Consider the following 111,713-nt stretch of genomic DNA (forward strand, 5'->3'; position numbering starts at 1 on the left):
CCGGGGACGGACGCCCGCCGAAGCGGCCGGAGCTGCTGCCCTACGAGGGTCCGACGGGGTAGCCCCGCATGCGATGCGGGGGCGAAGCGGGGGGTATCGGGGCGGAGCCCCACTGCGCCCGCAGAGAACAGTCCCCGCCGGGGTGGGCGGAACCCAGGCTGGACCCCCGTCGGCCCCGCTCACGACCACCCCGCCGGGTCGGCCTGAGCCCAGACCACACCCACCTACCCGCCTCACCACCAACCCTCCTCGCTGGGTCCAGGGCGGAGCCCTTGGCGGGGCCGAAGGGCGGAGCCCTGGGGATGGGACGGGTAGGGGCGGCGGGCGGGGGCGGACACCTTCCGGCCGACTCCCGGGCGTGACCCGGACCTCGTAGGTTCCACCAAACACATCCGTGGCGCTGGCCTGCACAAACCGCCAGTAGAATCCGGTTACGTGACTTCTGCGCCCGCCAAGCCCCGCATCCCGAACGTCCTCGCCGGACGCTACGCCTCCGCCGAGCTCGCCACGCTCTGGTCGCCCGAGCAGAAGGTGAGGCTGGAGCGTCAGCTCTGGCTCGCCGTGCTGCGGGCCCAGAAGGACCTCGGGATCGAGGTGCCGGACGCGGCGATCGCCGACTACGAGCGTGTCCTCGACCAGGTCGACCTGGCCTCCATCGCCGAGCGCGAGAAAATCACGCGCCACGACGTGAAGGCGCGGATCGAGGAGTTCAACGACCTCGCCGGGCACGAGCAGGTGCACAAGGGCATGACCTCTCGCGACCTGACCGAGAACGTCGAGCAGCTGCAGATCCGGCTCTCGCTGGAGCTGATGCGCGACCGCACGGTGGCCGTCCTGGCGCGCCTGGGCAAGCTGGCGGGTGAGTACGGTGAGCTGGTCATGGCCGGCCGCTCGCACAACGTCGCCGCGCAGGCCACGACCCTCGGCAAGCGGTTCGCGACCGCGGCCGACGAGCTGCTCGTCGCGTACGGGCGAGTGGAGGAGCTGCTGGGCCGCTATCCGCTGCGCGGCATCAAGGGCCCGGTCGGTACGGCGCAGGACATGCTGGACCTGCTGGGCGGAGACGCGTCGAAGCTCGCGGAGCTGGAGCAGCGGATCGCCGATCACCTGGGCTTCTCCACGGCCTTCACGTCGGTCGGCCAGGTCTACCCTCGCTCGCTCGACTACGAGGTCGTCACCGCGCTGGTGCAGCTGGCGGCGGCGCCGTCCTCGCTGGCGAAGACGATCCGGCTGATGGCCGGGCACGAGCTGGTCACCGAGGGCTTCAAGCCGGGCCAGGTCGGCTCCTCCGCCATGCCGCACAAGATGAACACCCGCTCCTGCGAGCGCGTCAACGGCCTGATGGTGATCCTGCGCGGTTATGCCTCGATGACCGGCGAGCTGGCGGGCGACCAGTGGAACGAGGGTGACGTGTCCTGCTCGGTGGTGCGCCGGGTCGCGCTGCCGGACGCTTTCTTCGCGCTGGACGGGCTGCTGGAGACGTTCCTGACAGTGCTCGACGAGTTCGGCGCGTTCCCGTCGGTCGTGGCGCGCGAGCTGGACCGCTACCTGCCGTTCCTGGCGACGACGAAGGTGCTGATGGCCTCGGTGCGCGCGGGGGTCGGCCGTGAGGTCGCGCACGAGGCGATCAAGGAGAACGCGGTGGCGTGTGCTCTGGCCATGCGCGAGCAGGGCGCCGAACGCAACGAGCTGCTGGGCAAGCTCGCGGACGACTCGCGCATCCCCCTCGAACGTGCGCAGCTGGACGAGCTGATGGCCGACAAGCTGTCCTTCACGGGCGCCGCGGCCGACCAGGTCGGCACCGTCGTCGGCCGGATCGAGGAGCTCGTGAAGCAGCACCCTCAGGCCGCGGGCTACACGCCGGGAGCGATCCTCTGACACGCTTCACCGCACAGGAGCTGGAGGCCGCTCGCGACCGCCTGGTACCGGACGTGGTCGCGGACGGCCTCCGCGTGCTGTTCTGCGGCATCAACCCGGGCCTGATGACCGCGGCGACGGGCCACCACTTCGCCCGCCCGGGCAACCGCTTCTGGCCGGTGCTGCATCTGTCCGGGTTCACGCCCCGGCTGCTGAAGCCGTCGGAGCAGGGCGAGTTGCTGACGTACGGGCTCGGGATCACCAATGTGGTCGCGCGGGCGACGGCTCGGGCCGACGAGCTGAGCGCCGAGGAGTACCGCGAGGGCGGGCGCCTGCTGTCGCTGAAGGTGGCGCGGTTGCGACCGCGCTGGCTGGCGGTGGTGGGGGTCACCGCCTACCGGGCCGCGTTCGACGCCCGCACGGCCCAGGTGGGGCCGCAGGCCAGGACGATCGGGAACACGCGGGTGTGGGTACTGCCGAATCCCTCCGGGCTGAACGCGCATTGGACCACGGCGACGATGGCGGAGGAGTTCGCTCGGTTGCGGGCGGCGGCGGCCTGACGGTCCTGGTCGTGTTCGTCACGGCGGGTCGGTCGCGGTGCCGACCGCGAGGAGCCGGGCACTGTCCGACTCGTCCCGGTCGGCCACACCGACGGCGACCCGGCGGCCGGTGCCGCGTGCCTCCCACACGTACACACCGTCCATGAGAACGCTCACCGTCGCCCACGGCTCCGGTATCTCCTCACCCCGTTCGCCGCGCACCCTCAGGGTCAGCATGCCAGGCAGTAGCCCGGCCCCTCTCGTCCGACGTCCGGCCAGCCGTGGGCAGGGGGCAGGGGCTCGCACACAGCCGGTCGATCGTCTCCAGGCACCGCACGATGTCCATGCCCCGGTAAACCGGGGGCATGGACAGTTGCCGCCGCGTCAGGCGTCCCGGTGCCGCACGCTCCACGCGCCCGCCACCAGGGCCGCCGCCGTCCACAGGGCGGTCACGGTGAGGCCGGTCCACGGGCCGAGGGTGCCCTCCGGGGTTTCGTGGAACACCATCTGGCCGGCCTTGTCGGGCAGGAGGTCGGCGACGGTGCCGGACATGTCGCCGATCACGAAGGACACGATGAGCAGGAACGGGATCAGCACGCTCAGCGTGGCCACGCCGCTGCGCAGCAGGGCGGTGAGTCCGGCCGCGAACAGCGCCATCAGCGTGAGGTAGACGGCACAGCCGACGACCCCGCGCAGCCCCTCGCTCCAGGTGAGACCGTCCGCCTCGTCCCCGAGCACGGCTCTGCCGACGGCCAGGCTCGCCGCGCCCGTGACGAGGCCGGCCGCGAGGACGGGTGCGGCGATCGCCACCGCCTTGGCCGCGAACCACCGCCCGCGCCGCGGCACCGCGGCGAACGTGACGCGCAGGGCACCGCCCTGGAACTCCGAGGAGACGGCCGTCGTACCGAAGGCGATGGCGGCGATCTGCCCGAAACTGACGCCGAAGAACGCCGCGAACAGGGGGTCGAAGTCCGCTCCGTCGGTGTCCAGTCCGCCGAGTGCCGAGAACAGGGTGGTGACGAGCAGGACGGCGCACAGGGCGCCGAGGAGCGACCGCAGCGTGCGGATCTTGATCCACTCGGCGCGGAGCACGGGCGTGAATTCCATGGTCAGGCCTCCTGGGGCTGTGCGGTGAACTCGGTCTCGGCCGCCGTCAGGTCGAGATAGGCCTGCTCCAACGTGCCCTCCTCCGCGGACAGTTCGAGGATCGGCACGCCCGCGGCCGAGGCGATGCGCCCGATGTCGTCCACGCGCGCGAGGGGCACGGTCCAGATCCCGTCCTTGTGCTCCACGGCGTCGTGGCCGTGCCGGGCGAGGGCGTTTTTGAGGGCCGCAGGGTCCGTCGTGCGGATCCGCACGCGCGGCTGTACGCGCGCGTGGATGAACTCCCGCATCGGGGTGTCGGCCAGCAGACGGCCGCGGCCCAGGACGACGAGGTGGTCGGCGAAGGACGCCGTCTCGTTCATGAGGTGGCTGGAGACCAGTACCGTGCGCCCCTCCCCGGCGAGCCGGCGCATCAACTCCCGGATCCAGATGATGCCTTCGGGGTCGAGGCCGTTGGAGGGCTCGTCGAACATGACCACCTCGGGGTCGCCGAGGAGGGCTGCGGCGATGCCGAGCCGCTGGCGCATGCCCAAGGAGTACGTCTTCACCCTGCGGCGCGCCACCGACGCGAGCCCCGTCTCCTCCAGCATCTCGTCGACGCGCCGGTCCGGGATGCGGTTGCTCGCCGCCAGGACGCTCAGATGGTCGCGGCCGGTGCGGGAACCGTGCGCGGCCTGGGCGTCGAGCAACGCGCCCACGTGACGCAGGGGTTCGCGCAGGGTTACGTAGGGGCGGCCGCCGATGGTGGCGGTGCCGGAGGTCGGCCGGTCGAGGCCGAGCACGAGCCGCATGGTGGTCGACTTGCCGGCGCCGTTGGGGCCGAGGAAGCCGGTGACGCGGCCGGGGAGGACGGTGAAGGTGAGGTCGTCCACGGCTCGCCGGGTGCCGTACTCCTTGGTGAGGGCCTGAACTTCGATGCTGGTCATGCCGACAGCCTGGCCGCTGGGGCGCAGGCGGTTCCTCCCCCGCGGGTGGAGATCGCCTCCCCCGTGCGGGGGAGGCTCGTTGTCAGTGGCGGCTGGCACGATGACGGAATGGTCCGCTGGCTGCGCCCGTTCCGCAGGGCGGTGACGTACACACGATTGCTGCATCTGTTCATCGCCATCGTGTGGCCGTCCCTGTGGCTGTTCGTCAAGGAAGCCTGGTGGACCTGGCTGGTGGCGGCCGCGGTGCTCGCCCCCGTCGGCCTGGTGCCCGCGATGCGCACCGCGGAGGGGATGCAGGCCAGGCTGCTGCTGACCGGCCACCGGCACGACAGTGAGGGGACCGGCATCGTCGTCGCGCCGTCCGCCTCCTGGAGAGATCGCGGGCGGCTCGTCGTGTGGCTGGAGACGCGGCTGCTGCTCGGCTGCGCGACCTCGCTGTTCACCGTTCAACTGGCCCTTGCCTCGGTGGACTTGGTGTCGGCGGCGTTCGGCCGTGACGTCGAGGAGGGCGTACTGCTGCTCCTCGACGGCCACGAGTGGTGGCACGTCCTGCTCGTGCCGCCGGCGCTGGTCACGCTGGCGGCGACCGTGGTCGCCTCGGGCCACCTCATCACCGCACTCGCCCACCGTCTCCTGGGCCCCTCCCCTGCCGAGCGCCTCGCCGCCATGGAGGAGCGCACCGAGCAGCTTCTGGAACGCACCCGCATCGCTCGCGAACTCCACGACTCCATCGGCCACGCCCTGACCGTGGCGGTGGTGCAGGCGGGTGCCGCGCGCGCGGCAGGCGATCCCGCCTTCACCGACCGGGCCCTGGATGCCATCGAGGAGACCGGCCGGGCGGCCTTGGAGGACCTGGATCGCGTCCTCGGCATCCTGCGTGAGCCGGAGCGGCCGGTCAGCAGCCGGCCGACGCTGACGGACGCCGACCGTCTGCTGGAGTCCGCGCGTGCCTCCGGTGCAAAGGTGGAGGTCGAGATGAGCGGGCCGCTGGAGACCGTGCCCGGCCCGGTCTCCCGGGAGGGCTACCGCATTCTCCAGGAGTCCCTGACCAACGTGCTGCGGCACGCGGGGTCCGTCGCCGTCCGGGTCCGCATCGCCGTCGCGGGCGGCACACTCACCCTCGAGGTGCGCAACCCGCTCACCGCCGACATACCGGGGCCCGGTCGGGGCAGCGGTCTGCGCGGCATACGGGAGCGCGCTGCCCTGCTGGGCGGCCGCGCGCGGACGGGGCCCGACGAGGGCGACTGGCAGGTGCGTGTGGAGCTGCCGCTCGGCTGATCTACGCTGGCCGGATGCCGGTCACCGTTCTCCTCGTCGACGACGAGCCCCTGGTACGGGCGGGCCTGCGGGCCGTGCTGGAGGCGCAGCCCGACATCGAGGTCGTCGGGGAGGCGGCCGACGGGGCTGCGGTGATTCCGCTGGTGCGGCGCCTGCGGCCCGACGTGGTCGCCATGGACGTACGGATGCCGCTGCTGGACGGCATCGAGGCCACGCGCGCGGTGCTGCGGACGATCGACGAGCCGCCGAAGATCCTGGTGGTGACGACGTTCGAGAACGACGAGTACGTCTATGGGGCGCTACGGGCCGGCGCCGACGGGTTCCTGCTGAAGCGGGCCCGGCCGGCCGAGATCGTGCACGCGGTACGGCTCGTGGCCGAGGGCGAGTCGCTGCTGTTCCCGGCGTCGGTACGGCAGCTGGCGGCGGAGTACGGCGAGGACGGCGGGAATCGTGCGGCGCGGGCGGTGCTGGAGCGGGCCCAGCTGACCGAACGGGAGGCGGAGGTGCTGCGGTTGATGACGCGCGGGCTGTCCAACGCGGAGATCGCCGGGCAGTTGGTCGTCGGCACGGAGACGGTGAAGTCGCATGTCAGCGCGGTGCTGGCGAAGCTGGGGGCGCGGGATCGCACACAGGCGGTCATCACGGCGTACGAGTCGGGGTTCGTGTCGCCGGGCTGACCGCGGTCGTCGCACCGGACCGCAGGCGTCCGCCTCTCGCCCGGCTGTCCTGCGCCGAGTACCATCCGGCCAACACGCGCACTAGCTGGGAGGACGGACGGTGGGGCGGCTGACCGGTGGGGATCCCTCGCTGTTGCGAAGGATCAATTCCGCGGTGGTGCTGCACGCGCTGCGTGCCACGGACTGCGCGACGCTGACGGAGATCACCCGGGTGACCGGGCTGTCCCGGCCCACCGTCGAGGGCGTCGTCGAAGGGCTCATCGAGGCCGGTCTCGTGGTGGAGAAGGCAGCCGAGGAGGGTGCCGCCCGGCGTCAGGGGCGGCCGGCGCGGAGGTATCGGTTCCGGGCCGAGGCCGGTCATCTGCTGGGGCTGGAGATCGGGGCGCATCGCGTTGCCGCGCTCCTCGCCGACCTGGACGGGCGGATGATCGGCGCGCAGGCGAAGGACGTCGACGAGACGGCGCACGCGGACGAGCGCCTGGAGCGGCTGCGCACCGCGGTCGCCGAGTTGCTGCGGCGGGCCGGGGTGGCGCGCGGATCGTTGCGGGCGGTGGGGGTGGCCACGCCCGGGATCGTCGAGGCGGACGGCACGGTACGGCTGGGTACGGCACTGCCGGGGTGGACCGGGCTGCGTCTCGGGGAACGGCTGGGCCGCTCCTTCAAGTGTCCCGTCCTGGTGGAGAACGACGCCAACGCGGCGGCCGTTGCCGAGCACTGGAAGGGTTCCGCCACCGAGTCCGACGACGTCGTGTTCGTACTGGCGGGGTTGAGCCCCGGCGCCGGTTCGCTGATCGGCGGGCGGCTGCACCGCGGTTTCGGCGGGGCCGCCGGTGAGATCGGCGCGCTGCATCTGCTGGGCCGGGACGTCACCCCGGAGACGCTGCTGTCCACGACGGACGAGCCGCTGCATCCGCTGGACGAGCAGGCGGTCGCCCAGGTCTTCGCCCAGGCCCGTCAGGGCGATCAGCGGGCCCGGGCTGCCGTCGACCGGTTCATCCAGCGGCTGGTGCACGATGTCGCCGCGCTCGTGCTGGCTCTTGACCCGGAGCTGGTCGTCATCGGTGGCTGGGCGGCGGGACTGGACGGCGTACTGGACCCGCTGCGGCGCGAGCTGGCGCGCTACTGCCTGCGGCCGCCGAAGGTGACCCTGTCACTGCTCGGCGAGGCCGCGGTGGCGACAGGGGCACTGCGACTGGCCCTGGACCATGTGGAGGAGCAGCTCTTCGCGGTCGAGAGCACAGTGACGGCACGCCACTGAAGCGCCCTCCGACGGGCCCGGAAAACCTCGCGTACCCCCGGGCACCGTCCGAGCGCGAGACGCCGGGACCGGCGGTCAGGATGCCCGGCGCTGTGTGTCCTGGTGGATCTCCACGCCGCCCGAGTCCCCGAAGGTCAGCCGGCAGGTGTCCGCGCGGTAGGTGGCGACGGAGAGCGCGGCGGTGCGGCCCTCGGCGAAGTAGCGGGTGGTGACGACGAGCACGGGCGCGCCCGGCAGCCGGTCGAGTTCCTTCGCGTCGTCGGCCCGGGCCGAGCCCAGCTCCACGGCGCTGTCCTGGCCCTCCAGCTCCATACGCTGCAGCTCCCGCAGCAACGCACGCGCGCGTGCCGGTCCTGCCGGGGCGTCGATGGCGGACAGCTCGGGCACGGACGACTCGGGGATGTACAGCAGCTCGGCGGCAACCGGCTGGCCGTGTGTCATCCGGGTGCGGCGCACGGTGTGCACGGGTTCGTCGGGGCCGGCCTCCAGGGCGTCGGCGACCGCCGCCGGCGGCGCCGCCACCGTGCAGTCGACGGCCTGCCAGGCATCGCCGGGCGCGCCCGGCCAGGCGTGCTGCTCGGTGCCGACGGCCACTCCCACGCGCGGTGGCGCGACGGTCGTACCGACACCGCGGCGGCGTTGCAGCCGGCCTTCCAGTTCGAGCTGTTCCAGGGCCTGACGCAGCGTGGCGCGGGCGACGCCGAAGCGGGCGGCGAGGTCGCGCTCGTTGGGCAGGATCTCGCCCACGGAGAACTCGGAGTCCAGTGCCTCCGTGAGCACGGTCTTGAGGTGCCAGTACTTCGGTTCCGGCACCGATTCCAGCTGCGTGGTCCCCACCCTGTCCTCCGCAATCGCCGTGATCCGGCGGCGTTTTAGCGCCCTTGTTTATTAAAGGTTGTTGCACTTGTCTGCGACCATAGGACGGCCCTCACCCTTGGTCAAGACCAATCCTCGATCCCTTGGGCGCCGTACGGGCGGACCGACGTGAAGCGTTCACGGGGCGTTCACAAAACACCGCATAGGTGACATAGCGGCAACGGCAGCTACTCGCCGGCCAGCCTCCGCAGCTTGTCCGGGTTGCGGATGACGTAGACCGAATGGATGCGCCCGTCGAGGACGTCCAACTGGAACACGGAGTCGGGCTCGTCCCCGGACAGGACCAGCACCGCGGGGCCGCCGTTGAGTTCCAGGAACCGGAAGGACGCCGCCGCAACGCCCTTGCGGGCGACGCCGACGAGGAAGCGGCCCACGTTGTCGGCGCTCTGAAGGACCCGCAGGGGCGCCTTCGCCTTGCCGCCGCTGTCGCCGACGAGCCGGACGTCGGGGGCGAGCAGCGACATGAGGCCCTCGAGGTCCCCGTCCGCCGCGGCGGCGAGGAACCGCTCGGTGAGATCACGGCGCTGGACGGGGTCGACGTCGTAGCGCGGCCGGCGCTCGTCGACGTGCTTGCGGGCGCGGCCCGCAAGCTGCCGTACGGCCGGCTCGGCCCGGTCGAGCATGGCGGCGATGTCCGCGTACGGGTATCCGAAGGCCTCCCGCAGGACGAACACGGCCCGCTCCAGCGGCGACAGCGACTCCAGGACGACGAGTACCGCGAGGGACACGGAGTCGGCCAGCATCGCCCGCTCCGCCGCGTCCGGGACGGCGCCGCCGAACTCGGCGACATACGGCTCGGGCAGCCAGGGGCCGATGTACGCCTCGTTGCGCGCCTTGATCTGGCGCAGCCGGTCGACGGCGAGGCGGGTGGTGACACGCACCAGGAACGCGCGCGGTACGCGCACTTCGGACCGGTCGGCGCCGGACCAGCGCAGCCAGGCCTCCTGCACCACGTCCTCCGCGTCGGCCACGCGGCCGAGCATGCGGTAGGCGACACCCAGGAGGACGGCGCGGTGCTCTTCGAAGACCTCGGTGGCGGTGTCAGTGGTCACGCCCTCATCCCATCCGACGCGTCCGGTCGTGTCCAGGCGATTCCGTGGGCGGGACTTCGCGGTCCGTACGGCTGAGTGGTTGACGACGACCGGAGGGCTACCCGGCGGTAGCTATTGCTGACAAGGTGTCTACACCACGTCCGGCGCACGAGTCCTCGCCAAGGAGCTGTATGTCCGCCACCGTCTCCTTCAAGGTCCCCACCCCGCACGGCCCGCGGAGCGTCACCGTCTCCTACGCGCGCGCGGGCACCGGTGCACCGCTGCTCCTGCTGCACGGCATAGGTCACCACCGGCAGGTGTGGGACCCGGTGATCCCCGCCCTGGCGCCCGAGCGCGATGTGATCGCCGTGGATCTGCCGGGCTGCGGTCAGTCCCCGGCGCTCCCGGCCGGGCTGGCGCACGACCTGCCGTCGATGACCGCCGTACTCACCGCGCTGTGCGAGGCGCTGGATGTCGAACGGCCGCATGTGGCGGGCAATTCGCTGGGCGGTCTGCTGGCGTTGCAGCTCGGTCGCGACCGGCTCGTCCGGTCGGTCACGGCGCTGTCCCCGGCCGGGTTCTGGTCGGCGGTCGAGCGGCGCTACGCCTTCGGTGTCCTGATGACGATGCGGCAGATCGCGCAGCGGATGCCGGGGCCCGTGGTCGAGCGGCTCGCCCGCCCGGCGCTCGGCCGTACGCTCCTGACGAGCGCCATCTACGCCCGCCCGGCCCGCCGTTCCCCCGAAGCCGTGGTCGCGGAGACGCTCGCGCTGGCGCGTGCGGAAGGCTTCTCGGAGACCCTGCGGGCCGGAAGGGACGTGCAGTTCACCGATGACGTTCCGGGAATTCCGGTCACCGTGGCCTGGGGCAGCAGGGACCGGCTGCTCGTGCCCCGGCAGGGCGTCCGCGCCAAGTACGTCATTCCCCGGGCCCGGCTGGTCCGGCTGCCCGGCTGCGGTCACGTCCCGATGAACGACGACCCGGCGCTGGTCGCGCGGGTCCTGCTCGACGGCAGCCGCTGAGCGAAGACGGTCCGTCAGGAGGCTCTCCTGTTCTTGCCCGGTAGCCGCCGCTTTCCCGTGCGCCCACGGTCAGTTGTTCACTTGTGGTTTCCGTGTGCGCTGCGGCGCACCAGTAGTTGTGGCATCGCAACTGGCCGGAACCGTCCCGTCCTGGAGGCGCCCATGTCACACCGTCCCTTCCCCGGCCGCCGCAGCGTCCTGCGCGGCTCCCTCGCCGCGTCTGCGGCCCTGACCCTGCCCGTCGGCCTCGGCGCGGCGCCGGCCCTCGCCCGGTCGGGGCGCCCCTCGGCGGGCTGGGGCGTACAGACGGGCGACGTGACCGCGCACTCCGGGCTGGTGTGGGTACGGTCCGACCGGCCGGCCCGGATGATCGTCGAGACGTCCGCGACCGAGTCGTTCCGCAACCCGCGCAGATGGCACGGCCCGCTGCTCGGCGCCGGCACGGACTTCACCGGCACGACCCGGCTGCGCGGACTGCCGTCCGGCGAGCAGATCCACTACCGCGTGCTGCTCGCAGACCCGGACGACCCGCGTCGCACCGGCGAGCCGGTCACCGGCACCTTCCGCACGGCGTCCGACCGGCGGCGCGACGGGGTGCGGTTCGTCTGGTCCGGCGATCTGGCCGGACAGGGCTGGGGCATCAGCCCGGAGCTCGGCGGTTACCGGATCTACGACGCGATGGCCGCCCTCGACCCGGACTTCTTCATCTGCAGCGGTGACAACGTCTACGCCGACGGTCCGATCACCGAGACCGTGGCCCTGCCCGACGGGCGGACCTGGCGGAACATCACCACCGAGGAGAAGTCCAAGGTCGCCGAGACGCTGGCGGAGTTCCGCGGCAACTTCCGCTACAACCTGCTGGACGAGAACCTGCGCGCCTTCAACGCCCAGGTGCCGTCCATCATCCAGTGGGACGACCATGAGGTCACCAACAACTGGTACCCGGGTGAGATCCTCACCGACACCCGGTACACCGAGAAGAACGTCGACGTGCTCGCCGCGCGCGCCCGGCAGGCGTTCTCGGAGTACTTCCCGATCTCGACGCTGCGCCGCCCCGACGGCCGGGTCCACCGGGTCCAGCACCACGGCCCGCTGCTCGACGTCTTCGTCCTGGACATGCGCACATACCGCAACGCGAACTCCACGGACGACCAGCCCACCGACCAGCAGGGCATCCTCGGCCGCGAGCAGCTGGAGTGGCTCAAGCGGGAGCTGTCCCGCTCCCGAGCGGTGTGGAAGGTGATCGCCTCCGACATGCCGCTCGGCCTGGTCGTGCCGGACACCGGGGACGGCAGACCGGACATCGAGGCGGTCGCGCAGGGCGACCCCGGGGCGCCGCTCGGCCGTGAGCTGCAGATCGCCGAGCTGCTGCGGTTCGTCAAGCACCGGCGGATCACGGGCACGGTGTGGCTGACCGCCGATGTGCACTACACCTCGGCGCAGCACTACCAGCCGTCGCGGGCAGCCTTCACCGACTTCGAGCCGTTCTGGGAGTTCGTCTCGGGCCCGCTCAACGCGGGCGCCTTCCCCGCCAACGCGCTCGACAACACCTTCGGCCCGGAGCGGGTGTTCGTGAAGGCGCCGGCCACGGCCAACGTCTCACCGGCCGGGGGCTATCAGTTCTTCGGCGAGGTGGACATCGACGGCCACAGCGGGGAGATGACGGTGCGGCTGCGCGAACAGGACGGCACCGTGCTGTTCACGCAGGTGCTGCAGCCGGGCCGCGTCGGCCAGTAGATTCGGTACGCGCGGCCGAGGGGCGCGCACCGGTGTCATCCCCCGGTGCGCGCCCCTCGGCAGGCAGGGGCCCGTCGGCAGGGCCGGTGTCACCTCGTTGACACCTCTGACGCAACACACTCGTAAAAAGAACTGCAAAACGGACAGAACCATACTTTACCGATCAGTCACAAAGCGTTCGTGATCACGCAACACCTTTCCTTCACAGTGGCTGCATGAGTCGAGACATGCCTGATGTGACGCGTACGAAAAACGGGCGTCCTGTGCACCACTGGCGACGGGACGTCGTCGAACTCGCCGCCCTCTTCACCGCCGTCGCGGTGGCCGATGCCGTGGCGAACCTGATCGGGCACGGACCCGACGGTCCGGCGCTGCTGGTGATCTCGGCGGTCGTCCTGCTCGCCACGGCCGCCTTCCACATCTGGTGGGCACGGCGCCACGGTCACGCTCCTCCGAAGAGCGATACCGGCGCCCGGCCGCGCTCCCCGGAGCAGCAGGCCGGGCCGTCCGCGAGCCCTGAGTCCGAGGCCGGGGAGGGCACGCTGTGGCGGATGCGGACGACGGTGAAGGACGAACCGGGCTCGCTGGCCGCACTGTGCACGGCCCTCGCCGGGCACCGGGTCGACATTCTGAGCCTGCAGACGCATCCGCTGGGTGACGGCACGGTCGACGAGTTCCTGCTGCGGGCTCCCGCAGAGCTCGCGGCGTCCGAGATCACCCGGGCGGTCTCGCGGGCGGGCGGTACGCACACCTGGATCGAGCGGGCCGACGCCCACGACCTGGTGGACGCGCCGACCCGGATCCTCGGCCTCGCCACCCGCACCGCGCTGGACGACGCCGAACTGCCGCTCGCACTACGACAGTTGCTCGGCCGGTGCACCATCCGTTCGCTGCCCGCCCCGGCAGGGGGCAACCGCGGGACGGACGACATTGCGGTGGAGGGAGCCCTGGAGGACACCGTGATGCGGCTACGCGCACCGGAAGGCGGAGTGATCACCGTGGAACGGCCGTATCTGCCGTTCACACCGACCGAGTTCGCGCGGGCACGGGCGCTGGTGGAGCTGGACGCCCGGCTCGGGCCGCGCATCCCGCGCAGCCAGGACGTGCTGACGCTGCCGCAGGGCAGTGCCATCACGGTGCGCCGGGCCGACACGAGCGACCTGGAGGCCGCGAAGGAGATGCACGAGCGGTGCTCGCAGAGGACGCTCGCGATGCGGTACCACGGTCCGGTCGGTGACGCGAACCGCTATCTCAACCATCTGCTCAGCCCGCGCTTCGGCCGGACGCTCGCCGTGCAGACCGCGTCGGGCCACATCGTCGGGCTCGGTCATCTGCTGTGGGACGGGGACGAGACGGAGGTCGCGCTGCTTGTCGAGGACGAGTGGCAGCGGCGCGGCATCGGCGGCGAGCTGCTCGGCCGCCTGGTGACGATGGCGGTGGAGGCGGGCTGCGAAAGCGTGTACGCCGTGACGCGGTCGTCCAACACCGGCATGGTCGCCGCGATGCGCGGACTGGGCCTGCCGCTCGACTACCAGATCGAGGAGGGCACGCTGGTGATCACGGCCCGGCTGGACGCGACGCCGGTCAGCTCGCGGCTGCCGTACGACCACGAAGAGGCGGGCCGGCCCAGCGTGCGGGACTGACCCTTCGACGTCCGCAGGGAACGGCCCGGTGGTGAACGCCGGGCCGTTTGCGCGTGCCCCGGATCAGCCGCGCGCTGCCGCGGTTCGCTGCTGCGGCGGCGACACCCGTTCCCCCAGGGCGCGGTCCAGGTCGGCCCACAGGTCGTCGACGTCCTCCAGGCCCACCGACATCCGCAGCAGCCGGTCGCTGACGCCGGCGCCCCGACGGTCGTCCGCGTCGACGATGCGATGGCTGATGGACGCCGGGTGCTGGATGAGGGTGTCGACGCTGCCGAGGCTCACGGCGGGAGTGATCAGCCGGACGCCGCCGATGACCGCGTGCGGGTCGCCGAGCACCTCGAAGGCGATCATCGCGCCGCCGATGCGGGGATAGTGGACGCGGGCGACGCGCGGGTCGGCGGCAAGGCGGCGGGCGAGCTCGGCGGCGTTCGCCGACGCGGCCCGCACCCGGACCGGAAGGGTCGAAAGGCCGCGCAGCAGCAGATAGCCGGCCAGCGGATGCAGCACCCCGCCGGTGGCGAACCGCACCTGCCGCAGCCGCCGGGCGAACTCCTCGTCGCAGGCGACCACACCGGCCATGACGTCCCCGTGCCCGCCGAGGTACTTGGTGGCACTGTGCAGCACCAGCCGTGCGCCCTGCTCGGCGGGACGCTGCAGCACCGGCGTGGCGAAGGTGTTGTCGGCCAGCAGCGGGACGGAACCGCAGGCGTGGGCGACAGCCCGCAGGTCGAGTTCGGCGAGGGTGGGGTTCGCCGGGGACTCCACCATGACCAGCCCGGTGTCGGGGCGCAGCGCGTCCGCGATGCCGGCCGGGTCGGTCCAGGTGACCTCGCTGCCGAGGAGGCCGGCGGTGAGCAGGTGGTCGCTGCAGCCGTACAGCGGGCGTACGGCCACGACGTGGCGCAGCCCCATGGACCCCCGTACGAGAAGGACCGCGCTCAGCGCGGCCATGCCGCTGGCGAACGCCACGGCCGACTCGGTGCCTTCGAGGCGGGCCAGGGCGGTCTCGAAGCGGGCGACGGTGGGGTTGCCGAGCCGGGCGTAGACAGGCGCGCCGTCCGGTTCCGCCCCGGTGGCGGCGAAGGCGTCGATGCGGGCGGCCTCGCCGCGGCTGTCGTACGAGGGATAGGTGGTGGACAGGTCGATCGGCGGGGCGTGCAGTCCCTGACGGGCGAGGTCGTCGCGGCCGGCGTGCACGGCCTCGGTGGCCAGTGCTCTCGATGCGATGGGCGTGTCCATGGAGGGAAGGGTGAACACTGACCGGGTCATTGGCCGCAGAGGCCGTGATACGTTCGACAGATGTCCGAATCTGTCGAACTGGATCCGGTGGATCTCGATCTGCTGCGGCTGTTGCAGAACGACGCCCGGACGACCTACCGCGATCTCGCCGCCCAGGTCGGGGTCGCCCCGTCGACCTGCCTGGACCGGGTGACCAGGCTGCGCCGCGCGGGCGTGATCCTCGGCCATCAGCTGCGGCTGGATCCGGCCAAGCTGGGGCGTGGGCTGCAGGCACTGCTGTCGGTGCAGGTCAGGCCGCATCGGCGGGAGTTGGTGGGACCGTTCGTGGAGCGGATCCGGGCGCTGCCGGAGTCGCTGACCGTCTTCCACCTCACCGGTCCCGACGACTATCTCGTCCATGTCGCGGTCGCGGACATGGCGGATCTGCAGCGGCTGGTCCTGGACGAGTTCACGTCCCGGCGTGAAGTCGCCCGCGTGGAGACCCGGCTGATTTTCCAACAGTGGGACTGCGGCCCGCTGTTGCCGCCTTCGCCGTCGGCTCAATCCGGGTGACGCGCGGCGGCACCTCGTATGAGGATGGTCCGCATGTCACAGACCAACAGCCCGCTGCCCCGTGAGGTAGCCGACGCCTACGTCGACGAGCTCATCGCCCTCGATCCGATCACCGGTACCTATCTCGGCGTGCAGGAGAGTTCGAGCCGCCTGCCCGATACCTCGCCCGCGGGCCAGGAGGCGCTCGCGGAGCTGGCGCGCAGGACGCTCGCGCGGCTCGGCGAGGCCGAAGGCCGGCCCGGCGCGGACAGTGGCATCGAGCGCCGGTGCGCACGCCTGCTGCGCGAGCGGCTCACCGCCGAGCTCGCCGTGCACGAGGCCGACGAGGGGCTGCGCTGGGTCGGCAACCTGGGCACGCCTGTGCATTCGGTGCGCGAGGTGTTCACCGTGACACCGACGCAGACGGAGGAGGACTGGGCGGCCGTCGCCGAGCGGCTGCGGGCGGTGCCGGCCGCGCTGGCCGGCTACCGCGAGTCCCTCGCGCTCGGTCTGGAACGCAAGCTGTACGCGGGTCCGCGGCCGACGGCGACCCTGGTCGAGCAGCTCACCGAGTGGTCGGACACCGACGGCACCGGCCGCGGCTGGTTCGAGGACTTCGCCTCGGCCGGCCCCGAGTCGCTGCGCACGGAGCTGGACGACGCCGCCCGCGCCGCGACGGCGGCCGTCGTGGAACTGCGGGACTGGACGCGTGACGTGTACGCACCGACGGTCGAGGGCGCGCCGAACACCGTGGGCCGGGAGCGCTACGCCCGCTGGTCGCGCTACTTCAACGGCACCGACCTCGACCTGGACGAGGCGTACGCGTACGGCTGGGCCGAGTTCCACCGCATCCTCGCGGAGATGAAGCAGGAGGCCGAGAAGATCCTGCCCGGCGCGAAGACGCCGTGGGTGGCGCTCGCGCACCTCGACGAGCACGGCCGGCACATCGAGGGCGTCGACGAGGTCCGGCAGTGGCTGCAGGACCTGATGGACCAGGCGATCGAGGCGCTGGACGGCACACACTTCGAACTCGCCGAGCGGGTCCGGAAGGTGGAGTCGTGCATCGCCCCGCCCGGCAGCGCGGCGGCCCCCTACTACACGCCCCCGTCGGAGGACTTCTCCCGTCCGGGCCGCACCTGGCTGCCGACCATGGGCCAGACCCGGTTCCCGGTGTACGACCTGGTCTCGACCTGGTACCACGAGGGCGTCCCCGGCCATCACCTCCAGCTGGCCCAGTGGACGCATGTCGCCGGGAACCTGTCCCGCTACCAGGCCACAGTCGGCGGGGTCAGCGCCAACGCCGAGGGCTGGGCGCTGTACGCGGAGCGTCTGATGGACGAGCTGGGCTTCCTCACCGACGCGGAGCAGCGGCTCGGCTACCTCGACGCGCAGATGATGCGGGCCACGCGGGTCATCGTGGACATCGGTATGCACCTGGAGCTGGAGATTCCGGCGGACTCGCCCTTCCACCCCGGTGAGCGCTGGACCCCCGAGCTGGCCCAGGAGTTCTTCGGCGCGCACAGCAGCCGGCCTGCGGACTTCGTGGAGAGCGAGCTGACCCGCTATCTCACGATTCCGGGCCAGGCGATCGGCTACAAGCTCGGTGAACGCGCCTGGCTGCTGGGCCGCGAGAACGCCCGCAAGCGGCACGGTGACACCTTCGACCTCAAGGCCTGGCACATGGCGGCCCTCTCCCAGGGCTCCCTGGGCCTGGACGACCTGGTGGACGAGCTGTCCGCCCTCTGATCAGCGCCGGAATCCGCCCTCGGAGTCGATGACCTGACCGGTGATCCACGCCGCCTCGTCCGTCGCCAGCCAGGCGATGAGGCGGGCCGGGTCGTCGGGCATGCCCCACCGTCCGGCGGGGAACCGCTCGGCCACGGCCGCGTAGGCCTCGCCGGTCAGGTAGTCCGTGTCCACGGGGCCGGGGTTGACGGTGTTCACTGTGACCGCATGCTCGGCGAGCGTCGTCGACAGGGAGCGGGTGATCGAGGCGAGGGCACCCTTCTGGAGGGCGTAGGCGATCTCACCGGGCATCCCGCCCGCGATGTCCTGTCCCGAGGTCATCATCACCACGCGCCCGCCCGGCGTACGCGGCGGCAGCCCGGCCCGCAGCCGCGCATACTCCTGCACCAGCAGCAGGACCGAGCGGGTGTCGACCGCCCAGTGGGCGTCGAGCATCGTGGCGTCGATCGTGTCGAGTGTGCCGTCGGAGCCGCTGAGGGCGTGATTGGCGACGAGGATGTCGAGCCGTCCGCCGAGCGACGCGGCGGCGGTGGCGATCAGCTCGGCGGGTGCGTCCGGGTCGGAGAGGTCGCACGGCCCGGCGACGACCCGGGCGTCCGGGGCGCCGAGCGCCCCGCGCACGGAGGCGAGCACGTCCTCCGGCCGGTCGGCACCCCAGGGCATGGCGGCGTCGTGCGGCACATGGTGGTGCAGATAGACGCTCGCCCCGTACGCGGCCAGCCGCCGGGCCACGGCATGCCCGATGCCGCCTCGCCGGCTCGCCCCGGTGACAAGCGCGGTCCGGCCGCGCAGGGGCAGGGGGTCGCGGCGCAGCTCTTCGGGGGCGGGGTGCGGAAGTTTCGGCATGCCGAACATGTTCGGGAAGCTGCGGACGGGGCGCACATGAATTTCCGCACCGGGCGCGTGGCGTCAGCCGCCGCAGTCCTCCCCGCGCACAGGAACCGTCAGCACCCGCAGTCCTCCGCGTCGACCGGCGCCGATGGGGGTGCCCCCGCGCGAGCTTTGTTCGAGCGTGGGGGAGGGTCGGCGGGGCGCCGCTCGCGGCCCTGCCAGGTCTCGTACTCGAAGCCCTCGCGTACCCAGTACTCGAAGCCGCCGAGCATCTCCTTGACCTGGTAGCCGAGTTCGGCGAGGGCGAGGGCGGCACGGGTGGCGCCGTTGCAGCCAGGCCCCCAGCAGTACGTCACGACCGGAACCGACCGGTCGAGGAGCTGCTCGGCCTGCTCCGGGACGAGCGCGATCGGCAGGTGGATCGCGCCCGGGACATGGCCCTGGTCCCAGGACTCGGTGGAGCGGGAGTCGACGACGACGAAGCCCGCGTCGCCGCCGGCCGCGAGCGCGGCGGCCACATCGGAGACATCGGCGTGGAAGGTGAGGCTTGCGCGGAAGTAGGCGGCAGCCTCGGCCGGGGCGGCGGGGGCGACCCGCAGGACGGGGTTGACGGCGGTCGTGCTGCTGCTCATCTCTGGCCTTCCGTTGCGGGCTTCGTCGACCGGAAATCTACGCCTGGTGATCCCCTTCCTTAAGGAGCGATCCACGGCATTCCCCTTGATCAGCCGGGGTTTTCCCTGCTATCCATCGGGGATGACCGCGTTTTCCCCGGACGCCACCGACTGGCGCATCCTCGATGTCCTGCAGCGGGAGGGCCGGGCCAGTTTCGCCGAGCTGGCGCGTGCCGTCTCGATGTCCGCCAGCGCGGTCACGGAGCGGGTGCGGCGTCTGGAGGAGGCGGGGGTCATCCAGGGGTACGCGGCCGTCGTGGACCCCGAGCGGCTGGGGCTGCCGGTCCTGGCGTTCGTGCGACTGCGCTATCCGAACGGTAACTACAAGCCGTTCCACGATCTCGTCGCCGCGACCCCCGAGATCCTGGAGGCGCACCATGTGACGGGCGACGACTGCTTCGTCATCAAGGTCGCCGCGCGCTCGATGCGCCATCTGGAAGAGGTGTCCGGCAAGATCGGCGCACTGGGCTCGGTGACCACGAGCGTGGTCTACTCGTCCCCACTGCCGCGCCGCCCGTTGGGCCGGTGAGCTCAGCCGACGCCCCGCTGCCGCAGCACCGACCCCGACCGGCCCTTCACCACCTCCAGCTGCGCATGGATCCGCCGCCGCAGATCGGCGACGTGGCTGACGATGCCGACGCTGCGGTCCCGCTCGCGCAGGGAGTCGAGGACGTCCAGGACCTCGTCCAGCGTCTGGTCGTCGAGACTGCCGAAGCCCTCGTCGATGAACAGGGTGTCGAGCCGCACCCCGCCCGCCTCGTCGGTGACGACGTCCGCGAGACCGAGGGCGAGCGCGAGCGACGCGAAGAACGTCTCGCCGCCCGACAGGGTCGCCGTGTCCCGCTCCCGCCCGGTCCAGGCGTCGACGACGTGCAGCCCGAGGCCGCTACGGCCGCGGCCGGTGCGGTCGTCGGAGTGGACCAGGGTGTAGCGGCCGGAGGACATGCGGTGCAGTCGTACGGTCGCGGCGGCGGCCACCTGTTCCAGGCGGGCCGCGAGGACGTACGACTCCAGGCGCATCCTGCGCTCGTTCTCGGCGGAGGTGCCGGCCGCGAGCCCGGCCAGCCGGGCCACCCGCTCGTACTCCTCGCGCAGCGGCCCCAGCCCTCGTACCCCGGCGGCGGCCCGCGCGGAGAGCCGGTCGAGTTCGCTGCAGCGGCGGGCGGCGGCATCGCATGCGGAGGCCGCGTCACGCATCCGCTGGGCCGCCACCGCTGACGTGCGCTCGGCCGTGGCGAGGTCGGCGGGCGGCTGCCGGGCGGCGGCCGCGGTGTCGTCCTCGGCCAGGACCGCGCGTACGGCGGCCTCCTCGGACTGCCAGGCCTCCAGCCGTCGTTGCAGCTCACGGTGCGCGGTGTCGTCCAGCAGGGCGGCGGCCGCGGCCTGCGGGGTGTCGAAGCCGGCGCGGAAGGCGGCGTCGGCGAGCCGGGCGTCGGCGTCCTTGAGCCGCTGGTCCGTGGCCTCGGCGGCGCGGGCCGCGTCGGCCGCCTCGGTGAGCCGGGCGACCTGTAGCTCCAGTTGCGCGGCGCGCGCGGCCACACTGCCCGAGGAGCCCCGCGCCTGCGCCAACTCCCCTTCCAGGGAAGCCCTTTCGCGGTCCAGAGCCTCCCGGCGGGCCAGCCGGGAGGCAGCCCGCAGCTCGGCCTGTCGCCGGGCGGTGGTCCGCCGCTCGTGTTCGTGCTCGGCGTGGCGCAGTTCCTCGCGCGCGGCGTGCAGCCCGGACGCATCCCGGCGGGCCTGGGTAAGGAGCCGCTCCAATTCCTCGGCTTCGTCGGCGAGTTGGTCCGTCGGGGCGTCGCCCGCTTCGGCGGTCGCGGCGGCGAGGGCCTCTCGTACGAGGGCGAGGCGCCGCTCGTCCTCGGTGTGCGCTTCCTCCGCACGCTGGTAGGCGGTCAGCGCCCGTTCCTCCGCCTCGCGGTCCACATGCCCGGCGATCTTCCGGGCGGGGGCGGGGTGTTCGGTGGCGCCGCAGACGGCGCAGGGCTCGCCGTCCTCGAGGTTCGCGGCGAGTTCGGCGGCGATGCCGTTCAGACGCTGTTCCTTCAGGTCGAGCCAGTGCGCCCGGGCCCGCAGCGCACGCTCTCCCGAGGCAAGGGCCTGCTGCTGGGCCCGCTCCGTGTCCCCGGCCAGTTGGTCGCGCAGCCGCGCGGCGCCGAGCCGCTGCTGCACGGGCTCGCGCTGCACGGCGAGCTGCTCTGCCCTGGAGACGGCCTCCTGCGCGGAGTCGATGCGCGCCTGCAGCCCGGCCCGGGTCGTCTCCCACTCGGCCAGCCAGGCCTCCGCCTCCCGGAGGGCGTCCTCGTCGGCGCGCTCCTGGCGGTCCAGGTCGACGCGCTCCCCACCGAGTGCGGCCAGGCGCTGCTCGGCGCGGCGGGCGGATTCGAGGCCGCCCAGCTCCTCGGCGGTCCGGCGCGCGGCGGCCGCGAGCCCGGCCGCGGCCGCTTCGGCGAAGCCGTCCGGCAGCGCGGCACGCGCCTGTGCCTCGGCCGCGGCCGCCTGCCGGTGTTCGGCGCCGGCGGACTCCCGCAGCTCCAGGGCGGGCGCCACCGCCTCGGCCTTGCGGCCCCGCTCCATGCGCTGCCGGTCCGCCCGGTGGGCCTCGCTCCGCTCCTCCAGCAGCCGGGCCCGCTCCTGCGCCTGCGCGAACCGCTTCTGCAGCCGGTCCACTTCGCGTACGCCGTCGAGCGCGCGGTCGGCGGCGGCCTGGGCGGCCTCGGCGGCGGCCAGGCCGCACCGGGCGACGGTCAGCTGTTCGCGGGCGGTGCTGCGGGCGACGGCGGCGGCGGTCAGGACGGCCTCGGCCAGGCCGGGATCGCCGGGCGCCAGTTCGGGCAGTTCCATGGAGTCGGCCGCGGCCTGCTGCATGCGATGCGCCTCGGCCAGCAGCGCCGCGTCCCCGTCGCGCACCCCGGTCTCGGTGGCACGCCGGCGTTCGGCGAGCCGCTTCTCGACCTCCGCGAAACGGCGGGTGTCGAAGAGGCGGCCCAGCAGTCTCCCGCGGGCCTCGGCGTCGGCGCGCAGAAAGCGTGCGAAGTCGCCCTGGGGCAGCAGGACCACCTGGCAGAACTGCTCGCGGCTCATGCCGAGCAGTTGGGTGATCTCCTCGCCGATCTCCTGGTGGGAGCGGCTGAGGTCCTTCCAGCTGCCGGCCGTGGCGTCGTACTCGCGCAGCCAGGTCTGCGCCTTGTCCAGTGTGGTGCCCGTGCCGCGCTTCTTGGGGCGCTCCCACGGCGGCTGCCGGGTGATCTCCAACCGGCGCCCGGCGACGGTCAGTTCGAGGGTGACCGACGTGCGCGTGGCGGGGGCGGCGTGGTCGCTGCGCAGGGTCGTGCCCTGGCCGCTCTGCCGGGCGCCCGGTACGGAGCCGTAGAGCGCGTAGCACACGGCGTCCAGGACGGACGTCTTGCCGGCGCCGGTCGGTCCGTGCAGCAGGAAGAGTCCCGCGGCCGACAGTTCGCCGAAGTCGACGGTCTGGGTGCCGCCGAAGGGGCCGAAGGCGGTGATGTCCAGCCGGTGCAGCCTCATCGGGGCCCCTCCACCACGGTGTACGGCATCACCGCGTCACCTCCCGCACGGCCTGGTCCGCGCGCACCGCGTCGAACGCGTCGCGCAGAACGGCCTGTTCGTCCGCGTCGGGCCCCGCGCCGCGCACATGGGCCACGAAGTCCTCGGCGATCTGCTGGTCGCTGCGGTCCGCGAGGCGGCGGGCGTAGGACACCTCGGGTTCGTCGGCGGCCCGCTCGGGGTCGAAGACGAGGCTGAGGGCGTGTGGGAACCGCTCGGTGAGGCGGGCCATGGGGTCGGCCGGGCGGACCTGGTCGGTGAGCGTCGCCTCGACCCAGGCCTCCTGGTGCGGCGCGAGCGCCGGATCGGCGAGCAGCTCTTCCAGTCGGCCCCGGATCCGGGCCAGCGGGCGCGGCACCGGGCAGTCGATGCGCTCGGCGGCGACCGAGCCGTCGGCGTCGAGGTCGACGAGCCACATGCTCTTGCGGTGCGCGGTCTCCGAGAAGGAGTACGCCAGCGGAGAGCCGGAGTAGCGCACGCGCTCGGTGAGGGTCTGGCAGCCGTGCAGATGCCCGAGCGCCACGTAGTCCACGCCGTCGAAGACGGCCGCCGGCACCGACGCCACACCGCCGACGGTGATGTCCCGCTCGCTGTCGCTGGCCTCACCGCCGGTGACGAAGGCGTGCGCGAGGACGACGGACCGCGTGCCGGGTGCGCGCGTGGCGAGGTCGGCACGGACCCGGTCCATGGCAGCGGCGAGCACGGCCTCGTGTCCCGGCTTCTCCACCCCGAACTCGTCCTTCACCAAGGCGGGTTCGAGGTACGGCAGACCATAGAAGGCAACGTCGCCGAAGTCGTCCCGAAGCACCACCGGCGTGCCGCACGCCGACGGCTCGGTGCGCAGATGAATGCCCGCCCGGCCGATCAGCCCGGCACCGACCCCGAGGCGGCGGGCGGAGTCGTGGTTCCCGGAGATCATCACCGTCGGCACGCCGAGGTCGGCAAGCCGGTGCAGGGCGTCGTCGAACAGCTCCACCGCGGCCAGCGGCGGTACGGCCCGGTCGTACACGTCTCCCGACACGACGACCGCGTCCACGTCGTGCTCACGCACGGTCGTGACGAGGTGGCCGATGAACTCGGCCTGGGCGCCGAGCATGCTCACCCGGTGGAACGCCCGGCCGAGATGCCAGTCGGAAGTGTGCAGCAGTCTCATGATCCCCGAGACTAACGGCCGGGTCTGACACCCCGGGCGGTTACTCCTGTATCGCCCCGTCATGACCAGCCCGGCGCACATCCGTTGTGACCACTTGATACCGATTGCCCACCAATCCTTGTGGGGCACAGCACCCTTCGCTACGCGTCCCCGTACGCCTCCCCGCCCAGCTCGAACCCGGCCGTCCCGGCGGTGACATCCGCGAGCCAGGCCCGGAAGGCGTCCACGTCGGCGTCCGGGAGCCCGATCTCGATCGTGACCGCCTCCGCGTAGCGCACGTCCCGTACCTCTCGGCCGGTGGCGCGCAGGTCGTTCTGGACCTTGCCGGCCCGCTGGTAATCGACGGTCACCGTGGCCAGTCGGAAGCGGCGGCGGGTGATCGTGCCGAGGGCGTCCAGGGCCTCGCCGACCGCTGAGCCGTACGCCCTGATGAGGCCGCCCGCACCGAGCTTGACCCCGCCGTAGTAGCGGGTGACGACGGCGACGACGTACCGCATGTCGCGGCGCAGCAGCATCTGGAGCATCGGGACGCCGGCGGTGCCGCCCGGTTCGCCGTCGTCGCTCGCCTTCTGGACCGAGGCGTCGGCGCCGATGACGTACGCCCAGCAGTTGTGCGTGGCGTCGGCGTGCTCCTTGCGCACGGCGGCGATGAAGTCCTGGGCCTCCTGCTCGGTGGCGGCCGGGGCGAGGGTGCACAGGAAGCGCGAGCGGTTGACCTCGGTTTCGTGCACGCCCGCGCGGGCGACGGTGCGGTACTCGTCCTGCATCGGGCCAGCCTATGCGGTACGCGCGCGTGCGCCGGGCCCGGGAGAGGCGCCCTACTTCTTGCCCGGCTTCTTCTTGCCCCGCGGCACGATCATCGCCGTCAGCAGTGCCCTGCCCGGCGCGAGGGTGTGCCAGCCGCTGCCGTGCCAGGCCAGGACGGCGATCGCCGAGGTGGGGAACTTCACCCGGACCTGGTCCAGTGCGTCGTCGAGGCCGTCCCCGGCGAGCGCCAGGACCAGCTCCTCCAGACCGGGGTTGTGCCCGATCAGGAGCAGCGTCTCGACCTCCGGCGGCACCTCGTGCACGACGGCCAGCAGGTCGGGCACGTCGGCTCCGTACAGCCGCGCATCGTGCCGTACGGGCGGCGGGGTGCCCCACTGGGCGGAGGTGAGTTCCCAGGTCTGGCGGGCACGGGCGGCGGTGGAGCACAGGGCGAGGTCGGGCAGGCAGTCGGCCTCGGCGAGCGCGCGCCCCGCGGCCGGCGCGTCCCGTCGGCCGCGGGGTGCGAGCGGGCGCTCGTGATCGGCGACGTCGAGCGGCCAGGCGGACTTGGCATGCCGGAGCACGACCAGACGACGCAGCGGGCCGGATCCCGCCCGCGTGATCATGCCGGGGATCCCAGATCGCGGGCCAGGTCGAGTCCGAGCAGCCGGTCCGTGTAGGCGTACGTCTCGAACCGCGCGCCCTCCGGCAGGTCCGGGTCGGTCTCCACGCGGCGCAGGACGCGCAGGACCGACGGGACGTCCAGATCGTCTTCCCATGCGGTACGCAGCTGTTCGCGGACCTCTTCGGGAACGGGCCGCGAAGGGCGGCGCGCCCAGGTGGCGACGGCCCGGCGCCAGCGGGCGAGGGTGTCGCGGGCCTCGTCCAGGGCGGCGGCGTCGAGGCGCACCGGACGACTTCTGTGCGGGGCGAGCAGCGCCAGACGCAACACGGCGGGATCGGCGCCGCCCGCGAGGGCCTGTCCGAGGTCGACCGGCCCGCGGTCCACGGGCGCGACCGCGACGCGCACTCCGTCGGGTGCCGCCCCGCCCTCCCCCACCACATGGAGGACCTGCCGCTCGACCGGCCCGGCGCCGACGTCGCTGCGGTCCTCGAAGGGCCGGATGCCGAGGGCCGCCGCGGCCGTGCGCAGTTCCGCCCGCTCCCGCTCGCCGGACAGCAGACCCAGGACCGGCGTACCCCCGAGTTCCAGGGCGCGGACCAGGACGTCCGCGACCAGCAGCACACGCAGGGCCGTGGCGTCGAGTCCGGGCGCGTGGGCCTCAACGCGGGTCAGTCCCCGGCGGGTGGCGGACGCGTCGACGGTTTCGCCGGTTCGGGCGTCGATGATGCGCAGCACGGGGCGAGCGTAGGCGCGCGGGCGGTCGTACGCAGGCATCTGGTGTGGTTCCGGACAAGGTGGCGGGGTTCCAGCATGCACCCGGGGACCGATCGAGGGAATCCCCGCACGCGGCCGCCCGTTGCAGTACAGAGCGGTTGTACCGCGTGTCCAGCATGGCGACGAGGCCCAAGGAGGCCCACGGTGTACGGCGACGAAGCAACGGTCCGCAAGATCCTCACCGAGCTGGGAGACACCTGGGCGGTGGTGGGCCTGTCGTCGAACCAGGACCGCGCGGCGTACGGCGTCGCCCGGGTCCTCCAGCGCTTCGGCAAGCGGGTCGTGCCGGTCCACCCCAAGGCGGAGACGGTGCTCGGCGAGCAGGGCTACGCCTCCCTCGCCGAGATCCCCTTCGACGTGGACGTCGTCGACGTCTTCGTCAACAGCGGCCTCGCCGGCGCGGTCGCCGACGAGGCGGTCGCCAAGGGCGCCAAGGCGGTCTGGTTCCAGCTCGGCGTCATCGACGAGCCGGCCTACGACCGCACCCGCGCCGCGGGCCTGGACATGGTGATGAACCGCTGCCCGGCCATCGAGATACCGCTTCTCGGCTAGAACCGACCCGGCGGGCCGGGCCGGCCGTGGCCATAATGCTCGGGTGACCAACCCCTCCCCCCGCATCAACTCCCTTGCCCCGCAACGGTTTCCGGTCGTCATCGTCGGCGCCGGGCCGGCCGGGCTGACGCTCGGCAGCATTCTGCGGGCCGCGTCCGTCGACTGTGTGGTGCTGGAGGTGGAGAGCAGGGAGTTCATCGAGCAACGGCCGCGGGCCGGGGTCCTCGAGGAGTGGGCCGTGCGCGGGCTCGAGCGGCGGGGCCTGGCCGGGAACCTGCTGGAACGCGCCCAGGTGCACACCCAGTGCGAGTTCCGCTTCGGCGGGCAGCGTCACCGGTTGTCGTACGCCGAACTGACGGGGCAACACCACTTCGTCTACCCGCAGCCGCTGCTGGTGACGGACCTGGTGCGCGAGTACGCCGACATACGCGCCGGGGACATCCGGTTCGGAGTGCGGGACGTCCAACTGCACGACCTTGACACCGACCGGCCCTCGGTGTCGTACACCTGCCCCGAGACCGGTCGACGTCAGGTGCTCCACTGCGACGTCGTGGCCGGCTGCGACGGGGCGCGCGGCGTGGCGCGGACGGCGCTGCCACCGGAGCGGGTCCGCGTTGCGCGGCACGACTACGGCATCGGCTGGCTGGCACTGCTCGCCGAGGCGCCGCCGTCGTCCGACTGTGTCGTGTTCGGCATCCACCCGCGCGGGTTCGCCGGACACATGGCCCGCAGCCCTCAGGTGACCCGCTACTACCTGCAGTGCCCGCCGGGCGACGACCCGGAGAACTGGCCGGAGGACCGCGTCTGGGCCGAACTCCAGGAGCGGCTCGGCGCGACGGACACACCACCGCTCGCCGAAGGCCGGCTGCTCGAGAAGCGCGTGCTCGACATGCACAACTACGTCGTCGAGCCGATGGCGTACGGCCGGCTGTTCCTGGCCGGAGACGCGGCCCACCTCACCGCGCCCATCGCCGCCAAGGGCATGAATCTCGCCCTCCACGACGCCTTCCTGCTCGGCGACGCGCTCGTCGCGTACCTCACCGAGGGCGACGCGAGCGGACTGCACGGCTACTCGGCGGACAGCCTGGGCCGGGTGTGGGACTACCAGGAGTTCTCGCAGTGGCTGTCCGAGGTGTACCACGGGACCGCTTCGGGCGACCCGTACCGCGCAGGCACCACCCTGGCCCGGCTGCGCCGCCTGTTCACCTCTCCCTCCGCCGCGACCGCCTTCGCGGAGCAGTACCTCGGCATGGACGCGACGACCTGACTCAGTCGTGCTCCGGCCGCCCGGTGAGCCGGTGGTCGGCGAGGCTCAGCGCCTCGTCCAGGACCCTGCGCAGATGGCCGTCGCGCAGGGCGTAGATCACCCGGCGGCCCTCCTTGCGCGTGGTCACCAGTCCCGCGAGCCTCAGCCGTGCCAGGTGCTGGCTGACCGCGGGCCGCGCCGCACCGCACGCCTCGGTGAGCGTGGTGACGTCGGCCTCACCACCGCTCAGGGCGTGCAGCAGGGTCAGGCGGGTGCGGTCACCCAGCAGCGCGAGGAGTTCGGCGGCGAGCGCGAACTGCTCCTCGCCCGGGGTGCGCGGATGCGCATCGTGCGCAGATGACAGGTGCATGCGTGCGCTCATACGCACATAATGCCCCCGGGGAGCGGGTACGTCCACCAACGCACCGAACCCGTTCGTCCACCCCGCGCACCGGGAGGGGATCCACGTGAGCGACCGGCACGACCACCTGCACGATCACGGACATCCGCACCGTCACGGGCACGGCGAGCACAGCCACAGGCGTGAGGACCGCCCTGAGAACGGCCTCCGCCGTCTCACCCATGCCCTCACCCCGCACTCCCACGACACCGCCGACAAGGTCGACACCGCCCTGGAGTCATCGGCCCGCGGGATGCGTGCGCTCTGGGTCTCACTGGCGGTACTCGGCGCGACCGCGCTGGCGCAGGCGGTCGTGGTGGCGGCGTCCGGGTCGGTGGCGCTGCTCGGCGACACGGTGCACAACACCGCGGACGCGCTGACCGCCGTACCGCTCGGCATCGCCTTCGTGCTGGGCCGCCGCGCGGCGACCCGCCGCTTCACATACGGCTACGGCCGCGCCGAGGACCTGGCGGGCATCGTGATCGTGCTGACGATCGCCGCGTCCGCCGCCTTCGCCGGGTGGACGGCGATCGGGCGGCTGCTCGACCCACGCCCGGTGGAGCACATCCCGGCGGTCGCGGTGGCCGCCCTGGTCGGTTTCGCGGGCAATGAATGGGTGGCGCGCTACCGGATCCGTGTCGGCCGTTCGATCGGCTCGGCCGCACTGGTCGCGGACGGACTGCACGCGCGTACAGACGGATTCACGTCACTGGCGGTGCTGATCGGCGCCGGCGGCGCGGCGCTGGGCCTGCAACTCGCCGACCCGGTCGTGGGGTTGGCGATCACCGCGGCGATCGCCCTGGTGCTGCGGGACGCGGCGCGCGAGGTGTTCCGGCGCGTGCTGGACGCCGTCGACCCGGCCCTGGTGGACCGGGCGGAGCGGGCGTTGCGTGAGGTGCCGGGCGTGTACGAGGTGGGCGAGCTGCGGCTGCGCTGGATCGGTCACCGGCTGCGGGCCGAGGTCGCCGTCGTGGTGGACGGAGACGTGACCGTACGCCAGGCCCACGCGATCGCCGTCGAGGCCGAACACGCCCTGCTGCACGCCGTACCGCGCCTCACCGCCGCCCTGGTGCATGCCGACCCGGCCCACGCGCCGGGCGAGGCCGACCCGCATCTGGCGCTGGCCCACCACGCGACGGCCGCCTGAACTCAGGCGATTCCCAGCCCCTCCAGCACCACCGCTCCCGGCAGCTGTGCGAACGCCTTCCCGGGGACCAGCAGTTTGCCGCGCCGTCGGCCGCTGCCGACCAGGACGTACGGCAGGTCGACCACGGCCGAGTCCACCAGCAGGGGCCAGCCGTCCGGCAGTCCGATCGGGGTGATGCCGCCGTACTCCATGCCGGTCTCGCCCGTGGCCATGTTCATCGTGGCGAACGAGGCCTTGCGGGCGCCGAGTTGACGGCGCACAACGCCGTTCACGTCGACCCGGGTGGTGGAGAGCACGACGCATGCGGCCAGCGTCGTCTCGCCGCCGCGCTTGCCTGCAACCACCACGCAGTTCGCCGACCGCTCCAGCAGCTCCTGGCCGTAGTGCTCCACGAAGACGGCGGTGTCGGCCCACTGCGGGTCGGTGTCGACGTAGACGATCTGGTCGGCGGGGACGCTGCCGCGCCAGTTCCGTACGGCGTCGGCGACCGGGCGGGTGAGTTCGTCGAGGCAGTCGGGGGCGGGGGTGGCATTGTCGAAGTGTCCGATGGGCGCGTCCATGGCCGCACGGTAACAGGAGCGAGCGGATGGCCGACGGGGTGTTTCAGTGCACAGGCGGGACCGAGACCGCCATGACCATTTCCATCGGGACGTCGCCCTCATTGCCGTACGCGTGCGGGGCGTTGGCCTCGAAGGAGGCGGTCGCGCCTGCCGGGACGCGGTAGTCCACGCCGTCCACGGTGAGTGTCAGCTCGCCCGCGGTGACGTGGAGCAGCTCGGCCGTGCCGGTGGGGTGCGGGTCGGAGGCGCTGTTCTCGCCCGGCATCAGCCGCCACTGCCACATCTCCAGCGGGCCGGGCGCCTCGGTGCCGGCGAGGAGGAGGTTGTAGCTGCCGGTGTCGGTGTGCCACAGCCGTACGGCCTGGTCGGCGGGGACGATACGGACCTTCGGGCCCTGCTCGTAGTCGAGGAGGGTGGTGATGCTGATGCCGAGCGCGTCGCCGATCTTGACGACGGTGCCGAGGCTGGGATTGGTGCGCGCCTGCTCGATCTGGATGAGCATGCCGCGGCTGACGCCGGCCCGGGCGGCGAGCACGTCCAGCGTGAAGCCGCGCACCGCGCGCCAATGCTTGACGCTGCGCGCCAGGGACTGGGTCAGCAGATCGAGGTCCGACACATTCCGTCCAATAGCCTGGATGATTGGGTTCATTCTACTGAACTACGAGTCAGTGCACCCCAGGCACCTCGTTCCTGCGCCGCACTGCACTGCGCCGTCAGCGGCAGAGATGTGGCCGGCCCCCTCAGGACTCGAGGTCCAGCTCGGCGAGTTTCGCCGCCGTCTCCTCGTCGAGGCCCGCGAGCGCCAGCAGCTGATCGGAGGTGACCCCGTCGGGTATCGGCACCGGCGCCGGGGTCCTGAGCGGCGGCTGCCAGCCGTCCGAGGGTGTCCAGCGCCGTACGACACGGGCAGGCGCCCCCGCCACCACCGCATGGTCGGGCACCACACCGCGTACCACCGCCCCCGCGGCCACCACCACGTTCCGCCCGATCCGCGCGCCCGGCAGGATCACGGCGCCGGTGCCGATCCAGCAGCCCGGCCCGATCTCCACCGGCTCCATCCGCGGCCACTGCTTGCCGATGGGCTGGTGCGGATCGTCGTACGAGTGGTTGGTGGACGTGACGTAGACGTACGGCCCGAAGTAGCAGTCGCTGCCGATGGTGACCGTCGTGTCGGCGATGACGTGGCTGCCCCGGCCGAGGACGACACCGTCGCCTATGCGCAGGATCGGCTCGGGGCCGAGGTCCAGGTCGGGCATCAGACCGGCGGTCAGGGTGACCTGTTCGCCGACGATGCAGTGGGCGCCGAGGTGGATCCAGGGTTCACCGAAGACCGTACCCAGGGGGAAGGCGAGCCTGGTACCGGTTCCCATCGCGCCGAAGCGGAACCGTCCCGGGCACTCGGCGGTGACCGAGGCCGTGCGCTGCAACCAGGCCCAGCCCGCGTGGACGGCCCGCTGCGCCAGGCGGCGCCGCCAGGATGAGAACGTGTTCTTGCTCTTCGGCACCCGCTCACGGTACTCAGCGTCGGCTGCCCCCAAGGGGCGGTGGGGCTGTGATCTTCGCCCCACCGGGTGGCGTACCGTGCGTGTTGTTCACGACGAGGAGGCGGAGATGGCACAGCGGGCGTTGATCACGGGCATCGGCGGCAAGGAGCCGAAGGTCGATCCGGAGGCGTTCCTGGCGCCCACGGCTTCGGTGATCGGGGACGTGACGCTGGGGGCGGGGGCGAGTGTCTGGTACGGGGCCGTACTGCGCGGCGACGTCGAGCGGATCTCCGTCGGCGCGAGCAGCAACGTCCAGGACAACTGCACCCTCCATGCGGATCCGGGGTTCCCGGTCAGTGTCGGGGAACGGGTGTCGATCGGGCACAACGCCGTGGTGCACGGTGCGACGGTCGAGGACGACTGTCTGATCGGGATGGGGGCGACCGTGCTCAACGGGGCGGTGATCGGTGCCGGTTCGCTGGTCGCCGCGCAGGCGCTGGTGCCGCAGGGGATGCGGGTGCCGCCGGGGTCGCTCGTCGCCGGGGTACCTGCGAAGGTTCGGCGGGAACTCAGTGCCGAGGAGCGGGAGGGGGTCACGCTCAACGGGACGATGTACGCGGAGTTGGCCAAGGCCCACCGCGAGGTGCACGAGTGAGGCAGGGCGCGGGCCGTGGCCGGCCGGTCGCGCCCGCGCGGCGAAGCCGCATGGCGCCCCTCAGGGGGCGCTGTCGCCGACCGGAACCGGCTCCGCACCCGACTCCGGCCGCGAGACCTGCACCTTCTTCGCCTTGCGCTTGAGCACCAGCATCGACGTGAGGCCGATCAGCACCGCCAGCACCAGCCCCACCCACGAGAACCGCTTCAGCCATGCTTCGGCGACGACGCCGACGTAGTAGATGACCGCGGTGGTGCCGCCGGCCCAGAGGATGCCGCCGAAGACGTTGGCGATCAGGAACTTCCAGTACGGCATCCGCAGCACGCCCGCGAGCGGCCCGGCGAAGATCCGCAGCAGGGCGACGAAGCGGCCGAAGAAGACGGCCCACATGCCCCACTTCTCGAAGGACCGCTCGGCGGTCGCGATGTGCGCCTCGCTGAAGTGCCTCGGGAACTTCCCGCCGAGCCAGGCGAGCAGCGGCCGTCCGCCCTTGCGGCCGATGGCGTAGCCGATGGAGTCGCCGATGATCGCGCCGGCGCTGGCGCACGCGCCGAGGATGACGGGATCGATGTCGCCGTGCTGGGAGGCGAGCAGCGCGGAGGAGACCAGGATGATCTCGCCCGGCAGCGGGATGCCCAGGCTCTCCAGGCCGATGACCAGCCCCACCAGCGCGTAGATGCTGACCGCGGGTACGGTCTCGAGCCACTCCTGGACGTGCACCGCCGGTTCCTCCGAATTGCGTGCCTTGGTGGAAGCCGCAGACATACGGCGTGCGCCCGTCCCGGGCGCACGCCGCGAAGCCTACCGGGTCCCACCGACACCTCCGCGGCGATCACCCGAGGGCGGAGGCGACGGACACGGCACGGGACGTGACCGCACCCCGTACCCCGGCCACGAGCTCGCGCGCGTCGGGCTCGGCCGCCGACGGCTCGGCGCTGTCACAGCAGTCGGCCTGGGCCATTCGCGTCTCGTACTGCTCCGGCGGATCCTCCGATCCCTGCTCGTGCGGGGCCTCGCCATCCGGCGGGCGCTGTTCACCGTGCTCCTCGGGATCACCGGGGCGCTGATCCCCGCCCGACGATCCGCGCTCAGCCCGGCCTTCCGCGTCCCGCTCGGCGCGGTCCTCGTCCTCGCTCCGCCCGTCGCCCTTCTTCCCCGGCTCCTCCGCCTCGTCGGGCGCCGCCTCCAGCCGCCACCGCTGCTTCGCGGAGCCGTCCCGGTCGGCGACGACCACCTCCCGGCCCGGACCGGGCGCGACGAGCCTGCCCTTGCGCCAGCGGAGCAGGAGTTCGCCGCGCACCGTCAGGTCGTACTGCACCTGCCCGGAGTGCACCGCACAGTCGGCCGACCCGACCGTTCCCCTGCGGACGTGCGCGCCGAGGCAGAGGGCCGGGTCGGCGACGCTGCGCAGCAGACCGTCGTCCTGGTACGACCACTGCTGCGACGCGGCGGACGAGCACACCGCAAGGACGGCTGCGGTCCCGGGCGTGCCGTTGCCGCCGTCGAGGCACAGGTCGAGGGCGAGGTTGCGCAGCCGTCCCCGGGCGACCTCGACGGGATGGGCGGCGGAAGCGGCCGACGGTGTTCCGGCGGAGGGGGCTTCGGACGCCGGGCTCGGGCTCAGGGTGTGGCTGCTGGGCACGCCCCAGGTGGCCTCCGGACCGTGGGCGACACCGTTGTCGCCGGACCAGCTCCTGGCGACGAGCACCGTCGCGAGCAGTGCGAGGGAGGTCAGGCCGACGCCCACGACCACGGCCATGGAAGGTCTGCGCGACAGGGGTCCGGCTGGGCCGGGCCGATGGCGCCCGCCGGTTCTCGGGCGGGCAGTGCCGGGGCGGGCCCGCGGGGGTGTCGGTGGTGCACTGCGGCCGGGGCGTGAGTCGAGATAGCGGCGGGCGCCCCAGCCGAGCACGGTTTCGGCGAGGAGCACGTCCAGGCCGCCGTCGAGACGGCCGAGTTGTTCGGCGGCGTGCCAGCAGTACCGGCACGCCGTCAGATGCTGTTGCACATCCGGCAGCAGGGCTCCCCCGCGGCGCATCGGGACGTCGAGGAGACGGTTGTAGAAACGGCATTCCCTGGACGGCGCGAGTTCCCGGTGGGCGCGTACGCAGCCTGCCCGGAATTGCTCCCGTGCCCGTTCCAGAGCCGCCGACGCGGTCATCGGGTCCACGCCCAGCAGACCGGCCGGTACGGTTATCGGCTCGGCCTCGACCTCGGTGTGCCACAGCAGGCATTGAGAGGCTCCCGGAAGAGCATGGAAAGCGCGCTCTGCGAGGAGCCGCTTTTCCGGTGTCACGGACCGCGCCGCACGCAGTCCGCGGCCGCCGGTGGGTTTGCGGAGTTCCGGCAGCAGAGCCGCCACATCGTCCTCGGCGGCCCATTCCCGTACGGTCTCCCGCACGGTCGCAAGGAGGTGCGGGCGCAGCGCACCGACGGCCGCTCCGCGGCCGGGCACTTGTTGGAACGCGGCGGTGGCCGCCAGCTGCGCCGACACCGCCGAGGAGGCCAGGCAGACGACCGCGTAGTCGTACACCGGGCGCCAGTGCCGGGCCAGCAGCAGAGCTGCGGCCCGGCTGTCCGGGTCGGGGCCGCCCAGCCGGGCAACGAGATCGTGGTCGGACTCCCCCGGGCGCGAACCGGGTCGGGGCGGGTAGGGCGGACGTGGGGGGTAAGGGGGTTGCACTGGACCATTTCCTTCCAAGCCGCAGGACGCGACGCAATGCACGTCCTTCGGAAAGCAGGTGCCTGAATGGTGCGTGCTCATGAGCCCGGCGCAGGCCTTTTGAGCCTGGCCTTTCACCTTCCCGCGGGGTGCCACACTTTCGCACACGCGTCTCACGGGAAACAAGGAGTTCGGGTGACGGATGCTCAATCGGCCATGAATTGCCGCGGGTTACCCCTGGTATCCGCACCAGCATTCGAAATCGCCGGTGCCCCGGACGTCAAGTTGTGTGCATCCAAAGCCGGTTGATCCACAGAATCTCCCCGGAACAGGTTCACTGCCGGGCCCGGGCGTCGAGATCCAGCTGACCGACGCCCGGGCGGCACGGTGCACCGGGGCCCGAATTCACGTACTGGCTCAAGGAGTTCGCCGGCGGACTCGAGGGCGGCGACACCTCGAACCGGCGGGCCGCCACCGGAGCGCGCGGGCGCACAGAAAGGGCCCCGCCGCAGCGACGGGGCCCATCCGATCGCTCGGACTCAGCTGTTGGGACGAAGGGTCCAGACGACGGTCATCTCCGTGGTGACGGCGCCGTCCTCGCGCTGGATGGCGACGGCCACCGGGAACTCGGGGCGCTTGCCCTCGTCGAGTTCGGCGACCACCTCGGCGGCGGGGCGGCCGAGGGTCGCGGTGGCCGTGACAGGACCCAGCGCGATCTTCTTGAACGCGATCTCGGCATGCACCGGCAGCGGTACCGCACGCGAGAGCTGGTCGCCGAACGCGGCCAGGACGATCGCGCCGCTGGCCGACTCGCCGAGGGTGAACATGGCCCCCGCGTGCGGCCCGCCGACGTGGTTGCGGTACTCGCTCTGGTCCGGCAGCGCCAGCACGGCCTTCTCCGGAGTGGTCTCCAGGTACTCGAGGTTCAGGGTCCGAACCATCGGCACCGTGGCGGCGAGCAACTCGCCGATCGACATCTGATCTGCGCTCATGGCCGCATGTTACCCACGGGTAGCCTCGGCTGACCAGATGCAGGTGGTGACGGGCGTATCACGGTGGCCCATGTGGCAGGAGAGCAGGCGTGCCGGGCAGCCCGACCGGAGGGAGCCGCTCCGACTCCCGTTTCGCTACGTCCCTGACAAGGGGCAGTGACCGAATCGTGTCCACAGCGGCACTAGGGTTACCGCTCATGTGGCCAGGACAGCAGCCGCCCGGGGGCGAGCAGAACCCGCAAGGGCAGAACAACCCGTACCAGCAGCCGGGATACCAGCAGCCGAATCCCTATCAGCAGCCCGGCTTCCAGCAGCCCAACCCCTATGCGCAGCAACCGCAGTGGGGCACACCGGCGCCGGCGGGGGCTCCGCAGCCGCAGCCGGGCGGCGGGGGTGACGGCAACCGGACGAAGCTGGTCGCGATCGTGGCGGCCACCGCCGTGGTGGTGGCCGCCGGCGTCACCGGCTTCCTGGTGCTCGGCGGCGACAAGGACGACACGGCGGACGGCGGCACCAAGAAGAAGACGAGCCCGTCACCGTCGGCGCCCGCCGACCCGAGCGGCTCCGCGTCCGGCTCGGACGACAACCCGCGCGGCACCGAGAACGAGAAGCCGACGATCGACGGCTGGAAGGTGGTCGTCAACCCCAAGCGGGGCGTCGCCTTCGACGTGCCGGCCGACTGGGAGGTCGAGTCGCCGGGCCTGAGCATCGGCTTCGAGGACGAGAAGTCGGACGACGCCAAGCCTCTCGCCATCATGTCGGCGCCGGCGTTCTACAAGTCGAAGTGGTGCACGACCGACGAGAACAAGGACGGCCGGACCGAGGACACGGCCCTCGCCGCGGTGGGCTCCAAGGGCGCGGACGGCGCCAAGAACACCGACGAGGTCGCCGTGAACACGGTGGCCTGGTGGGTCTACGGCGGCTACACGCAGCCCGACAAGAAGAGCGTCACGTTCGACGAGAAGGCCAAGCCCTACACCACCACGTCGGGCATCGAGGGCAGCATCGCCTGGGCCCAGTCGACGAACACACCCCGGAAAGGCAAGTGCGCCAGCGACGGCAAGGCGGTCACCTTCGGCTTCAAGAACTCGGCCGGTGATTTCGTGTCGTGGAACTTCTACGGCGCCAAGGGCGTCGACGACGAGGTCCCCAAGGCGACCATCATGAAGATCCTCAGCACGGTGCGGCTGCACGGGGAACCGACCGGGGGCTGACCAGCGGACCGACACCGGCCTCGTGGTGCCGGCCGAGGCCGGATCCGCTTCACCCGATGCCGAAGGCTCCGCCGGGCGGCTCGGGTGACGGTACGGCGTCCTCGTCCCGGACCGGCCGGGCCGCGCCGATGAACTCCCGCAGCCCTGCCCCGTACTCGACGCGGGCCGGGAAGGCGTCGGCGGCGGTACGCCGGGCCAGGGCCGTGGTGTCGAGCGGGCGGTGCGCGGCGAGCAGCACCGCGTTGCCGAAGCGCCGGCCGCGCAGCACGCCCGGTTCGGCGATCAGCGCGAGCTCCCCGAACACCGAGGCGAAGGTGGCCAGTTGGGAGCGCAGGAAGGCGAAGGGCGTGGCATCGGCGAGGTTGGCCAGGTAGACGCCGCCGGGGCGCAGCACCCGCTCGGCCTCGCGGGCGTAGGCGAGGGACGTCAGGTGGGCCGGTACCCGTGAGCCGCCGAAGACGTCGGCGACCACGACGTCCGCACTGTCCGTCGGGGCACCGGCCAGCCAGGCGCGGGCGTCCGCCGCGTGCAGCGTGATGCCGGTGCCGGCGGGGAGCGGCAGGTGCTCCGCGACCAGCTCCAGCAGCCCCCGGTCGGCCTCGACGACGTCCTGCCGGGAGCAAGGCCGGGTCGCGGCCACGTATCGGGGGAGCGTGAGCGCACCCCCACCGAGGTGCAGTACATCCAGCGGCTGTCCCGGCTCCGCGACCGTGTCCAGGACGTGCCCGAGCCGCCGCGTGTACTCGAACTCCAGATGCGTCGGCTCGTCCAGATCGACGTACGACTGCGGCGCCTCGTCGACCGTGAGCAGCCAGGCCCGCTTCCGGTCGATGTCGGGCATCAGCTTGGCGGTCCCGTGATCGACGTCTCGGATCACGGGTATGGGCTCGTTCACGGCTCCATTGTGACGGGACGGCGGGATTCGGCCGCCACCCGGCCGTGGGGTGGGCCCCCGACGCCGGAGCACCGACGTGGCCGGGGCCCGCCTCCGTTCGAGAGGCGGGCCCCGGGTGTGTCAGCCGACGGCTGTCACCGTCCCCGCGCCGACCGTGCGGCCGCCCTCGCGGATGGCGAAGCCGAGGCCGGGCTCCAGCGGCACCTCGCGGCCCAGCTCGACCGTCATGGTGACGGTGTCTCCGGGGCGGGCGACCGCTGTCTCGCCGAGGTCGATGTCGCCGACCACATCTGCGGTGCGGATGTAGAACTGCGGCCGGTAGCCCGTCGACACCGGCGTCGCACGGCCGCCCTCGCGCGCCGACAGCACGTACACCCGGGCCGAGAAGCGGCGGCTGGGCGCCACGCTGCCGGGCGCCGCCACGATGTGGCCGCGCCGCACCGCGTCCCGCGGCACTCCGCGCAGCAGCAGCGCCACGTTGTCCCCGGCCTGCGCCTCCTCCATCGGCTTGCCGAAGGTCTCCAGGCCGGTGACGACGGACTCCAGCCCGGCGCCGAGCACCTCGACCCGGTCGCCGACCCGCACCGTGCCGCGCTCGACGGCGCCCGTGACGACCGTGCCGCGGCCGGTGATGGTGAGCACGTTCTCCACCGGCAGCAGGAACGGCGCGTCCAGGTACCGCTCGGGCATCGGCACATAGGTGTCCACCGCGTCGAGCAGCGCCTCGATGGACGCCGTCCATCGCGGGTCCCCCTCGAGGGCCTTCAGCCCGGAAACCCGTACGACGGGAACGGCGTCGCCGCCGTAGCCGTGCTCCGTGAGCAGGTCGCGGACCTCCAGCTCGACCAGGTCGGTCAGCTCCTCGTCACCGGCGTCGGCCTTGTTGAGGGCGACGACGATGTGGTCGACTCCCACCTGCCGGGCGAGCAGCACGTGTTCGGCCGTCTGCGGCATGATGCCGTCGAGTGCGGAGACGACGAGGATCGCCCCGTCGAGCTGCGCGGCTCCGGTCACCATGTTCTTGACGTAGTCGGCGTGGCCCGGCATGTCCACGTGCGCGTAGTGCCGGGTGTCCGTCTCGTACTCGACGTGCGCGATGTTGATGGTGATGCCGCGCGCCGCCTCCTCCGGGGCCCGGTCGATGCGGTCGAACGGCACGAAGGTGCCGGTGCCGCGCTCGGCGAGGACCTTGGTGATGGCGGCGGTGAGTGTGGTCTTGCCGTGGTCGACGTGGCCCATCGTGCCGATGTTGAGGTGCGGTTTGGTGCGGACGTACGCCGTCTTGGGCATGGCGGTACCTCGAAGTCTCTGCGGAATGCTGAGTGATGGACCCGGCGGAGCGCATGGGCGCGGCCGGGACGGGGACCCCAGGAGACCTGCCGACCCTCCCCCTGCGGGGTCCGCCGGACGATCCGGGGAGGGTCAGCTTCGGGCGCCGTCGACGGTTGCCGTGACGATCAGGACGGCAGCCTTCGGGGCATCCGCTGCGGCGGATGCGGCGAGAACGAAGGCGTACCGGAACATGACGCAGATCATTGCCGACGGTTCGCCCCGCGTCGAATGCTTTTTCCCGCTGCTGCGGAGCCGGGCTCTCTCGCCCCGGCGTTCACGCCCCGATGGTCTTCAGCGCCTCCCGCACCGACAGCGGCGCGAACCGTCCGCGCTCGCGCGCGAGGAAGGCCCGTACGGCCTCGGGGTCGGTCTTGGCGTACTCGCGCAGACACCAGCCGATGGCCTTGCGGACGAAGAAGTCCGGGTGGCCGGACTGGCGCAGGCAGTAGGTGAAGAGGCGTTCGGTGTCGGTGCGTTCCTTGTAGCGCAGCTGGTGGAGCAGGGCCGTGCGGGCGACCCACAGATCGTCGTCCACGATCCAGGCGTCCATGTCACGCTTCAGCCCCGGGTCGGCGGCCACCAGGGCGCCCACCACATGGGCGGCGATCAGGTCCACGGTGTCCCACCAGGAGACGGTGGTGACGAGCTGCCGGGCCACCGGCAGGAAGGCGGACGAGCAGCGCCCCACGTGGCGGCGCAGATAGTCGACGGCGAAGTAGTGGTACTCGCGCTCCGGGAGCTGCCAGCAGCGCAGGGCGACGGCAGCGCAGTCGGCCTCGTCGGGGCGGGCCGTGCCGGCCACGACAGTGCGGGACAGGGCGCGGCGCACGGGCGTGGTCAGGCCGAGGAACGGCGCCACGTCCTTCATGTACGCGCGCATGGGCCCGGCACGCTCGGAGTCGGCGGCTGCGGCATACGTCACAGTCAGCCGTTCCAGCAGCGTGTCGGCGAGCACGCTGCGCGGGACACCCACCGTTCCCGTACCTGTGACGCCCATGAGACGAACCATACGGCGATCACACATATCTGTCGGTTAGTGTCACCGGATGCTCGATGCCACCACCCGCTCCGGGGGCACCGCCACGGCCGCTTCCCAGGCCGCCACCAAGGCCTCTCCCCAGGCCACCACAACTGTCCCGGAACTCGCGGCCGCAGTCCCCGGCGCCGGCACCGTCCCCGTCCGGCTCGGTCTCACCGCGCGCTGCGCGAGAGGCCTGCTCTCGCCCTGGTCCCGGTTCTCGCTGCTCGTCGCGCTGCTCGTGGGAGCCGCGTCGGCGGTGCTGCTCTTCGAACCGCAGCGGCTGCTGGCGCACGGCTGGCCGCCTCAGCTGGGCGGTGTGGCCGCGGCGCTCGTGTTCGCGGTGGCGTACGGACTGGTCACCGTGGCGTTCGTGCCGCGGCCGCTGCTGAGCCTGGCGGCAGGTGCGCTGTTCGGCTCGCAGCTGGGCATCGCGACGGCGGTCGCGGGTTCGGTGCTCGGCGCGGGGATCGCCTTCGGGCTCGGCCGGGTGCTGGGCCAGGACGCGCTGCGCCCGCTGCTGCGGGGCAGGCTACTGACCACCGTCGACGGTCAGTTCAGCCGGCACGGGTTCCGTTCGATGCTGGCGGTGCGGCTGTTCCCGGGCGTGCCCTTCTGGGCGGCGAACTACTGCGCCGCCGTGTCCCGCATGGGCTGGCTGCCGTTCCTGCTCGCGACGGCGCTCGGGACGCTCCCGAACACCGCCGCGTACGTCGTCGCCGGCGCCCGTGCCTCCACGCCGACGTCGCCCGCCTTTCTCATCGCGATGGCCTGCATCGCCGTACCGGGCCTGGTGGGCGCGGTGGTGGCCTGGCGCAAGCGTCACCATCTGCGGGGGCGCTGACCGCAGGTCACACGGCTTGCAGGATCATCGCGTTGGCGAGGCCGCCCGCCTCGCACATCGTCTGCAGGGCGTAGCGGGCGCCACGCTCGCGCATGGCGTGCACGAGGGTGGTGGTCAGCCGGGTGCCGCTCGCGCCGAGCGGGTGACCGAGGGCGATCGCACCGCCGTGCACGTTGACCTTGGCGAGGTCGGCGCCGGTCTCCTGCTGCCAGGCCAGAACGACGCTGGAGAAGGCCTCGTTGACCTCGAACAGGTCGATGTCGTCCAGGGTCAGGGAGGCCCTGCGCAGCACCTTCTCCGTCGCCGGGATGACGCCGGTGAGCATCAGCAGCGGGTCGGAGCCGGTGACGGCGAAGCTGTGCAGCCGGGCGAGGGGGCGCAGGCCGAGGCGGGCCGCGGTCTCGCTCGAGGTGATGAGGACGGCGGAGGCGCCGTCGTTGATGGGGCTGGCGTTGCCCGCGGTGACGTTCCACTCGATCTGCGGGAAGCGCTCGGCGAACCCGGGGTCGTAGTAGGCGGGCTTGAGGCCGGCCAGGATCTCCGGGCTGCTGCCCGGACGCACGCACTCGTCGCGCGCGACGCCCTCCAGGGGTGCGACCTCGGCGTCGAAGAGGCCGCCCGCCCAGGCCGCGGCGGCCTTCTGGTGCGAGGAGACGGCGAAGGCGTCCATCTGCTCGCGCGTGATGGACCACTTGGCGGCGATGAGCTCGGCGCTGATGCCCTGCGGAACCAGGCCCTCCGGGTAGCGCTCGGCGACGCCGGGTCCGAAAGGATCCTTGCCGGCCGGGACGTTCGACCACATCGGCACACGGCTCATCGACTCGACGCCACAGGCGACCACGAGGTCGTACGCGCCCGACATGACGCCCTGCGCCGCAAAGTGCACGGCCTGCTGGGACGAACCGCACTGGCGGTCCACCGTGGTCGCCGGGACCGTCTCGGGGAAGCCGGCCGAGAGCACGGCGTACCGGGTGGTGTTCATGGCCTGTTCGCCGACCTGGTCGACGGTGCCGCCGATGACGTCGTCGATGAGCGCCGGGTCGACGCCGGAGCGCTCGACGAGGGTGCGCAGGGTGTGGGCGAGGAGTTCGACGGGGTGGACGTGGGCGAGCGAGCCGTTCGGCTTGCCCTTGCCCACGGGGGTGCGTACGGCTTCGACGATGACTGCGTCACGCATGGTGCGGGCCTCCTTGGCCGCCGGGACGATCACTGCAGCGATCAACCGGCCCGACCGAACACCCGATCGACCGGCCGGGCGACCGGCTCGCTACTAGTGAGTAGGAAATCCAAACTCACCATAGCCCGGCAGGTTGGAAAATCAAACCCTCCCATATGCTGGGCTCCATGGCCGCCACCAAAGACCCGCGCCCCTGCTCGATCGCCGACGCCCTGGCACTGGTCGGCGAGAAGTACTCCCTGCTCGTCCTGAGGGAGGTGTGCCTGGGCAACGGCCGCTTCGACCAGCTCGTGCGCAACATCGGCGCCCCGCGCGACATCCTGGCGACGCGGCTGCGCCGCCTGGTGGACGCCGGAATCCTCACGAAGCGTGCCTACAACGAACGCCCGCAGCGCTTCGAGTACCGGCCCACCCAGGCAGGGCTCGAACTGGAGCCGGTCCTGCTGACCCTCATGGAGTGGGGCAACCGCCACCTGCGCAGCGAGGACGACCGCCCCATGGTGATGGAGCACGTCTGCGGCAACGAACTGGTCCCCGTGGTCACCTGCCGGGCCTGCGGCGACCCGGTGGCCCACGAGGACCTGACGCCCCACCCGCAGGCCCCGGGCTGGACGGTGACGGGGCCTGCGGCGGCGTGAACGCCGACTAGCCGGCGGGATACACCTCGAGCCGCCCGCACATCCCGAACTTCCCGCGCGCCGAGGGCTGTTCAGCTCGTACGACGGCTTCCGCGAGGTGGGACACATCCCCCTGTTCGAGCCGGTCGAGCTGCTCCCCCGTCACCGAGGCGGCCGCCTGGGCACCGCGGCGCCAGCGCTCACGCCACTCGGCGAGCCGGGGCCGGACCAGCGCGGCCGCGGCGCGGTGGAACTCGGCCAGGGCCTCGGGCCCCTCGGCCCTCAGCACCCGGTAGCCCTCGAGGGCGAGGTCGCGCCGCGCGCGGGCGATGCGCTCCTGCTCCGCCACGGGCGCGTCGGCCGGGATCACCGTCGCGGCGGCGTACGTCTCCGGATCGGTGAGGTACTTCGGCGGCAGGGTCAGCACCGCGTCCCCCGCCTCCGGCAGCCCGCTGTTCTGCATCAGGACGGTGATGCGGAGACCGGTGTCGTTGACGAGGCGGTGGATCGTGCCGGGCGTGAACCACGCGACCGTGCCGGGCGCGAGGGGCGTGACCTCGTACCCGGACGTCGTGAGCGTCTGCACGGCACCCCGGCCGGCGGTGACGACGTACGCCTCCGAACACGTCAGATGCATATGGGGAGTTCCGCCGCACAACCCGTCCGCCGCCGGCCAATCGTAGACGGACAGGTGGGAGACGGCGACCCCGCCCGGGAGCCCGGTGAAGGCTCCGGGCAGCCCGGCGGACTCAGTGCTGCTCACCATGGATGCGCCTCCAGGTACTTGGCGATCTCCTCCCGTTCCCAGGCCCCGTCGGCGACGACGACCCGGTAGCGGCGGGCGAGGGTGTCGCCGGGTGCCAGTTCCAGTTCCTCGTGGAAGGCCCAGGAGGGGGCGACGGCGGCGAACGGCTCGTTGCGGACGAACCAGTGCGCAGGGTGGGTGCCCCCGGCTCCGGTGTGGTCGTTCTCCGGGGCGTGCGCGAACACGAGCGTCGCGTGCCCGTCGAGGCCGTCGTGCTCCCCCGAGTACGCCAGCCAGGGGGCCTGCTCCCCCATCAGCTCCGGCCCCTCGCTGTCGGGCCCGAGGACGCGCCCGTCCCGGAAGGCCCTCGGCCCCCGCCAGAACAGGCCCGTGTAGCCGGCCATCTCGCGGCCCGCGGTGGTCGGGCTGCCGAACAGCAGCGCCTCGTCCCGCCGGTTGGTGATGGCGCTCGTCCAGGTCAGCTCCCACGATCCGGCCGCCGGATCCACGTCGTGCACCTCGATCCGGCGCTCCTCGTCGGCCCACAGCTCCCCGGTGTACGGGTGCCAGGTGAGCCGCTCGGCGATCACCACGCGGGAACCGTCCGAGGTGACCTCGTCGAAGCCGAGGTGCGCCATCGCGCCGACGCGCTCCGGAAGCGCGAGATATCCCTCGCCATGAACATATGTGTTGCCGCCCCACAGGTTCTGGCCGGAGAGATGGGAGGCCGTCATCTGCAGGCCCTTGTGCCACCGGTGGTCGTTGGGCCGGTAGTCCGTGACGACGGCGCCCGCCAGGGTCCGGATCGGGTGCAGATACGGCTTCGGGGCCTCCCAGGCCGACTCGGGCCGGTAGACGTAGCTGAAGAGTTCGACGCCGGTGGTGGGTTCGGTGACCGTGATCCGGTCGCCGTGCGCGTGGACGATCTGCAGGCCGGTCATGCGGGCACCTCCTGGCTCGGGGCGGATTCGGACACGACGGGTGCCCAGCCGGGCGCGCCCCCGTGCAGCGCCGTGTAGTACGGGTCGCCGGGGCCGATCTCACCTCGCCGGACCGTCGTGTCCGTGAACGCCGACTTGTACAGCGCGGTGATCAGCTCCAGGCTCTTGCGGCCGTCCGGCCCGCTGCTGCGCGGCCGCTCGCCCGCGCGCATGCTCGCGACCAGCTCGCGCAGCTGCGCCAGATGCGAGCTGGGCATGTCGGCGCCGAAGTCCTGCCAGGCCATGGCGTCCGCCTCCGGCACGTCCGGCGCCGGGGTGATGCGCCAGTCGGCGTTGGCGTGGCCGTACAGGTGGGTGAGTTCGACGGTGGCGCGCTCGCAGTCGACGCGGATGCGGCTGACCTCGTCGGGGCTGAGGACGCTGTTCACGACGGTCGCCATGGTGCCGTTCTCGAAGCGGACCAGGGCCGTCGAGACGTCCTCGGTCTCCACGTCGTGCACCAGCCGGCCGGCCATCGCGCGCACCTCGCTCCACGGCCCGAGCAGATCGAGCAGCAGATCCATCTGGTGGATCCCGTGTCCCATGGCGGGGCCGCCGCCCTCCGTATGCCAGCGTCCGCGCCAGGGGACGGCGTAGTAGGCGGCGTCGCGGTACCAGGTGGTCTGGCAGTGCGCCACCAGCGGCCGGCCCATGGCCTGCTCCGCGAGCAGCCGGCGTACGTGCCGGGCGCCGGAGCCGAACCGGTGCTGGAAGACGATCGAGGCGTACGGCCCGCCGGCCTGCCCCTCCGCCGCCTCGACGGCGTCGAAGTCGGCGAGCGTGGGCACCGGCGGCTTTTCGCACCACACCCAGGCGCCGGAGCGCAGGGCGGCAACGGTCTGCTCGCGGTGCAGCGTCGGCGGCGTGCAGATGGTGACCAGGTCGGGCTGCTGTTCCCGCAGCATCAGTTCCAGGTCGGTGTACGCGTGCGGGATCCCGCCCGTCGCACAGAACTCCCGGACCGCGGCGGCGTCGATGTCGACCGCCGCGACGACCTCCGTCTCACCCTCCTCGGCGAGCCGGCCAGGGCGGGCAGATGAAGCCGCGGGCGATGCCGCCCGTGCCGATGACGGCGGTTCTGACGGGGCGGCCGGAGAGCGGGGCGGAGGGGGATCGGGAGGCCTGGGGATCGTCTGTCGGGGATGTCTCGGACGCCGTGGGTGTCGCGGATGTCACACGTGTCACCGGTGTCGCAGGCGTGGGCATGGACCTGATCAGCACTCCTCCGGGGTTCTGGGCATGTAGCAAGCGCTTTCCCCACTGCAACGTAGGCCCGCCGCCGCAACCGGTCAACACCCCGAACCGATCACCGTCGATCACCCCGGCAAGCCCCTGTGCCGGGCCCGATCTCTCGGGACGCTACCCTTCCCCTCGACACAACCGATCACCGCGCGTGGAGGCTCGGTGTGTCCGTCGTCCGTTCCACGATCGGCACTTGGACTCCGTAACTTCATGTCTTGGTTCGAATCACTCATCCTCGGACTCGTCCAGGGGCTGACCGAATTCCTCCCCGTGTCCTCCAGCGCGCACCTGCGCCTGACCGCAGCCTTCTCCGGCTGGGAGGACCCGGGCGCCGCCTTCACGGCGATCACGCAGATCGGCACGGAGATCGCCGTGCTGATCTACTTCCGCCAGGACATCGGACGCATCGTCTCCGCCTGGTTCCGCTCCCTCTACGACAAGGCGTGGCGCAGTGACCACGACGCGCAGATGGGCTGGCTGGTGATCGTCGGCTCGATCCCGATCGGGCTGCTCGGTGTCACGTTCAAGGACCAGATCGAGGGGCCGTTCCGAGATCTGCGGATCACCGCGACGATGCTGATCGTGGTCGGCGTGATCATCGGCATCGCCGACCGGATGGCGGCCCGCGACGAGAGCGGGGGCCGGCACCGGGCGCCGAGCCAGCGCAAGGAACTGAAGGACCTGGGCGTCAAGGACGGCCTGATCTTCGGCCTCTGCCAGGCCATGGCCCTCGTCCCGGGCGTCTCCCGCTCCGGTGCCACCATCAGCGGCGGCCTCTTCATGGGCTACCGGCGCGAGGCCGCGGCCCGCTACTCGTTCCTGCTCGCGATTCCCGCGGTGCTCGCCTCGGGCCTGTTCGAACTGAACGACGCGATGGAGACCGGCCATGTGTCGTGGGGGCCGACGATCTTCGCGACGGTGATCGCCTTCGGCACGGGGTACGCGGTCATCGCCTGGTTCATGAAGTTCATCTCGACCAAGAGCTTCATGCCGTTCGTCTGGTACCGCATAGCGCTCGGCATCGTGATCGTCGCGCTGGTGACGATGGGCGTCCTGAGCCCCCACGCGGCGGAGTCGGCGGGCTGACACGCCGGGGTGGTGACCAAGCCCATACGGGATGAGTAGCCGCCCGGTAGCGCAGTGTCAGTGCTTGCCCCTAGGCTTGCTCGCATGTCCCCTGACTCCATGGCCCCTGGTTCCGTGCGGTCTGCTGCCGAGGTGAACGAGCAGATCCGTGAGCTGTGGCTGCGTGCGGGCGGCACGCTGTCGGCTCAGGAGCGGGCGGAGTACGAACTGTTGGTGGTCGAGTGGGCCGCGGCCGTCCGCGGCGAGGTCATCGAGGCGGCCTGAGGCGACGGCGTGGAACACCTCACCGACGTGCCGCCGCGGCGCGGTCTCGTCGTCTTCCTCAACGGCACATCCAGTTCCGGCAAGTCGAGCATCGCGGCCGAGTTGCTGCGGATCCTCGACGAACCGTACTTCCACATGCCGGTCGACGCCTTCCACGCGATGCGCTCCCGCACCCCCGTCCCTCCGGACCAGCTGGACACGATGTTGCACCGGACCTGGCAGGGCTACCACCGCGCGGTGGCCGCAATGGCCGCTGCCGGCAACAACGTCGTCATGGACCACATTCTCAGCGCGGAGTGGCGGCTCCGGGACTGCCTGTCGCTGTTCGTACCGCAGGACGTGGTCCTCGTGGGCGTGCACTGCCCCATGGACGAGCTGGAGCGGCGAGAGCGTGAGCGCGGGAACCGGCCCGCCGGACTCGCCGCCCGCCAGCTGAAGCAGGTCCACGCCCACGGCGTCTACGACATCGAGTGCGACACCAGCGTCTCCGACCCCCTCGAATGCGCCCGCCGCATCAAGGGCTTCCTGCCCGCCAGACCCACCCCCACCGCCTTCCAGCGCCTGCGCACGGGCAGCTGACGACGCTCACCGCCTCCCGCCCCGCATCACCGCCCTCCGTCGCACAGGAGGCGTCCACGACCACCGAATATCACGGCACGCCCTCTTGGCGCGGCCCGTCCCGTGCCCAACACTGAGCCGATGACGCAGCGTGTGGAGCTCGCGGCCGTGATGGACCGGCTCGCCGTCGACGGACTGATCACCGACTACGCCGTGGCAGTGGACGACGGCGACTGGGAGGCGTACCGAAATCTGTTCACACCGGACGGACGGGCGGACTACCGCTCGGCCGGCGGTATCGAAGGCGACGCCCGCCAGGTGGCCGCGTGGCTCGCCGAGAGCCTGCGGGTGTTCTCGATGCGGCAGCATCTGATCGTCAACCGCCGGATGCGGTTCGACGTTCTGGAGCGGGACACCGGCGACACAGCACGGGTCCAGGCCGACTACGTCAATCCGATGCGTTTCGCCGGCGAGGGCTCCCCGGAGCCCGACTTCGTGTGCGGCGGCCGGTACGCCTTCGGGCTGCTGCGGACCGACGACGGCTGGCGGCTGCGCGAGGTGATCGTCCAGGAGAAGTGGCGGCGACTGCCCGAGAAGGCCGAAGCACCCGTGATCACCTGAGCCGACGCCCTCTGTACCGAGATCGTCGGCAGCGCGCACACTGGATCCACGGGTAGGGAGGCGCCGTATGAAGACGTTGGGCCGCTGGCTCGCCTCCCCGTGGCGGCGTTCCGCGGTCGCCGTGGCGGCGGGTGCCCTGCCCATGCTCGCCTTTCCCGCCCCGTCCCTGTGGTGGTTCGCCTTCGTCGCCCTGGTCCCGTGGATCCTGCTCGCCCGTACCGCGCCGACCGGGCAGCGAGCGCTGTACGACGGCTGGTGCGGCGGCTTCGGCTTCATGCTGGCCGTGCACCACTGGCTGTTGCCGAACCTGCATGTGTTCACGTTCGTCATCGCTGCGCTGCTCGGCGCGCTCTGGGCGCCCTGGGGGTGGCTGGTACGGCGGTTGCTCTCCGGAGCGCCGTCGCCGGGCCGGATCGCGGCCGCCCTGCTCGTCCTGCCCTCGGGTTGGCTGGTGGTGGAGCTGGTCCGTTCCTGGCAGGGACTGGGTGGCCCGTGGGGCATGCTGGGCGCCAGTCAGTGGCAGCTGGAACCGGCGCTGCGGCTCGCCTCGGTGGGCGGGGTGTGGCTGCTCAGCCTCCTGCTGGTGGTCGTCAACGTCGCCGTCGCCGTCCTCGTCGCGGTGCGCAGGTCTCGGGTGCCGGCGGTGGCCGGTCTGGTCGCCACGGCGGCGGTCGGCTCGGCGGCGTGGATGTGGTCGCCGCGTCCCGAGACCGACGGCCATGTCCGGGTGGCGGTCGTGCAGCCGGGGGTCGTGTCCGGCCCCGACCGCCGGTTCGACCGCGAGGAGCAACTGACCCGACAGCTCGCCGGGCAGGACGTCGACCTGATCGTCTGGGGCGAGAGCAGTGTCGGCTTCGACCTCGGCGCCCGCCCCGACCTTGCGCAACGCATCGCGGCACTGTCACGCGAGACCGCCGCGCCGATCCTGGTCAACGTCGACGCGCGGCGCTCGGACCGGCCCGGCATCTACAAGAGCTCGATCCTGATCGGCCCCGACGGCCTGACCGGCGAACGCTACGACAAGATGCGGCTGGTCCCCTTCGGCGAGTACGTCCCGGCCCGCTCGCTGCTCGGCTGGGCGACGTCCGTCGGTGAGGCGGCGCGCGAGGACCGCAGGCGGGGCACCGCGCAGGTGGTGATGGATGTGGGCGACGGGCTGCGGATCGGCCCGATGGTCTGCTTCGAGTCGGCGTTCCCCGACATGAGCCGTCACCTCGCCGAGGACGGCGCGGACATACTCGTCGCCCAGTCGGCGACGTCCACGTTCCAGCAGAGCTGGGCGCCCGCGCAGCACGCCTCGCTCGCCGCCCTGCGCGCCGCGGAGTCCGGCCGCCCGATGGTGCACGCGACGCTGACCGGCGTCTCCGCCGTCCACGGACCGGAAGGGCAGCGGATCGGTCCTTGGCTCGGTACGGACGCGAGCACCACGCAGGTCTACGAGGTGCCGCTGGCGGACGGTGTCACGCCGTACGTCCGCTTCGGCGACTGGCCGGTGTACGGGGCCGTGCTGGCGCTCGCCGCCCTCGGTGTCACCGAGGGGGCGCTACGGGGCCGGCGGCCGCGCCCGCGCGCTCCAGGACCGCGAGTACCACCCGCTCGCACAGCTCGTGAGTCGCCAGCGCGTCCCGGGCGCTGAGCAGCCGGCCCGCGCGCACGGCGTCCAGGAAGGCCAGCACCGCCTGCTCGATACCGCGCTGGCGGGCCACCGGCACCCAGTCCCCGCGCCGTCGCACCGTCGGCTGCCCCTTGTGGTCGATCACCTCGGCGAGGTTGAGCACCTGCCGCTTGGTGTCCTGCCCGGAGACCTCCAGGATCTCCTCATTGGAGCCGCTGAGCCGGTTCATGACACCCAGCGCGGTGAAGCCGTCGCCAGCCAGTTGCAGCACCACATGGTGGACCAGCCCGTGCTCGGTCCGGGCCCGCACCGTCACGTCGTCGATCTGGCCCGGCACCAGGAAGCGCAGTGTGTCGACGACGTGGATGAAGTCGTCGAGGATCATCGTGCGCGGCTCCTCCGGGAGCCCGATCCGGTTCTTCTGCATCAGGATGAGCTCGCGCGGATGCTCGGCACACTGCGCGTACGCCGGCGCGTGCCGCCGGTTGAAGCCGACGGCGAGGCTCACACTCCGTTCCTCGGCGAGCGCCACGAGCCGTTGGGAGTCGGCGAGTTCGTACGCCAGCGGCTTGTCGACGTACGTCGGCACGCCCGCCTGGAGCAGCTGGGTGACGATCTCGGGGTGCACGTCGGTCGGCGCGTGCACGAAGGCGGCGTCGAGGCCCTGGGCGAGGAGGTCGTCGAGGGCGGTGTGCCGCTGGGCCTGCGGCAGGTGGAGGCTGTCGGCGACTCGGACGAGGGTCGCCGGGGTGCGGGTCTGCAGGTGCAGATCGACTCCGGGCTGGACGGCGAGTACCGGCAGATATGCCTTCTGCGCGATGTCGCCGAGTCCGATGCAGCCGACCTTCACTGGTTCTCCTCCACCGCCTGCCTGCGCCTGTTCCGACGGAAGCATACGGCTGCTGCGGCGGCCGCCGGCCGGCGCTGTCGCCGAAGCTGCGCAGGAAGAGCGCCGGTCCCGCCTTCGACAGGGCGGCCACAGTGGCATTGCGTACGGGGCTGCTCGTGAAACTCCTCGAGGAACCGGCGGAGTTGGGACAGGATGCGCATATGACGACCGAGCGCTGTGAGCCTGCCCAGAACGCCGACGAACGCACCATGCTGGAGGGATGGCTGGAGTACCACCGGCAGACCCTCGCCCTGAAGTGCGAGGGTCTGAGCGATGCCCAGCTCAGGACCGCGTCCGTGGAGCCGTCCGAGCTGTCCCTGATGGGGCTGGTGCGGCACCTGGCGGAGTGCGAGCGCGGCTGGTTCCGCAAGGTGCTGGTGGGTGACGACCCGGGGCCGATCTACTACACCGAGGAGGACCGCGACGGCGAGTTCCACCTCACCGAGGCGGACACCTGGGAGGAGGCGTACGCCACCTGGCAGGCCGAGATCGGGATCGCCCGGCGCAACGCGGCCGGCTTCGCCCTGGACGACCTGTCCAAGGGCCGCAGCAGATTCACCGACGAACCCTTCAGCCTGCGCTGGATCTACACGCACATGATCGAGGAGTACGCGCGCCACAACGGCCACGCCGATCTGATCCGCGAACGCATCGACGGCGCCACCGGCGACTGACGTCACCCTCGCCGGGCCCGCCCCCCTTCGTACGAAGGCGGGGATCACCCGTCCGGAGCAACCTGCGCTCGTCCGCTGGGTCCGAGGGGCCCAAAAGCAGCAGAGTTGCGCGGGTGCATCGAACGACGACCACCGCAACGCTCCTGGTCACCGTGGCTGTCTCGGCCCTGGCCGGCTGTACGACGGTCCAGGGCCCGCCTGTGGCCGGGCCGCCGACGGCGCCGTCCCCGCCGTCTCCGGCCGGCCCGGACGGCCGGACCGCGCCGCAGATCGTGCAGGCGCCGGCCCGTGAGGCACTGGAGCTCATCGGCCCGTCCCACCGGCCGCAGCCCGCGGTACCCGCGACGCCGAGCCGTACGGCCGCCTCTACCCCGCCGCCGGTCCACCAGCCGCCGACGCCCCGCCCGCAATCCAGCCGACAGTCCCGGCCGGAGCGTTCGGAGCCCTGGCAGTCGCCGTCTCCGGCCATCCGGCTCCCGGACGTGTCGGACACGCTCCGGGACACCACGGATGTGTGCGCCCTCGGCAGGAACTACGGCGGCTGGCGGCCGGACAGCGCCGAGGCGGTGATCTGCGAGCGGGCGTACGGCCGTTGACAGGGCACACCGCAGCTGCGCGGTCGTCCCCGCCGGGCAGGGCGCCGACAGGGCCGCTGCCGCACCGGCAGAGGCTCCAAGGCCACTGCCTGGGCGGCCCGGGCGCTAAGGCCGCTGCCTGGGCGGCCCCCACGTCGCCCCGCCGGCCGCCCCGTCCTCGCCCAGTCGTAGTGCCAACCGCCCGATCGCCGCGCGCACTCCCTCCCCGTAGCTGTCGTCGCCGAGGGCGTCGGCCGCGCCGCGGGCCCGGTGCAGATGGGTGCGGGCGGCCTCGGAGCGGCCGAGCTTGACGTAGTCGGCGGCGAGATTGAGGTGCAGGGAGGGGTAGAGGGCACGGACGGCGAGGGCGCCCTCGTGAGCGGCGAGCCGCTCGTCCGTGAGCTCCTCGGCGGCCGTCAACGCCCGTAGGTCCCAGGCCAGTTCGTCCGAGGGGTCGTCCTGGGTGTCGGCCATGTAGTGCGCCAGCGTGCACCGGTGCAGCGGGTCGCCGTCCTCGCCGATCTCCGCCCACAGGTGCAGGAAGCGGTGCCGGGCCTCCTCGCGGTCGCCCGCGTGATGCAGCATGACGACCTGCCCGATCCGCGTCATCACGGCATCCGGCGCCGCCTGCTCCTGTCGCTCAGCCACCGCACTCTCCCAGCACTCACCGACGTCCGATTCCTCCCGACGCTAACGGCAGCCACCGGCAATCACGGCGAGGCAGGGCCGACCCGCAGGATCGGCCCCACCCGGACCTCCCAGGTCAGCCCAGATTCGGAATACGCCAGTCGACCGGCTCGTGCCCCTGCGCGGCGATCGCCTCGTTGATCTGCGTGAACGGGCGGGAGCCGAAGAACTTCTTGGCCGACAGCGGCGAGGGGTGCGCACCCTTCACCACCACGTGCCGGCTCTCGTCGATCAGCGGGAGCTTCTTCTGCGCGTAGTTCCCCCAGAGCACGAAGACCGCCGGGTCGGGCCGCTCGGCCACCGCGCGGATCACCGCGTCGGTGAACTTCTCCCAGCCCTTGCCCTTGTGCGAGTTGGCCTCGCCGGCGCGGACCGTGAGCACCGCGTTGAGCAGCAGCACACCCTGCCGGGCCCAGGGCATCAGATAGCCGTTGTCCGGGACCGGCAGGCCGAGCTCTTCGTGCATCTCCTTGTAGATGTTGCGCAGCGAGGGCGGGGTCTTCACCCCGGGACGCACCGAGAAGCACAGGCCGTGGCCCTGGCCCTCGCCGTGGTACGGATCCTGGCCGAGGATCAGGACCTTCACCTGCTCGTACGGCGTGGCGTCGAGCGCGGCGAAGACCTCCTCGCGCGGAGGGTAGACGGGACCCTTCGCCCGCTCCTCCTCGACGAACTCCGTCAGCTCCTTGAAGTAGGGCCTCTGCAGTTCGTCGCCCAGGACCCCGCGCCAGGACTCGGGCAGCATGGCGATGTCGGTCACGTCAACTTCCTTACGGTGTGCGGTCGCTTCCAGAGCACAGAACCTACCGGCGGCCACTGACAATCGACGCAGCGGACGGCCTCACCAGCTGGTCTTGCGGTACAGCTCCCACACCATCATGATCGTCGACGGGTCCAACGCGCGCTCCCCGCCGGAGATCTCCTCGCTCGCGGCGACATACTGCTTACCCTGCCACAACGGCAGCAGGCGCGCGTCGTCGACGAGGATCTCCTGGGCCTCCTCGAATTCCCGCTCCACCTGGGCGCGGTCGCTCTCCTCGCGGGAGCGGGGCAGCAGCTCGTTGGTGATCTCGGGCTCGGGGTACGGCGTTCCGAGGGCGTTCTCCTCGCCGACGAAGGGTGCGATGTAGTTGTCGGCATCGGGGAAGTCGGGGAACCAGCCGCGGCCGAACACCGGGTACTCGCCCTTCTGGTAGCCCTCGACGTACGTCTTCCAGGGCCGGCCCTTGAGGGTGATCTCGAACAGGCCCGAGGCCTCCAGCTGGCGCTTCAGCTCCTTGAACAGAACGGCGGTCTCGGAGCCGTAGCGGTCGGTGGTGTACCAGAGGGTGAGCGGGACGGGCTCGGTGATGCCGGCCTCGGTGAGGATCGTGCGGGCCTTGTCCTGGTCGGGGTCGCCGTAGTTGTCGAAGAAGCCCGTGGTGTGGCCGGTCAGGCCCTTGGGGACCATCGAGTACAGGGGGTCGACAGTGTCCTTGTAGATCGTGTGGGCGATGGTCGGCCGGTCGACGACCTGGGCGATGGCCTTGCGTACCGCAACGTTGCCGGCCCACTCGTCCTTCGGGTTGAACACCAGGTAGCTGATGTCGGTGCCGGCGCCCTCGACCAGCTGCAGCGTGTCGGAGTCCTCGCCCTCCAGGGCGACGATGTCGTCGGCGGCGAGGCCGCGGTAGGTCACGTCGATGCGCTGCTCCCGCAGGGCCTTGACCATGGCGGCGGAGTCCTGGAAGTAGCGGATGGTCACCGCGTCGTTTCTGCGCTCGGCGAAGCCCTTGTAGCTGTCGTTCCGGACGAGTTCGGCCTGACTGCCCTCGTCGTACGCGTCGAGCGTGTACGGCCCGGACCCGGTTACTCCGCCGTCCTCGCGCAGGGAGTCGGCCGGGTAGTCCTCGGGGTCGACGAGGGACATGGCCGGGGTGGCGAGCACGAACGGGAAGGTGGCGTCGGCGGTCTTCAGGTGGAAGACCACCTCGCGGTCACCCAGCGCCTGCACCCGGTCCAGGCTGCCCAGCAGCCCGGCGGGCCCGCCCGGCGCGTTGATGGCGGTGATCCGGTCGATCGAGTGCTTGACGGCCTGCGCGTCGATCGCGCCGCCGTCGGAGAAGGTCAGGCCCTCCCGCAGCTTGCAGCGGTACGCCCGGTTGGTGCCGTCGGTGAACGCACAGCTCTCGGCGGCGTCGGGCTGGGGCGTGGTGGTGCCGTTGGGGTAGCTCAGCAGCGTCTGGTAGACGTTGCGGAACAGCTCCCAGGAGCCGTCCCAGGAAGCGGCCGGATCCAGCGTGCTGGGAGCGCTGGTGGTCCCCACCACGATCGGCCCGTCGTCACCGGTCTCGCCGTCCGAGAACAGGCTGCATCCGGCCACCAGGGATATGGATGCGATCGCGGCCAACTGCCGCAGGCCTCGGTTCCGGTTGAACACGCGCACGCTCCTCGATCTGCCATACCAAGGGTCGGCAGACCTTATCGCAGTGCTCGGCCGGGCTGAACCACAGTTGCGCGAGGTACTTGATCAGCATCTCGATGACGACGTTGTCATCGCCCTGTGCAGTACCTGTACGTGGACAGGGGCGCCGTTTCCGTCAACGGATCCACGTCCCGCCGACGGAGCCGACGCCCCTGTATGTCCCCGGCCCGGTCAGCCCACGCCGGCGTTGAGGAAGATGCCGCCGTCCACGACGAGCGTCTGGCCGGTGATCCAGTCGGCCTGCGCCGAGGTGAGGAACGCGGCGGCGCCACCGATGTCGGAGGGCACGCCGAGCCGGCCCAGCGGGTAGGCCGCGGCGGCCTCCGCCTCGCGGCCCTCGTACAGGGCCTGCGCGAACTTGGTCTTCACGACGGCCGGGGCGATCGCGTTGACCCGCACCGTGGGCGCGAACTCGTGCGCCAGCTGCAGGGTCAGGTTGATCATCGCGGCCTTGCTGATGCCGTACGCGCCGATGAAGGGCGAGGCGGAGACGCCGGCCACGGACGCGATGTTGACGATCGCGCCGCCGTTGTCCTTCTGCCAGGCGTGCCAGGTGCGCTGGGCGAACCCGAGGGCCGAGACGACATTGGTCTCGAACACCTTGCGCGCGACATCGAGGTCGAGGTCGGCGATCGGCCCGAACACCGGGTTCGTGCCGGCGTTGTTGACCAGGTAGTCGACCCGACCGAAGGCGTCCATCGTGCGCTCGACGGCGGCGGCCTGGTGGTCGACGTCGTGGGCCTTGCCCGCCACGCCGATGACCCGGTCGGCGCCGAGCTGCTCGACGGCCTCCTTGAGGGCGTCCTCGTTACGGCCGGTGATGCACACGCGGTCACCGCGTGCCACGAGCGCCTCGGCGACGCCGTAGCCGATGCCGCGGCTGGCGCCCGTGACGAGCGCGACCTTGCCCGAAAGCTCCGGGAGTTCCATGGAAGTGATCCCCTTTAGTCGAGCGGTCCGCCGGCCACGTACAGCACCTGGCCGGAAACGAAGCCGGCCGCGTCGCCCGTGAAGAAGGCGATGGCGTTGGCGATGTCCTCCGGCTCACCGACCCGCTGTACCGGGATCATGGAGGCGGCCGCGGCCTTGAAGTCCTCGAAGCCCATGCCGACACGTTCTGCGGTGGCGGCGGTCATGTCGGTGGCGATGAAGCCGGGGGCGACGGCGTTGGCGGTGATGCCGAACTTGCCGAGCTCCTTGGCGAGGGTCTTGGTGAAGCCCTGCAGACCGGCCTTGGCGGCGGAGTAGTTGACCTGGCCGCGGTTGCCGAGGGCGGAGGACGAGGAGAGGTTGACGATCCGGCCGAAGCCGGCGTCGACCATGTGCTTCTGGCAGGCCCGGGACATCAGGAAGGCGCCGCGCAGGTGCACGTTCATGACGGTGTCCCACTCGGCGACGCTCATCTTGAACAGCAGGTTGTCGCGGAGCACACCCGCGTTGTTGACAAGGATCGACGGCGCGCCGAGCTCCTCGGCGATGCGCGCGACGGCCGCCTCGACCTGTGCCTCGTCGGAAACGTCGCAGCCGACCGCGATGGCCCGGCCGCCCGCCGCGGTGATCTTCTCCACGGTGTCCTTGCAGGCGGCCTCGTCGAGGTCGAGCACGGCGACCGCGCGGCCCTCGGCCGCCAGGCGTACGGCGGCGGCGGCGCCGATGCCGCGCGCGGCACCGGTGACGACTGCGACCCGCTGCTCAGTAGTGGACATTGCTGCTACTCCTCGCCCTTGGATGCGGCTCAGCGGCACGCTCTTCGGTGAGCGACCGCTTAGTACCTTCAGCAGACGTGACGCTAGAAGCCCTGGCACCCGGTGTCAACGGCCCATCGGGTGCATGTGATCCATCACCTCACCAGCAGGTCGAGCAAACGCTCCGTCTCGGCCGCCGGATCGGCGGTCAGCCCGGTGTGCACCGGCCCGGGCTGCACGACCGTCGAGCGGGGCGCGATCAGCCAGCGGAAACGCCGGCCCGCGTCGTCGCCGGCCGCCTGCCCGGCCGCCTCCCCGCCGCCGCACACGCTCTCGACGGCACGCAGCGCGGCGCGTACGCCGGCCACGTCGGCCGCCGGGTCGAGGGCCAGCAGCCGCGCCTCGTCGAGGTGCGTGCGGGCGCCGACGTACCCCTTGGCACGGCAGTACACGAGCACCCCGGCGTTGATGCACTCGCCGCGCTCGACGCGCGGCACGACCCGCAGGAGGGCGTACTCGAAGACGTCCCGGCCGCCGCCCTGGCCGGCCCTGGTGATGTGGCGCTCGCTCACTTGACCCCCTGAACGCGTTCGTGGACGACGGCGGCGCGCGCGAGCAGTGGTCGCGCATAGGCCCGGCGCAGGTCGTCGGGCGTGTCGAAGCCAGGCTCGCCGGTCAGCCACACGTCGGGAATCTCGGCCGTGACCTCGGCCAGCAGGTCCTCGGTGACGAGGGGCGCGAGAGCGGCGGCGGCTGCGGTGACGTCCGGGGCGAAGGAGCGCAGGGCGTGGTCGGAGGCGTCGTAGGGCCGCAGCGCGGAAGCTTCGGCGCCGGGCCAGTTGTGGTGCCAGATCATGGTTGCGCCGTGGTCGATGAGCCACGGTTCGCCGTGCCACATCAGCAGGTTGGGGTTGCGCCAGGAGCGGTCGACGTTGTTCACCAGCGCGTCGAACCAGACGATCCGCCCCGCTTCCTCCGGGCTCACCGCGAAGGCGAGGGGGTCGAAGCCGAGGGCGCCGGACAGGAAGTCCATGCCGAGGTTGGTGCCGCCGCTGGACTTCAGCAGCTCCTGCACCTCCTGGTCGGGTTCGCCCAGCCCCAGCAGCGGGTCGAGCTCGACCGTCACCAGGTGCGGCACCCTGAAGCCCAGCCGGCGGGCGAGTTCGCCGCAGACGACCTCCGCCACGAGCGTCTTGCGGCCCTGGCCGGCACCGGTGAACTTCATGACGTACATCCCGAGATCGTCGGCCTCGACGAGCCCCGGCAGCGAGCCGCCCTCACGCAGGGGCGTGATGTAGCGGGTCGCGATGACTTCCTTGAGCATCGCCCCAGGTTACTGGGGCGTTCGGGACGGTTGGGGCGCCGCCCGTCGGCTCGGGGCCACGATCGGGTGACGAACCGCGTGGCGGCTGAACCGGGGCCGGTCGCGGCCCGTACTGCTGGACATCACATGACGACCGTGGAAGGGAACCCCAGATGGCCAGCGAATCGCTTCACTCCGGGTCGGGACCGGCCCGCCGTACCGTGATCGCGGCGGCCGGGGCGGCGGGGCTCGCCGTCGCGCTGACCGCGTGCGGGTCGGGCGACGACTCGTCCGGATCCGGTTCCGGCACCGTCCTCGGCAAGACCTCCGACATCCCCGAGGGCGGCGGGAAGGTCTTCGGCGGCGTGGTGGTCACCCAGCCGGCGGCGGGCGAATTCAAGGCGTTCTCCTCCAAGTGCACCCATCAGGGCTGTGCGGTGAAGGACGTCAAGGACGGGGTCATCATCTGCCCCTGTCACGACAGCCGGTTCTCCGCGACCGACGGCAGCGTGCAGAAAGGTCCGGCGACCCAGCCGTTGTCCGCCGAGGAGATCACCGTGGAGGGGGACGAGATCAGGATGGCGTGACGGTCAGCGCCGACGGGGTCGTTCGAAGCAGCCCAGCACCTCGTCGGTGGTCGCGAGGGTGGCGACCAGGGCGAGGGTGTGCCGGATCATCGCGGGGGTGTAGTCGGCGGGCACCCCCGCGATGGCGTCGGTCGGCACGACGGCCGTGTAACCGCGGTTCACGGCGTCGAAGACGGCGTTGGGGATCGCGACGTTGGCGGAGACGCCGGTGGCGATCAAGGTGCGGCAGCCGAGGTTGCGCAGCAGCGCGTCGACGTCGGTGCCCTGGATGGGCGACAGTCCGTGCAGCCGGCGTACGACGAAGTCCTCCTCGGCGACCTCGATCGGGGGTGCGACGCGCACCGCCGTGGTGCCGGACAGCTGCTGGACGGGGAGCCGTTCGGCGGCGTGGAACAGCCGGGCGTTGCGACTGGCGCCCCGTCCGTCGGGGCGGCGTTCGGCGAGGGCGTGGATCACCTGGATGCCGCTCTCGTGGGCGGCGGCCACCAGCCGCGCGATGTTGGCGAGGGCGCCCGAGGAGCGGGCCTGACGGGCGAGTTCGGGCAGTGCGCTGTCCGGGCCGACGACGCCCTGCTGGCACTCGACGGTGAGGAGCACGGTGACGGCGGGGTCGAGAAGTTCGCTGAGGTGCTCGTACGACGGCATGGTTCCCCCTCGGTGTGGGAGCCGGTGAGGTCAGCCACCATTGCACGGGGACGCAAGAAGCTCCATTCTTTTTCTGACACATCGTCAGGTGTTGTTCTGTCGAGGGGAATCGCATGACAGTCACTCAGCGCCGGGGCCGCAAGATCATGATGACGCCCGGTGAGCTGGACGAGTTCCTGACCAGCCAGCGCACGTGCCGGGTCGCCACGGTGTCGGCCGACGGCGCCCCCCACGTGAGCACGCTGTGGTTCGCCTGGGACGGCACCTCGATGTGGCTGTACTCCGTGGTGCGCAGCAAGCGGTGGGCCGATCTGCGGCGTGATCCGCGGGTGGCCGTCGTGGTCGACACGGGCGAGGAGTACGACGAACTGCGCGGTGTCGAGCTGTCCGGGACCGTCGAGTTCGTGGGCGAGATTCCGCGCACCGGCGAGCTGCGCGCCGAACTCGACGTTCCGGAGACGCTGTTCGCCCGCAAGAACTTCGGCCTGGAGGAGATGCCGCACGACGGGCGACACGCGTGGGTGCGGCTGACGCCGGAGAAGATCGTCTCCTGGGACTTCCGCAAACTGGGGACGTTGTAGGGCGCCTGCTCAGCTCGCGCCTACGCTCTCCCCCGCGGCCCGCAGTGCCTGCACCGCCGCCCGGATCGAAGGGCGGCGGTCGGCGTCCGCCCGCCAGACGACGTACACATGCCGGCGCACCCGCTGCCTCAGCGGCACGGTGACGACCCCGGCCGGCATGGGATGGCGGCCCAGCAGCGGGGCGATGCACACGCCGAGACCGGCGGCGACCAGCCCGAGCTGGGTGTGCGTCTCGGCCGCGCGGTGGCCGACGATCGGCTCGATGCCCCGCGACCGCAGGGTGAACATCAGCCACTCGTGGCAGAACTCGCCCTCGCCCCAGGTGATCCACTCGTCCTCGGCGAACTCCCCGAGGTCCACCTCGTCACGGCCCGCGAGCGGATGGCCGGCCGGCATCGCCACATCGGCGGGATCGTCCAGGATCGGCGCCTTGACGAGACCGTCGGGCAGCGGCATCGGCTTGTTGTACCAGTCGAGGACGACCGCCAGGTCGAGGTCGCCGCGCACCACACCCCTGATCCCGTACTCCGGTTCCAGCTCGCAGGAGCGCAGCCGCAGCGCGGGGTGCGCGGCGCGCAGCGCGGCGAGCGCCGTGGGGAACAGTCCGCGCGCGGCGGTCGGGAACGCCGACAGCCGCAGTTCGCCCGCGACCTGTCCGCGCTGCGCCTCCAGGTCGGACTGGGCCAGTTCGACCTGCGACAGGATGCGCGCCGCGTGCTCGGCGAGCAGTCGCCCCGCGTCCGTGAGCCGCACGCCCCGCCCGTGTTTGGTGAGCAGCCGCTGGCCCACTTCCCGCTCCAGCTTGGCCAGTTGCTGCGAGACGGCCGAGGTGGTGACGTGCAGGCCCTCGGCCGCTCCGCTCACCGATCCGTGCCGGGCGAGGGCGTCGAGGGTGCGCAGGCGGTCCAGACTCAACATGTAAGCAATGCTACGAGATACAGCGTGCGAAATCTCGATTGTGCTACGAGGTTTGCTCGCCCATCGTTGGTTCCATGACCACCGCCACCACCACCCGCACGGCCGGCTGCGCCACCGCCCGCCCCCGCCGCACCCTCGACTGGCGGCTCCGCTTCGCCGCCCTCTCGCTGATCTGTGGTTTCAGCTCCTGTCGTCTTCATAGGTGGCACCGAGGCTAGCCCCCTCCAGTCACGCGCGGCGGCGGTTGGGCGGCACGGCGGTGCTCGCGGCGGCGATGATCGTGCAGCGGGAGCGGCTCCCGCGCGCGGCGCGCACCTGGGGGCATCTCACGGTGGCCGCCTTCCTGCTCAACGCGCTGCCCTTCTCCCTCTTCGCCTACGCCGAGCTGACGATTCCGTCCACGCTCGCCGGCATCTGCAACGCCACGTCACCCCTGTGGGGCATGGCCCTGTCCCTGGTCGCCCTCTCCGAGGACCGGCCGACCCGGATCCGGGTCGCCGGCCTGGGCCTCGGTTTCCTCGGAGTGCTGACGGTGCTCGGCGCCTGGCAGGGCTTCACCGGCGTGGACGCCACCGGCACGGCGCTGGCCCTGCTGGCCTCACTGAGCTACCCGATCGGCTGGATCTACGTCCGCCGCACCCTGGCGGGGTCGCGCGAGTCGCATCTGTCCCTCACCGGGGCCCAGTTGCTGCTCGCCACACTCCAACTGGCGGTCGTCACCCCGCTGTTCACCAGCCTGCCGGCCCGGTTCCCCGTCGTGCCGCTGCTCGCTGTCGCCGCCCTGGGCGCGCTCGGCACCGGTCTCGCCATGCTCGTCCAGTTCAGCCTCGTCGCCGAGGTCGGCCCGACCACGGCGCAGATGGTCACCTACTTCATCCCCGTCATCGCCACGGCCGCGGGCGTCGCGATCCTCGGCGAGTCGCTGACCTGGTCGACCCCGGTCGGCGCGGTGATCGTGCTGGCGGGGGCTGCGCTGACCCAGGTCCGGCGGGCCTGAACCGCTCCCCTACGGTCACTCGGCCGGCGTGCCGATCCGCAGGCGGTTGCCGTCCGGATCGCGCAGCTCGATCTCGCGCGCCCAGGGAGCGTCGGCCACCTGCACCCCGAACTCGGCGGCGACCGCGTCGACATCGGCAACTCTCAGGTACACCAGCGTGTCCGGCCGGGCGTCCCCGGCGTGCTCGGACAGGAACAGCCGCATCCGGCCGCGCGCGACCTCGACGAACGCCGGCAGCCCCGGCTCGAAGCGGTGTTCCCACTGCTTACCGAAGCCCAGGCGCTCGTACCAGCGGACCGCTGCTGCGGCGTCGGCCACGTGCAAGATCGGGATGATTTCCTCGTCCATGGCGCCATGGTTCCAGTCGCCACTGACAACGCCGAGATGCACTAGACATACCTACGCACCGGCGCCGGTCCCACCGCTGAGGTGATCGCGTCGGCCAGTGGGCCGGCCTCGTCCGCGGTCAGTGTGGCGACGGTGACCCGGATGCCGGGCGGGGCGCTCATCCGGAAGCGGGCGCCGGGGGCAACCGCCCAGCCGGCGTGCAGCAGACGGGCGACGGCTCCCGTCTCGTCGGGCACCGGAATCCACACGTTCAGGCCGCTGCGCCCGTACGCCGCGACGCCACGCCGTGCGAGCTCGCCGATCAGGGCGTCCCGGCGCCGCCCGTACGCCGCCGCGACCGCCGGCGCGTCCACCGCGCCGTCGGCCCACAGCCGTGCCACCGCCCGCTGGGTGATCCGGCTGACCCAGCCGGGCCCCAGCCGCTGCCGCCCGCGGACCCGGTCCAGCGTCATCTCGTCCCCGGTGAGCACGGCAAGCCGCAGGTCGGGGCCGTACGCCTTGGCCGCCGAACGGACGAAGGCCCAGTGGGCGGTGACGCCTGCCAGGGGGTGCAGCGGCAGGTCGACGATCCCGTGCCCGTGGTCGTCTTCGATCAGCAGGATCGCCGGGTGCCGGCGGAGCACGGAGCGCAGGGCACGCGCGCGGGCAGGGCTCACCACGGCTCCGGTGGGGTTCTGGGCGCGGTCCGTGACGATCAGGGCCCGCGCTCCCGCCGACAGGGCGCGCTCCACGTCGTCGGGGAGCGGTCCGTCGTCGTCGAGGCGGACCGGCACCGTGCGCAGGCCGAGGGCGGGGACGAGGTCGAGCAGGCTGCCCCAGCCGGGGTCCTCGACGGCGACGGTGTCCCCGGGCTTGAGGTGCACGGCGACGACCCGCTCGATGGCGTCCAGCGAGCCGGAGGTGACGACGACGGGCCCGTCCGGCACTCCCGCGGCGTCCAGGTCGGCCCGGGCGATGCGGGCCAGCTCGGGTTCCACGGGTGCGTCGCCGTAGAGCACCGGCTCCCGGTCCGCCTGAGCGGCCGCCGCGGCGAACGCCGCCGCCAGCGAGGGCAGCAGCGCCGGGTCCGGATTGCCGGCGGACAGGTCGCGCACGCCCTCTGGTACGTCCACGCGGATGTCGTCGCGCCCGGTGGTGGCCGGCTTGGGCCGCACCCGGCTGCCCCGGCGCCCGGCGGTCTCGATGACCCCGCGCTCGCGCAGGATCCGGTAGGCGGCGGCGACGGTGTTGGGGTTCACGCCGAGCCGGGACGCCAACTCCCGCATGGGCGGAAGCAGTTGCCCCGGGACCAGGGCGCCGGCACCCACCGCGCGCTCGACGCTCGCGGAAATCTCTGCTGCACCCCGACCCTCGATCGGATAGTCTCCTAGCACAAAACCAAGTATGCACTAGTGCAATGGAGAACGCCATGCGGGGAACCCAGAACACGCCGTCGCAGGCCTCGTACACCGCCACCGACCGCACGGTTCCCACCCGCGCCGCGCACAAGGCCTCGTACGACAAGGACGTGGTGCACGCGATACTCGACGAGGGCTACGTCTGCCACCTCGGCTTCGTCCGCGACGGGGCGCCGGTCGTGCTGCCCACCCTGTACGGCAGGGTCGGCGAGCGGCTCTATGTGCACGGCTCGACCGGCTCGCGCCCGCTGCGGATGGCGGGTCAGGCCGATCCGGGCCTTGCGGTGTGCCTGACGGTCACGCATGTCGACGCGCTGATCCTGGCCCGCTCGGCCTTCCACCACTCGATCAACTACCGCTCCGTGGTGGTGCACGGCATCGCCCACGACGTCACCGACCCCGACGAGAAGCGCCAGGCCCTGGACGCGCTCGTCGACCACGTGGTGCCGGGCCGGTCGCAGGACTCGCGGCCCGCCAACGCCAAGGAGTTCGCCGCCACCGCCGTGCTCCGCCTCGACCTCGACGAGGTCTCCGCCAAGATCCGCACGGGCGGTGTCAACGACGAGCCCGAGGACCTCGCCCTTCCGCACTGGGCCGGCGTCGTCCCGCTGCGCAAGGGCTACGAAACCCCGGTCGGCGACCCGGACCTGGCCCCCGGCACCGAACTCCCGGACTATCTGGTGGCCGACCGGGCCTGCCGCCAGGCGTGACCCGCGGGGCGGGCGCGCACCGGGACAGGCCCTGGGCCGTCCGTCACCCGAGCGCCCGCTCCTCCCGTACCGCCCGTGCCCCGCGCGTTTCGGTCACCGCGAGTCCCGCGACCGCGCCGAGCATCAGCAGGGTGCCGGTCAGTGTGGCGGTAGTGAGGTGTTCGCCGAGCAGAGCGACGGCGAGGACCGCTGCGCTGACCGGCTCGAGGAGCATGATCACGGACACGGTGGCCGACCGTACGACGGCCGCGCCCGCGAAGTACAGGGCGTACGCGAGCGCCGTGGGAACCGCAGCGATGTACGCCACGAGCCAGAGCAGCCGGACCGGTTCGGCAGTGTGCGGCACGAGCCCCTCGGCGAGCGCGAAGGGCAGCAGGCACAGGGTGGTGACCGCGAACGCCCACACGGTCGTACGGGAGGCGTCCGCCCCGCCGTCACGGCCCCAGTAGCGGGTGAGCAGGGTCATCGCCGAGTAGCCGGCGGCGGACAGCAGCGCGAGCGCGACGCCCCACGGCCGTACGGCCGTGTCCCCGCCGCCGAGCACGAGCACCCCGAGCCCGGTGAGCGCGCCGGCCACGGCCATGAGGCCGGCGCGGCCGAGCCGCTCCCCCATGGTCAGCCGTGCGCCGAGCGCGATGAGCACGGGACCGGCGCCGAGGGTGACCACGGTCGCGACGGCGAGACCGGTGGCGGACACGGCGGCGAAGTAGGCCGTCTGGAACACCGCGAGACCGAGGCCGGTGGCACCGATCCGCAGCGCCTTGCGGGCAAGGGGCTCGGGGACGGGGGTCGTCCGGGTACGCGGGCGCAGCGGGCGGGCGGCGAGCAGCAGGACCAGTCCGGCCGCACAGCGCCAGAAGGACAGGGCGACGGAGCCCATGTCGCTGGTCCGGTAGACCAGCGAGGCGGCCGCGCCCGCGGTGCCCCAGGCGGCACCGGCGACGATCAGATACAAAAGGCCTCGCCCGACGGGCAGGCCGGAGACAGCAGGGGACGCAGTGAACACGTGTTCTCTCCGCAAATGCGCAGAATTGCGCGGAAGTTCGGGGACCGCCGCTCAGCGGGGTCGCGGACGTCTTCCGCGGGCAGCACCGTTCCGCCCGGCGAGATGCCGCGGGGCGTGTGGTCCTGAGGCCCGCCTCAGGCGGCCGGAGGCGGAAGAACGAGTGCGTCCGAATGCATGGTCAGCACCTTATGCCGCTGTTCCGCGGGCCGACAACTCGCGTTCGGGCCCGCCGCCGGCGACCGGCTCGGCGGAGCCCTTCGCGGGCGTCGACGACTGCGCGATGAACGCCCCCACCAGGACCACCGCACCGCCGACGATCTGCGGCGCCGACAGGTGCTCGCCGAGCAGGACCCAGGCCAGCACGGTCGCGATGACCGCCTCCAGGCAGGCCACCACGCCGGCCACCTGCGGCGAGAGCCGGCGCACGGAGAGCACGCCGGTGACGTACGCGACGACGGTCGCGACGAGCACGATCCAGGCCAGCAGCAGCACAGCCGGGACCGCGGTGCCGTCCATGTGCGCGGCGCCCCCGAGCAGCGACCAGTCCATGGTCCAGGGGCGCGCGACGACGGTCAGCACTCCGGCGCCGATCAGCAGGCCGTAGGCGATGACGCCGAGCGGGTCCGGTGCGTCGGCGCCGGAGTCGCTGCCCTGGTCGGACAGGACGAAGTAGCCGACCTGGCAGCAGGCGGCGCCGAGCGCGAGGAGCAGTCCGAGGGCGTCGAAGCCGAGCCCGGACCACACCTCGACGACACAGGCGAGGCCACCGACCGCGAGGACCACGCCCAGCGCCGCGGCACGCGTCACCGGCCGCCGTTGCACGAACCGCACCCAGCCGAGGACGAGAGCGGGCGCGAGGTACTCGACGAGCAGCGCGACCCCGACCGGGATACGGGAGATGGCAGCGAAGTAGCAGGCCTGCACACCGGCGACGGCGAGCAGTCCGAACCCGGCGAGCAGCGCGGGGCGGCGGCGCAGCAGCGCCCGGTGGCGCACGGCGAGCGGCAGCATCACCAGGGCCGCGCCCGCCACCCGCAGCCACACCACGTGCAGCGGGTCGAGGCCCGCCTCGATCAGTGGTTTGGCCGCGACCCCGGAACCTCCGAAGGCGACCGCCGACCCGAGCGCGAGCGAGAGCCCGACGCTCTTGCCGCGGCTGCCCTGACTGCTGACTGACGTATGCACCGGCACATGATGACAGGCGATGACATGAGCGTCACCCCCTATGACACCTGTCTCATCGGCTGGACGCCGAGCGCCGCGTCAGCAGCCGGTCTCGCCGCCCCCGACGTATTCCTCGAAGCGTTGCTCGATCCGGGTGAACAGCTCCCCCGCGTCGACACCGGCGCGGTCGAGCACCTCGACGGCCCGCGCCTGCGGGGCGACGACGATCGCGGCGAGCAGATCGACCCCGCGGGCCAGGTCGTCACCACGCCGCCCGGCCCGCTCACCGGCGTACGACATCGCTCCCGCGGCCAGCGGCGAGTACCCCTCGGCCTCGGGTACGACGGGAATCACGCCGGAGTCCTCCACGGTGCTCTGCCAGCGCAGGCCGTAACCGATGCTGCGCTGCACGAGATAGCCGAGCAGCCGGGCGAGCTGGGGTCCGCCGTCGAAGACGGCGCGCACCTCGGGGTCGTACTCCAGCAGTGAGTGCAGCAGATGGGCGGTGTCGATCTGCCGGTCCCCGTCCCTCAGGGCCCGCCTGCGGGCACCGGCGACCACCGCTGCCAGCTCCGCGCTGAACCCGGCATCGTGGTCCGCGCCGTGGGTGCCCTGGTCGTGGGCCGGCTGCTGGGGAGTATGGGGTTGCACACTCTCACCCCATCAGTCCCTGCGGCTCCGGTCATCCCCGGACAGAAGCATTTTTGCGTCCCACACAGAGCGGATGCCCCCGGCCGGAATCTCCTCCTTACGGATGAGATCACGCCGAATCGACCATGGGGCGCGCGCCATCTTGCCGTGCGCCGGGTGCGCGCACCACCGCACTCCACCGGCCTCCACACTTCCTGACGGTTCATCAGTATTGAATGTTCCGGCCCCTGCGGCTACGTTCCGCGACACCCAAGCCCGACACGAAGAGGTGGTCGCATGGCCGAAGTCAGCGCGGAGGCACGCATCGAGGCACCGGCCGAGAAGGTCTGGGCGCGACTCACGGACTGGTCCGCGTACGGGGAGTGGAACGCGACCCACACGAGCTTCCCCAAGGGCGGCCCCTCGACCCTGGAAGTCGGCGCGACCTTCCAGGAGAACATGAAGCTCATGGGCTTCCCGGCCGAGGTCGAGTGGGCCGTGGAGGAACTGGAACCGGCCCGGATGCTGGCCATTCGCGGCAAGGGCCCGATGGCCGTCACCGTCGCCACGCGCTACACCCTCACACCCGACGGCGACACCACGACGGTCCGTATCGACGGGGAGTTCACCGGCGCGGCGGTCTCACTGATGGCGGGCAAGCTCAAGGACTCGGCGACCGCCGCGCTGAGCGAGTCGCTGCGGAAGCTGGGCGGGCTGGTGGCCTGAACTTCCCACGGCCCGAGCTTTCGGCAGGTATCAGGTATGCGAAGGCGCCCCGCGGATCGTCGTTCCGCGGGGCGCCCCTTCTCAAAACCGTACGGCTTCTTGCGGCCGTACGACGGGGAGGCCGTCAGTCCTCGTCGGCGAGGATCAGGTACAGCTTCTTGCGGGCCTCGTTGATGACACCGACCGCCTTCTCCCGCTGCTCCGCACTGCCGGTCTTCCAGACCTGACCGAAGGCCTCCATCAGCCCGAAGCCGGCCTGGCGGATCTCACCGAGAGCCTCCCAGTCGATCCCGCGCGAGGCCGCCTCCCAGGGCGCCTCGGGACCTTCCTCGGCCGCCGCGCGGCCCGACTCCGTGAGCGAGAACAGCTTCTTGCCGCCCTCGGTCGCGCTGACGATCAGGCCCTCGTCCTCCAGCAACTGGAGGGTGGGGTAGACCGAGCCGGGACTGGGCTTCCACACCCCGTCGCTGCGCTCGGCGATCTCCTGGATCATCTCGTAGCCGTGCATCGGCCGGTCCTTCAGCAGGGCCAGGATCGAGGCCCGTACGTCACCGCGCCGCGCCCTCCCCCTCGGACCTCCTCGCCCTCGTCCGCCACCACCCCAGGGTCCGGGACCGAAGCCGGGCCCGAATCCGTGGTGCCCGCCGGGGCCGAACGGCCCGAAGGCCTCGCGCCGGCCGTCGAAGTCACCTCGGCCACGCCGGGGGTCACCGTGTCCATGCCCACGCTCGTATCCATGGCTGCGCATCGCCATCACTCCATTCCATCGTTGATCTGTCGCGATGCTTCAACGATATATCGGAATAGCTCGCTCGACAACCCCGAACCGAGAAAGAGGGCCCGGCAACCGGGCCGGCACTCGCGAATTGGCCTTGGCCTGCGGCTTTGTGGAGCCCTTAGCGTCATGGCCATGCGGATTCGAATCGTCGATGCCTTCACCGACCGCCCCTTCGCCGGCAACCCGGCCGGGGTCCTGCTCCTCGACGCCTTCCCGGACGACGACCGGCTGCAGAACGTGGCCATGGAGGTCAACCACGCGGAGACCGCGTTCGCCCACCCGCTCCCCGAAGGCGGCGAGGCCGACTGGGCGCTGCGCTGGTTCACGCCCGCGGCCGAGGTCGCGATGTGCGGCCACGCCACCCTCGCCACGGCCCATGTCCTGCACAGCACGGGCACCCACGAGGGCCGGGTACGGTTCGCCACGCGCAGCGGTGTGCTCGTCGCGGAGCCCCACGAGGACGGCTCGATCACTCTGGACTTCCCCACCGCCCCGCTCACGCCGGCCGACATCCCCGAGGGCATCGCCGACGCCCTGGGCGCAGAGCCGGGCGCGGCCTTCGACACCGGCCCGGACGTCGGCGACCTGCTCCTGGAACTCGCCGACGAGAAGACGGTTCGTGCCCTGCGCCCCGACCACAAGGCCCTCGGCGCCCACTCGGCACGCGGCATCATCGCCACCGCCCGGGCCGAGGACCCGTCCAGGGGCTACGACTACGTCTCGCGCTGTTTCTTCCCGAACGTCGGCATCGACGAGGACCCGGTCACGGGCAGCGCCCACACGGCTCTCGCCCCCTACTGGTCGGAGCGCCTGGGCCGCCCCGGCCTCACCGGTCTGCAGGCCTCACCCCGCTCCGGCCGCGTCCGCACGCAGCTGCGCGGCGACCGCACCCTGCTGAGCGGCCGCGCGGTCACCGTCATCGAGGGGGAGCTGCTGGCGTAGTCACGCCGTCGGCAGCCAGCCCACCCTGCCCGCGAGCAGCGCGTAGCCCACGAACGCGCCGATGTCGAGCAGCGAGTGCGCGACCACCAGCGGACCGACGCGGCCCCAGCGCCGGTACAGGTAGACGAAGACCACGCCCATCACCATGTTGCCGATGAAGCCGCCGATGCCCTGGTACAGGTGGTACGAGCCACGCAGTACGGAGCTGACCACCAGCGCGGAGCCCGGCGACCAGCCCAACTGGTCGAGCCGGCGCAGCAGGTAGCCGACGACGATCACTTCTTCGAGAATGGAGTTCTGCAGGGCAGAGAGGATCAGCACCGGGTACTTCCACCACACGTCGGGCAGGGCCTCGGGGACGACGGTGAGGTTGAAGCCGAGGCCGCGCGCGGCCAGGTAGAAGGCGATGCCGCTGCTGCCGATCACCGCGGCGATCGCGGCGCCCTGGCCCAGGTCCGGCCAGGGCCGGGTGCGGTCGAAGCCGAGGGTTTTCAGGCTGCGCCCCTCGCGCAGCAGGAAGTGCGCGACGAGGGCGACGGGGACGAGCGCGGTGGCGATGCCGAAGAGCTGCCACGCCAGGTCGAGCCAGGGGCGGCCGGGAGCGGCCGAGGCGTTGAGGGTGGCGGCCTGGTCCTTCAGGCCGCCGGGCCTGGTGACGGATCCGATGAAGCTGATCAGTGCGGACACACCGCTGGCACCGAGCGACAGCCCGAGCACGAGCAGCGTCTCATCACGGAGAATCCGTCGCGACGGCCGCTCCTGCGGCTCGGATTCGGCCACCCGGCCCGTCTCCGCCTGCACGCCTGCCTCCCGTCGAGTAGTCCTGCTCCGCGCTCATCTTCGCCCGTCGGCATCCCGACGAGATTACGAAGATCGCACACTCCGACCACACGACAGCCTTGCAGACGCACTTTCCCCCGCCCGCGGCTCCCCCGCCCGAGGAAGCCGTCACCCCGTCCGCGCCGGCTCCGGCAACCCCACCGGCCAGGTGTGCACCGGTTCCCCGAGGTGGCTCAGCTCGGCGTAGCGCCGCGTCGTGGCAGCCAGCGCCGCCGCGCGCGGCAGCCCGCCTTCCAGCGCCCGGTGGAAGGTCGCGACCTGCCAGGACGCCCCGTTGACCCGGCGCCTGCAGCGCTCTTCGATCACGCCCAGGTAGAGGTCCCGGTCGGCCGGTTCGACGCCCCACGCATCCAGCCCTGCCTCGGCGAGCGGCAGCAGTTCGTCCCGTACGAGACTGACCGCTTCGACCTGGGTCGTCCCGCCGTACCGCCCGCGCCGCGGCCAGGTGAAGCGTGCGTCGATGCCGTACCGGCACGCGGCGTCGAAGTTGGCCGCGGCCGCCTCGAAGGGCAGGCGGGTCCACACCGGCCGGGGGTTCTCGGCGAGCGCGCGGACGATGCCGTAGTAGAAGGCCGCGTTGGCGATGACGTCGGTGACGGTGGGCCCGGCGGGCAGGACGCGGTTCTCGACGCGCAGATGCGGGACGCCGTCGGCGATCCCGTACACGGGACGGTTCCAGCGGTACACCGTGCCGTTGTGCAGGACGAGCTCGGCGAGTTTCGGAACGCCCCCGGCGTCGAGCACCGCAAGCGGATCCTCGTCGTCGCAGATCGGCAGCAGCGCGGGGTAGTAGCGCAGGTTCTCCTCGAACAGGTCGTACGCCGAGCTGATCCACCGCTCCCCGAACCAGGTGCGCGGCCGGACCCCCTGGGCCTGCAGTTCGGGCGGGCGGGTGTCGGTGGACTGCTGGAACAGCGGCGGCCGGGACTCGCGCCACAGCTCGCGACCGAACAGGAAGGGCGAGTTGGCGCCGACGGCGATCTGTGCCGCGCAGGCCGCCTGTGCGGCGTTCCACACGTCGGCGAAACGGGCCGGGGTGACCTGGAGGTGCAGTTGCACGGAGGTGCAGGCGGCTTCGGGCGCGATCGACTTCGACGTGCAGGTCAGATGCTCGACGCCGTCGATGTCGAGGGTGAAGTCCTCGCCGCGGGCGGCCACGATCTGATCGTTGAGGAGGGTGTAGCGGTCGACGTCGGAGAGGTTCGAGGAGACCAGATCGTCGCGGTCGAGTGTGGGCAGAATGCCGATCATCACGATTCCCGCGTCGACCTCACCCGCTTTCCGGTGGGCATATGCCAGGGACGTACGGACTTCTTCCGCGAGCCGATCGAATACCCGGCCACCCAACCTGTGTGGGGCTATGTTGACTTCCAGGTTGAACATGGCGAGCTCTGTTTGGAAATCTCGGCTTGCGATCTTTTCCAGAACCTGCGCATTGAGCATTCTCGGCATGCCGTCGGCCCCGGCCAGATTCAGTTCGATCTCCAGACCCATGAGGTTCTTCGGGCGATCGAACCGCTTCTCCTCCAGCAGCCGCTCCAGGCCCCGCAGACACTGCCGGAGCTTGGTGCGGTAGCGCTGGCGATCAGACAGGTCGAACGCGCCCGCCACGACCTTCTCCCCCATCGAAGCGTCCCTCCTCGGTGGGCAGGCCTGAGATCCGGCCGCCGGTGTCCGGGTCAGGGGGGATGATGCCCAGCCCGGGCGATCCGTAACGCCCGCGGCGCATGCCCGCACCCGCTACTCTGGTCACTCGGGCCAGAGATGACCGGCGGCACATTCACCGGGCAGGTGCACCGCACACTTTCCGGTGCGGGGAACTCGTGAAAAACGCCGACGCAAATTAGCCGACCGCACCGGGAGCATTTCCCGAGGTCACCGCCGTGCGACCGGTTCGGAATCGGGATGTTTTCCACGTATCGCCGACCGAATGAACCCTTGTGCGAGTGCCCGGAAGCGTTTAGATGAAACACTGGCTGAACAAATGTCGTATAAACTCCGCGGAAGACAGAAGGTTGGCGCCCGCGGTCGGAGGAACCTGCCGTCGAGATGGCGTACGGCAGGCCTCACACCCACGCCCCTCTCGCACAGACCCGGCCCTCGCCTCTCTGTCCCCGTGAGCTGACAGCGCCGTCCGCCCCCGCCACCTCGCGCCTACTTGCCTGTCGAATGAGAGGCGACCCACCATGCCGCTGCATGTCCCCCCGGCTCCCGCGCCCGCGCTCCGTTCCGTCTCACAGCACTCGGTTCCCCACCGCCGTCCGCGAGGCCCGAACCCCCTCCCTGCGCGGCGCCCACGGTCCCGCCACACCCGAACTCGCTTTGCCCGTCCATGTTCTGGACCGGATCACCGCCAAGGGCACACCCGTCACCCGGCTGGCCGGCTGGCGCTTCCTGATCCGGTGCGGCGACCAGGCAGTGGCCGCGGCGGAGACCATGCTCACGCCCGACGGCTGGGCGTTCTCGCACTTCTTCGAGGGGCCGTACATCGCCTCCACCGAGCGTGCACTGCGCCAGACCGAGACACTCGCCCAGTCGTACCAACCGCGCCTGCTGTCCGTGCCGGGCCTCTACATGCTCACGCTCTGGCTGCACGGCGACTGCGCCGCCGACGGCGCGGCCGGCCACCTGGCCGCGCCGGACCTGCTGGTACCGCTGGCCCCCGCGCCGCCCGGTATCGCGGCCCACCGTCCGCACCGGGTCGCCGAGTTGCTGCCGGTACTCACCCTTCGCTCCACTCCGGCACCGCTGATGGGTTCGCCGGCCTGAGGTACAGCCTTCCGTGCCCCGATGCCGGGCTCCCGGCGTCGGGGCACGGCGGCGTTTTCGTATAGCACCGCAGGTCAATTGCTCGTAAGAGCGCTCAATCGCTCGTCCGAGCCGGAAATTTCCGCGCGTCCCGTACGGACTAGCCCCGTCCGGCCATCTTGAACCATCCGAAAGGACTGTCCAGTTGGCGTGAACCGTCCGGGCGAGTGATGCGTCATCAACCTGTGAAGAAGCGGTGCAGCCAAATCCCTGCGGAATGGCGCCCGTGAGGCAACACTGGGTTCGACCGACACAGTCGCAACGGGGGCGGCCATGAACACCACGACAGAGCGAAAGATCCCTCCCATGTGCCAGCACCAGCCACCGTGCCCCACCGCAAACTCCGCCGACCGGGAATCCGCCCGTCTCGTGGCGCACCACCCGGAGCAGGGCTGGAGCCTGCTGTGCAACGGAGTTGTGCTCTTCGAGGACACCGGTGAGCTCCTGCCGGACGGCCAGATCATCGCGCCCCACCGACTGCTGGACGGCAGCCGGGTGATGACCGCCGCCTGAGCACCTACCGGGCGGCACGCACACCGTCCGAAGACTCGAGGGGCCGGCCCGCGGACGCACCCCCGCGAACCGGCCCCGACGCGTGTTCCACGACGGTCACTGCCTGTAGTCGGTCATGTGCCCCGCTACAGAAGTGCTCCGGCTTGATCAGGGCCACCACCACGTAGGCCAGCAGGGCGATCGCGACGATCAGCCCCACCACGTTCTCGGCCGTCACAGGTTCCTCGCATATCGCATCGAAAAGGGCGTGGGGCACCCCCGGTCGAGGGCGTGGCTGTCACCCGACCGGAGGTGGACCTCGGGGGCGGCGCGGGCCTACAGGCCCACGTCACGGCTGCGGATGTCGTCCAGGGACTCGCGGCGGACCAGGACCCGGGCGCGGCCGTCCGCGACGGCGGCCACCGGCGGGCGGCCGACCATGTTGTAGCCGGAGGCCATGGAGAGGTGGTACGCGCCCGCCACGGGGACGGCGAGCAGGTCGCCGGGCCGTATGTCCTCGGGCAGTTCCACATCGGCGGCGAGGACGTCCCCGGCCTCGCAGTGTCGGCCGACGACGGTCACCGGGGGCCGGGGCGGCGCTGCTGTGCCGGCCGATCAGCCGGGGCGCGTAGCGCACGCCGTACAGGGCGGGCCGCGGGTTGTCGCTCATGCCGCCGTCGACGGCGACAAAGACATGCGAGCCCGTACGCTTCACGGCCAGCACGTGGTAGAGGGCGACACCGGCCGGACCGGCGATGGCGCGGCCCGGTTCGATCATCAGCCGGGGCACCGTGAGCCCGGCCGCCGCGCACGCCTCGACCAGTTCGGCGCGCACCTTGCGGGCCAGCGACGTGAGGTCCAGGGCGGGTTCGCCCGGGCGGTAGGCGATGCCGTGGCCGCCGCCGAGGTCGAGTTCGGTCAGGACGAGGCCGTGCTGCTCGTGCAGCCGGGCCATCAGGCCGACCATGCGGCGTACGGCCGACAGGTACGGCTTGACGCTGGTGATCTGCGAGCCCAAGTGGCAGTGCAGGCCGGTCAGTTCGAGCTGCGGCTGGTCGAGTATGCGGACAATGGCGTGCTGGGCGTAGCCGTAGGAGATGGACAGGCCGAACTTCTGGTCGTCGGTGCCGGTGCGGATCTTCGCATGGCCGCCGACGCTGATGCCGGGCACCACCCGGACCATGACCTTCTGGTGCCCCTCGGGCCCGACGGCCGCCGCCAGTCGGGCGATCTCGGACGGACCGTCGATGACGATCCGTCTGACGCCGAACCGCAGCGCGGTCTCAAGGTCCCTGGGCGACTTGGCGTTGCCGTGCAGCACGATCTTCTCCGGCGGGAAGCCGGTGGTGACCGCCAACTCCAGCTCACCGGCGGAGCAGACGTCGAGTCCGAGGCCTTCCTCCTCCACCCAGTGGACCATCGCGCGGCACAGGAACGCCTTGGCCGCGTACACGACGTCGGCGTCGGGGAAGGCGTGCCGGTAGGTGCGGCAGCGTTCGCGCACCTCTGCCTCGTCGAGGACGTAGACGGGGGTGCCGAAGCGGTCGGCGATCTCGGCGAGCGGTACGCCGCCGACGGCGAGCTCGCCGGGCTGCGGCTCGGTGGCGGAGGCCGGCCACACCGACAGGGCGTCGGTGGTGGTGACGGCTGGTTCGTGAAGAGTCGTCATGGTGCTGGTACCTCTCAACCGATCCACAGCGCGAGTGCCGAGACGAGGGCGGCGGCGCCGGTCACGCGCAGCGCGCCGACGGCCTGGGGGTCCCAGGCGGTAGGGCGGGGAGCGTCCGGCGCGGGGTGCCCGAGAGCGGGGGCGCTCACCGGCGCGGTCGCCGTGGAGGTGTCCCTGGCGGGTGCGGGGGCGGAGAACTGGGGGTCGATCGTGACGGTGGTGACCCCGAGCAGCGCGGTCAGTGAGCGCAGCGCGGGTTCGGCCAGCCGGATCCACGCCTGGTCGGGGCCCAGGGTCGCCCTCAGCCGGCGCTCGGAGGTGAAGCCCACGGCCGTACGCTCGCCGAGAGGGCTGCGGAAGAGCCGGGTCGTACAGCCTGCCGGTCCCGGCCGGACCGGAACGTACAGAGGTCCGGCCGGGAACCGATCGGAAGGCTCCGGGTCTTCGCACATGAGATCTGGCATGGGATGCCTCCTGGAGGATCCGAGCTGATTGCTTTTCAGTGGCTTGCCCCGAACGCGGGGAGGCGGGCCGGGGCTCACGCTTGACGCTAAGCCCGCCCCAGGCGGCACCGACGGGTCATGACGCGACGCTGACGGCGATCGGGCCGACGCTGACGGAGCGGTCGGTCAGCCCTGGTGGAAGGTGCTAGAGGTGTGCAAAGAAGTGATGCCCCGCCTGTTCCCGGCCGTCGCGCCGGGGTGGGATGGAGGGGCGGCCCCTCAAGGCCGCCCGCGGGCCGCGGCTGCGCGGGTGTGTGCGAAGGAACGGTGGGGTCATTGTCCGGTCACGACAGCTCCGGTCCCGCTCGGGTCGTCGTCGGCGTGAGCGGTTCCCTGGGGAGCCTGACCGCTCTCACGCTGCCCACGAGGCCCGGCGCCGAGGTGCCGAGCTGTGGCCGGTGCCGGCCTGGGAGCCGCCCGGCGGGGAGTTCGCCGGAGGTCGGTCCCAGCCGCCGTGCGGGCTGGTCGACCAGTGGCAGGAGCCGGCCCGGGAGCGGCTGCTCACCGCGCTCGGGGACGTCTTCGGCGAACGGGGCCCCGGGGCCGCGATGTGGGCGCTGGTGGCGCGCAGCACGCCGGGCCGGGTCCTGGTCGAGGTGGACCATGGGAAGGGTCTCCGGGATGTCGAGATCCACGCTGCCCTCCGGCACGCCCCCGAGGGCCATGGGCACCACCTCGTCGAGGTCGATCTCGCGGATGATCGGCGTGACCGTGCCGGTCTGCAGGCGGGACATGTCGAGCAGGTTGCCGACCAGGTGGTCGAGGCGGTCGGCGCCCTCCTCGATCGCCTCCAGCAGGGCCGCCCGGTCCTCCTCGGACCACTCGACGTCGTCCGAACGCAGCGACGTGACCGACGCCTTGATGCCGGCCAGGGGCGTCCGCAGGTCATGGCTGACGGCGGCCAGCAGGGCCGTGCGGATGCGGTTGCCCTCGGCCAGCGTGCGGGCCCGGTCGGCCTCCTCCTGGAGCCGGCGGCGGTCCAGGACGACCACGGCCTGCGCGGCGAACGCGGCCAGCACCCGGCGGTCCTCGGCGGGCAGCACCCGCCCGGTCAGTGCCAGGGCCATGTGGTCGCCGACCGGCATGTCGACGTCCGCGTCCTCCGGGCTCTGACACGGCCGGAGCCCGACGCTGCCCGCGCACGTCCACGGATCGACGTCGCTCTCACGCTCCAGCAGCGCCACCGACTCCATGCCGAAGGTCTCGCGCACCCGCTCCAGCAGCGCCTCCAGGCTGGTCTCACCGCGCAGCACGTTGCCCGCCAGGAACGACAGGATCCCCGACTCCGCCCGCAGACGGGCCGCCTGATGCGTCCGCCGGGCCGCGAGGTCGACCACCGACGCCACCGACACCGCCACGCCTATGAAGATCACCAGGGCGACGATGTTCTTCGGGTCCGCGATGGTCAGCCGGTGCAGCGGCGGGGTGAAGAAGTAGTTGAGCAGAAACGTTCCGAAGGCCGCCGCGGCGAGCGCCGGGTAGAGCCCGCCGAGCAGGGCCGCCGCCACCGTCAGCGTCAGGAAGAGCAGCATGTCGTTGGCGAGGCCGAGGTGAACGGTGTTCAGCAGGACCGCCAGGACCACCGGCCCGGCCAGGCCGACCAGCCAGCCCCAGATGATCCGGGCCCGCCCCAGCCGTGCACCGCGCGCCACCGGCAGCCCACGCCCCTTGGCGGCCTCGTCGTGCGTGACGATGTGGACGTCCAGGTCGGGACCGGACTCCCGGGCGACCGTCGCCCCCACACCCGGCCCGAACACGTACTGCCAGCTCTTGCGCCGCGACGAACCCAGCACGATCTGGGTGGCGTTCACGCCGCGGGCGAAGTCCAGCAGGGCCGCCGGTATGTCGTCGCCGACCACGTGATGGAAGGTCCCGCCGAGGTCCTCGACCAGCGTGCGCTGCACCGCCAGTTCCTTCGGCGAGGCGGACGTGAGCCCGTCGCTGCGCGCTATGTAGACCGCCAGCACCTCACCGCCGGCCCCCTTCTCCGCCAGCCGCGCCGCCCGCCGGATCAGCGTCCGCCCCTCCGGACCACCCGTCAGACCCACCACGATCCGCTCCCGACCCCAGATCCTCGACACCCGGTGATCACTGCGGTACTGCTTCAGATACTCGTCGACCCGGTCCGCCACCCAGAGCAGCGCCAGCTCCCGCAACGCGGTGAGATTCCCCGGCCGGAAGTAGTTCGACAGCGCCGCATCCACCTTGTCCGGCTGGTAGATGTTGCCGTGCGCCATCCGCCGCCGCAGCGCCTGCGGCGACATGTCCACCAGCTCGACCTGATCCGCCCGCACCACCTCGTCCGGGACGGTCTCCCGCTGCCGTACCCCCGTGATCGACTCCACCACATCACCAAGGGACTCCAGATGCTGGATGTTCACCGTCGAGATCACATCGATCCCCGCCGCCAGCAGCTCCTCCACGTCCTGGAAGCGCTTGGCATGGCGCGAACCGGGGACGTTCGTGTGCGCCAGCTCGTCCACCAGCGCCACCTTCGGCCGCCGGGCGAGGACCGCCTCCACATCCATCTCCGTGAACACCCCGCCCCGGTACCCGAACTCCCTGCGCGGCACCTGCTCCAGCCCGTGCAGCATCACCTCGGTGCGCGGCCGGCCATGGGACTCCACGAACGCCACCACACAGTCCGTGCCCCGCTCCACCCGCCGGTGCGCCTCGGACAACATCGCGTACGTCTTGCCCACCCCCGGTGCCGCACCCAGGTAGATCCGAAGCTTGCCGCGTGCCATGTTCACCCTTCGAAGCGGTAACCCATGCCGGGTTCTGTGATGAGGTAACGGGGATGCGACGGGTCCGCTTCCAGCTTGCGCCGCAGTTGGGCCATGTAAACCCGCAGGTAGTTGGTCTTGTTGCGCTGTGAAACCCCCCAGACGTCCTGGAGAAGCTGCTTCTGCGTGATCAGCCGGCCGGGGTTGGTGACCAGCAGCTCCAGCAGATGCCATTCGGTCGGTGTGAGACGTACGTCGTGTCCGTCCCGGACGACCTTCTTGGCGAGCAGGTCGATGGTGAATTCGTCCGTCTCCACCAGGGTCATCTCGGGGGCGAGCGGGATCTCCTCGGTGCGGCGGACGGCTGCCCGCAGCCGGGCCATCAGCTCGTCCATGCTGAACGGTTTGGTGACGTAGTCGTCGGCCCCCGCGTCCAGGGCGGCGACCTTCTCGTCGGACGCCTGACGGGCCGACAGCACGAGGATCGGGACGCGGGTCCAGCCCCGTAGCGCCTTGATCACGTCGACGCCGTCCATGTCGGGCAGCCCGAGGTCGAGCATCACGACGTCGGGCTGGCGGGCGGCCGCCAGGCGCAGGGCGGTGGCGCCGTCGAGGGCGGCGTCCACTCCGTACCGGCGTGCCTGCATGTTGATCACGAGAGCCCGGACGAGCTGCGGGTCGTCCTCCACCACCAGCACCCGGGTCATGGTGCGCGCCTTTCGTGTCGTCGTATGTGTTGTCATGGGCGCCGGCACAACCGGCTTCACGACGGCGGGAGTCGGCGGAACCGGGATGTCGTCCCGGTTCCGCCGACTCCCGCTCGGGTCCCGGTAACGCCATCAGCTCTTCGCCACGAGTTCCTTGAGCGCGATGTTGAGTTCGAGGACGTTCACACGGGGCTCGCCGATGAAGCCGAGGGTGCGGCCCTCGGTGTGCTCGTCGACGAGCTTCTGGACCTCGGCGACGGGCAGACCGTTCTGCTCGGCGATCCGGTGCACCTGGAGATCGGCGTACTGCGGGGAGATGTCCGGGTCCAGGCCGGAGCCGGAGGAGGTGACCGCGTCGGCGGGCACCTCGGAGGGCTTGACGGTGTATCCGAGGACCGAGTTGTCCTTGACGACGGCGGCCTTGGCGTCCTTCACCCACTGGATGAGCTCGGGGTTGTCGCCGGACCGGTTGGTCGCGCCGGACAGGATGAGCTTGTACTGGGTGTTGACGCTGTTGGTGCCGAGGCCGTTCTGCGGGCGGCCCTGGAACCACTTCAGGTCCGGCTCCGGGGTCTCCTGGCCCTTCTTCAGCGGCAGGTGGTACGCCTGCCCGGTCAGGGACGAGCCGACGACCTTGCCGTCCGCCCTGATCTCCGAGCCGTTCGCCTTGTTGTTGAACAGACCCTGGGCGATGCCGGTGACGGCCAACGGATAGATGACGCCCGTCACCAGGGTCAGGACGAGGAGGGCGCGCAGGCCCGCCCCGAGCAACCGGGCGGTGTTGGTAACCGAGTTGTTCATGGCGGTCAACCGATTCCGGGTATGAGGGAGATGAGCAGGTCGATGATCTTGATGCCGACGAAGGGCGCTATCAGTCCGCCGAGACCGTAGATCGCGAGGTTGCGGCGGAGCATCCGGTCGGCGCTGACCGGCCGGTACTGCACGCCCTTCAGGGCGAGCGGCACCAGCGCGATGATGATCAGCGCGTTGAAGATGACGGCCGAGAGGATCGCGGAGTCCGGCGAGGACAGCTGCATGATGTTGAGCTTGTCCAGGCCCGGGTGGACGGCCGCGAACAGCGCCGGGATGATCGCGAAGTACTTCGCGACGTCGTTGGCGATGGAGAACGTCGTGAGCGCGCCCCGGGTGATGAGGAGCTGCTTGCCGATCTCGACGATCTCGATGAGCTTGGTCGGGTTGGAGTCGAGGTCGACCATGTTGCCGGCCTCCTTGGCGGCCGACGTACCGGTGTTCATCGCCACGCCGACGTCCGCCTGGGCCAGAGCCGGGGCGTCGTTGGTGCCGTCACCGGTCATCGCGACCAGCTTGCCGCCCGCCTGCTCCCGCTTGATCAGCGCCATCTTGTCCTCGGGAGTGGCCTCCGCGAGGAAGTCGTCGACACCGGCCTCCTCGGCGATCGCCTTCGCCGTGAGCGGGTTGTCACCCGTGATCATGACGGTCTTGATGCCCATGCGGCGCAGTTCCTCGAACCGCTCGCGCATACCGTCCTTGACGACGTCCTTGAGGTGGATGACGCCCAGGATCCGGGCCCCGGCGCTGTCCTCGACGGCCACCAGGAGCGGCGTACCGCCTGCCTCGGAGATCGTGTCGGCGAGCGTGTCCGCGTCCTCGGCGACCGCGCCGCCGCGCTCCTCAACCCAGGTGATCACCGAACCGGCCGCGCCCTTGCGGATCTTCCGGCCGTCGACGTCCACACCCGACATGCGGGTCTGGGCGGTGAACTCGATCCACTCGGCGCCGGCCAACTCGCCCTGGTGACGCTCGCGCAGCCCGTACTTCTCCTTCGCCAGGACGACGATGGAGCGGCCCTCGGGCGTCTCGTCGGCCAGCGACGACAGCTGGGCGGCGTCCGCGACCTCGGCCTCGGTCGTGCCGCGCACCGGTACGAACTCGGCGGCCTGCCGGTTGCCGAGCGTGATGGTGCCGGTCTTGTCCAGCAGCAGCGTGGAGACGTCACCGGCGGCCTCGACCGCACGCCCCGACATGGCCAGCACGTTGCGCTGCACCAGCCGGTCCATGCCCGCGATGCCGATTGCGGAGAGCAGCGCGCCGATCGTCGTCGGGATGAGGCAGACCAGCAGGGCGACCAGCACGACCATCGTCAGATGGGTGCCCGCGTAGTCGGCGAACGGCGGCAGGGTCGCCACCGCGAGGAGAAAGACGATCGTGAGGGACGCCAGCAGGATGTTCAGCGCGATCTCGTTCGGCGTCTTCTGCCGCGCGGCGCCCTCGACGAGGCCGATCATCCGGTCGATGAAGGTCTCGCCCGGCTTCGTCGTGATCTTGATGACGATCCGGTCGGAGAGGACCTTCGTACCGCCGGTGACCGCACTGCGGTCGCCGCCGGACTCACGGATGACCGGCGCCGACTCACCGGTGATCGCCGACTCGTCGACGCTCGCCACACCCTCGACGACGTCACCGTCGCCGGGGATGATGTCGCCGGCCTCGCAGACGACCAGGTCACCGATCCTCAGCTCGGTGCCCGGCACCCGCTCCTCACGGCCCTCGACGAGCCGCCGGGCGACGGTGTCCGTCTTGGCCCTGCGCAGAGTGTCGGCCTGGGCCTTGCCGCGCCCCTCGGCGACCGCCTCCGCCAGGTTGGCGAAGATCACCGTCAGCCACAGCCAGGCGCTGATCGTCCAGCCGAACCAGTCGCCCGGGTCCGTGAAGGAGAAGACGGTGGTCAGGACGGAGCCGATCCACACCACGAACATCACGGGCGACTTGACCATCACCCGCGGGTCGAGCTTGCGGAAGGCGTCCGGCAGCGACTTGACCAGCTGCTTGGGGTCGAAGAGGCCCGCGCCGACACGGCCCTCGGGGGACTTGTGCCCGGTGGGTACGTCGCTGTGCGGCGCCCGGGTCGGAGTGGCTGTGGACATGGAGTCCTCTTGATTCGCTGTACGAGTGGTCATCACGCCAGCCCCTCGGCCAGCGGCCCGAGCGCGAGGGCCGGGAAGTACGTCAGACCGGTGATGATCAGGATCGCGCCTACCAGCAGGCCGGTGAACAGCGGCTTCTCGGTGCGCAGGGTGCCTGCGGTGACCGGCACCGGCTTCTGCTCGCCGAGCGAGCCGGCGAGGGCCAGCACGAACACCATCGGCACGAAACGACCGAGCAGCATCGCGATGCCGAGCGTGCTGTTGAACCACTGCGTGTCCGCGTTCAGACCGGCGAAGGCCGAGCCGTTGTTGTTCGAGGCGGACGTGTAGGCGTACAGGATCTCGGAGAAGCCGTGCGCCCCGCCGTTGGTCATGGAGTTGGCCGGGGTCGGAAGGGCCATGGCGGCGGCGGTCAGGACCAGCACCAGCGCCGGCGTGACCAGGATGTAACAGGCCGCCAGTTTGATCTCGCGGGTGCCGATCTTCTTGCCCAGGTACTCGGGCGTCCGGCCGACCATCAGACCGGCGATGAAGACCGCGATGATCGCCATGATCAGGATGCCGTAGAGGCCGGAGCCGACACCACCGGGCGCGATCTCGCCCAGCATCATGCCGAGCAGGGTGATGCCACCGCCGAGGCCGGTGTACGAGGAGTGGAAGGAGTCCACGGCACCGGTGGAGGTGAGCGTGGTCGACACCGCGAAGATCGACGAGGCACCGATGCCGAAGCGGACCTCCTTGCCCTCCATCGAGGCGCCGGCGATCTCGAACGCCGGGGCGCGGTGGGCGAACTCGGTCCACCACATCAGACCGATGAAGGCGACCCAGATGGTGGCCATGGTGGCGAGGATCGCGTAGCCCTGCTTGACCGAGCCGACCAGCACGCCGAAGGTGCGCGGCAGCGAGAACGGGATGGCGAGCAGCAGGAAGATCTCGAAGAGGTTCGTGAACGGGGTCGGGTTCTCGAAGGGGTGGGCGCTGTTGGCGTTGAAGTAGCCGCCGCCGTTGGTGCCCAGCTCCTTGATGGCCTCCTGCGATGCGACCGCGCCGCCGTTCCACTCCTGCGAGCCGCCCATGAACTGGCCAACCTCGTGGATACCGGAGAAGTTCTGGATGGCGCCGCAGGCGACCAGCACGATCGCGGCGACGAACGCCAGCGGCAGCAGGATGCGGGTGACGCCACGCACCATGTCCGCCCAGAAGTTCCCGAGCTCACCGGAGCGCGACCGCGCGAAGCCCCGGACGAGAGCCACGGCGACGGCGATGCCGACGGCCGCGGAGACGAAGTTCTGCACAGCCAGACCGGCGGTCTGCACGACGTGGCCCATGGCCTGTTCGCCGTAGTACGACTGCCAGTTGGTGTTGGTGACGAAGGACACGGCGGTGTTGAACGCCTGGTCCGGGTCGATCGAGGAGAAGCCGAGCGAACCGGGCAGAACGCCCTGGAGCCGCTGCAGCAGGTAGAGAAAGAGAACTCCGACCGCCGAGAAGGCGAGGACACCGCGCAGGTACGCGGTCCAGCGCATCTCGGTGTCGGGGTTGGCACCGATGCCCTTGTAGATCCACTTCTCGACGCCCCAGTGCTTGTCGGAGGAGTAGACCTTGGCCATGTAGTTGCCAAGGGGGACGTGGATGATCGCCAGCGCGCCTATGAGGGCGAGCAGTTGGAGGACGCCGGCAAATACGGGACCCATGTCGGTACTCAGAACCTCTCCGGGAAGATCAGGGCGAGGACGAGATAGCCCAGCAGGGCGACGGCCACGATCAGGCCGACGACGTTTTCGGCGGTCACAGCTTCGTCACCCCCTTGGCAACGAGGGCCACCAGCGCGAAGAGCGCGATCGTGGTGACAACGAAGGCCAGATCGGCCATCGTGAGCTCCTGGAGTCGAGGTTCGGTTGGACAAGGACGTTTAGAGGAAACCGCGTCTGTGGCTGGATTCGACCGTCATTGACGGCTCCCTTACGGGACACTGCGCGGCTTTGACGGGACTCTTACGGGCACCCTTCGAATGTCAGGTCAGCCGGAACCGCAAGCGGCAGATCACCGCGTCGGTGTCCCGGCGCAGGGCGTGCGCGACGACGGCGCCGCGCTGGTTCTGCAGCACCCGCTGCCAGAGCCGCTCCGGCTCGGTCTCCGGGATGAGCACGGTGATCTGGGTGCCCGGCTCCGCCACGGTGACGTCTCGGACGTAATCGGCTATCGGCCGGCCCAGGGTGCGGCGCTCGGAGGTCAGCTTGACCAGTGGCACGCCGGGGTCCCACTCGGCCCAGGCGCGCTCGAGGGCATGCAGCTGAGCCCGGTCCTCGGGGTCGGGGTAGCAGACGGTGACCGCACGGACCTCGTCGCCCAGGGAGGCGGCGGCCGTCAGGGCCTGGGAGGTGAGCCGGGACAGGGAGGATACGGGCACGATCACGACCGAGCGGTCACGGTGCGGGGCCTCGGGGATGTGGCCGAGGCCCAGCCGCTCGCCGATCCGGACGTAGGCCCGGTGCACGGTCTGGAAGGCCACGACCAGCAGGGGCAGGGCGATCACGATCAGCCAGGCGCCCTCCTCGAACTTGGTCGCCGTGACGACGACGGCCGAGACACCGGTCAGCAGCCCGCCGAAGCCGTTGAGTACGGCCTTGCCCCGCCAGCCCGGCCCGCGTTGCTCGCGCCAGTGCCGGACCATGCCCACCTGGGCGATGGTGAAGCCGACGAAGACGCCGATGGCGAACAGCGGCACGAGGGTGTTGGTGTCGCCGCCGGAGAAGAGCAGCAGGGCGGCGGAGACCAAAGCGAGCGCGAGTACGCCGTGCCGGTGGACCTGGCGGTCGGCCTTGAGGGCGAAGACGTGCGGCAGGTAGTTGTCGCGGGCGAGCAGCTTCAGCAGCACGGGGAGGCCGCCGAAGGAGGTGTTCGCGGACAGGGCGAGCAGGATCATCGTGGCGAACTGGACGACGTAGAAGGCCCAGTTGTGGCCGAGCGAGGCGTCCGCGAGCTGGGCGAGGACGGTGACGCCCTCGACCGGCTGGAGGTGGAAGCGGGAGATCAGTACCGACAGGCCGATCAGCATGACGCCGAGCACGGCGCCGAGGGCGACCTCCGCGCGCTGGGCGCGCTTGACGCGTGGTACCCGGAAGGAGGGGACAGCGTTGGCGATGGCCTCGACGCCGGTCAGCGCGCTGCATCCGGAGGCGAAGGCCTTGAGCAGCAGCAGGGCGCCCACGGTGGTGGCGTTGTCGGCCAGGGCCGAGGCGTGTCCCTGCGCGGTGACAGTGCTGACCGGTTCGGACCGGAAGAGCCCGACGCCGATCAGGACGAAGATCGAGCCGACGAAGATCACGGTCGGCACGATGAACGCCTTCGCCGACTCCACGATGCCGCGCAGGTTGACCACCGTGATCAGCGCGAGCACCACCAGGCACAGCCACAGCCGCTCGTCGTGGAGCGCCGGGAAGGCGGAGGTCAGGGCGGCCACACCGGCGGTGACGGCGACGGCCACGTTGAGGACGTAGTCCAGGACGAGCGAGGCCGCGGCGACCAGGCTGGTGCGTGCACCCAGGTGGCGCTTGGCCACGGCGTACGAACCACCGCCGTCCGGGAAGGCGGCGATCACCTGGCGGTACGAGGCGACCAGCACTGCCAGCAGGCCCGCGATGGCCAGCGTGACCGGGAGCGTGAAGCCGAGGCCGTGCGCACCGGCGGCGGCCAGCACGAGCACGATCGCCTCGGGCCCGTACGCCACCGACGCCATCGCGTCCAGCGACAGCGCGGCCAGGCCGGTGACGGCGGTGAGGCGATGCCGCTCACCGGTATCGGGCGGCTCCTCGTCGGCAGGGACGGCGCCCGGTGCGGCGGTCAGTACGGACATGGATGGGTGCTCCTTCGTACGGTGTGAACGACCGCGCAGGGCCTGCCCTGCGCGGTGCACCCAGGTTCTGTCCGGATCCGGCCGCCTTCGACTGTTCCTTGCGCGTTCTTCGCGCCGATCCAGCCGACTTTGACGAGACTTTGACAGGGCACGCGGACCGCTCAGGGCCCCGCTGGGACGGCGTCAAGAATCGACCGGGCACTCGTCAGAGTCCCGTCAAGCAAAGTCGACATGGCTCACCCGGTCTCTAGCGTCGGCGGTATGGAGCCCCCCGACGACGTGCGACACGATCTCTCCCCCGCACCGGAACGGCACTTCGACGCAGAGGCGTACGACCACCGCTGGACACGGGACCTGCACAGCGCGGTCCGCTGCGCGGCCGTACTCCTGGCCCTGCTGCTCCTCATCGACTGGGGCGCCGGCACCCTCACCCCATGGCGCACCGCCCTGTGGTGCATCCTCGCGGCGCTGCTCTTCGTGGTGCTGTGTCCGCCCCGCGTCTCGGCGGGCGCCGGCTGGCTGCAGTCGCGTTCGCTGCTGCGCACGCGGACCGTCCGCACCGACCTGCTGGTGTCGGTCCGCTGCCTGGACGGCGTCTCCCAGCGGCTGGTGCTGCGCGACACGTTCGGCGAGCGCGTCGAGATCGACCCCCAGGTCCTCGTCGCCAACCCCGAACTGTGGTACCGCCTCGACGAGGATGCGCACAAATCGGAGGCGCGCGGGTTGCTGCTGTGCGGGGCGACCGCGCTGAACCGCGTGGCGGAGCGGATCGACTGCGAGACCGCGCGGACGGTGTTCAGGGTGTCGGGGCTCGAATAACCCCGAGTAGCTCCAACAGCCCCGGTGGCGCTTGGCTTCAGCCCCGCCGATCCGGCGGATCGGGCTGCACGCCGCCGGTCATCAGGATGTCCGGACCACCCGGTTCCCCGCCCTCAGCTCCCGCCCCTGCGGCGGCCGCCGGTCGAAGCCCGGCGAGGCTGTCGTTCGACTGAGCCCGACCGCCGCCGCAGCCCCGGCCACCGGCCTCTGGCAGGTGGAGAGTTGACATCCCGTCGGTCACGAAAGGCCGGTCCCCGTACGTTCCGTCTCCCCGCCCCGGCCGGCTCGGCCAGCGGCAGTGAGACGACCATGGTCAGCCCGCCGCCGGGGGTGTCCTCGGGGGTGAGGGTGCCACTCATCGCTTCGGTGAGGCCCCGAGCCAGAGCAAGGCCCAGACCGAGCCCCGTGGTGTTGTCGGTGTCACCGAGCCGCTGAAAGGGCTCGCCTCGACGAGGTCGAGACCCTCGCCCACCGGGTGGTCGCCGAGCACCCGCACCTCGACGTGCTCATCAACAACGCGGGCATGGCCGCGCCGGAGCGGCACACTGTCACCGCCGACGGCAACGAGATCGCCTTCCAGGTCAACTTCCTGGCCCACTATCTGCTGACCTGCCTGCTGGAACCGGCACTCACCAGCGACCCGGGCGGCCGCGTGGTCAACGTGTCCTCCTCCCTGCACCGCACGGCGTCCATCCAATGGGCCGACCCGAACCGCGCCCGCCGCTACTCCCGGCTCGCCGCCCACGCCCAGTCCCGGCTGGCCCTGACGGTGTTCGCGGCCGACCCCCGCGTCACGGCGGTGTCGGTGCACCCCGGCGTCTGCGACACGGCCCTGCTCCCGCTCTACGCCCACGAGGGCGCCTCCGCGGCCGAGGCGCGGCGCACGTGGTGCGGCTGTGCGACCCGACCGTCGAGATCGTCAACGGCGCCTACTACGACCGCGCCGAGCGCGTCGACCCGGCCCCAGCCGCCACCGAGGACCGCACGGTCGAGCGCCTTAACAAGCTCGCCGACCTTCTCGTGGGCCGCAGCGCTTGAAGTCCGTGTCAGAGAAAGGAAGTTGACGTACATGTCGAAGCGCGCCCCAAGAAGAAGGCGAACCACGGCAACAAGGCCGGTCAGCGCTGAGTCACGCGCCGAAAGCTGTCCACCGGGGCGGGTGAGAAGGAGCGCGGCGCTCCCGATCACCCGACCCGCCCGTATCACCCACCCGTGAGGCGTCGATGATCGAACTCTCTCCCCGTCACCTGCCCACCCTGACCCGCTGGTTCCCCGCGGGCACCCCGGCGCCGCCATCGGCGAGCATGTGCTGGCGACCGACGTCGGACGCTGGCGGGCCGACCGCGTCCTCCAGCCGCGAGCCGTCGCGGCGTCGTGTGCCGGCCATGTCGTCCTGCGCGGGTCCCCCGACCTGCTCACGCCCGAGGTCCTGGCGCCACTGGCGGGCAGCCGGATCGACGCCCCCGCTCGCTTCCTGCCGGCACTGGGTGCGGCCTTCGAACGGCTCATCCCCTGGGAACGCATGGTCTGGACCCGGCAGGCCGAGCCGCAGCCCGCCCCGGTGCCGTTCGGCGTGACCGTACGCCGCCTGGAGCCGGCGGACACCGACGCCGTGCACGACCTCGGCCTGGACGCCTCGTGGCTCTCCGCCACCTGGGGCGGCCCGGCCGGACTCGCCATGTCCGGTCACGCCTGGGCGGCCACGGCCAGGAACGGCCGCCTCCTGGCCGTCGCCTGCACCTACTTCCGCGGCACGGCGTACGAGGACGTGGCGGTCTTCACCGTGCCGGACCACCGCCGTCACCGCCTCGCCCTGGCCTGCGTCATCGCCCTCTGCGACGACATCGCGGCCCGCGGCCGCACCCCCAGCTGGAACTGCTCGGTCCTCAACCGCGCCAGTCGCCTCCTCGCCCGGACGGCGGGCTTCCGCCTGATCCGCGAGTACGTCCACTACGCCGTCGGCAGCCCGGTCTCCCACGACCGGCTCAACGCATGAACCCACCCCCACGGGAAAGACAGCCCTCGATGCCCAGGTCACCACTCCTCACCCTCCTGATCCTGAACGATCGCCACGAACTGGCGATCACCCGGCTGAAAGGGGCCGACGACTCCTTCACCCTCCACTACACGATCACGCCCGCGCTGCCCGACTCCGACAGCGGTACGCCCCTGCTCCCGGTTCTGTCCGCCGAGGACGATCTGGGCAACGCGTACGAGGACCGGGGCGGCGCCTACGGCCCGAGCCAGGACGGCACCCGCACCCACGGCTCACTCACCGCCCACCCCGCCCTCGCCCCCGGCACGACCGCCCTCCGGATCCGGATCACGTTCCTGCGAAACGGCCAGGAGTCGGCGTACGACATGACACTCGGTGTCCACCCCTGAGTGCGGCTTGCGTTCATCCCCCCATACAGCGCAGTCGGCGCACGGTCATCCCCGAGCTGCGGTCTTGGCGTGCTGCCCACGCCTCAACGCCCTTTCTTAACGGGAACTTGACGTCGATGGACCCCTTATGCGTGGGCCCGTGCGTCACTCTCTGAATACGCTGAGGGCGCCGTCCGCGTGATGGCCGGAACCGCACGCAGAGCCGCTGTACATCAGGAGCACGCCGATGGCCACCACCGAGCATCCGCCGCCCAGTCGCCTGCGCGCCTGGATGCTGGAGGGGCTGTCCGACATCGGCAAGGGCGGCGGCCCTCAGGGACCCCACGCCCAGCCGGCGCCCCCGCACGAGGGCCAGCCCTGGTACCGGGTGATGTGCCTGACCGGTGTGGACTACTTCTCGACCCTCGGCTATCAGCCCGGTATTGCCGCGCTCGCGGCCGGTCTGCTGTCGCCCGTCGCGACCATCGTGCTCGTGATCGTCACCCTGGCGGGCGCCCTCCCGGTCTACCGGAGGGTGGCCGAGGAGAGCCCGCACGGACAGGGCTCGATCGCGATGCTGGAGCGGCTGCTCACCTTCTGGAAGGGCAAGCTCTTCGTCCTGACCCTGCTCGGCTTCGCCGCCACCGACTTCCTGATCACCATCACCCTCTCGGCCGCGGACGCCTCGACCCACCTGGTGGAGAACCCGCAGCTGCACGATGCGCTGCACGACAAGCAGCTGCTGATCACCCTCGTGCTCATCGCGCTGCTCGGCGCGGTGTTCCTCAAGGGATTTCTGGAGGCGATCGGCGTCGCGGTGGCTCTGGTGGGGGCCTACCTGGCGCTGAACGCCGTCGTCGTGATCGTCGGCCTGTGGCACATCATCACCGAGGGGCATGTCGTCACCGACTGGTCGAACGCCCTGACCGCCGAGCACGGCAACGTCTTCGTCATGATCGGCATGGCCCTGATCGTCTTCCCGAAGCTCGCCCTGGGCCTGTCCGGCTTCGAGACCGGCGTCGCCGTGATGCCGCACGTCAAGGGCGAGGCGGGGGACACCGAAGAGGACCCCAAGGGCCGGATCCGGGGTACCAAGAAGCTGCTCACGACGGCCGCACTGATCATGAGCGGCTTCCTGATCACGACCAGTTTCATCACCACCCTCCTGATCCCGGAGCAGGAGTTCGAGGAGGGCGGCAAGGCCAACGGCCGCGCCCTCGCCTATCTGGCGCACGACTACCTGGGCAACGTCTTCGGCACGGTCTACGACGTCTCGACGATCGCCATCCTGTGGTTCGCCGGCGCCTCCGCGATGGCCGGACTGCTCAACCTGATGCCCCGCTATCTGCCCCGCTACGGCATGGCCCCGCACTGGGCCCGTGCCGTGCGCCCGATGGTCATCGTCTTCACCCTGATCGGCTTCCTGGTCACCTGGATCTTCGACGCCGACGTCGACGCCCAGGGCGGCGCGTACGCCACCGGCGTGCTGGTGCTGATCAGCTCGGCCGCGATCGCGGTGACCATCGCCGCGCGGAAGGCCGACCAGCGCAACTGGACGATCGCCTTCGCGGTGATCTCGGCGGTGTTCCTCTACACGACGGTCCTGAACATCATCGAGCGCCCGGACGGCGTGAAGATCGGCGCCTGCTTCATCGCGGGCATCATGATCCTCTCCCTGGCCTCCCGGCTGGCCCGCGCCTTCGAGCTGCGCGTGACCAGCGTGACACTCGACGACATGGCGGAACGATTCGTCCGGGACATCGCCAGCCGCAAAATCCGATTCATCGCAAACGAGCCCGACAAGCGCGACCTCGCCGAGTACCGCGACAAGATCGAGCAGATCCGCCAGGACAACGACGTCCCCGGCCAGGAGGACTTCGTCTTCGTCGAGGTGACGGTCACCGACCCGTCCGAGTTCGAGTCCGGTCTGACGGTGCGCGGCGAGGTCATGCACAACCGCTACCGGGTCCTGACGCTGGAGTCCTCCTCCATCTCCAACTCCCTGGCCGCGCTGCTTCTACACGTCCGCGACACCACCGGCCGCATCCCGCACATCTACTTCGAGTGGACCGAGGGCGACCCCTTCGCCAACTTCCTGCGCTTCTTCCTCTTCGGCCAGGGCGAGATCGCCCCGGTCACCCGGGAGGTGCTGCGCGCGGCGGAACCGGACCCCGCACGCCGGCCACGCGTGCACACGGGCTGAGCGGTCAGCGCCAAAAGCCTCGCCGAGGAGCGCGTGTCACGACCCGGCCGTAGCCGAGGCGACCGCACACCTCCACGCGCAGCACCACGGGCCCGTCCGCACCTCTGGACCCGCGCGTCCTGATCGTGGAGTAGTCCGTGACCAGGGCGTCGGTGTCCACCACGACGCCCGGCCGCGTCACCAGCCGCAGCGTGCCGCCCTGCATGTCGAGCTCGATGCGCAGGGTGTCGTACGTGATGACGGCCTCGGTGAAGTCGAGCGTCACGTCGCCCCAGGTCGACTCGATCGCCAGCCGCCGCGGCACCGCCCAGGTACCGTCCCGCCGGACCGAGCTGCCCTCCTGCTCGATACGGACGACATCCTTCGCCTCGGCCACGACGGGCAGATCGCCGGTCAACGCGGCCAACTCCCCCATGGTCCGGGCGGACAGCGCGGCCCCGACCCGTTCGTCGAGCTCCTCGGCGGTCAGCCGACCGTCCCCCGCGGCGGCGGTCAGCACCTCCACGACGCGGTCCCGGTCCGCATGCGAGGCCCGCACCTCGGACGACGTACCCGAACCCAAGAGCTCGGCCGACATACCTTCACCCCGATCACCCATCACGAACTAACGCTATATCGCGTTATACCTGATGGCCAACCCTGCGTCCACCATGCACGCCTGCCGCCCTATCGTGACCGGCATGCACTCCTACACCATCGGTCAGGCCGCACGCCTGCTCGGCGTCAGCCCCGACACCGCACGTCGCTGGGCGGACGCCGGCCGGGTGGCGACCCATCGGGACGACAGCGGACGCCGGCTCATCGAGGGACGGGACCTGGCCGCGTTCTCGGTCGAGCTCGCCAAGTCCGGCAGCGGCGAGGAGGAGGCTCCGTACACCTCGGCCCGCAACGCCTTCCCCGGCATCGTGACCGCCATCAAGCTCGGCGATGTCGCGGCCCAGGTCGAGATCCAGGCCGGGCCCCACCGGCTGGTCTCCCTGCTCACCCGCGAGGCCGTCGAGGAACTCGGCCTGGAGGTCGGCATGGAGGCGACGGCCCGCGTGAAGTCGACGAACGTCCATATCGACCGCGCCTGACACGCCCCGAGCCGCACATGCGATCACCCATCACGCATTAGCCTCGATCGTGCGATGCAACAGGTGACTCATGCCTTGCATCTGCGCCAGTATGATCGACGCATCGGAAGAGTCCGGCGGGCTCTTCCTCCAGCGGACAGAGGGAGTGGACCCGTGAGTGGACCCGTGATGACCCGTCCCCGACGCCGGGCCCTGCGGGCGGCCGGCGCCGGAGCCGCCGCGCTGCTGGCGCTGAGCGCCTGCTCCTCCTCGTCCGATTCCGACTCCACGGCCGCCGGGTCCGACGCGTCGGATCGGCTCAGCGGCGAGGTGACCGTCTTCGCGGCCGCCTCGCTCAAGGAGAGCTTCACGACGCTGGGCAAGGAGTTCGAGAAGCAGCACCCGGGCACAAAGGTCACCTTCAGCTTCGGCGGCAGCGACTCCCTCGCGGCGAGCATCACCGGCGGCGCCGCCCCGGCGGACGTCTTCGCCGCCGCCAGCCCCAAGACGATGGCGATCGTCACCGACGCCGGGGACGCCTCCGGCACGCCGACCACCTTCGTCCGCAACCAGCTGGAGATCGCCACCCTGCCGGGCAACCCCGACAGGATCTCCTCCCTCAAGGACCTGACCAAGTCCGGTCTGAAGGTCGTGCTCTGCGACGAGTCGGTGCCGTGCGGCGCCGCCGCGCAGAAGGCGCTGGGCGCGACCAGGCTGAAGCTCACCCCCGTGTCCTACGAGCAGGACGTCAAGAGCGCCCTGACGAAGGTGGAGTTGAAGGAGGCCGACGCGGCGCTCGTCTACAAGACCGATGTGAAGGCGGCGGGTGACAAGGTGGAAGGCGTGGACTTCCCCGAGTCGGCCGATGCCCTCAACGACTACCCGATCGCCCTGCTCAGGGACGCGCCCAACGCCGAGGCGGCCAAGGCCTTCATCGACCTGGTGAAGTCCGCCGAGGGGCAGAAGGTGCTGACCGGGGCCGGGTTCCTCGCGCCGTGACGGAAACCCTCAAGGGTGGCCCCCGGCGAGGCCGGCTCCGCAAAGGTACCCGCGGGGTGCCGCTGCCCCTGCTCGTTCCGGCGCTGGCAGGCCTGGCGTTCCTGGTGCTGCCGCTGATCGCCCTGCTCGTACGCACTCCCTGGCGCACCCTGCCGGATCAGCTCACCAGTCCCGAGGTGTGGGAGGCCCTCCGGCTGTCCCTGTTCTGTGCCACGGCGGCGACCGCCCTGAGTCTGGTGATCGGAGTCCCGCTGGCCTGGCTGCTGGCCCGCACGGACTTCCCCGGCCGCCGACTGGTCCGTGCCCTGGTGACGCTGCCGCTCGTGCTGCCGCCGGTGGTGGGCGGTGTGGCCCTGCTGCTGGCGCTCGGCCGCAACGGCGTCGTCGGGCAGTGGCTCGACTCCTGGTTCGGGATCACCCTGCCGTTCACCACCGCGGGCGTGGTCCTCGCGGAGACGTTTGTGGCGATGCCGTTCCTCGTCATCAGCGTGGAGGGCACCCTGCGGGCGGCCGACCCCCGCTACGAGGAGGCGGCCACGACCCTGGGCGCCTCCCGTTTCACCGCCTTCCGCCGCGTCACCCTGCCGCTGATCGCCCAGGGCATCGCCGCCGGCGCGGTGCTGGCCTGGGCCCGGGCACTCGGCGAGTTCGGGGCGACGATCACCTTCGCGGGCAACTTCCCGGGCCGTACGCAGACCATGCCGCTCGCGGTGTACCTGGCCCTGCAGAACGACCCGGCCGCGGCGATCGCCCTCAGCCTGGTCCTGCTCGCCGTGTCCATCGCCGTCCTCGTCGGCCTGCGCGACCGCTGGATGACCGCCTCATGACCCACCTCGACGACTCCACCGCCCTCACCTCCGGTGCCGTGCACGGCGAGGGGCTCGACGCCCGTCTCGTCGTCGACCACGGCCCCTTCCGCCTCGACATCGCGCTCACCGCAGCGCCCGGCGACGTCGTCGCCCTGCTCGGCCCCAACGGCGCCGGAAAGACGACCGCCCTGCGCGCCCTGGCCGGCCTCGCCCCGCTCACGGCCGGCCATCTCCGGCTGGACGGCACCGAGTTGGGCCGTACGCCGCCCGAATCCCGGCCGGTCGGCGTCGTCTTCCAGGACTACCTGCTCTTCCCCCATCTGACGGCCCTGGACAATGTGGCCTTCGGACCGCGCTGCCACGGCGCGACCAAGGCGGAGGCCCGCGCGCAGGCAGCCGCATGGCTGGACCGCATGGGCCTCGCCGACCACGCCGGCGCCAAACCCCGCCGCCTGTCCGGCGGCCAGGGCCAGCGCGTCGCCCTCGCCCGTGCCCTGGCCACGCACCCCCGGCTGCTGCTCCTCGACGAGCCCCTCGCCGCCCTGGACGCCCGCACCCGCCTGGAGGTGCGTGCCCAACTACGGCGCCATCTCGCCGACTTCGAGGCCGTGGCGGTACTGGTCACGCACGATCCGCTGGACGCCATGGTCCTGGCCGACCGGCTCGTGGTCGTCGAGCACGGCCGGATCGTCCAGGAGGGCACGCCCGCCGACATCGCCCGCCGCCCCCGCACGGACTACGTGGCCCAACTCGTCGGGCTGAACCTCTACAAGGGCAGAGCCACGGGCCACACCGTCCACCTGGACGCCGGCCCCGCCATCACCACCACCGAGGACCTCACGGGACCGGTCTTCGTGGCCTTCCCACCGGGCGCCGTCACCCTCTTCCGGGACCGCCCCACCGGTGCCAGCGCCCGCAACCTCTGGCGCTGCGAGGTCACCGGCCTGGAGACCCACGGCGACCAGATCCGCGCCGCCCTCACCGGCGAACTCCCCCTCACCGCCGACCTCACCACGGTCGCGGCCGCCGAACTCGACCTGCACCCCGGCGCACCGGTCTGGGCAACGGTCAAGGCCGCCCAGACCCACGCCTACCCGGCCTGAAACGCCCAGAGGGCCCCGCGCAGCAGAACGCGGGGCCCTCAACCGACGTACTCAGTCCTCGTACGCATCCAGCGGCGGGCAGGAACAGACCAGGTTCCGGTCGCCGAAGGCCTGGTCGATTCGGCGCACCGGCGGCCAGTACTTGTCCGCGGCCGAGACACCGTCCGGGAAGACGGCCTCCGTACGGCTGTAGGTGTGCTCCCACTCACCGCCGAGCGCGGCGGCCGTGTGCGGGGCGTTTCGCAACGGGTTGTCGTCGGCCGGCCACTCGCCCGAGCCGACCTTCTCGATCTCCGCCCGGATCGCGATCATCGCCTCGCAGAACCGGTCGAGTTCGGTCAGGTCCTCGGACTCGGTCGGCTCGATCATCAGCGTTCCGGCCACCGGGAAGGACATCGTCGGCGCGTGGAAACCGTAGTCGATCAGCCGCTTGGCGACGTCGTCGACGCTCACGCCGGTCGCCTTGGTCAGCGGCCGCAGATCGATGATGCACTCGTGCGCGACCAGCCCGCCGGGACCGGTGTACAGCACGGGGTAGTGCGGTTCGAGCCGCTTGGCGATGTAGTTGGCGCTCAGGACCGCCACCTGCGTGGCCCGCTTGAGCCCCTCACCGCCCATGAGCCGGACGTACGCCCACGAGATCGGCAGGATGCCCGCGGACCCCCACGGCGCGGCCGAGATCGGGCCCACGCCGGTCTCCGGACCGGCCTCCGGCTGGAGCGGGTGGTTCGGCAGATACGGCGCCAGGTGCGACCGTACGGCCACCGGGCCGACGCCCGGACCGCCTCCGCCGTGCGGGATGCAGAACGTCTTGTGCAGGTTGAGGTGCGAGACGTCACCGCCGAAGTGCCCGGGCTTGGCCAGCCCGACCAGGGCGTTGAGGTTGGCGCCGTCGACGTACACCTGCCCGCCGGCCTCGTGGACCTGGGCGCAGATGTCGGCGACGTGCTCCTCGAACACCCCGTGCGTCGAGGGGTACGTGATCATCAGCACCGCCAGTTCGTCGCGGTACTGCTCGATCTTGGCCCGCAGATCCTCGACGTCGATCTCACCGTCCTCGGCGGTCTTCACGACGACGACCTTCATCCCGGCCATCACGGCGCTGGCGGCGTTCGTCCCGTGCGCGGAGGACGGGATGAGGCAGACGGTCCGCTGCTCATCGCCGTTGGCCCGGTGGTACCCCCGCACCGCGAGCAGACCGGCCAGCTCACCCTGCGAGCCGGCGTTGGGCTGCAGCGACACCTTGTCGTAGCCGGTGACCTCGGCGAGCCGGTCCTCCAGCTCACGGATGAGCGTGAGGTAGCCCTGCGCCTGCCCGGCGGGTGCGAAGGGGTGCAGCTGCCCGAACTCGGGCCAGGTGACCGGCTCCATCTCGGTGGTCGCGTTGAGCTTCATGGTGCACGAGCCCAGCGGGATCATGCCGCGGTCCAGCGCGTAGTCGCGGTCGGCGAGCCGGCGCAGGTAGCGCAGCATCGCGGTCTCGGAGCGGTGCTGGTGGAAGACGGGGTGGGTCAGGTAGTCGTCGGTGCGCAGCAGCGCGGCCGGCAGCGCGTCCTCGGTGCCGGCGTCCAGGGCGTCGATGTCGCCGTCGACCCCGAACGCGGCCCACACGGCGCTCAGTTGGGCCCGCTTCGTGGTCTCGTCGCAGGCGATCGAGACATGGTCGGCGTCCACGAGGTGCAGGTTCACCCCGCGGTCTCGGGCGGCCGCGACGACGTCGGCCGCCCGGCCCGGCACCCTTGCGGTGAGCGTGTCGAAGTAGGCGCCGTGGACGGTCTCGACGCCGCCGTCGCGCAGCCCCGCGGCGAGGAGGGCGGCGTATCGGTGGGTGCGCCTCGCGATGCCCTTCAGACCCTCGGGCCCGTGGTGGACGGCGTACATCCCGGCCATGACGGCGAGCAGCACCTGGGCCGTACAGATGTTGCTGGTCGCCTTCTCCCGGCGGATGTGCTGCTCACGCGTCTGCAGTGCGAGCCGGTAGGCCCTGTTGCCGTCGGCGTCGACCGAGACGCCCACGAGGCGGCCGGGCAGGCTGCGGGCGAACTTCTCCTGCACGGCCATGTATCCGGCGTGCGGCCCGCCGAAGCCCATCGGCACACCGAACCGCTGGGTCGTACCGACGGCGATGTCCGCGCCCAGCTCGCCCGGCGACTTCAGCAGCGTCAGCGCCAGCAGGTCGGCTGCGACGGTGACCAGTGCGCCCAGCTCGTGCGCCTGGTCGATGACCGGCTTGATGTCGCGTACGGCTCCGGAAGCGCCGGGGTACTGGATGAGCACGCCGTTGATCTCACGCTCGGCGATGTCGGCCGGAATGCCGTCACTGAGGTCGGCGACGACGACCTCGACACCGGTCGGCTCGGCGCGGGTCTCGATCACGGCGATGGTCTGCGGGAACGCGTCCGCGTCGACCAGGAAGAGGCCCTTCTTGTTCTTGCCCATGCGCCGGGACAGGGACATGGCCTCCGCCGCGGCCGTGCCCTCGTCGAGCAGCGAGGCACCCGAGGTCGGCAGCCCCGTGAGGTCGGCGACCACGGTCTGGAAGTTCAGCAGCGCTTCGAGCCGCCCCTGCGAGATCTCCGGCTGGTACGGGGTGTAGGCGGTGTACCAGGCCGGGTTCTCCATGACGTTGCGCAGGATGACGGGCGGGGTGAACGTCCCGTAGTAGCCGAGCCCGATCATGGAGTCGAGGACCTGGTTGCGGTCGGCGAGCGAGCGCAGCTCGGCCAGCACCTCGGCCTCGGTCCGCGCACCCGGCAGGTCCAGGGCGTCGGCGTTCTTGATCACATCCGGTACCGCGGCGGCGGTGAGCTCGTCGAGCGAGCCGTAGCCGACCTGCGCGAGCATCTTGGCCCGCGCCTCCTGGTCGGGCCCGATGTGACGCTGCTCGAAGGGCGTGCCCTGTTCGAGCTCGGAGAGCGGAATGCGATGGGCGGTCATTGCGGAGGCCTCCTGGTCTGACACGACCTTCGAGGGGCACCACGGCGCGGGTACCCCGGCGGCCTCCCCCTCTGTCATCTCAACCTGAGAGCTTCACCGGACCGCCCGAGGACGCCCGGCTTGCACCGTCGGTGAGAGCGGAAGCCGTCGACACCCGCTCTGCTTTCCAGAGTGACCTCGTCCGTGCGGTACGTGGGCCTGAGAGATTCCGGGGAGGATTTGCTCCTTCGGCGCCTCCGATGGTGTCCGGAGGACTCTCCCGCACGGGGTCAGCAGCCGTTTGCCAGACTACCAGCGAGGTCAACGCCCGGGCGTTCGAGTGGCCGCGTGCCTCAATGTGCTCTTTCGTAGTGCTTACGGATGAGTTGCGAGCAAGTGGAGGGCCCGTGCAGACCGACATCGATCCGCGCAACCTGATCGGCCGCAAGGCCTTCGACCGCAACGGCAACAAGATCGGCACGATCGACGAGATCTACCTCGACGACGCAACCGGCGTCCCGGAGTGGGCCGCGATACGCACCGGCCTGTTCAGCAGAGACGCCTTCGTGCCGCTCGAGCCCAGCGAGCTGATCGAGGGCAGCCTGCACGTCCCCTTCGACCGCGCCCTGATCAAGGACGCCCCCGACTTCGGCGTGGGCCGTCACCTCTCCCCGGAACAGGAACTCCAGCTCTACCACCACTACGGCCTCGACGTGGCCCCTCCGCCCCGGCTCCCGGACCACGACTTCGGCAAACTGGCGGGCACGGACGACTCCTGACCCCCGGACTCACCCCCGACCGACGAACCCCCCTCCGTGCCCGAAGCCACCTGCTCCCCGGCTCTTCGCGCCACCAATGGCAGCGGATCCGCCGGCTCCAGCGCGCGATCGTCGGTCCGGAACGTCCGCACCCGCCCGGGCTCCGAGTCAGGCGTCTCGAACCGCACGGTCACCCTCCCCAGCCCGCTGCCCTGCACCCACCCGTGCCCGTACTCGGCGTGCCGTACGTCGTGCCCCGCGGGCCATCGACGCTCGACCGGCACGGCCGCACCCTGCACGGGCTCGTCCACCAAGTCCTCCGCCGGCCCCTCCGCCGGTTCACCCGCGGCCTGCGCGAACAGATCCTCCTGCGTGTAGTCGGCGAGCCCGCTGACCCCCACTCCGAGCAGCCGCACACCGCCCGTGGTGTCCACGGAGTCCAGCAGCCGGGCCGCGGCCTCGCGCACCACCGCCGGATCGTCCGTGGGCCCGCGCAGCGTCTCGGACCGGGTCAGCGTGGAGAAGTCGTACCGCCGCACCTTCAGCACGATCGTCCGCCCCGACAGCCCTGCGCCGCGCAGCCGCCGCACACACCGGTCCGCGAGCCGCTGTACCTCCAGCCCCACCCGGACCCGGTCATGGATGTCCATGTCATAGGTGTCCTCGACCGACACCGACTTCGTCTCCCGCTCGGCGACCACCGGCCGATCGTCGCGGGCCAGTGCCATGGCGTACAGCGCGTGCCCGTGCGCCTTTCCCAGAAGTCGCACGAGCTCGTCCTCCCCCGCCTCGGCGATCTCGTCGATCGTGGTGATGCCGGCCCGCCGCAGGTGGTCGCCCGTCGCGGGCCCCACTCCGGGAAGCGTCCGCACCGACATCGGCCCGAGCAGCGTCCGCTCGGTCCCCGGCTCGATCAGCACCAGCCCGTCGGGCTTGGCCTGCTCGGAGGCGATCTTCGCAAGCATTTTGGATGCGGCGAGACCGACGGACCCCGTGAGCCCGGTGACGGCCCGTATGTCGGCCCGCAGCTTCATCCCCGCCAACCGCGCCGACTCCTCGTCCCAGGCCGTTCCCCCGGTCTCCAGGTCCACGAACGCCTCGTCCAGGCTCAGCGGCTCCACCAGCGGCGACAGGGCCCGCAGCAGCTCCATCACCTGCTCGCTGATCGTTCGGTACAGCCCGAAGCGCGGCACGAGATACGCGGCGTTCGGCGCGAGCCGGCGCGCCTGGGCCATGGGCATCGCCGAATGCACCCCGAACACCCGGGCCTCGTACGAGCAGGTCGCCACCACCCCGCGCGGCCCGAGCCCGCCCACGATCACGGCCTTCCCGCGCAGACTCGGCTTGGATGCCTGCTCCACCGAGGCGAAGAAGGCATCCATGTCGAGATGCAGGATCGTGGGCGCGGTTCTCACATCTCCGATGCTGCACCACGCCACTGACAATGCGGCGGCACGACCAGGACAGCACGGCCTGCACACCTGCCGACGCGGTGCCCGGCAGGCCTCCGGAGGCGCCGGGCAGCTGCGTCGCTCAGACCGCCCGATTGCGCCGTCGTGCCAGCTCGTCCGCCGGATTGTGCCCGACGAGCGTCTCGCCGGTGTCGATACGCTCCCCGTGCAGCTGTGACAACGCGCTCTCGACGTCCCGCCACACCACCCCGACCGCGATGCCGAAGATCCCCTGGCCGCCCTGGAGGAGCGCATGAACCTCGTCGGGCGAGGTGCACTCGTACACGGTCGCACCGTCGCTCATCAGCGTCATGCGTTCCAGGTCGCGGAAACCGCGTTCCCTGAGGTGCTGCACGGCGGTGCGGATGTTCTGCAACGACACCCCGGTGTCGAGGAACCGCTTGACGATCTTCAGGACGACGACGTCCCGAAAGCTGTACAGGCGCTGCGTCCCGGACCCGTAGGCGGGCCGCACGCTGGGCTCGACGAGCCCGGTGCGGGCCCAGTAGTCCAGTTGCCGGTAGGTGATGCCGGCGGCCGCACAGGCCGTCGGGCCGCGGTAGCCGATCTGCTCGGACGTCATGGACGCCGCCCCTCCGCTGGTGGGAATGGGCGTCGGTCGCTGCGGAGTGTGATCGGCCGCCCTGCCGTGGAGCGGGTACGGACCGCTCTCCCCGAGACTGCGTCCGGGGGCACCCCCACCCGTACCGTCGCCGCTGCTTCTCACGCCGACCTCCGTCCTTGACCTGCCTTCTCGACGGTAGGCAGTCACCAAGGGTGCGTCAACGATCGCCACACTCGGCACGCCGAGTGATAATCACCCTAAGAGTGGTTTCCCGCCCCCAACCGCGGGGAAAGGCTAGCCGAATGCGCTTGCGGGGAACCGCGGGACGCCCTCACCGGCCGCCGGCAATTGCCGGTACGGAGGCCGTCATCGACCAGGGGACGACCCGTCGAGGACCTTCACGTCCGCCTGAGCCGACCACGTCTCACTGGCTGCTGGTGCCGAAGTCCTCGGGCGAGATCTGGTCGAGGAACTCGCGGAACTTCTCCACCTCGTCCTCCTGCTCGTCCGGAATCGCGATACCGGCGTCGTCGAGCACGCCGTCGCTGCCGTAGATCGGCGTTCCGGTGCGCAGGGCCAGCGCTATGGCATCGGACGGACGGGCGCTCACCTCGACCCCGCTGGCGAAGACCAGCTCGGCGTAGAAGACACCTTCACGCAGATCCGTGATGCGCACTTCGGTGAGCTCCTGACCGACGGCCTCCAGCACGTCCTTGAACAGGTCGTGGGTCAGCGGTCGCGCGGGGGCCATGCCCTGCTGGGCGAAGGCGATCGCCGTCGCCTCCCCCGGCCCGATCCAGATGGGGAGGTAACGGTCGCCTCCCACTTCGCGCAGGAGCACGATCGGTTGGTTGGAGGGCATTTCGACCCGGACACCTACGACATCGAGCTCGTTCACACAGCAACCCTAGGCCGTGCCCGGGACGTTTGGGTAGTCGGGCCGACATCGGAGCCCCGATCCGGCCTTCCCCACCCCCACCGGCCCACCCGACACCCCTGGCAACGCGCCCGCTCCCTGCCCAGACCCACGCCGGTACCTCGACGAAAGCCCTGCACCGGGCAGCACGGTCCGCCCGAAGCCCATACCGCCCCACCCGGAAGTCCCCCTCAGCCCGCGCCGCCCCGCGCGAACCACGCAACCCCTCCGCCGCCCCGCGCGAACGCTCCGAAGCCGCCCCCACCAACCCACACGGCGTCTCCGCAGATCACACCGCCCAGCCCCGCTCAGCCCCGCATGCCGTCCGAAGTCCTCAGCCGCCACCCGCACTGCGCCCGCCGACAGATCGCATCGCTCCTGCCCAGACCCACGCCGTCCTCCGGGGCCGGTCCAGGCTCGTCCGCCGATCCGAGCCGTACAGGCCCCGAGCCACACGCCCCTGCCGACAGGCCGCCCTCGATCAGGGCAGTCGCACGCCCAGCGCGGTCTGTACAAGCGCCGCGTGCAGCTTCACCGTGAGCCCCGCCAGCTCCTGCACACGGGCCTCCGCGTGCGCCCTGGTCTGCGGATTGCGGTGCCGCTTCAGCGGAGCCACCACCTGGTCCACCAGCCCGGCCTCACGGTCGGCAGCCGCCTTCATCACCCGCAGGTGACGCGGCTCGATGCCGAAGCGTCCCAGCTCGGCGACCAGCGAGGCCACGGTGGCGGTCTCCGCGTCGTACACCCCGTCCGACAGCGGAGCAATCAGCCCGTACGACTCCCACTCCGCGAGTTCCTGCTCTCCGATCCCGGCGGCCGCCAGCAGCTCCGCCCGCCCGATGCGCGCCGCCGTCGGTCTCTCGGAGGACTCCGGCGGGGCTTCGCCGTCACGCTGCCGGCCCAGCGCGGGCAGCCGCACCTCCTCGCCGCGCTCCATCGCGTCGAGGTACTCGCGGATCACCTTGAGCGGCAGATAGTGGTCCCGCTGCATCCTCAGTACGTGGCCGAGTCGCTCGACATCGGCCGCGCTGAACTTGCGATATCCCGAGGGGGTCCGCTGCGGCTCGATGAGCCCCTCGGACTCCAGGAAACGGATCTTGGAAATGGTGACTTCGGGGAACTCCTCGCGCAGCACGTTCAACACCGTGCCGATACTCATCAGCCCGCTGTCCGCGGCGGTGATGCCGTTGCCGGCACCACCGCTCGGTGTATGAAGCATGGACCTTCCCTGGGGGTCCCCCCGGACGGAGCCCGGGGGACGGTCAGATGCCCTGCCGGCTCGCGTAGAAGACCAGCCGATACTTGCCGATCTGTACCTCGTCACCGTTCGACAGAGCAACCTGGTCGATCCGCTCACGGTTGACGTACGTGCCGTTCAGACTGCCCACGTCGGCCACCGTGAACGAACCGTCCGGGCTGCGGCGGAACTCCACATGCCGCCGCGAGACCGTCACGTCGTCCAGGAAGATGTCGCTCTGCGGGTGACGCCCGGCCGTGGTCAGGTCGCTGTCCAGGAGGAAGCGGCTGCCCGAGTTCGGCCCGCGGCGCACGACCAGCAGCGCGGAACCCAGCGGAAGGGCGTCCACCGCAGCCTGCGCTTCGGGCGAGAGCGTCGGCATCGGGGTCTGCCCGGTGGCCTCGGCGTCGTAGGCCTCGAGACCGCTGATGGAGATCGTGGAGGTCGTCTCGGACGGACGCTCGGCGGCCGCACCCGCCCGCAACGGCGCACCGCAGTTGGAACAGAAGCGGCTGCTCTCCGCATTGCGGTTACCGCACCTCGTACACACCAGGGCCGACATGGACGGATCCTCCTGCCGCGGCTGCCCCGCCGGGGCATTGGACGCGTACGGGCCGGCGGAAAACCCTCCACCCGTACTTGAGGTTGACGGTTGCCCGAAACCTATGCCGCCGGACTGGGCAGGGTCAACCGTCGGCGCGCCCTGACCTCCGGAAATGTCACCGCCCGGACCAGCGACCTGGTCGCGGAACAGTGGGCGCTGGCCCTCTGCGTCAGGCTGTGCGCGATGACGAGCGGTGGCGTTACCACTGCCCTCTCGTGCGCTCTTGCCGAACAACTTCGCAAACAACTTCACGGGCGATTCCCCTTGACCTGAACAGACCCGCCCGTGGGGCAGGACGAACCCTGACTGCACACTCCGGCCGACCCGGACATCCTCACAACGTCCGTATCCACCAGACAGTTTCCACCACGCACCACCCATTCGGTGCGCCGACCCCCCGCAACCTCATGCCCTCGCCGGACGACCCCCATGCACCCCCGGTTCACTGGGAGGACGACCGAGCGTAGTCAGGTCGCTTCGCCGCTCGCAAGGCGTCCACAACGATCTTGTCGGACCGCTCGACGGTCACGGTGGCCTGCTCCTTCTCGAGCGTCTGCACCACGCCTCCTGGAATGTTGAGCGCCGGTTCGAGGTCCTGCGGCTTGCCGATGACCTTGAAACGATAGGGAGCATTGATCTTGTTCCCGTCGACGCTGACACTCTGCCCGGAGTCGGTCAGATACGTGCCTGCGACCACGCGCACCCCGTTCACCTGGATCGCCTCCGCGCCGGCCGCCCGTAGTTCCTGGATCGCGTCGAGCAGCATGTCCGCCTCGACCGTCCCCTTCGTGTCGTCGATGGTCATCGTGATGCCGGGTCCCTGCGCCGCCACCGTGCCCGCCAGAATGCCGAGTTGCCGCTCCTTCTCGATCGTCTGCTTGCGAGCCTCCTCGGCCTGGTTGGAGCTGTTCTCCAACTCGTCGCGCTGCTTCTCGAGCCCCTGCTTCTCGTCCTCAAGACGCTGGGTACGGTCGTCGAGTTCATCGAGGATGCGTACGAGATCCTCCTGCCGCGCGCCCCGCAGCGCGCTGTCGTCGTCGCTGTTCGAGGCGACCTGCACGGCCAGACCGAAGCCGAGACCGAACAGCAGCAACGCGACGATGAGTTGGGCACGGGTGACGCGCGGCGGCCACAGACCGTTCACGAGCCGCTGCCGACCGGTGAGCGCCGGCTCGGACTCCTCCTCGGGGCGGTCCACCGTCGCCGTGGCCGGCACCTCGTCGGGCAGCTCCTTGCGCAGCTGGTTCTCGGCTGTCTCGTCCTGCTTGCTCATCGGCCTCACGCCCGGAACACATGCCGACGGATCGCCGCGGCGTTGGAGAAGATGCGGATGCCGAGAACCACCACGACGCCGGTGGACAGTTGCGCGCCGACGCCCAACTTGTCGCCCAGGAACACGATCAGCGCGGCGACGACCACGTTCGACAGGAACGACACCACGAAGACCTTGTCGTCGAAGATGCCGTCCAGCATCGCCCGCAGACCTCCGAAGACTGCGTCCAGCGCCGCCACCACGGCGATCGGCAGGTAAGGCTCGACGGCCGCCGGAACCTCGGGCCGGACCAACAGGCCGGCCACGACTCCCACGACGAGGCCCAGTACGGCGATCACGATGTGCCTTTCTCAGTTCTCGGCTGTGCTGACTCGGTTATCGGCTCTGCTGTGCGGACGATCACACTCGGCGCCGCCGGCAGCCGGACCTCGTCCTCCACGGAGATGCTGGTACGGATGCCGAAGTTCTCCTGCAGGGCATGCAGATAAAGCCCGTCCGCGCTGTTCTGGAACCTGGTGCTCAGCTGCTTCCCGTCGCCCACCGCGAGCACCGTGTACGGCGGCACCAGTGGCCGGTTGTCGACCAGTATCGCGTCACCCGCAGCCCTGATCGCCGACAGCGCCGTCAGCCGCTGCCCGTTGATCGAGACAGCCTCGGCGCCCGACTCCCAGAGTCCGTTGACCACCCGCTGCATGTCACGGTCACGCACCCGCCCCGTGTCGGAGAAACCGGACGTTCCGCGCGGGTCGCTGTCACCACCGACGGCGGATTCCTTGGCGTCGTTCACGACCAACTTCACACCGGGGCCGCGTACTTCGGTGGCGCCCGACAGGATTCCCACCAAGTGGGTCTGATCACCGCCGCCACTCTGCTTCAGCGCCGCACGCTGGCGGGCGCTCACGTCGTCGCGCAGCTTGTCGACGTCACTCTCCAGCGCGTCCGCAGCCGCGGTCTCCCGGTCGATCCGGTCGATGAGCTCTTCGCGCTCCTTGGCGACCACAGGAGCTGCCACCTGCGCCTGTGCGGCGCCGACGGTCACCACCAGGGCCGCGAGCACCAGGCCGGCAGCGAGACCGAGCTTCGCCCTGAGGGTTCTGGGCAGGCCTTCGGCGCCCGTCGCCTGCTTCCTGGCCGCGGCCTCGGCGTATCCCTCGTCGAGGCTGTGATCCATGACGTTGGTGAGCAGCGACATGGACGCGTCCGGGCGTGCGGGGGGCGTGGAACTGCTCCGAACGGGGGGCTGCTGCGGCATGCCGCACATCGTCGCACGTCGCGACCGCTACCTCCGCACGGCCCCACCGGCGTGCCGGACAGGCCCCCTTGGGGACACTTGTCCGGCACGCGCGCGTGCTGCCCGTTTACCGTCCGGCGCTGTCCACGACCGCCGACCACTCGTCGAGCAGGGCCTGCGCGGAGGCGTCATCCGGCCCCTCCGCCCACAGGTGGGTGACCGCCTCGGCCGGGTCTGGCAGCACCATGACCCAGCGCCCATCGGCCTCCACCACGCGCACACCGTCCGTGGTGTCCACGTCGCGATCTCCGGCCGCCTCGACGACGCGCCGCATCACCAGCCCCTTGACGGCCCAGGGAGTCGCCAGATCCCGCTTGAGGACGTGCGCCCTGGGGATCCGCGCGTCGATCTGGCTGAGCGTGAGCTGAGTACGCGCCACCAGACCGATCAGCCGCACGAAGGCCGCCGTACCGTCGAAGACACTGCTGAACTCCGGGACGATGAATCCGCCCTTGCCGTCGCCACCGAAGATCGTCGTGTCATCGCGCCCGACCCGCGTCAGGTCGTCAGGGGAAGTGGTGGTCCACTCCACCTGGGTCCCGTGATAGGCCGCGACCTGTTCGGCGACCCTGGTCGTGGTCACCGGCAGGGCGACCCGCCCACTACGCCGCTCAGCGGCCACCAGGTCGAGCATCACGAGCAGCGCCCGGTCGTCCTCGACGATCCGCCCCTTCTCGTCGACCAGCGACAGCCGCTCACCGACGGGATCGAACCGCACCCCGAATGCGGCCCGCGCGGACGCAACGATCTCTCCCAGCCGCACCAGTCCCGACCGCCGCGCATCCGCCGTCTCCGTCGGCCTGGACTCGTCCAGACCAGGATTGATCGTCAGCGAGTCCACGCCCAGCTTGCCGAGCAGGCTGGGCAGCACGAGCCCCGCACTACCGTTCGACGCATCGACGACGACCTTCAGCCCGGACTCGGTGATGCCGGTCGTGTCCACATTCCGCAACAGTGACCCGGTGTACGAGTCGAAGACACTGGCCGGGAAGTGCAGGTCCCCGATCTCTCCCGGGAACGCACGCCGGTACTCCTGCCGCGCGAACACCCGGTCCAGCTTTCGCTGACTCGCCTGCGAAAGGTCGGCTCCTCGCCCGTCGAAGAACATGATGTCCACGGAATCCGGCACGCCGGGTGTGGTCCGGATCATGATCCCGCCGGCACTGCCTCGTGCCGTCTGCTGCCTCGCCACCGGCAGCGGTACGTTCTCCAGGTCCCGTACGTCGATGGCACTGGCCTGCAGCGCGGAGATCACCGCCCGCTTCAGCGCACGCGCACCACGGGAATGGTCACGGGCCGTGGTCACCGTGGAGCCCTTTTTCAAGGTCGTGGCATAGGCGCCGGCGAGGCGCACGGCCAACTCGGGCGTGATCTCGACGTTCAGAATTCCGGAGACGCCGCGGGCGCCGAAGAGATGCGCCTGACCCCTCGATTCCCATATGACCGAGGTGTTGACGAAGGCACCGGCCTCGATGGTCTTGAACGGGTAGACCCGCACATTGCCCTGCACGATCGATTCTTCGCCGATGAGGCACTCGTCGCCGATGACCGCGCCGTCCTCGATCCGCGCCGCCCGCATGATGTCGGTGTTCTTGCCGACGACACAGCCCCGCAGATTGCTGTGCTGCCCGACGTACACGTTGTCGTGTACGACGGCCTTGTGCAGGAACGCCCCGCTCTTGACGACGACATTCGAGCCGACGACGGTGTGCTCACGGATTTCCGAGCCGGCCTCGACCTTGGCATAGTCACCGATATAGAGCGGCCCGCGGAGCACGGCGTCAGGGTGCACCTCGGCGCCTTCGGCCACCCACACACCAGGTGAGATCTCGAAGCCGTCGAGCTCGACGTCGACCTTGCCCTCCAGGACATCGGCCTGCGCCTTCACATAGCTCTCGTGCGTGCCGACATCCTCCCAGTACCCTTCGGCGACATAGCCGTAGATCGGCTTGCCCTCCTTCATGAGCTGCGGGAAGACATCGCCGGACCAGTCGACGGGGACATCGGCCTCGACATAGTCGAAGACCTCAGGCTCCATCACGTAGATGCCGGTATTGACGGTGTCCGAGAACACCTGGCCCCACGTCGGCTTCTCCAGGAACCGCTCGACCTTGCCCTCTTCGTCGACGATGGTGATACCGAATTCCAGTGGGTTGGGGACACGCGTCAGGCAGACAGTGACCAGCGAATCCTTTTCCTTGTGGAAGTTGATCAGCTCGGTGAGGTCGAAGTCGGTCAGGGCATCACCGGAGATGACGAGGAACGTGTCGTCCTTCAACGCCTCTTCGGCGTTCTTGACACTCCCGGCAGTACCGAGTGGCTTCTCCTCATTGGCATAGGTGAGCTCCATGCCGAGCTCCTCGCCGTCACCGAAGTAGTTCTTGACCAGTGAGGCAAGGAACTGGACAGTTACGACAGTCTCGTTGAGCCCATGCCTTTTGAGCAGCCGCAGAACGTGCTCCATGATCGGCCGGTTGGCCACCGGCAGGAGCGGCTTGGGCATGCTTGAGGTCATGGGACGAAGGCGCGTGCCTTCGCCACCGGCCATCACGACGGCCTTCATGTCGGAAGCGTCCTCCTCGAAGAGACGACGGTCTAGCCGACTTCACCCGTCCGAATTGTCCCGCACTTTTCCCTCGCGGGCCATCGCACCGCTACGGCCGCACGTTCGGCGAGCTCAATCGGTCATGGCGTCCGCACGAACCAGGCGGCGGACTTGCACCACATAGAGGACTCCTGCCCACCAGTAGAGGGTTGTACCCCATCCTGCGAACGCCCATCCGAAAATAGCAGCGAGTGACGAGATCCATCCACTCCCGTCACTGAGCAACAGCAAGGGGAAGGCGTACATCAGGTTGAAGGTGGCGGCCTTCCCGAGGAAGTTCACCTGCGGCGGCGGATAGCCGTGACGCCTGAGGATGCCCACCATCACCAGCAGGACCAGTTCCCGCCCAAGCAGTACAGCGGTCAACCAGATCGGCAGGATCTCTCGCCACGTAAGACCAACCAGGGTCGAGAGAATGTAGAGCCGGTCGGCCGCGGGATCAAGAAGCCGGCCGAGACTGCTGATCTGGTTCCAGCGTCGGGCAAGTTTGCCGTCCAGGTAGTCACTGATCCCGCTGAGAGCCAGCACCAACAGCGCCCAGCCATCACTCTTCGGTCCCCCGAACTCGGGCCTGAGGATCAGCCACAGGAAGAGGGGCACGCCGGCGAGCCGCGCCAGGCTGAGGATGTTCGGGATGGTGAGGACCCGGTCCGTCTGGACGCGAGTCTCCTGGACCTCCAACCGGGGGCCTCCTGTCGAAAACGAGCCAACTATGCCCATTGACCTTACCTCAATGCAAAAAAGCTCTGGCTCTCGGGCCAGGTGCCCGAGAGCCAGAGCTCTAAAAGGAGTTCGGCGGTGTCCTACTCTCCCACAGGGTCCCCCCTGCAGTACCATCGGCGCTGTGAGGCTTAGCTTCCGGGTTCGGAATGTAACCGGGCGTTTCCCTCACGCTATGACCACCGAAACACTGTGAAACTGTGAACGCCGCACCACGCGCGGTGGCGTGGGGCTGTTCGTGGTTTCAGAACCAACACAGTGGACGCGAGCAACTGAGGACAAGCCCTCGGCCTATTAGTACCGGTCAACTCCACCCCTTGCGGGGCTTCCATATCCGGCCTATCAACCCAGTCGTCTACTGGGAGCCTTACCCCATCTAGTGGGTGGGAGTCCTCATCTCGAAGCAGGCTTCCCGCTTAGATGCTTTCAGCGGTTATCCCTCCCGAACGTAGCCAACCAGCCATGCCCTTGGCAGAACAACTGGCACACCAGAGGTTCGTCCGTCCCGGTCCTCTCGTACTAGGGACAGCCCTTCTCAAGACTCCTGCGCGCACAGCGGATAGGGACCGAACTGTCTCACGACGTTCTAAACCCAGCTCGCGTACCGCTTTAATGGGCGAACAGCCCAACCCTTGGGACCGACTCCAGCCCCAGGATGCGACGAGCCGACATCGAGGTGCCAAACCATCCCGTCGATATGGACTCTTGGGGAAGATCAGCCTGTTATCCCCGGGGTACCTTTTATCCGTTGAGCGACGGCGCTTCCACAAGCCACCGCCGGATCACTAGTCCCGACTTTCGTCCCTGCTCGACCCGTCGGTCTCACAGTCAAGCTCCCTTGTGCACTTACACTCAACACCTGATTGCCAACCAGGCTGAGGGAACCTTTGGGCGCCTCCGTTACCCTTTGGGAGGCAACCGCCCCAGTTAAACTACCCATCAGACACTGTCCCTGATCCGGATCACGGACCCAGGTTAGACATCCAGCACGACCAGACTGGTATTTCAACGACGACTCCACCCACACTGGCGTGTGGACTTCACAGTCTCCCAGCTATCCTACACAAGCCGAACCGAACACCAATATCAAACTGTAGTAAAGGTCCCGGGGTCTTTCCGTCCTGCTGCGCGAAACGAGCATCTTTACTCGTAGTGCAATTTCACCGGGCCTATGGTTGAGACAGTCGAGAAGTCGTTACGCCATTCGTGCAGGTCGGAACTTACCCGACAAGGAATTTCGCTACCTTAGGATGGTTATAGTTACCACCGCCGTTTACTGGCGCTTAAGTTCTCAGCTTCGCCCACCCGAAGGTGAGCTAACCGGTCCCCTTAACGTTCCAGCACCGGGCAGGCGTCAGTCCGTATACATCGCCTTACGGCTTCGCACGGACCTGTGTTTTTAGTAAACAGTCGCTTCTCGCTGGTCTCTGCGGCCACCCCCAGCTCGGAGAGCAAGTCTCTTCACCGGGCGCGGCCCCCCTTCTCCCGAAGTTACGGGGGCATTTTGCCGAGTTCCTTAACCATAGTTCACCCGAACGCCTCGGTATTCTCTACCTGACCACCTGAGTCGGTTTAGGGTACGGGCCGCCATGAAACTCGCTAGAGGCTTTTCTCGACAGCATAGGATCATCCACTTCACCACAATCGGCTCGGCATCAGGTCTCAGCCACACGTGCGACGGATTTACCTGTCGCACGGCCTACACCCTTACCCCGGGACAACCACCGCCCGGGATGGACTACCTTCCTGCGTCACCCCATCACTCACCTACTAACCGCTTGGTCCGGCGGCTCCACCACTCCGTGCTTGTCCGAAGACGCACACGGCGGTTTCACGGCCTTAGCATCACGATGCTCGATGTTTGACGCTCCACAGCGGGTACCGGAATATCAACCGGTTATCCATCGACTACGCCTGTCGGCCTCGCCTTAGGTCCCGACTTACCCTGGGCAGATCAGCTTGACCCAGGAACCCTTAGTCAATCGGCGCACACGTTTCTCACGTGTGTATCGCTACTCATGCCTGCATTCTCACTCGTCAACCGTCCACGACTCGCTTACGCGGCCGCTTCACCCGG

Annotated in this window: 106 protein-coding genes, 2 rRNA genes, 6 pseudogenes and 1 riboswitch (2 of these 115 running past the window's edge); of the genes and pseudogenes, 44 read left to right on the top strand and 70 right to left on the bottom strand. The window is 70.9% G+C overall.

The features are described from left to right. From StrepF001_RS02595 to mug, 3 genes are all read left to right on the top strand, one after another. On the top strand, positions 1 to 62 hold the final stretch of the coding sequence (locus tag StrepF001_RS02595; protein ID WP_129796643.1) for an SGNH/GDSL hydrolase family protein. 727 nt of this gene lie to the left of the window's left edge; only the last 62 of its 789 coding nucleotides appear in the window; the start codon falls outside the window, past its left edge; its stop codon occupies positions 60 to 62. 373 nt (positions 63 to 435) lie between these two features. Next, positions 436 to 1,878 (top strand): adenylosuccinate lyase, encoded by a 1,443-nt coding sequence (purB, locus tag StrepF001_RS02600; protein WP_129796644.1) that lies wholly within the window; start codon positions 436 to 438, stop codon positions 1,876 to 1,878. Beyond that, positions 1,875 to 2,417 (top strand): G/U mismatch-specific DNA glycosylase, encoded by a 543-nt coding sequence (mug, locus tag StrepF001_RS02605; protein WP_129797484.1) that lies wholly within the window; start codon positions 1,875 to 1,877, stop codon positions 2,415 to 2,417. Before purB ends, mug begins: the two co-directional genes overlap by 4 nt. A gap of 18 nt (positions 2,418 to 2,435) precedes the next feature. Here the strand turns inward: mug and StrepF001_RS47215 are convergent, their stop codons facing one another. The 3 genes from StrepF001_RS47215 to StrepF001_RS02620 form a co-directional block, all read right to left on the bottom strand. Beyond that, complete coding sequence (locus tag StrepF001_RS47215) at positions 2,436 to 2,633, bottom strand: hypothetical protein (RefSeq protein WP_240797266.1); 198 nt, start codon at positions 2,631 to 2,633, stop codon at positions 2,436 to 2,438. A 147-nt stretch (positions 2,634 to 2,780) separates the two neighbouring features. Next, entirely contained in the window at positions 2,781 to 3,503 is a 723-nt protein-coding gene (locus tag StrepF001_RS02615; RefSeq protein WP_129796645.1) for an ABC transporter permease subunit, read from the bottom strand. 2 nt (positions 3,504 to 3,505) lie between these two features. Beyond that, complete coding sequence (locus StrepF001_RS02620; protein WP_129796646.1) at positions 3,506 to 4,426, bottom strand: ABC transporter ATP-binding protein; 921 nt, start codon at positions 4,424 to 4,426, stop codon at positions 3,506 to 3,508. A 108-nt stretch (positions 4,427 to 4,534) separates the two neighbouring features. Between StrepF001_RS02620 and StrepF001_RS02625 the strand changes: the two genes are divergently transcribed. The 3 genes from StrepF001_RS02625 to StrepF001_RS02635 all read left to right on the top strand — a co-directional run bounded on the left by StrepF001_RS02625 (position 4,535) and on the right by StrepF001_RS02635 (position 7,639). Further along, entirely contained in the window at positions 4,535 to 5,704 is a 1,170-nt protein-coding gene (locus StrepF001_RS02625; RefSeq protein WP_129796647.1) for a histidine kinase, read from the top strand. A gap of 14 nt (positions 5,705 to 5,718) precedes the next feature. Continuing rightward, positions 5,719 to 6,381: a response regulator transcription factor gene (locus tag StrepF001_RS02630; RefSeq protein WP_129796648.1), complete on the top strand. Its 663-nt coding sequence runs from the start codon at positions 5,719 to 5,721 to the stop codon at positions 6,379 to 6,381. Positions 6,382 to 6,481: 100 nt separating this feature from the next. After that, positions 6,482 to 7,639, top strand: a complete 1,158-nt coding sequence (locus StrepF001_RS02635; protein ID WP_129796649.1) for an ROK family transcriptional regulator — start codon at positions 6,482 to 6,484, stop codon at positions 7,637 to 7,639. 75 nt (positions 7,640 to 7,714) lie between these two features. Here the strand turns inward: StrepF001_RS02635 and StrepF001_RS02640 are convergent, their stop codons facing one another. Continuing rightward, positions 7,715 to 8,476: a GntR family transcriptional regulator gene (locus StrepF001_RS02640; protein ID WP_129796650.1), complete on the bottom strand. Its 762-nt coding sequence runs from the start codon at positions 8,474 to 8,476 to the stop codon at positions 7,715 to 7,717. Positions 8,477 to 8,682: 206 nt separating this feature from the next. Next, the gene (locus tag StrepF001_RS02645) at positions 8,683 to 9,567 is read right to left on the bottom strand and encodes an RNA polymerase sigma-70 factor (protein ID WP_129796651.1); all 885 of its coding nucleotides are present in this window, start codon (positions 9,565 to 9,567) and stop codon (positions 8,683 to 8,685) included. Between the two features lie 170 nt (positions 9,568 to 9,737). On the opposite strand from StrepF001_RS02645, the gene StrepF001_RS02650 reads away from it, so the two are divergent. The 3 genes from StrepF001_RS02650 to StrepF001_RS02660 all read left to right on the top strand — a co-directional run bounded on the left by StrepF001_RS02650 (position 9,738) and on the right by StrepF001_RS02660 (position 13,948). Beyond that, positions 9,738 to 10,568: an alpha/beta fold hydrolase gene (locus StrepF001_RS02650; RefSeq protein ID WP_129796652.1), complete on the top strand. Its 831-nt coding sequence runs from the start codon at positions 9,738 to 9,740 to the stop codon at positions 10,566 to 10,568. A gap of 162 nt (positions 10,569 to 10,730) precedes the next feature. Further along, complete coding sequence (locus tag StrepF001_RS02655; RefSeq protein ID WP_129796653.1) at positions 10,731 to 12,305, top strand: alkaline phosphatase D family protein; 1,575 nt, start codon at positions 10,731 to 10,733, stop codon at positions 12,303 to 12,305. A gap of 215 nt (positions 12,306 to 12,520) precedes the next feature. Next, complete coding sequence (locus StrepF001_RS02660) at positions 12,521 to 13,948, top strand: GNAT family N-acetyltransferase (protein ID WP_206306763.1); 1,428 nt, start codon at positions 12,521 to 12,523, stop codon at positions 13,946 to 13,948. Positions 13,949 to 14,011: 63 nt separating this feature from the next. On the opposite strand, the gene StrepF001_RS02665 is transcribed toward StrepF001_RS02660, so the two are convergent. Then, complete coding sequence (locus tag StrepF001_RS02665; RefSeq protein ID WP_129796654.1) at positions 14,012 to 15,217, bottom strand: PLP-dependent transferase; 1,206 nt, start codon at positions 15,215 to 15,217, stop codon at positions 14,012 to 14,014. 30 nt (positions 15,218 to 15,247) lie between these two features. Here StrepF001_RS02665 and StrepF001_RS02670 point away from each other — a divergent pair, with 30 nt between their 5' ends. Together StrepF001_RS02670 and StrepF001_RS02675 are read left to right on the top strand one after the other, a co-directional pair. Continuing rightward, the gene (locus StrepF001_RS02670; protein WP_129796655.1) at positions 15,248 to 15,739 is read left to right on the top strand and encodes an Lrp/AsnC family transcriptional regulator; all 492 of its coding nucleotides are present in this window, start codon (positions 15,248 to 15,250) and stop codon (positions 15,737 to 15,739) included. A 33-nt stretch (positions 15,740 to 15,772) separates the two neighbouring features. Beyond that, complete coding sequence (locus tag StrepF001_RS02675; protein ID WP_129796656.1) at positions 15,773 to 17,464, top strand: DUF885 domain-containing protein; 1,692 nt, start codon at positions 15,773 to 15,775, stop codon at positions 17,462 to 17,464. Here the strand turns inward: StrepF001_RS02675 and StrepF001_RS02680 are convergent, their stop codons facing one another. Both StrepF001_RS02680 and StrepF001_RS02685 read right to left on the bottom strand, forming a co-directional pair. Further along, on the bottom strand, positions 17,465 to 18,310 hold the full coding sequence (locus StrepF001_RS02680) for an SDR family oxidoreductase (RefSeq protein ID WP_129796657.1): 846 nt from the start codon (positions 18,308 to 18,310) through the stop codon (positions 17,465 to 17,467). It lies immediately after the preceding gene. Between the two features lie 98 nt (positions 18,311 to 18,408). Next, the gene (locus StrepF001_RS02685; RefSeq protein WP_129796658.1) at positions 18,409 to 18,927 is read right to left on the bottom strand and encodes a rhodanese-like domain-containing protein; all 519 of its coding nucleotides are present in this window, start codon (positions 18,925 to 18,927) and stop codon (positions 18,409 to 18,411) included. Between the two features lie 121 nt (positions 18,928 to 19,048). Here StrepF001_RS02685 and StrepF001_RS02690 point away from each other — a divergent pair, with 121 nt between their 5' ends. Then, entirely contained in the window at positions 19,049 to 19,495 is a 447-nt protein-coding gene (locus tag StrepF001_RS02690) for an Lrp/AsnC family transcriptional regulator (RefSeq protein ID WP_129796659.1), read from the top strand. A gap of 2 nt (positions 19,496 to 19,497) precedes the next feature. On the opposite strand, the gene StrepF001_RS02695 is transcribed toward StrepF001_RS02690, so the two are convergent. From StrepF001_RS02695 to StrepF001_RS02715, 5 genes are all read right to left on the bottom strand, one after another. Next, the gene (locus StrepF001_RS02695; protein ID WP_129796660.1) at positions 19,498 to 22,491 is read right to left on the bottom strand and encodes an SMC family ATPase; all 2,994 of its coding nucleotides are present in this window, start codon (positions 22,489 to 22,491) and stop codon (positions 19,498 to 19,500) included. 28 nt (positions 22,492 to 22,519) lie between these two features. Next, positions 22,520 to 23,683, bottom strand: a complete 1,164-nt coding sequence (locus tag StrepF001_RS02700; RefSeq protein ID WP_129796661.1) for an exonuclease SbcCD subunit D — start codon at positions 23,681 to 23,683, stop codon at positions 22,520 to 22,522. A gap of 140 nt (positions 23,684 to 23,823) precedes the next feature. Then, a complete protein-coding gene (locus StrepF001_RS02705) occupies positions 23,824 to 24,450 on the bottom strand; it encodes a YigZ family protein (protein WP_129796662.1) in 627 nt (208 codons plus the stop codon). Between the two features lie 51 nt (positions 24,451 to 24,501). Beyond that, positions 24,502 to 25,056, bottom strand: a complete 555-nt coding sequence (locus tag StrepF001_RS02710) for a histidine phosphatase family protein (protein ID WP_129796663.1) — start codon at positions 25,054 to 25,056, stop codon at positions 24,502 to 24,504. Next, on the bottom strand, positions 25,053 to 25,829 hold the full coding sequence (locus tag StrepF001_RS02715; RefSeq protein WP_129796664.1) for a hypothetical protein: 777 nt from the start codon (positions 25,827 to 25,829) through the stop codon (positions 25,053 to 25,055). The genes StrepF001_RS02710 and StrepF001_RS02715 overlap by 4 nt, the downstream gene beginning before the upstream one ends. A 144-nt stretch (positions 25,830 to 25,973) precedes the next feature. Here StrepF001_RS02715 and StrepF001_RS02720 point away from each other — a divergent pair, with 144 nt between their 5' ends. Both StrepF001_RS02720 and StrepF001_RS02725 read left to right on the top strand, forming a co-directional pair. After that, on the top strand, positions 25,974 to 26,381 hold the full coding sequence (locus StrepF001_RS02720) for a CoA-binding protein (RefSeq protein ID WP_129796665.1): 408 nt from the start codon (positions 25,974 to 25,976) through the stop codon (positions 26,379 to 26,381). 43 nt (positions 26,382 to 26,424) lie between these two features. Then, positions 26,425 to 27,648 carry a 4-hydroxybenzoate 3-monooxygenase gene (locus tag StrepF001_RS02725; protein WP_129796666.1) on the top strand — a complete coding sequence of 408 codons (1,224 nt, stop codon included), beginning with the start codon at positions 26,425 to 26,427 and terminating at the stop codon, positions 27,646 to 27,648. 1 nt (position 27,649) lies between these two features. Here the strand turns inward: StrepF001_RS02725 and StrepF001_RS02730 are convergent, their stop codons facing one another. Then, positions 27,650 to 28,009 (bottom strand): metalloregulator ArsR/SmtB family transcription factor, encoded by a 360-nt coding sequence (locus tag StrepF001_RS02730; protein ID WP_165396147.1) that lies wholly within the window; start codon positions 28,007 to 28,009, stop codon positions 27,650 to 27,652. A gap of 85 nt (positions 28,010 to 28,094) precedes the next feature. On the opposite strand from StrepF001_RS02730, the gene StrepF001_RS02735 reads away from it, so the two are divergent. Further along, complete coding sequence (locus StrepF001_RS02735) at positions 28,095 to 29,174, top strand: cation diffusion facilitator family transporter (RefSeq protein WP_129796667.1); 1,080 nt, start codon at positions 28,095 to 28,097, stop codon at positions 29,172 to 29,174. 2 nt (positions 29,175 to 29,176) lie between these two features. Here the strand turns inward: StrepF001_RS02735 and StrepF001_RS02740 are convergent, their stop codons facing one another. The 3 genes from StrepF001_RS02740 to StrepF001_RS02750 all read right to left on the bottom strand — a co-directional run bounded on the left by StrepF001_RS02740 (position 29,177) and on the right by StrepF001_RS02750 (position 31,239). Continuing rightward, positions 29,177 to 29,734: a YbaK/EbsC family protein gene (locus StrepF001_RS02740; RefSeq protein ID WP_129796668.1), complete on the bottom strand. Its 558-nt coding sequence runs from the start codon at positions 29,732 to 29,734 to the stop codon at positions 29,177 to 29,179. 43 nt (positions 29,735 to 29,777) lie between these two features. After that, a complete protein-coding gene (locus StrepF001_RS02745) occupies positions 29,778 to 30,350 on the bottom strand; it encodes an XRE family transcriptional regulator (protein ID WP_129796669.1) in 573 nt (190 codons plus the stop codon). 124 nt (positions 30,351 to 30,474) lie between these two features. Beyond that, on the bottom strand, positions 30,475 to 31,239 hold the full coding sequence (locus StrepF001_RS02750; RefSeq protein ID WP_240797267.1) for an acyltransferase: 765 nt from the start codon (positions 31,237 to 31,239) through the stop codon (positions 30,475 to 30,477). Between the two features lie 106 nt (positions 31,240 to 31,345). On the opposite strand from StrepF001_RS02750, the gene StrepF001_RS02755 reads away from it, so the two are divergent. Then, on the top strand, positions 31,346 to 31,873 hold the full coding sequence (locus StrepF001_RS02755) for a gamma carbonic anhydrase family protein (RefSeq protein WP_129797487.1): 528 nt from the start codon (positions 31,346 to 31,348) through the stop codon (positions 31,871 to 31,873). A gap of 60 nt (positions 31,874 to 31,933) precedes the next feature. Here the strand turns inward: StrepF001_RS02755 and StrepF001_RS02760 are convergent, their stop codons facing one another. The 3 genes from StrepF001_RS02760 to StrepF001_RS02770 form a co-directional block, all read right to left on the bottom strand. Further along, positions 31,934 to 32,593, bottom strand: a complete 660-nt coding sequence (locus tag StrepF001_RS02760) for a DedA family protein (RefSeq protein ID WP_129797488.1) — start codon at positions 32,591 to 32,593, stop codon at positions 31,934 to 31,936. Positions 32,594 to 32,705: 112 nt separating this feature from the next. Continuing rightward, on the bottom strand, positions 32,706 to 34,556 hold the full coding sequence (locus StrepF001_RS02765; RefSeq protein WP_240797268.1) for an RICIN domain-containing protein: 1,851 nt from the start codon (positions 34,554 to 34,556) through the stop codon (positions 32,706 to 32,708). 518 nt (positions 34,557 to 35,074) lie between these two features. Next, the gene (locus StrepF001_RS02770) at positions 35,075 to 35,512 is read right to left on the bottom strand and encodes a DUF4442 domain-containing protein (protein ID WP_129797489.1); all 438 of its coding nucleotides are present in this window, start codon (positions 35,510 to 35,512) and stop codon (positions 35,075 to 35,077) included. Between the two features lie 212 nt (positions 35,513 to 35,724). Between StrepF001_RS02770 and StrepF001_RS02775 the strand changes: the two genes are divergently transcribed. After that, entirely contained in the window at positions 35,725 to 36,741 is a 1,017-nt protein-coding gene (locus StrepF001_RS02775) for a hypothetical protein (protein ID WP_129796672.1), read from the top strand. 49 nt (positions 36,742 to 36,790) lie between these two features. Here StrepF001_RS02775 and StrepF001_RS02780 read toward each other — a convergent pair whose 3' ends face one another. The 3 genes from StrepF001_RS02780 to StrepF001_RS02790 all read right to left on the bottom strand — a co-directional run bounded on the left by StrepF001_RS02780 (position 36,791) and on the right by StrepF001_RS02790 (position 39,965). Beyond that, positions 36,791 to 37,636 carry a fused MFS/spermidine synthase gene (locus tag StrepF001_RS02780; protein WP_129796673.1) on the bottom strand — a complete coding sequence of 282 codons (846 nt, stop codon included), beginning with the start codon at positions 37,634 to 37,636 and terminating at the stop codon, positions 36,791 to 36,793. A gap of 120 nt (positions 37,637 to 37,756) precedes the next feature. After that, positions 37,757 to 38,926 (bottom strand): elongation factor Tu, encoded by a 1,170-nt coding sequence (gene tuf, locus StrepF001_RS02785; RefSeq protein WP_129796674.1) that lies wholly within the window; start codon positions 38,924 to 38,926, stop codon positions 37,757 to 37,759. Positions 38,927 to 39,242: 316 nt separating this feature from the next. After that, on the bottom strand, positions 39,243 to 39,965 hold the full coding sequence (locus StrepF001_RS02790; RefSeq protein ID WP_129796675.1) for a DNA alkylation repair protein: 723 nt from the start codon (positions 39,963 to 39,965) through the stop codon (positions 39,243 to 39,245). 49 nt (positions 39,966 to 40,014) lie between these two features. Between StrepF001_RS02790 and StrepF001_RS02795 the strand changes: the two genes are divergently transcribed. Then, positions 40,015 to 40,830 carry a TVP38/TMEM64 family protein gene (locus StrepF001_RS02795; protein WP_129796676.1) on the top strand — a complete coding sequence of 272 codons (816 nt, stop codon included), beginning with the start codon at positions 40,015 to 40,017 and terminating at the stop codon, positions 40,828 to 40,830. A gap of 7 nt (positions 40,831 to 40,837) precedes the next feature. Here the strand turns inward: StrepF001_RS02795 and StrepF001_RS02800 are convergent, their stop codons facing one another. Then, positions 40,838 to 42,007, bottom strand: a complete 1,170-nt coding sequence (locus StrepF001_RS02800) for a thiolase family protein (protein WP_129796677.1) — start codon at positions 42,005 to 42,007, stop codon at positions 40,838 to 40,840. 167 nt (positions 42,008 to 42,174) lie between these two features. Here StrepF001_RS02800 and StrepF001_RS02805 point away from each other — a divergent pair, with 167 nt between their 5' ends. After that, a complete protein-coding gene (locus StrepF001_RS02805; protein WP_129796678.1) occupies positions 42,175 to 42,645 on the top strand; it encodes a helix-turn-helix domain-containing protein in 471 nt (156 codons plus the stop codon). 7 nt (positions 42,646 to 42,652) lie between these two features. On the opposite strand, the gene StrepF001_RS02810 is transcribed toward StrepF001_RS02805, so the two are convergent. From StrepF001_RS02810 to StrepF001_RS02820, 3 genes and pseudogenes are all read right to left on the bottom strand, one after another. Continuing rightward, positions 42,653 to 43,390 (bottom strand): cupin, encoded by a 738-nt coding sequence (locus tag StrepF001_RS02810; RefSeq protein ID WP_129796679.1) that lies wholly within the window; start codon positions 43,388 to 43,390, stop codon positions 42,653 to 42,655. Beyond that, positions 43,384 to 44,310 carry a PmoA family protein gene (locus tag StrepF001_RS02815; RefSeq protein ID WP_129796680.1) on the bottom strand — a complete coding sequence of 309 codons (927 nt, stop codon included), beginning with the start codon at positions 44,308 to 44,310 and terminating at the stop codon, positions 43,384 to 43,386. The genes StrepF001_RS02810 and StrepF001_RS02815 overlap by 7 nt, the downstream gene beginning before the upstream one ends. After that, a pseudogene (locus StrepF001_RS02820) lies at positions 44,307 to 45,555 on the bottom strand (Gfo/Idh/MocA family oxidoreductase). The gene StrepF001_RS02815 and the pseudogene StrepF001_RS02820 overlap by 4 nt, the downstream one beginning before the upstream one ends. 246 nt (positions 45,556 to 45,801) lie before the next feature. On the opposite strand from StrepF001_RS02820, the gene StrepF001_RS02825 reads away from it, so the two are divergent. The 5 genes from StrepF001_RS02825 to lnt all read left to right on the top strand — a co-directional run bounded on the left by StrepF001_RS02825 (position 45,802) and on the right by lnt (position 49,756). Continuing rightward, positions 45,802 to 46,677 (top strand): undecaprenyl-diphosphate phosphatase, encoded by an 876-nt coding sequence (locus tag StrepF001_RS02825; protein WP_129796681.1) that lies wholly within the window; start codon positions 45,802 to 45,804, stop codon positions 46,675 to 46,677. Positions 46,678 to 46,761: 84 nt separating this feature from the next. After that, complete coding sequence (locus StrepF001_RS02830) at positions 46,762 to 46,941, top strand: hypothetical protein (protein WP_129796682.1); 180 nt, start codon at positions 46,762 to 46,764, stop codon at positions 46,939 to 46,941. Positions 46,942 to 46,950: 9 nt separating this feature from the next. Further along, positions 46,951 to 47,520, top strand: a complete 570-nt coding sequence (locus tag StrepF001_RS02835) for an AAA family ATPase (RefSeq protein ID WP_129796683.1) — start codon at positions 46,951 to 46,953, stop codon at positions 47,518 to 47,520. Between the two features lie 120 nt (positions 47,521 to 47,640). Next, complete coding sequence (locus StrepF001_RS02840) at positions 47,641 to 48,120, top strand: nuclear transport factor 2 family protein (protein ID WP_129796684.1); 480 nt, start codon at positions 47,641 to 47,643, stop codon at positions 48,118 to 48,120. Between the two features lie 67 nt (positions 48,121 to 48,187). Then, positions 48,188 to 49,756: an apolipoprotein N-acyltransferase gene (gene lnt, locus StrepF001_RS02845; protein ID WP_129796685.1), complete on the top strand. Its 1,569-nt coding sequence runs from the start codon at positions 48,188 to 48,190 to the stop codon at positions 49,754 to 49,756. Here the strand turns inward: lnt and StrepF001_RS02850 are convergent. Beyond that, positions 49,650 to 50,585, bottom strand: coding sequence for a Gfo/Idh/MocA family oxidoreductase (locus tag StrepF001_RS02850; protein WP_129796686.1), 936 nt, complete (start codon positions 50,583 to 50,585; stop codon positions 49,650 to 49,652). The two genes, lnt and StrepF001_RS02850, sit on opposite strands and share 107 nt — an antisense overlap. A 200-nt stretch (positions 50,586 to 50,785) precedes the next feature. Here StrepF001_RS02850 and StrepF001_RS02855 point away from each other — a divergent pair, with 200 nt between their 5' ends. Both StrepF001_RS02855 and StrepF001_RS02860 read left to right on the top strand, forming a co-directional pair. Further along, a complete protein-coding gene (locus StrepF001_RS02855; RefSeq protein ID WP_129796687.1) occupies positions 50,786 to 51,298 on the top strand; it encodes a DinB family protein in 513 nt (170 codons plus the stop codon). Positions 51,299 to 51,411: 113 nt separating this feature from the next. After that, positions 51,412 to 51,894, top strand: coding sequence for a hypothetical protein (locus StrepF001_RS02860; RefSeq protein ID WP_129796688.1), 483 nt, complete (start codon positions 51,412 to 51,414; stop codon positions 51,892 to 51,894). 105 nt (positions 51,895 to 51,999) lie between these two features. On the opposite strand, the gene StrepF001_RS02865 is transcribed toward StrepF001_RS02860, so the two are convergent. The 7 genes from StrepF001_RS02865 to StrepF001_RS02895 form a co-directional block, all read right to left on the bottom strand. Further along, complete coding sequence (locus StrepF001_RS02865; protein ID WP_129796689.1) at positions 52,000 to 52,521, bottom strand: hypothetical protein; 522 nt, start codon at positions 52,519 to 52,521, stop codon at positions 52,000 to 52,002. A gap of 115 nt (positions 52,522 to 52,636) precedes the next feature. Continuing rightward, entirely contained in the window at positions 52,637 to 53,320 is a 684-nt protein-coding gene (locus StrepF001_RS02870) for a uracil-DNA glycosylase (protein ID WP_129796690.1), read from the bottom strand. 81 nt (positions 53,321 to 53,401) lie between these two features. Further along, positions 53,402 to 54,979, bottom strand: coding sequence for an ABC transporter substrate-binding protein (locus StrepF001_RS02875; RefSeq protein WP_165396148.1), 1,578 nt, complete (start codon positions 54,977 to 54,979; stop codon positions 53,402 to 53,404). A gap of 216 nt (positions 54,980 to 55,195) precedes the next feature. Continuing rightward, a complete protein-coding gene (locus StrepF001_RS02880) occupies positions 55,196 to 55,954 on the bottom strand; it encodes an SDR family oxidoreductase (RefSeq protein WP_129796692.1) in 759 nt (252 codons plus the stop codon). Positions 55,955 to 55,968: 14 nt separating this feature from the next. Then, complete coding sequence (gene fabG, locus StrepF001_RS02885) at positions 55,969 to 56,730, bottom strand: 3-oxoacyl-ACP reductase FabG (protein WP_129796693.1); 762 nt, start codon at positions 56,728 to 56,730, stop codon at positions 55,969 to 55,971. Positions 56,731 to 56,864: 134 nt separating this feature from the next. Further along, on the bottom strand, positions 56,865 to 57,281 hold the full coding sequence (locus tag StrepF001_RS02890; RefSeq protein WP_129796694.1) for a DUF3037 domain-containing protein: 417 nt from the start codon (positions 57,279 to 57,281) through the stop codon (positions 56,865 to 56,867). Further along, positions 57,278 to 58,033, bottom strand: a complete 756-nt coding sequence (locus StrepF001_RS02895; RefSeq protein ID WP_129796695.1) for a HipA family kinase — start codon at positions 58,031 to 58,033, stop codon at positions 57,278 to 57,280. Before StrepF001_RS02895 ends, StrepF001_RS02890 begins: the two co-directional genes overlap by 4 nt. Positions 58,034 to 58,185: 152 nt before the next feature. Here StrepF001_RS02895 and StrepF001_RS02900 point away from each other — a divergent pair, with 152 nt between their 5' ends. Beyond that, positions 58,186 to 58,599 (top strand): Rieske (2Fe-2S) protein, encoded by a 414-nt coding sequence (locus StrepF001_RS02900; protein WP_129796696.1) that lies wholly within the window; start codon positions 58,186 to 58,188, stop codon positions 58,597 to 58,599. Between the two features lie 3 nt (positions 58,600 to 58,602). Here StrepF001_RS02900 and StrepF001_RS02905 read toward each other — a convergent pair whose 3' ends face one another. Beyond that, a complete protein-coding gene (locus tag StrepF001_RS02905) occupies positions 58,603 to 59,244 on the bottom strand; it encodes a cysteine hydrolase (RefSeq protein ID WP_129796697.1) in 642 nt (213 codons plus the stop codon). Positions 59,245 to 59,357: 113 nt separating this feature from the next. On the opposite strand from StrepF001_RS02905, the gene StrepF001_RS02910 reads away from it, so the two are divergent. Further along, positions 59,358 to 59,825 (top strand): pyridoxamine 5'-phosphate oxidase family protein, encoded by a 468-nt coding sequence (locus StrepF001_RS02910; protein WP_129796698.1) that lies wholly within the window; start codon positions 59,358 to 59,360, stop codon positions 59,823 to 59,825. 9 nt (positions 59,826 to 59,834) lie between these two features. On the opposite strand, the gene StrepF001_RS02915 is transcribed toward StrepF001_RS02910, so the two are convergent. Next, positions 59,835 to 60,743 (bottom strand): LysR family transcriptional regulator, encoded by a 909-nt coding sequence (locus StrepF001_RS02915; RefSeq protein WP_129796699.1) that lies wholly within the window; start codon positions 60,741 to 60,743, stop codon positions 59,835 to 59,837. 74 nt (positions 60,744 to 60,817) lie between these two features. Between StrepF001_RS02915 and StrepF001_RS02920 the strand changes: the two are divergent. Beyond that, positions 60,818 to 61,740 (top strand): annotated as a pseudogene (locus StrepF001_RS02920) (DMT family transporter). A gap of 15 nt (positions 61,741 to 61,755) precedes the next feature. On the opposite strand, the gene StrepF001_RS02925 reads toward StrepF001_RS02920, so the two are convergent. Together StrepF001_RS02925 and StrepF001_RS02930 are read right to left on the bottom strand one after the other, a co-directional pair. Then, positions 61,756 to 62,088, bottom strand: coding sequence for a glyoxalase superfamily protein (locus StrepF001_RS02925; protein ID WP_129796700.1), 333 nt, complete (start codon positions 62,086 to 62,088; stop codon positions 61,756 to 61,758). A 41-nt stretch (positions 62,089 to 62,129) separates the two neighbouring features. Further along, positions 62,130 to 63,461 (bottom strand): aminotransferase class I/II-fold pyridoxal phosphate-dependent enzyme, encoded by a 1,332-nt coding sequence (locus StrepF001_RS02930; RefSeq protein WP_129796701.1) that lies wholly within the window; start codon positions 63,459 to 63,461, stop codon positions 62,130 to 62,132. 35 nt (positions 63,462 to 63,496) lie between these two features. Between StrepF001_RS02930 and StrepF001_RS02935 the strand changes: the two genes are divergently transcribed. Next, positions 63,497 to 64,195, top strand: a complete 699-nt coding sequence (locus StrepF001_RS02935) for a pyridoxamine 5'-phosphate oxidase family protein (protein WP_129796702.1) — start codon at positions 63,497 to 63,499, stop codon at positions 64,193 to 64,195. A 43-nt stretch (positions 64,196 to 64,238) separates the two neighbouring features. On the opposite strand, the gene StrepF001_RS02940 is transcribed toward StrepF001_RS02935, so the two are convergent. The 3 genes from StrepF001_RS02940 to StrepF001_RS02950 form a co-directional block, all read right to left on the bottom strand. Then, positions 64,239 to 65,201: an EamA family transporter gene (locus StrepF001_RS02940; protein WP_129796703.1), complete on the bottom strand. Its 963-nt coding sequence runs from the start codon at positions 65,199 to 65,201 to the stop codon at positions 64,239 to 64,241. Between the two features lie 186 nt (positions 65,202 to 65,387). Continuing rightward, on the bottom strand, positions 65,388 to 66,392 hold the full coding sequence (locus StrepF001_RS02945) for an EamA family transporter (RefSeq protein ID WP_129796704.1): 1,005 nt from the start codon (positions 66,390 to 66,392) through the stop codon (positions 65,388 to 65,390). A 72-nt stretch (positions 66,393 to 66,464) separates the two neighbouring features. Continuing rightward, the gene (locus StrepF001_RS02950) at positions 66,465 to 67,016 is read right to left on the bottom strand and encodes a Clp protease N-terminal domain-containing protein (RefSeq protein ID WP_129796705.1); all 552 of its coding nucleotides are present in this window, start codon (positions 67,014 to 67,016) and stop codon (positions 66,465 to 66,467) included. Between the two features lie 276 nt (positions 67,017 to 67,292). Between StrepF001_RS02950 and StrepF001_RS02955 the strand changes: the two genes are divergently transcribed. Continuing rightward, positions 67,293 to 67,721, top strand: coding sequence for an SRPBCC family protein (locus tag StrepF001_RS02955; protein ID WP_129796706.1), 429 nt, complete (start codon positions 67,293 to 67,295; stop codon positions 67,719 to 67,721). Between the two features lie 124 nt (positions 67,722 to 67,845). Here the strand turns inward: StrepF001_RS02955 and StrepF001_RS02960 are convergent, their stop codons facing one another. Continuing rightward, complete coding sequence (locus StrepF001_RS02960; RefSeq protein WP_129796707.1) at positions 67,846 to 68,469, bottom strand: PadR family transcriptional regulator; 624 nt, start codon at positions 68,467 to 68,469, stop codon at positions 67,846 to 67,848. A 162-nt stretch (positions 68,470 to 68,631) separates the two neighbouring features. Between StrepF001_RS02960 and StrepF001_RS02965 the strand changes: the two genes are divergently transcribed. Then, positions 68,632 to 69,441, top strand: coding sequence for a PhzF family phenazine biosynthesis protein (locus StrepF001_RS02965; RefSeq protein WP_129796708.1), 810 nt, complete (start codon positions 68,632 to 68,634; stop codon positions 69,439 to 69,441). On the opposite strand, the gene StrepF001_RS02970 is transcribed toward StrepF001_RS02965, so the two are convergent. After that, a complete protein-coding gene (locus StrepF001_RS02970) occupies positions 69,442 to 70,242 on the bottom strand; it encodes a type II CAAX endopeptidase family protein (protein ID WP_129796709.1) in 801 nt (266 codons plus the stop codon). A 147-nt stretch (positions 70,243 to 70,389) separates the two neighbouring features. Further along, entirely contained in the window at positions 70,390 to 71,907 is a 1,518-nt protein-coding gene (locus tag StrepF001_RS02975) for a glutamate-cysteine ligase family protein (protein WP_129796710.1), read from the bottom strand. 560 nt (positions 71,908 to 72,467) lie between these two features. On the opposite strand from StrepF001_RS02975, the pseudogene StrepF001_RS02980 reads away from it, so the two are divergent. After that, a pseudogene (locus StrepF001_RS02980) lies at positions 72,468 to 73,050 on the top strand (hypothetical protein). 345 nt (positions 73,051 to 73,395) lie between these two features. After that, the gene (locus StrepF001_RS02985; RefSeq protein ID WP_129797490.1) at positions 73,396 to 73,602 is read left to right on the top strand and encodes a DUF5999 family protein; all 207 of its coding nucleotides are present in this window, start codon (positions 73,396 to 73,398) and stop codon (positions 73,600 to 73,602) included. Positions 73,603 to 73,606: 4 nt separating this feature from the next. On the opposite strand, the gene kdpF (StrepF001_RS02990) is transcribed toward StrepF001_RS02985, so the two are convergent. The 10 genes and pseudogenes from kdpF (StrepF001_RS02990) to StrepF001_RS03035 form a co-directional block, all read right to left on the bottom strand. Beyond that, positions 73,607 to 73,819: a K(+)-transporting ATPase subunit F gene (gene kdpF / locus StrepF001_RS02990; protein ID WP_129796711.1), complete on the bottom strand. Its 213-nt coding sequence runs from the start codon at positions 73,817 to 73,819 to the stop codon at positions 73,607 to 73,609. A gap of 98 nt (positions 73,820 to 73,917) precedes the next feature. Continuing rightward, positions 73,918 to 75,250 (bottom strand): annotated as a pseudogene (gene lysA / locus StrepF001_RS02995) (diaminopimelate decarboxylase). A 14-nt stretch (positions 75,251 to 75,264) separates the two neighbouring features. Beyond that, entirely contained in the window at positions 75,265 to 75,714 is a 450-nt protein-coding gene (locus StrepF001_RS03000) for an SAV_915 family protein (RefSeq protein ID WP_129796712.1), read from the bottom strand. A 323-nt stretch (positions 75,715 to 76,037) separates the two neighbouring features. Continuing rightward, positions 76,038 to 78,500, bottom strand: coding sequence for a DUF4118 domain-containing protein (locus tag StrepF001_RS03005; protein WP_240797269.1), 2,463 nt, complete (start codon positions 78,498 to 78,500; stop codon positions 76,038 to 76,040). 2 nt (positions 78,501 to 78,502) lie between these two features. Further along, a complete protein-coding gene (locus StrepF001_RS03010) occupies positions 78,503 to 79,186 on the bottom strand; it encodes a response regulator (protein WP_129796713.1) in 684 nt (227 codons plus the stop codon). Positions 79,187 to 79,318: 132 nt separating this feature from the next. Then, positions 79,319 to 79,987, bottom strand: coding sequence for a potassium-transporting ATPase subunit C (locus StrepF001_RS03015; protein ID WP_129796714.1), 669 nt, complete (start codon positions 79,985 to 79,987; stop codon positions 79,319 to 79,321). Between the two features lie 5 nt (positions 79,988 to 79,992). After that, complete coding sequence (gene kdpB, locus StrepF001_RS03020; RefSeq protein ID WP_129796715.1) at positions 79,993 to 82,092, bottom strand: potassium-transporting ATPase subunit KdpB; 2,100 nt, start codon at positions 82,090 to 82,092, stop codon at positions 79,993 to 79,995. Between the two features lie 32 nt (positions 82,093 to 82,124). Continuing rightward, positions 82,125 to 83,786: a potassium-transporting ATPase subunit KdpA gene (gene kdpA, locus StrepF001_RS03025; protein ID WP_129796716.1), complete on the bottom strand. Its 1,662-nt coding sequence runs from the start codon at positions 83,784 to 83,786 to the stop codon at positions 82,125 to 82,127. An 8-nt stretch (positions 83,787 to 83,794) separates the two neighbouring features. Next, on the bottom strand, positions 83,795 to 83,884 hold the full coding sequence (gene kdpF / locus StrepF001_RS03030) for a K(+)-transporting ATPase subunit F (protein ID WP_018566520.1): 90 nt from the start codon (positions 83,882 to 83,884) through the stop codon (positions 83,795 to 83,797). A 222-nt stretch (positions 83,885 to 84,106) separates the two neighbouring features. After that, positions 84,107 to 85,948 (bottom strand): APC family permease, encoded by a 1,842-nt coding sequence (locus tag StrepF001_RS03035; protein ID WP_129796717.1) that lies wholly within the window; start codon positions 85,946 to 85,948, stop codon positions 84,107 to 84,109. A 261-nt stretch (positions 85,949 to 86,209) separates the two neighbouring features. Here StrepF001_RS03035 and StrepF001_RS03040 point away from each other — a divergent pair, with 261 nt between their 5' ends. Further along, positions 86,210 to 86,767, top strand: coding sequence for a hypothetical protein (locus StrepF001_RS03040; protein WP_240797270.1), 558 nt, complete (start codon positions 86,210 to 86,212; stop codon positions 86,765 to 86,767). 113 nt (positions 86,768 to 86,880) lie between these two features. Here the strand turns inward: StrepF001_RS03040 and StrepF001_RS47220 are convergent. Then, positions 86,881 to 87,210: pseudogene (locus tag StrepF001_RS47220) on the bottom strand (ATP-binding protein); the annotation flags it as partial. Between StrepF001_RS47220 and StrepF001_RS03050 the strand changes: the two are divergent. From StrepF001_RS03050 to StrepF001_RS03065, 4 genes and pseudogenes are all read left to right on the top strand, one after another. Then, a pseudogene (locus StrepF001_RS03050) lies at positions 87,198 to 87,805 on the top strand (SDR family NAD(P)-dependent oxidoreductase); the annotation flags it as partial. The pseudogenes StrepF001_RS47220 and StrepF001_RS03050 sit on opposite strands and share 13 nt — an antisense overlap. Positions 87,806 to 88,073: 268 nt before the next feature. Continuing rightward, positions 88,074 to 88,763, top strand: coding sequence for a GNAT family N-acetyltransferase (locus tag StrepF001_RS03055; protein ID WP_240797271.1), 690 nt, complete (start codon positions 88,074 to 88,076; stop codon positions 88,761 to 88,763). 29 nt (positions 88,764 to 88,792) lie between these two features. Next, entirely contained in the window at positions 88,793 to 89,152 is a 360-nt protein-coding gene (locus StrepF001_RS03060; RefSeq protein ID WP_240797272.1) for a hypothetical protein, read from the top strand. Positions 89,153 to 89,378: 226 nt separating this feature from the next. Next, positions 89,379 to 91,334 (top strand): APC family permease, encoded by a 1,956-nt coding sequence (locus StrepF001_RS03065; RefSeq protein WP_129796718.1) that lies wholly within the window; start codon positions 89,379 to 89,381, stop codon positions 91,332 to 91,334. Between the two features lie 4 nt (positions 91,335 to 91,338). On the opposite strand, the gene StrepF001_RS03070 is transcribed toward StrepF001_RS03065, so the two are convergent. Continuing rightward, a complete protein-coding gene (locus tag StrepF001_RS03070; RefSeq protein WP_129796719.1) occupies positions 91,339 to 91,911 on the bottom strand; it encodes a DUF1707 domain-containing protein in 573 nt (190 codons plus the stop codon). Positions 91,912 to 92,014: 103 nt separating this feature from the next. Here StrepF001_RS03070 and StrepF001_RS03075 point away from each other — a divergent pair, with 103 nt between their 5' ends. The 4 genes from StrepF001_RS03075 (at position 92,015) to StrepF001_RS03090 (ending at position 95,300) form a co-directional block, all read left to right on the top strand. Next, positions 92,015 to 92,410, top strand: coding sequence for a helix-turn-helix transcriptional regulator (locus tag StrepF001_RS03075; protein ID WP_129796720.1), 396 nt, complete (start codon positions 92,015 to 92,017; stop codon positions 92,408 to 92,410). A gap of 168 nt (positions 92,411 to 92,578) precedes the next feature. Continuing rightward, the gene (modA, locus tag StrepF001_RS03080) at positions 92,579 to 93,388 is read left to right on the top strand and encodes a molybdate ABC transporter substrate-binding protein (RefSeq protein WP_129797493.1); all 810 of its coding nucleotides are present in this window, start codon (positions 92,579 to 92,581) and stop codon (positions 93,386 to 93,388) included. Then, positions 93,385 to 94,215 (top strand): ABC transporter permease, encoded by an 831-nt coding sequence (locus StrepF001_RS03085; protein ID WP_129796721.1) that lies wholly within the window; start codon positions 93,385 to 93,387, stop codon positions 94,213 to 94,215. The genes modA and StrepF001_RS03085 overlap by 4 nt, the downstream gene beginning before the upstream one ends. Beyond that, positions 94,212 to 95,300: an ABC transporter ATP-binding protein gene (locus StrepF001_RS03090; protein ID WP_129796722.1), complete on the top strand. Its 1,089-nt coding sequence runs from the start codon at positions 94,212 to 94,214 to the stop codon at positions 95,298 to 95,300. Before StrepF001_RS03085 ends, StrepF001_RS03090 begins: the two co-directional genes overlap by 4 nt. A 51-nt stretch (positions 95,301 to 95,351) precedes the next feature. Here StrepF001_RS03090 and gcvP read toward each other — a convergent pair whose 3' ends face one another. After that, positions 95,352 to 98,237, bottom strand: a complete 2,886-nt coding sequence (gcvP, locus tag StrepF001_RS03095; protein WP_129796723.1) for an aminomethyl-transferring glycine dehydrogenase — start codon at positions 98,235 to 98,237, stop codon at positions 95,352 to 95,354. A gap of 176 nt (positions 98,238 to 98,413) precedes the next feature. Continuing rightward, positions 98,414 to 98,509: riboswitch (glycine riboswitch) on the bottom strand. A 114-nt stretch (positions 98,510 to 98,623) separates the two neighbouring features. On the opposite strand from gcvP, the gene StrepF001_RS03100 reads away from it, so the two are divergent. Next, positions 98,624 to 98,995 (top strand): PRC-barrel domain-containing protein, encoded by a 372-nt coding sequence (locus StrepF001_RS03100; protein ID WP_206306766.1) that lies wholly within the window; start codon positions 98,624 to 98,626, stop codon positions 98,993 to 98,995. On the opposite strand, the gene StrepF001_RS03105 is transcribed toward StrepF001_RS03100, so the two are convergent. The 12 genes from StrepF001_RS03105 to StrepF001_RS03160 all read right to left on the bottom strand — a co-directional run. Next, positions 98,917 to 100,389, bottom strand: a complete 1,473-nt coding sequence (locus StrepF001_RS03105; RefSeq protein WP_129796725.1) for a DNA polymerase IV — start codon at positions 100,387 to 100,389, stop codon at positions 98,917 to 98,919. The genes StrepF001_RS03100 and StrepF001_RS03105 overlap by 79 nt on opposite strands. 118 nt (positions 100,390 to 100,507) lie before the next feature. Next, on the bottom strand, positions 100,508 to 101,152 hold the full coding sequence (locus StrepF001_RS03110) for a MerR family transcriptional regulator (protein ID WP_129796726.1): 645 nt from the start codon (positions 101,150 to 101,152) through the stop codon (positions 100,508 to 100,510). 262 nt (positions 101,153 to 101,414) lie between these two features. After that, positions 101,415 to 101,888, bottom strand: coding sequence for a bifunctional nuclease family protein (locus tag StrepF001_RS03115; RefSeq protein ID WP_004002801.1), 474 nt, complete (start codon positions 101,886 to 101,888; stop codon positions 101,415 to 101,417). 499 nt (positions 101,889 to 102,387) lie between these two features. Continuing rightward, positions 102,388 to 103,125 carry a MerR family transcriptional regulator gene (locus StrepF001_RS03120; RefSeq protein ID WP_129796727.1) on the bottom strand — a complete coding sequence of 246 codons (738 nt, stop codon included), beginning with the start codon at positions 103,123 to 103,125 and terminating at the stop codon, positions 102,388 to 102,390. A gap of 43 nt (positions 103,126 to 103,168) precedes the next feature. Next, on the bottom strand, positions 103,169 to 104,128 hold the full coding sequence (locus StrepF001_RS03125) for an FHA domain-containing protein (protein WP_129796728.1): 960 nt from the start codon (positions 104,126 to 104,128) through the stop codon (positions 103,169 to 103,171). A 61-nt stretch (positions 104,129 to 104,189) separates the two neighbouring features. Beyond that, the gene (locus tag StrepF001_RS03130; RefSeq protein WP_129796729.1) at positions 104,190 to 105,020 is read right to left on the bottom strand and encodes a DUF881 domain-containing protein; all 831 of its coding nucleotides are present in this window, start codon (positions 105,018 to 105,020) and stop codon (positions 104,190 to 104,192) included. Between the two features lie 5 nt (positions 105,021 to 105,025). After that, positions 105,026 to 105,358, bottom strand: a complete 333-nt coding sequence (locus StrepF001_RS03135; RefSeq protein WP_003977440.1) for a small basic family protein — start codon at positions 105,356 to 105,358, stop codon at positions 105,026 to 105,028. After that, positions 105,355 to 106,281, bottom strand: a complete 927-nt coding sequence (locus tag StrepF001_RS03140) for a DUF881 domain-containing protein (protein ID WP_129796730.1) — start codon at positions 106,279 to 106,281, stop codon at positions 105,355 to 105,357. The genes StrepF001_RS03135 and StrepF001_RS03140 overlap by 4 nt, the downstream gene beginning before the upstream one ends. Positions 106,282 to 106,378: 97 nt before the next feature. Beyond that, complete coding sequence (locus StrepF001_RS03145; protein ID WP_129796731.1) at positions 106,379 to 108,874, bottom strand: mannose-1-phosphate guanyltransferase; 2,496 nt, start codon at positions 108,872 to 108,874, stop codon at positions 106,379 to 106,381. A gap of 114 nt (positions 108,875 to 108,988) precedes the next feature. Further along, positions 108,989 to 109,597, bottom strand: coding sequence for a CDP-alcohol phosphatidyltransferase family protein (locus StrepF001_RS03150; RefSeq protein WP_129796732.1), 609 nt, complete (start codon positions 109,595 to 109,597; stop codon positions 108,989 to 108,991). Between the two features lie 109 nt (positions 109,598 to 109,706). Beyond that, a 5S ribosomal RNA gene (gene rrf / locus StrepF001_RS03155) occupies positions 109,707 to 109,823 on the bottom strand. Between the two features lie 87 nt (positions 109,824 to 109,910). Further along, a 23S ribosomal RNA gene (locus tag StrepF001_RS03160) occupies positions 109,911 to 111,713 on the bottom strand; it runs 1,318 nt beyond the window's last position.

Source organism: Streptomyces sp. F001 (assembly GCF_004187715.1).
In the GTDB taxonomy this organism is placed as follows: Bacteria; Actinomycetota; Actinomycetes; order Streptomycetales; family Streptomycetaceae; genus Streptomyces; species Streptomyces flavusporus.

Excerpts from the sequence above, each read along its gene's own strand:
- StrepF001_RS02695 (WP_129796660.1), bottom strand. The coding sequence starts at position 22,491 with ATGAGGCTGCACCGGCTGGACATCACCGCCTTCGGCCCCTTCGGCGGC.
- StrepF001_RS02680 (WP_129796657.1), bottom strand. The coding sequence starts at position 18,310 with ATGCCGAAACTTCCGCACCCCGCCCCCGAAGAGCTGCGCCGCGACCCC.
- StrepF001_RS02985 (WP_129797490.1), top strand. The coding sequence starts at position 73,396 with ATGTGCCAGCACCAGCCACCGTGCCCCACCGCAAACTCCGCCGACCGG.
- StrepF001_RS02795 (WP_129796676.1), top strand. The coding sequence starts at position 40,015 with ATGCTCGATGCCACCACCCGCTCCGGGGGCACCGCCACGGCCGCTTCC.
- StrepF001_RS03140 (WP_129796730.1), bottom strand. The coding sequence starts at position 106,281 with ATGTGCGGCATGCCGCAGCAGCCCCCCGTTCGGAGCAGTTCCACGCCC.
- StrepF001_RS02895 (WP_129796695.1), bottom strand. The coding sequence starts at position 58,033 with ATGCTCAAGGAAGTCATCGCGACCCGCTACATCACGCCCCTGCGTGAG.
- kdpA (WP_129796716.1), bottom strand. The coding sequence starts at position 83,786 with ATGGGTCCCGTATTTGCCGGCGTCCTCCAACTGCTCGCCCTCATAGGC.
- StrepF001_RS02665 (WP_129796654.1), bottom strand. The coding sequence starts at position 15,217 with ATGACCCGGTCAGTGTTCACCCTTCCCTCCATGGACACGCCCATCGCA.
- StrepF001_RS03005 (WP_240797269.1), bottom strand. The coding sequence starts at position 78,500 with ATGGCACGCGGCAAGCTTCGGATCTACCTGGGTGCGGCACCGGGGGTG.
- StrepF001_RS02705 (WP_129796662.1), bottom strand. The coding sequence starts at position 24,450 with ATGCAGGACGAGTACCGCACCGTCGCCCGCGCGGGCGTGCACGAAACC.
- StrepF001_RS02790 (WP_129796675.1), bottom strand. The coding sequence starts at position 39,965 with ATGGGCGTCACAGGTACGGGAACGGTGGGTGTCCCGCGCAGCGTGCTC.
- StrepF001_RS02675 (WP_129796656.1), top strand. The coding sequence starts at position 15,773 with ATGTCACAGACCAACAGCCCGCTGCCCCGTGAGGTAGCCGACGCCTAC.
- StrepF001_RS02825 (WP_129796681.1), top strand. The coding sequence starts at position 45,802 with ATGTCTTGGTTCGAATCACTCATCCTCGGACTCGTCCAGGGGCTGACC.
- StrepF001_RS02815 (WP_129796680.1), bottom strand. The coding sequence starts at position 44,310 with ATGACCGGCCTGCAGATCGTCCACGCGCACGGCGACCGGATCACGGTC.
- StrepF001_RS02620 (WP_129796646.1), bottom strand. The coding sequence starts at position 4,426 with ATGACCAGCATCGAAGTTCAGGCCCTCACCAAGGAGTACGGCACCCGG.
- StrepF001_RS02830 (WP_129796682.1), top strand. The coding sequence starts at position 46,762 with ATGTCCCCTGACTCCATGGCCCCTGGTTCCGTGCGGTCTGCTGCCGAG.
- StrepF001_RS02730 (WP_165396147.1), bottom strand. The coding sequence starts at position 28,009 with ATGAGCGCACGCATGCACCTGTCATCTGCGCACGATGCGCATCCGCGC.
- StrepF001_RS02740 (WP_129796668.1), bottom strand. The coding sequence starts at position 29,734 with ATGGACGCGCCCATCGGACACTTCGACAATGCCACCCCCGCCCCCGAC.
- kdpB (WP_129796715.1), bottom strand. The coding sequence starts at position 82,092 with ATGTCCACAGCCACTCCGACCCGGGCGCCGCACAGCGACGTACCCACC.
- StrepF001_RS02715 (WP_129796664.1), bottom strand. The coding sequence starts at position 25,829 with ATGCCTGCGTACGACCGCCCGCGCGCCTACGCTCGCCCCGTGCTGCGC.
- modA (WP_129797493.1), top strand. The coding sequence starts at position 92,579 with ATGACCCGTCCCCGACGCCGGGCCCTGCGGGCGGCCGGCGCCGGAGCC.
- StrepF001_RS03070 (WP_129796719.1), bottom strand. The coding sequence starts at position 91,911 with ATGTCGGCCGAGCTCTTGGGTTCGGGTACGTCGTCCGAGGTGCGGGCC.
- StrepF001_RS02855 (WP_129796687.1), top strand. The coding sequence starts at position 50,786 with ATGACGACCGAGCGCTGTGAGCCTGCCCAGAACGCCGACGAACGCACC.
- StrepF001_RS02710 (WP_129796663.1), bottom strand. The coding sequence starts at position 25,056 with ATGATCACGCGGGCGGGATCCGGCCCGCTGCGTCGTCTGGTCGTGCTC.
- StrepF001_RS02840 (WP_129796684.1), top strand. The coding sequence starts at position 47,641 with ATGACGCAGCGTGTGGAGCTCGCGGCCGTGATGGACCGGCTCGCCGTC.
- StrepF001_RS02955 (WP_129796706.1), top strand. The coding sequence starts at position 67,293 with ATGGCCGAAGTCAGCGCGGAGGCACGCATCGAGGCACCGGCCGAGAAG.
- StrepF001_RS02670 (WP_129796655.1), top strand. The coding sequence starts at position 15,248 with ATGTCCGAATCTGTCGAACTGGATCCGGTGGATCTCGATCTGCTGCGG.
- StrepF001_RS02965 (WP_129796708.1), top strand. The coding sequence starts at position 68,632 with ATGCGGATTCGAATCGTCGATGCCTTCACCGACCGCCCCTTCGCCGGC.
- StrepF001_RS02805 (WP_129796678.1), top strand. The coding sequence starts at position 42,175 with ATGGCCGCCACCAAAGACCCGCGCCCCTGCTCGATCGCCGACGCCCTG.
- gcvP (WP_129796723.1), bottom strand. The coding sequence starts at position 98,237 with ATGACCGCCCATCGCATTCCGCTCTCCGAGCTCGAACAGGGCACGCCC.
- StrepF001_RS03010 (WP_129796713.1), bottom strand. The coding sequence starts at position 79,186 with ATGACCCGGGTGCTGGTGGTGGAGGACGACCCGCAGCTCGTCCGGGCT.
- StrepF001_RS02700 (WP_129796661.1), bottom strand. The coding sequence starts at position 23,683 with ATGAGACTGCTGCACACTTCCGACTGGCATCTCGGCCGGGCGTTCCAC.
- StrepF001_RS02690 (WP_129796659.1), top strand. The coding sequence starts at position 19,049 with ATGACCGCGTTTTCCCCGGACGCCACCGACTGGCGCATCCTCGATGTC.
- StrepF001_RS02800 (WP_129796677.1), bottom strand. The coding sequence starts at position 42,007 with ATGCGTGACGCAGTCATCGTCGAAGCCGTACGCACCCCCGTGGGCAAG.
- StrepF001_RS02910 (WP_129796698.1), top strand. The coding sequence starts at position 59,358 with ATGACAGTCACTCAGCGCCGGGGCCGCAAGATCATGATGACGCCCGGT.
- StrepF001_RS02960 (WP_129796707.1), bottom strand. The coding sequence starts at position 68,469 with ATGCGCAGCCATGGATACGAGCGTGGGCATGGACACGGTGACCCCCGG.
- StrepF001_RS02770 (WP_129797489.1), bottom strand. The coding sequence starts at position 35,512 with ATGTCGATCGGCGAGTTGCTCGCCGCCACGGTGCCGATGGTTCGGACC.
- StrepF001_RS02625 (WP_129796647.1), top strand. The coding sequence starts at position 4,535 with ATGGTCCGCTGGCTGCGCCCGTTCCGCAGGGCGGTGACGTACACACGA.
- StrepF001_RS02975 (WP_129796710.1), bottom strand. The coding sequence starts at position 71,907 with ATGGGGGAGAAGGTCGTGGCGGGCGCGTTCGACCTGTCTGATCGCCAG.
- StrepF001_RS02630 (WP_129796648.1), top strand. The coding sequence starts at position 5,719 with ATGCCGGTCACCGTTCTCCTCGTCGACGACGAGCCCCTGGTACGGGCG.
- StrepF001_RS03060 (WP_240797272.1), top strand. The coding sequence starts at position 88,793 with ATGCCCAGGTCACCACTCCTCACCCTCCTGATCCTGAACGATCGCCAC.
- StrepF001_RS02925 (WP_129796700.1), bottom strand. The coding sequence starts at position 62,088 with ATGGACGAGGAAATCATCCCGATCTTGCACGTGGCCGACGCCGCAGCA.
- StrepF001_RS03015 (WP_129796714.1), bottom strand. The coding sequence starts at position 79,987 with ATGAACAACTCGGTTACCAACACCGCCCGGTTGCTCGGGGCGGGCCTG.
- StrepF001_RS02615 (WP_129796645.1), bottom strand. The coding sequence starts at position 3,503 with ATGGAATTCACGCCCGTGCTCCGCGCCGAGTGGATCAAGATCCGCACG.
- StrepF001_RS47215 (WP_240797266.1), bottom strand. The coding sequence starts at position 2,633 with ATGCTGACCCTGAGGGTGCGCGGCGAACGGGGTGAGGAGATACCGGAG.
- StrepF001_RS02935 (WP_129796702.1), top strand. The coding sequence starts at position 63,497 with ATGCGGGGAACCCAGAACACGCCGTCGCAGGCCTCGTACACCGCCACC.
- StrepF001_RS02775 (WP_129796672.1), top strand. The coding sequence starts at position 35,725 with ATGTGGCCAGGACAGCAGCCGCCCGGGGGCGAGCAGAACCCGCAAGGG.
- StrepF001_RS03035 (WP_129796717.1), bottom strand. The coding sequence starts at position 85,948 with ATGTCCGTACTGACCGCCGCACCGGGCGCCGTCCCTGCCGACGAGGAG.
- fabG (WP_129796693.1), bottom strand. The coding sequence starts at position 56,730 with ATGTCCACTACTGAGCAGCGGGTCGCAGTCGTCACCGGTGCCGCGCGC.
- StrepF001_RS02655 (WP_129796653.1), top strand. The coding sequence starts at position 10,731 with ATGTCACACCGTCCCTTCCCCGGCCGCCGCAGCGTCCTGCGCGGCTCC.
- StrepF001_RS03075 (WP_129796720.1), top strand. The coding sequence starts at position 92,015 with ATGCACTCCTACACCATCGGTCAGGCCGCACGCCTGCTCGGCGTCAGC.
- StrepF001_RS02660 (WP_206306763.1), top strand. The coding sequence starts at position 12,521 with ATGAGTCGAGACATGCCTGATGTGACGCGTACGAAAAACGGGCGTCCT.
- StrepF001_RS02880 (WP_129796692.1), bottom strand. The coding sequence starts at position 55,954 with ATGGAACTCCCGGAGCTTTCGGGCAAGGTCGCGCTCGTCACGGGCGCC.
- lnt (WP_129796685.1), top strand. The coding sequence starts at position 48,188 with ATGAAGACGTTGGGCCGCTGGCTCGCCTCCCCGTGGCGGCGTTCCGCG.
- StrepF001_RS03120 (WP_129796727.1), bottom strand. The coding sequence starts at position 103,125 with ATGCTTCATACACCGAGCGGTGGTGCCGGCAACGGCATCACCGCCGCG.
- StrepF001_RS03065 (WP_129796718.1), top strand. The coding sequence starts at position 89,379 with ATGGCCACCACCGAGCATCCGCCGCCCAGTCGCCTGCGCGCCTGGATG.
- StrepF001_RS02755 (WP_129797487.1), top strand. The coding sequence starts at position 31,346 with ATGGCACAGCGGGCGTTGATCACGGGCATCGGCGGCAAGGAGCCGAAG.
- StrepF001_RS02915 (WP_129796699.1), bottom strand. The coding sequence starts at position 60,743 with ATGTTGAGTCTGGACCGCCTGCGCACCCTCGACGCCCTCGCCCGGCAC.
- StrepF001_RS03130 (WP_129796729.1), bottom strand. The coding sequence starts at position 105,020 with ATGAGCAAGCAGGACGAGACAGCCGAGAACCAGCTGCGCAAGGAGCTG.
- StrepF001_RS02810 (WP_129796679.1), bottom strand. The coding sequence starts at position 43,390 with ATGGTGAGCAGCACTGAGTCCGCCGGGCTGCCCGGAGCCTTCACCGGG.
- StrepF001_RS02650 (WP_129796652.1), top strand. The coding sequence starts at position 9,738 with ATGTCCGCCACCGTCTCCTTCAAGGTCCCCACCCCGCACGGCCCGCGG.
- StrepF001_RS02900 (WP_129796696.1), top strand. The coding sequence starts at position 58,186 with ATGGCCAGCGAATCGCTTCACTCCGGGTCGGGACCGGCCCGCCGTACC.
- StrepF001_RS02685 (WP_129796658.1), bottom strand. The coding sequence starts at position 18,927 with ATGAGCAGCAGCACGACCGCCGTCAACCCCGTCCTGCGGGTCGCCCCC.
- StrepF001_RS02905 (WP_129796697.1), bottom strand. The coding sequence starts at position 59,244 with ATGCCGTCGTACGAGCACCTCAGCGAACTTCTCGACCCCGCCGTCACC.
- StrepF001_RS03000 (WP_129796712.1), bottom strand. The coding sequence starts at position 75,714 with ATGCCAGATCTCATGTGCGAAGACCCGGAGCCTTCCGATCGGTTCCCG.
- tuf (WP_129796674.1), bottom strand. The coding sequence starts at position 38,926 with ATGCCCAAGACGGCGTACGTCCGCACCAAACCGCACCTCAACATCGGC.
- StrepF001_RS03040 (WP_240797270.1), top strand. The coding sequence starts at position 86,210 with ATGGAGCCCCCCGACGACGTGCGACACGATCTCTCCCCCGCACCGGAA.
- StrepF001_RS03090 (WP_129796722.1), top strand. The coding sequence starts at position 94,212 with ATGACCCACCTCGACGACTCCACCGCCCTCACCTCCGGTGCCGTGCAC.
- StrepF001_RS03125 (WP_129796728.1), bottom strand. The coding sequence starts at position 104,128 with ATGGGTGGTGCGTGGTGGAAACTGTCTGGTGGATACGGACGTTGTGAG.
- StrepF001_RS03145 (WP_129796731.1), bottom strand. The coding sequence starts at position 108,874 with ATGAAGGCCGTCGTGATGGCCGGTGGCGAAGGCACGCGCCTTCGTCCC.